Genomic DNA, 113537 nt, shown 5'->3' on the forward strand with positions numbered 1-113537 from the left:
GGCTGGCAGCGGCGTACCTGCTCTACATCGGCATCAAGGCATTGCGCTCGAAGCCGGCAGATCCGACCCGTTCGCCGCTGCATGAGGGGCATGTCGCGCGCTCCGCACGGGCCGCGTTCACCACCGGCTTCGTCACCAATGGCTTGAACCCCAAGGCCACGTTGTTCTTTCTTTCCCTGTTCACCGTGGTCATCAGCCCGAGCACGCCGCTGTCGGTGCAGGCTGCTTACGGCGTTTACCTGGCATTGGCGACCGCGCTGTGGTTCTGCCTGGTGGCACGGCTATTCAGCCAGGATCGGGTACGCGCCGGCTTTGCCCGTATGGGCCACTGGTTCGACAGGCTGATGGGGGGCGTGCTGGTGGCGCTGGGGGTGAAGCTGGCGTTCAGCGAACTGCGCTGAGTCGGCTGATCGGGGGCGCGGATGTCGCGTCTCCTAGCTGCACAGTTGACTCGCTGCAGCGTTAACAAGGGTGGGCTGCGCAGCCCACCCTTGGCATCGGGTTACAGCAGCTCGACAGCTACGGCAGTGGCTTCGCCGCCGCCAATGCACAGCGAGGCGATGCCACGCTTGCCGCCGGTGTTCTTCAGCGCATGAATCAGGGTCAGGATGATCCGCGAACCGGTCGAGCCTATGGGATGGCCTTGAGCGCAGGCGCCACCGTAGATGTTGACCTTGGCATGGTCCAGGCCGTGTTCGCGCATGGCCAGCATGGTCACCATGGCAAAGGCCTCGTTGATTTCGAACAGATCGACCTCGTCCTTGCTCCAGCCGGTCTTTTTCAGCAGGTTGCTCATCGCACCTATGGGCGCAATGGTGAATTCGCTGGGGTCCTGGCTTTGGGTTGCGTGGCCGACGATCCTGGCTAAAGGTTGGAGCCCGCGCCTGGCGGCTTCGTCAGCGGTCATCAGCACCAGTGCGCTGGCACCGTCCGAAATGGAGCTGGCGTTGGCGGCGGTGATGCTGCCGTCCTTGCGAAATGCAGGCTTCAGGCCCGGGATCTTGTCCGGCTTGGCGGTCAGCGGCTGTTCATCATCTTTAACAACCACCTCGCCTTTACGGCTGGTGACTGTCACGGGAACGATCTCGGCGTCCAGGGCGCCGCTGGATATCGCGGCCTGGGCGCGTTTCAGCGACTCGATCGCATAAGCGTCCATCTGCTCCCGGGTAATGCCGTACTGGTCGGCTGTTTCCTGGGCGAACGAGCCCATCAGGCGACCGGTGCGCGCATCTTCCAGGCCATCAAGGAACATGTGGTCCTTGATCTCGCCATGCCCCATGCGTAGGCCGGCGCGCGCTTTGGCAACGATATAAGGCGCGTTGGACATGCTCTCCATGCCGCCTGCGACCATCACTGCATTGGTGCCCGCCTTGAGCAGGTCATGGGCCAGCATGACTGCTTTCATCCCGGAGCCGCATAGCTTGTTGATGGTGGTACAGCCGGTCGCGCTGGGCAGTCCGGCATTCAGCGAGGCCTGTCGCGCTGGGCCTTGTTTCAACCCGGCAGGCAGCACGCAGCCCATGATCACTTCTTCGATGTCGCTCGGCTGCAGGCCGGCGCGGCTGACGGCGGCGCGAATCGCTGCAGCGCCCAGATCCACCGCGGGAACGCTGGATAGCTCGCCCTGAAATCCGCCCATCGGCGTTCTGGCGCCGCTGACAACTACGATATCGGTCATTGTGAAAACCTCGATAAATGTTCGTTTCAACCCGGACGACTGTCACCGCCCTTAATTGAAGGATGTGAAAGCGTGACTAATGCGCTCGATCAGTCACGCGGCAAATCATCCTTTTGACTGATTTGTGGCCTGCTCGCGCGCTCTAGAGTCCCACCACCAAAAAACAATTCCAATGCACAAAGGTACTTCTCATGCTGCAGACCCGCATCATCCCGCCCGCGGCCAATGCCCATCAATACCCATTGTTGATCAAGCGCCTGCTGCTCTCCGGGGTGCGCTACGAGAAAACCCGCGAGATCGTTTACCGCGACAGCGTGCGTTACAGCTATGAAACCTTCAACCAGCGCGTTGCCCGTCTGGCCAATGTGCTCAGCAATGCCGGCGTGAAGGCGGGCGATACCGTGGCGGTCATGGATTGGGACAGTCACCGTTACCTTGAGTGCATGTTCGCCATTCCGATGCTGGGCGCGGTGTTACACACCATCAACATTCGCCTTTCGCCCGAGCAGATTCTGTACACGATGAACCATGCGGACGACAAGTTCGTGCTGGTGAACAGTGAGTTCGTGCCGCTGTACAACGGCATCGCCAACCAGCTGACCACCGTCGAGAAGACCCTGCTGTTGACCGATGGTGACGACAAAACCGCCGATCTGCCGGGCCTAGTTGGCGAGTACGAGCAATTGCTGGCCGCGGCCAGCCCGCACTATGAGTTTGCCGATTTCGACGAAAATTCGGTGGCGACCACTTTCTATACCACCGGCACCACCGGCAATCCCAAGGGCGTCTACTTCACCCACCGTCAGTTGGTGCTGCACACCATCGCGGCGGCCAGCGTGCTAGGCAGTCTGGACAGCGTCCGCCTGCTCGGCACGAGCGACGTCTACATGCCGATCACCCCGATGTTCCATGTGCATGCGTGGGGCATTCCCTATGTCGCCACCATGATGGGGATAAAGCAGGTCTATCCGGGACGTTACGAGCCGGACCTGCTGGTCAACCTGATCAAGAAGGAAAAGGTCACGTTCTCCCATTGCGTGCCGACCATCCTGCAGATGCTGATGAACGCCCCTGCTGCACAGGGCCACGATTTCAGCGACATGAAGATGATCATCGGAGGCAGCGCGCTCAATCGTGCGCTGTACGAGGCCGCCAAAACACGCGGCATTCAATTGACCGCAGCGTACGGGATGTCCGAAACCTGCCCGCTGATTTCCTGCGCGCACATCAACGACGAGATGATCGACGGCAGCGAAGACGAGCGGATTACCTACCGCATCAAGGCTGGTGTGCCGGTGCCGCTGGCCGAAGCGGCGATCATGGACGCCGACGGCAAGATGTTGCCGGCTGACGGCGAATCCCAGGGCGAGTTGGTGTTGCGCGCGCCTTGGCTGACTCAGGGCTACTTCCGCGAGCCGGAGAAAAGCGCTGAGCTATGGGAAAACGGCTGGTTGCACACAGGCGATGTCGCGACCATTGATGGCATGGGCTTTATCGATATTCGCGACCGAATCAAGGACGTGATCAAAACGGGCGGCGAGTGGATTTCCTCGCTGGAACTGGAAGACCTGATCAGTCGCCACCCGGCGGTGCGTGAAGTCGCCGTAGTCGGCGTTGCTGACCCTCAGTGGGGTGAGCGCCCCTTCGCGTTGCTGGTGCCGCGGGAAGGGCAGACACTCGACGCCAAAACGTTGAAGGAACACCTGAAACCCTTTGTCGAGCAAGGACATATAAACAAGTGGGCGATACCCACTCAGATCGCTCTTGTTACCGAAATTCCCAAGACGAGCGTCGGTAAGCTGGACAAGAAGCGCATTCGCCTGGATATCGCCCAGTGGCAGGCAGCCGGTAGTGCGTTTCTGTCTACCCTGTAAGGCCCGTCACTCCTGATCGCCTGAAGTGACTACTCAGTCAAACAAGCGTTTGGCTTGCTAATTGCTGTTTTATGGCCATTCTTGGCTTGCGGCGGAACGGATGTACCGTTGAAAGCGGCAAGCCAGAGTAGTTGGAGCTGCAAATCACACTTTCGAGGGATCAAGCTGTCACCCTCGGTGGCTATAGTCCGCACCATCCATAACAAAAAAGCACATGGAGTAGCGTCGATGACAAAAACCAAGCAAACCTGGCGCCTGGCAAAACTGCCGCTGGCCGTCAGCCTCGCATCCACCCTCGCCGCACCCGCGTTCGGCGTTACTTTCAATATCGGTGAAATCGAAGGCCAACTCGACTCTTCTCTGTCTATAGGTGCTAGCTGGTCGGTGCGTGGCGCTGATCCAGACTTGGTCGGCCGCCGTAACGGTGGCGACGCGTCGTCCCAAACGGGTGACGACGGTCGTCTTAATTTCAAGAAGGGCGAAACATTTTCTAAAATCTTCAAAGGTATCCATGACCTCGAACTGAAATATGGAGATACCGGTGTTTTCGTTCGCGGTAAATATTGGTACGACTTCGAATTGAAAGATGAAAATCGTCTTCTTTATGACATCGACGATAGCCATCGTAAGACCGGCGCTCAATCAGCCGGTGTGCAATTGCTCGATGCGTTTGTTTATCACAACTACAGCATCGGTGATCTGCCAGGCAGCGTCCGTGTAGGTAAGCAAGTTGTGAGTTGGGGTGAAAGTACTTTCATTCAAAACTCTATCAACTCTATAAACCCTGTTGATGTATCAGCTTTTCGTCGTCCCGGCGCCGAGATCAAAGAAGGTCTGATTCCGGTCAACATGCTTTATGTCTCGCAAAGTCTGACGGATACAGTTTCCGCTGAGGCATTTTATCAGCTGGAATGGGATCAGACAGTTCTGGACAACTGCGGTACTTTCTTTGCATCCGATGTAGGTGCCGACGGTTGTAATGACCGGCTAGCTTTCGCTGGTTCCGATTTCACTCCTACTGGCGCTGCAGGTTATCGCTACGTTGGGCGTATCGGTGATCGTGACGCAAGAGACAGTGGGCAGTTTGGTGTAGCTTTGCGCTGGTTCTCTGAGGAACTGAATAATACAGAGTTCGGCCTGTATGCCATGAACTATCACAGCCGCACACCATCCCCCGGCTTTATTGTTGCTAGTGGTATCCAGGGCAGCAGCGCCAATCCTGTTACTGGACGTGATACATCTTCATACTATCTTGAATATCCAGAGGATATTCGTCTTTACGGACTGAGCTTCGCCACCAACGTGGGGGCTACATCGGTAAACGGTGAAATCAGTTATCGGCCGAATATGCCGATCAGTTTGAACTCCACCGATTTGACCCTTGCCGCTGTCGTACCGGTGCCGGCTTTTGGTAGCCCCATTTTTTCTTCTGGCCATGCGACAGCCAATCCGGGCGACGAAATTAAAGGTTACGTTCGTAAACCTGTTACTCAAATGCAGATCACCGCTACGCAGTTTGTAGAGCAGGTGATGGGCGCTTCTCGTCTTACTCTGGTTGGAGAGGTCGGTTACAACCATGTAAGTGATTTGGGTGTTAATGAGCTTAGGTTCGGCCGTGCCGCTGAGTTTGGAAATGGAGTATTACCTGTCAATGCTACTTGTGAGGGTTTAGCTAACCCTGTAAACCCCGAAGAGTGTAATGACAGAGGGTTCTTCACAACCACTTCTTGGGGTTATCGTGCACGAGCGATACTCGAATATCCTAGTGCTATTGCTGGGGTCAATTTAAAGCCAGGCGTCTCTTGGTCACATGATGTCGACGGTTATGGTCCTAACTTCATTGAAGGCAGCAAAGCTATAAGCCTCGGGTTAGATGCCGATTATCAAAACACCTATACCGCAAGTTTGGCTTACACCGACTTCTTTGGCGGTGATTACAACACTTCCATTGACCGCGACTTTGTCGCACTCAGCTTCGGCGTGAACTTCTAAGCAGACGGGAATTTGAGGAAGAATATGCAGATGAAAATAACAAAAAACCTGCTGCAAACCGGTGCGCTGGCTCTGTCGATGCTCGCTTGCAGTGTAATGGCCGCAGTATCCCCGGATGAAGCCGCCAAGTTGGGTACCACGCTGACCCCGGTCGGTGCGGAAATGGCGGGTAATGCCGACGGTTCCATCCCTGCATGGACTGGCGGTTTGCCGGCCAGTGCAGGAACAGCCGACAGCGCGGGTTTCCTGTCCGACCCATTCGCCAGTGAGCAGCCGTTGTTCACCATCACTGCGCAGAACGTTGATCAGTACAAGGACAAGCTGACCCCTGGTCAGTTGGCGATGTTCAAGCGTTACCCGGAAAGTTACCGGATGCCGGTGTTCACCACCCACCGCACTGCAACCATGCCGGATCACATCCTGGCGGCCGCAAAGAGCAACGCAGTCAATACTAAGCTGGTGGAAGGCGGTAACGGGCTGGAAAATTTCAACGAAGCTAACCCGTTCCCTATTCCGAAAGACGGTCTTGAAGCGATCTGGAACCACATCACGCGCTACCGTGGCGGCAGCGTGAAGCGTCTGGTAACCCAGGCGACTCCGCAGGCGAACGGCTCTTACAGCCTGGTGTACTTCCAGGATGAGTTCACCTTCCGTGGTGCGCTGCAGGACGCCGACAACAGCGAGCCGAGCAACGTGCTGTTCTACTTCAAGCAGCGTGTAACGGCTCCATCGCGCTTGGCAGGTAACGTACTGTTGGTTCACGAAACACTGAACCAGGTGAAAGAGCCGCGCTTGGCCTGGCTGTACAATGCTGGCCAGCGTCGTGTTCGCCGTGCTCCGCAGGTTTCCTATGACGGCCCAGGCACTGCAGCCGATGGCCTGCGTACTTCCGACAACTTCGACATGTACAACGGCGCACCTGACCGTTACGAGTGGAAGTTGAACGGCAAGAAGGAAATCTACATTCCTTACAACAGCTACCGTCTTGATTCGCCGAAGTTGAAGTACAGCGAAATTATCAAGGCCGGCCACATCAACCAGGATCTGACCCGTTACGAGCTGCACCGCGTATGGCATGTGACCGCAACCCTGAAGTCGGGCGAGCGTCACATCTATGCCAAGCGTGACTTCTACATCGACGAAGACACCTGGCAGGCCGCTGCAATCGATCACTACGACGGTCGCGGTACCCTGTGGCGTGTAGCTGAAGCCCATGCTCAGTACTACTACGACAAGAAAGTGCCTTGGTACAGCGTAGAGACCTTGTATGACCTGCTGTCCGGTCGTTACCTGGCGCTGGGCATGAAGAACGAAGAGAAGAGTGCTTACGAGTTTGGCTATCCGGCCAAGGAAAGCGACTACACCCCGGCTGCATTGCGCCAGTCAGGTGTTCGTTAATAGCGTGGCATAGCAGTTGAAAAGCCGGCCTCAGGGCCGGCTTTTTTATGGGTGCCACTTTTGTGTCTTGCGTGATGGCAGTGGCCAGAAACTTGGCCTCAAGGGTGAGGCCATGGGCTTTCTCAAGGCGCGAGCCACTCGCTGGCCCATTCCTGATGCTTCAAATCCGTGGATCAAAGGGCTAGTCTGCAAAGCAGTTCGCAACCTCGCGATTTGCTTCGACTAAAGAACAGGGTAATGACTGAGCTGCCCCTTCCGCCTACCTCCGCTTTTCCCTCTGCGCCTGCCGTAGATGGACACTTCTATCGTCCCCCATTGCCTGCCGGTTATGTATCGCGCCCCCGCCTATGCGAGAGCCTGGCTGCAGGTCTGGGCGGGCGACTGTTACTGATCAGCGCACCTGCGGGCTTTGGTAAAAGCTCGCTGGCAATCGAGTTCTGCGAATGTTTGCCAAAGGAGTGGCAAAGCCTCTGGTTGGGCTTGAGCGCCCGCGACGCTGATCCGGGACGCTTTCTCGAGCGCCTGCTCGGTGGTTTACGACACATATTGCCGGGGCTTGGCGACGATGCCCTGGGTATGCTGAAACTGCGTCAACGCCACCAGCCATTTGCCTTCGAGGAGTGGCTGGACGGTCTGATAGACGAATTGACGTCGGCGCTGGATCCCGCTGCTCCCATTCTGTTGGTGCTGGACGACTACCATCTGGCCCAAGGCGCGGTTCTGGATCGCTGCCTGCAATTTTTCCTCAACCACCTGCCCGCAGGCTTGCTGCTGCTGGTGACCAGCCGGCAACGGCCGGATTGGCATCTGGCTCGTCTACGCCTGTCTCGGCATCTCTTGGAAATGACCGAGCAGGACCTACGCTTGACGGCTAGTGAAACTGCGCAGGTCTTGAAGGTGCAGAACGCTCAGCTGCCAGCGGACGTCATGGCCAGCCTGTTGCAACGGGGCGAAGGCTGGGTAGCAGGTTTGCGTTTGTGGTTGTTGGCGTGTGCCGAGTCCGGCGACCACGAAGGCTTGGCCCAGTCGCCCCATGGCGCTGAGGGCCTTATTCGGGAGTATCTGCTGGAAGAGGTGATCGAGCGCCAACCGGCAGATGTGCAGGCGTTTCTTTATGAAACCGCTTCGCAGGATCGCTTCTGTGCCGAACTGTGCGACGCCGTACGCGATGCCCATGACAGCGCTGCCATCCTGCGCCACCTGCAGGCGCACCAGGTTTTCCTGGTCCCCCTCGACGATCTGGGCAAGTGGTTTCGCTACCACCATCTATTTTCCGATTTATTGCGGGCGCGCCCCTCGCCAAGTGTTTCTGCCTCCACCACCCATTTGCGTGCATGCCGCTGGTTCAGTGCGCAGGGCTTGCTCGATGAAGCGATAGAACAAGCCCTGCTGGCGGGTCAGCCCGATGTTGCCGCCAGCCTGGTGCAGAATCTGTCCGAAGAGCACCTGCTTGCCGAACAGAATGTGGCGATGCTGCTGCGCTGGAAGATGGGGTTGCCGGACAGCCTGTTGGCCAGCACACCGCGGTTGGTGCTTCTGTACAGCTGGGCGCTGACCCTGGCCTGCCAACTGGATGCCGCCGAGGACCTGGCCAATCGACTGAGCCGTTTCCTGCCTGCTCCCTCGGCCTCCGAGCAGCACATCCTGTTGGCTCAGTGGCTGGCCGTGAGCGGTGTGATTGCGCGCGGACGCGGTGAAAGCGAACTGGCCGCAAGTGCCTGTGCGCAGGCACTTGCGGGCTTGCCCCAAGACCGGTACGGCCAGCGGCTGATGTGCCTGTCGACCCTGAGCAACCTCGCCATCGTGCAGGGCGATCTGTGGCGTGCGCGTGGACTGAACCGCGAGGCGTTGGAGCTGGCGCAGCGGATCGGTAATCCGCTATTCGAAGCCCTGGCCCATTATGACCGGGCGCGCGCGCTGCAATGCCGTGGCGAAATCCTTCGGGCCTGCGATGAGGTGCAGCACGGCCTGGAGCGTCTGCGCGGACTGCCACAACAGCGTGTGTATGCAGCGCGGGCGCGGCTGACCCTGTATGACGGTCATCTGCTGTGCCTGCGGCTAAGGACCAAAGAAGCCCGCCAACGCCTGCGGGCTGGTATCGCCGAGGCGCGCGCCTGTCGCGATATCAGCGTGCTGATTGGCCATTGCGTCCTGGCCAGCATGGAAGGGCGGGACGGCAATACAGCAGAGGCGTTCGCTCAGCTGGGCGAGGCCGAGCGGTTGATGCACATCTGGGATGTGCCGCCGGTTTATTACCTGGCGATGATCACCGTCGTCAAATGCGAACTCTGGTTGGTGCAGGGGCAGATCGAGCTGGCTGGCCTCTGGCTGGATCGCCTGGTCGAAACCTACGGAGGAGAGCAGCCGGCCACCGCGCCGGAATTTCATCCGCAGCTGCCACTGCATATCGAGTTGCATCGAGCGGCCTTGGCGCGTCTGCAGGGGCAGCTCGGCGAGGCGGAGCGACGGCTGCGGGCGTTGATACAGCGAGCCCCCATCGTTGGCGGGCAACTTATCGGGTTTTTTGCCCAGGCCCAGCTGACGCTGTTGCTGCTCGCCACGGACCGCGAGCGAGAGGCGCAGCAACAGCTCGCCACGGCTTTGCAAACTTCAGCGGGTGGCGCGCTGTTACCGTTTTACGAAGTGCTGGCGCATCAACCCGAATGGCTGCGGGAGCAGTTGCAGGGCCGTTCCGACTGCGTAATCAGCCGCGCGCTGAAGAGTGAGTTGCCGCCAGCCCGGATCCAGGTCGGCGCGCCGGGGAATGGCGCTGCCGCTGAAACCCTGAGTTCTCGAGAGTTGGCGGTGTTGCAACTGATTGCCCAGGGCTGCTCGAACCAGCAAATCAGCGAGCGATTGTTCATTTCGCTGCACACCGTGAAGACCCACGCCCGGCATATCAACAGTAAGCTCGGTGTTGAACGGCGTACCCAGGCAGTGGCCTGCGCCAAGGCGCTGGGGTTGTTGCGCTGACCTTATGGTCAGCGCCTCCGCGCGAGCTGGCAGAACAGTCCGCTAGGACGCCGCTGCAGCGGGCTCATCGAATTCGGCGCGGTAGCGCTCGACCAGATAGAGATTGTCGTGGTGCCACGGGTGAAAGTCGGCGCGGTAGAAGTCACGATAAACGCCGACCAGTTTGCGGAGAATGCCGTTCCGGCCCCATAGCCAGACCAGTCCATCGCGCCAGACCCGCCACTTCCAGAGCAGGCCATCGCGCTTGAGCATATGCGCCAACCCCTTGAAGGTGTCGATGGTGAAGAAGAACGTGCTCTGCAGCATCGCCCGACGGCGGTACCAGGCTTGGCCGCTGACCTGATTGAACACGTCGAACGCCACCGCCTTGTGCTCGGTTTCCTCGAGGGCGTGCCAGCGCCACAACTTGGCCATGAGCAGGTCCGCACCGTTCAGCCATTGCGGGTCCTTCAGCACGGCGTCGGCCATGATCGCGGTCAGATGTTCCACCGCGCAGGTGGCAGCCAGCTGCAGTTCGGGACGAAAGTGCTTCTGCACCCAGCCGATGCGTCGTTTCAGACCGCGTTCAAGGTAATCGACGTCGTAGCCCAGCTCGCGCAAGTGCTCGCTGTAATGTTGATGCTCGCGGCTGTGGTGGCCTTCCTGGCCGATAAAGCCGCGAATCTGTTCTTTCAATAAGGGATCTTCAATCTGCTCGCGGAACAAGCGCACCGACTCGATGAAAAAGCGCTCGCCGTCGGGGAACTGCACCGACATCGCATTGAAGAAGTGGCTCTTGAATGCGTCGCCGCCATGCCAGTGGCGGGGCAGAGGGGCCGGCAGGGCGAAGTCCAGCTGGCGTGGGCGAATCGTCAGGTCTTTCGGCGTGGGGTTTTGCATCGGGTCCTCCGGGTTTGCGTGCGCGTGCTTCAGGCATGGAAGGACTATGGGCTTGCCGCGCTTTGTCGGACAAGGTTATCTTCTGCCATTAAACAGGTCATATATGGCCATCGCGATGCCTGCGTTCAACTCCGCTGCCGATCTCATCCCGGTGGCTCACGCCGTTGCCCTGATCGAACTTGCCGAAGAGCTGGGCTTGCCCCGTGCTCGGCTTTTCGCCGACGCCCATGTATACGCCGACGTGACCGAGGCTCCTCGGGGCAGGTTGTCGTTTCTCGACTTCTACTCGCTGGCCAATTGCGCATTGCTGCAATGTGGCCAGCCGGCACTGGGGCTGCTGTTCGGCCAGCGCTTGAACGTCTCTGCCCATGGCATCCTCGGTTACGCGGTGCTGTCCAGCAGCAATCTAGGCATGGCGATTCAGTTCGCCCTGAAGTACTACCCTGTGCTGGGGCTGACATTCGAACTGGAGATGGTCGAACAGGACGACCGCGTGGAGCTGCGCGCCACCGAGTCGATGCCGCTGGGGGCACTAAGCCGCTTCGCTGCGGAGAGTCTGCTGAGCAGCCTGTACACCATCGCGCGATTTTTGCTGGGCGAGCCCTTGCAGCACGTTCAAGTCGGTTTCACCCACGTCGCACCGGCGTATGCCGCACAGTACCAGCAGGTCTTTGGCGTGGCGGCGCGCTTCGAGCAGCCCTATCACTGCCTGAGCCTGCCGAAAGCCTACCTGGCCCGGCCAATGGCGCTGGCGAATCCAGCGACCATGCACATGTGTCAGCAGCAATGCGAAGCACTGCTAAGCGGTCTGGATCTGCAGGATGGCCTGCTCACGCGGCTGCGGCGTTTGCTGATGGCCAATCCTGGCGAATTCCCAAGCCTGCAGGACGCCGCCGACGCGCTGCACACCAGTGGCAGGAGCCTGCGTCGGCAACTGGCCAACATGGGTACCAGCTATCAGCAGGTCCTCGACGAAGTCCGCAGAAGCCTGGCCGTGCAATACCTCACCGCGACCCACCTGCCGCTGTATGAAATCGCCTATTTGCTGGGCTTTAACGACCCGTCCAACTTCCGACGGGCATTCAAGAAGTGGACAGGTAAACTACCCACGGATTTTCGCCCTGAGGAGCCTTCATGACCGTCGCTTCGCCCGCATTGATACGCGAAACATTCCCCGTCGGGCCTTTGCAGTGCAACTGCACCATCATTGGTGACCCGATTACCAAGAAGGCCATCGTGGTCGACCCAGGTGGCAATCCCGATCTGATCATGGCGCGGCTTGAGGTCCATGGACTCAAGGTGGTCAGCATCATTCACACCCATGCCCATCTCGATCACTTCCTCGCGTCCGGGCAGATGAAAGAGCAAACCGGGGCGACCCTGCACCTGCACAAGGAAGATCAGTTCCTCTGGGATAACCTGGAAATGCAGTGCCGCATGTTCGGCGTGCCTTATACCCCGGTGCCGGCGCCGGATCAGTGGCTGGCCGATGATGAGGAGCTGCCCTGCGGTTGCGGGGTGGCACTGCATACTCCGGGGCACACCCCTGGTTCGATGAGTTTCTGGTTCCCGCAGGACAAGCTGCTGATCGCCGGCGACACGCTCTTCAAGCGGGGAATTGGCCGTACCGACCTGTGGGGCGGCGATTATGCCACCATCGAGCGGTCGATCAGGCAGCGTCTCTATACCCTCGACGAAGACGCCACCGTGGTAACCGGGCACGGCAGCGATACGCGATTGGGCGATGAAATGCGCGACAACCCGTTCATACGCGCATAAGGTGTAGGGCCTGATGCCAATCTGACAGCAGCGGAACTTAGGGTGCTGCCTGTGCGTCGAAAAACCCAGGCGAAACAGCTCCCAACACGAAAAAAGCAAAGGAAGTACTGATGAAAATGTGGCGAAATCTGGCATTTGCAATGGTTGGCGTGTCCCTCCTGGCAGGCTGTACCACCAACCCCTACACCGGTGAGCGCGAAGCGGGTAAAGCGGGCATCTATGGTGGTGTCGGAGCAGTGACAGGCGCCGTTATTGGTGCGGCAACATCGAGCAAGAAAGACCGGGCCAAGGGTGCCTTAATCGGCGCAGCAGTGGGCGGCGCCGCCGGTGGCGGCTATGGCTACTACGTCGACACGCAGGAAGCCAAGCTGCGCCAGACGCTGCAAGGCACCGGGGTGCAGGTTCAGCGCAATGGCGATGACCTCAAGCTGATCATGCCGGGCAATATCACCTTCGCCAGCAACTCGGCGGATATCTCCAGCAGCTTTTATCCGACCCTCAACTCACTGGTCACGGTGTTCAAGGAGTTCGACAAGAACGGCATCGACATCGTCGGTCATACCGACAGCACCGGCTCTCTGGAGCTGAACCAGAACCTCTCCAACCGTCGCGCGCAGAGCGTCGCCTCCTACCTCAGCGCCAACGGTGTGCCGGCTCAGCGAATCTCCTCTTACGGCGCCGGCCCTAATCAGCCGATTGCCAGCAACGCCAACGAGGCGGGGCGCGCGCAGAACCGTCGGGTTGAAATCAATCTGCGCCCCCTGCAGTAACCGCCAGCGGTAACAAAAAGGCCTCCGATTGGAGGCCTTTTTTATTCGGTCGGTTTAACTTCGTGGTCCGTAGTGCTGATGCAGACTGGCCAGCTCGGCATCCTTGGCTTCCCACAGCTGATTGACCCACTGCTGAAACTGCAGGCGGTAGGTCTCGTCCTGGTCGTAATTCTTGCCGAGAAATTCCGCCGGAATCGGCAGCTCCTGGAAGTTGACCACCACATCCTCGACTTCACCGCTGAGCAGCGACCAGAACCCCGGGTGGCCCTGGGGGTAGTGAATGGTCACGTTGACGATGCTGTGCAGTTGCTCGCCCATTGCGTCGAGGACGAAGGCAATCCCGCCCGCTTTCGGTTTGAGCAGGTGCTTGAAGGGCGACTGCTGTTGCGCATGCTTGGCCGGGTTGAGGCGGGTGCCCTCGAGAAAGTTAAAGATGCCCACCGAGGTGTTGCGAAACTTGGCGCAGGTTTTTCGGGTGGTTTTCAGGTCCTCGCCCTTTTTCTCCGGGTGCTTGGCGAGGTACGCCTTGGAGTAGCGCTTCATGAACGGGAAGCCCAGTGCCCACCAACACAGGCCTATCACCGGGACCCAGATCAGCTCCTGCTTGAGGAAGAACTTCAGCGGCCGGATGCGCCGGTTGAGCAGATATTGCAGCACTAGAATATCGACCCAGCTCTGGTGGTTGCTGGTGACCAGGTAGGAGTGCTGATAGTCCAGCCCTTGCAGGCCGTCGACGTGCCAGCGGGTCTTGCAGACCATGTTCATCCACACCTTGTTGCAGCTTATCCAGGCTTCGTGGATGAAGTTCATCAGCCAGGTGCAGAGTCTCTGCGCGGCGGCAAACGGCAGGCAGACCTTGAAAAAGGTCACGATAAACAGCGGAACGCAGCAGACAAGCGTATTCAGCGCCAACAGGCTGGCACCGATCAAGCCACGAAGTGGCGCGGGCAGAAAATGCAGCATGGGGGCAGGTGCCTCCAGAAAAGGGGCGCGGCCCCGGATCGTTCAAGCCCGAGGTTTCTACCCCGGATCGGTCGGCGCACAGGTTAACGCCTGTTCACCGAACTGCAAGTCCCTGCAACTTTCGGTTTATCCCGACCAATCGGCGACGATAGCCGCTGCTTGCACCTGCTCTGCACCGCACTCGTGCACAGGCGCCGGTCGGTTGCACGCCGCTAATCGGTCAGGTTCGCTGCCTGGATCGCGGTCAGTGCGATGGTATAGACGATGTCGTCGACCAAGGCACCGCGCGACAGGTCGTTCACCGGTTTGCGCAAACCTTGCAGCATCGGCCCGACACTGACGCAGTCGGCGCTGCGCTGGACCGCCTTGTAAGTCGTATTGCCGGTATTCAGGTCGGGAAAGATGAACACTGTGGCGCGCCCGGCCACCGGGCTGTTTGGGGCCTTCTGCTTGCCGACGCTGTCGATGGCCGCGGCATCGTATTGCAGCGGACCGTCGAGCAGCAGCTGTGGGTCTGCCTGTTTGGCCAGACGCGTGGCCTCACGGACCTTTTCCACTTCCTCGCCGGTGCCTGAGTCGCCGGTCGAGTAGCTGAGCATCGCCACCCGCGGCGCAATGCCGAACGCCGTGGCGGACGCCGCGCTCTGCAGGGCGATTTCCGCCAGCTCGGTGGCGGTTGGGTCGGGGTTGACCGCGCAATCGCCGTACACCACCACCTGATCAGGCAGCAGCATGAAGAACACCGACGACACCAGCTTGTAACCGGGCGCGGTCTTGATCAGCTGCAGCGCCGGGCGAATAGTGTTGGCGGTGGTGTGGATGGCACCGGAAACCAGGCCGTCGACCTCGTCCAGAGCGAGCATCATGGTGCCGAGCACCACGGTGTCGTCCAGTTGCGCGGTGGCCATGGGCGCGTTCAGACCTTTGCCCTTGCGCAGCTCGACCATCGGCGCCACATAGCGCTCGCGAATCAGGTCCGGGTCGAGAATCTCCAGCCCGTCCGGCAGCTCGATCCCCTGGGCCCGCGCCACGGCGTGCACATCCTCGGGCTTGGCCAGCAACACGCAGCGCGCGATGCCGCGGGCCTGGCAGATTGCGGCGGCTTTCACCGTGCGCGGCTCGCTGCCTTCCGGCAGGACGATGCGCTTGTTTGCCGCCTGGGCGCGTTGCACCAGTTGGTAGCGAAACGCCGAGGGCGACATGCGCAGTTCGCGCGGGGTGCCGCAGCGGGTACGCAGCCAGTCATGGTCGATATGGCTGGCGATGAAGTCGGCGACTTTTTCTGCGCGCTCTTTGTCATCGACCGGAATTTCCTTGTTCAGCCGATTGAGGTTGGTGGCCGTGTCGTAGGAGCCGGTGGTGACGGTCATCACCGGCAAACCGGTCTGCAGTGCGCCGCGGCACAGCTCAAGGATGCGCGGGTCCGGGGCGAAGTCGCTGCACAGCAGCAGGCCCGCGAGTGGCATGCCGTTCATGGCGGCCAGGCTGGCGGCGAGGATGATGTCGTCGCGATCGCCGGGCGTGACCACCAGCGTGCCGGGCTTGAGCAGCTGCACGGTGTTGGCGACAGCGCGGGCGCACAGCACGATCTTCAGCATGCGGCGCTGTTCGTAGTCCCCGGCATTGAGCACCCGCGCGCCGAGCAGGTCGGCGATGTCGCGGGTGCGCGGTGCATTCAATTCCTCCTGCCAGGGAATGCAGCCGAGCAGGCGGAAATCGCCGCTCCTGAGCAGCGGCGAAAGTTCTTTCAGGCGCTCGCTGAAAGCGGCGATACCGTCTTCGCTGCGGATCTTGTTGAGAATCAGGCCGAGCACTTTTGGGTCCTTTGGCCCGCCAAACAGCTGGGCCTGGATTTCCACCCGGTCGGACAGCTCGCTGAGGCTTTCCTGCTCCGGCGCCGAGACCAGAATCACCTCGGCGTCCAGGCTCTTGGCCAGGTGCAGGTTGACCCGTGCGGCGTAGCTGGCCTGGCGAGTCGGCACCATGCCCTCGACGATTATCACATCCTTATCGGCGGCCGCCTCATGGTACAGGCTGATGATTTCTTCAAGCAGTTCATCCAGCTGACCATCGCCCAGCAAGTGCTCGACGTGGCTCAGGGCCAGCGGCTTGGGTGAGTGCAGGCCGTGGGTGCGGGCGATCAGCTCGCTGGAGCGCTCCGGGCCGTCGTCGCCCTGGTGCGGTTGAGCGATAGGCTTGAAAAAGCCGACCTTGAGGCCGGCGCGCTCCAGTGCGCCGACCAGGCCGAGGCTGATGGAGGTAAGGCCGACACCGAAGCCGGTGGGGGCGATAAAGAAGGTGTGCATGCAATCTCCTACGGGGCGAAGGGCCGGCGTATGCGGGTCAGTTAAGCAAGGCCAGTGTGTCCAGGGCAATTTGCCGTTCTTCGTTGGTCGGCACGACGAGAACGCGCGGGTGGCCGTAAGCGTGGATCGGCCCGCTGACGCCGCGGATGTTGCGCGCGTTGGCTTCCTTGTCCAGCGCCAGGTTCAGCAGTTTGAGGTGCGCGACGGTCTTGCTGCGGATCAGCGGCGAGTTCTCGCCGATGCCGCCGGTGAATATCAGCCCGTCCAGTTGCGGCAGGGCACAGCTCATGGCCGCCAGGGATTTTGCCAGGCGATAGCAGAACACTTCGATCGCCAGGGTGGCGCCGGCGTGACCCTGATCGCGGGCTTGCTCAAGGCTGCGCATGTCGTTGGACAGTCCAGACAGGCCAAGCAGGCCGCTTTGTTTGTTGAGCATTTCGTCGATCTGCTCCAGGCTCCAGCCCAGTTCGCGTGCCAGGTGGCCGTGCAGGTTGGGGTCGACATCGCCGCTGCGGGTACCCATGACCAGTCCTTCCAACGGCGTTAGACCCATGCTGGTGTCGCGGCTCTGGCCATTGACGATGGCGCAGGTGGAGCAACCGTTGCCGAGGTGAGCGACCAGCCAGCTGCTGTCGCCAATCGACAAGCCGGCCAGCTCGGCGGCGCGGTGGCTGACGAAGCGGTGGCTGGTGCCATGGAAACCATATCGGCGCACGCCGTGATCGTGGTACAGCGTGTGCGGCACGGCGTACCGGTACGCGTAATCAGGCAGGGTCTGATGGAACGCGGTGTCGAACACCGCGACCTGAATCAGGTTGGGGAACAGCTTCATCGCCGCTTCGATGCCGAGTAGGTTGGCCGGGTTGTGCAGCGGCGCCAGCGGGGCGGTGGCGCGAATGGCCTGCAGGCTGGCGTCATCCAGGCGGCAGGCCGCGGTGAAGTGTTCGCCGCCATGCACCACGCGATGGCCTATGCCATGCAGTTTGCCACCTGCGGCGCCATGCATCAGCGGCAGCAATTGCGACAGAGCGGCGCGGTGATCGCCATTGGGAATCATCAGGCTGTCCTTCTCGCCGCCGCGCTGCCAGTGCAGCACCGCATCGTGGCTGCCCAGACGTTCCGCCAGGCCGCTCAGGGTGAATTGCGAATGGGCTTCGTTGACCAGGGCAAACTTGATCGACGAGCTGCCGCAGTTGATGACCAGAATATTGCGTGCCGGCATTGGTTAGTGCTCCTTGTCTTCAGCGCTGGTGGCAGTGGCGGCTTCAGCGCCCGACGCCTCGCCCGCGCACCAGCCGCAGGGAAAGGCCTGGCCGATCTGCGCGTTGCGCACTTGCTGGTTCAGCACCCAGGCACGGTTCTGCCAGGGCGGCTGGTGGCGCAGGTGCTGGGTATGACCGCAGGACAACTCCGCGACCCAGTGGCCGTCCTCATCCTGATGGAAACCGCGGATCCGCACGATTGCCGCCGCACTCCGTTTGTCAGGGCTCGGGTCGCTTTCAGGCGCACCCTTGGTTAGACTTGTCCGCTCTTTATTTCTATGCAAAAGGTCTTGCCCCATGCTGATCGCCGCCAATAAGGCTGTCTCCATCGACTATACCCTGACCAACGATGCCGGTGAGGTGATCGATAGTTCCGCTGGCGGCGCGCCGCTGGTTTACCTCCACGGTGCCGGCAACATCATCGGCGGCCTCGAAAAAGCCCTGCTCGGCAAGCAGGTCGGCGACGAGCTGGACGTAGCCGTCGAGCCGGAAGATGCCTACGGCGAATACAGCGCCGAGCTGGTGGCGACCCTCAACCGCTCGATGTTCGAAGGCGTCGACGAACTGGAAGTTGGCATGCAATTCCACGCCTCCGGCCCGGATGGCGGCATGCAGATCGTCACCGTGCGCGAGCTGGACGGCGACGACGTGATCGTTGACGGCAACCACCCGTTGGCCGGCCAGCGCCTGAACTTCAAGGTCAAGATCGTCAACGTGCGTGATGCCAGCGACGAAGAAGTCGCCCATGGCCACGTACACGGCGAAGGTGGTCACCACCATTGATCCATCGCTTGTATGTCGCAGGCGCGAGTCGACTTATGGTCGTATCAACTGCGCCGCCGACTGCTAAGCTGAGCTAAAAGAAAGGCGCCTTTTCAAGGCGCCTTTTTTGTCCTCTACGGATTCCTTAGCGTCTTCAAGGAGCTAGTCATGAGTGCCTTTCACGACCTCAATCTGCGCGCACTGGATGGTCAGGATCTGCCGTTAGCGCCTTTCAAGGGGCACGTGGTGTTGGTGGTCAATGTTGCCTCCAAATGCGGTCTGACCCCGCAATACGCAGGGCTGGAGGCGCTGTATCAGCGCTACAAGGATCAGGGCTTCACGGTGCTCGGGTTGCCTTGCAACCAGTTCGCCGGGCAGGAACCGGACGGCGAGGAGGCGATTCGCGCATTTTGCAGCCTGAACTACGGCGTGACCTTTCCGCTGGGCAGCAAGCTTGAAGTCAATGGCCCCGAGCGCCACCCGCTGTACCGGTTGCTGGCCGGTGAAGGCGCGGAGTTTCCCGGTGAAATCACCTGGAACTTCGAGAAGTTTCTAGTGGGGCATGACGGTCGGGTGCTGGCGCGTTTTTCACCGCGTACCGCACCGGATGATCCGGCGTTGATCCAGGCCATCGAAAAGGCCCTCGGCTGACAGGCCATTTACGCCAATGCCTGGGCTGCGCAGAGGTGCAGCTTGTCCCCGGCGCCTGGTAGCGGCTTAATCGGCTGATTGCCGAGGACGCCTGAATGACCAGTTTTCGCCCTGATGACATGCCTGCCCAGGCATCCCCCGCCGCGTTGCGCGGCCTGATCGAAAGCCGCCGCGCGGTGCGCCGTTTCAGCGCCGAGGCCATACCAGACGCCGTGATCCGCGATTGCCTGGAGCTGGCGGTGCTTGCACCCAACTCCTGCAACCTGCAGCCCTGGAGCTTTCAGGTGATTCGCGACCCGGCGCTGCTGGCCCGTTTGCACCCGGTGTGCATGAGCCAGAATGCAGCCAAGGCGCCCTTGATCATCGCCGTACTGGCTCGCCCCGATACCTGGCGGCAAGCTTGCCAGGACATCATCACCTACTGGCCCGAACCCGAAGTGCCGGCGCGTATCCGCAGCTTCTACCGCAAGACGGCGCCGTTCCAGTACAACCAGGGGCCTTTTGGTGTGCTCGGGTTTTTCAAACGCCAGCTGCTGCGTGTCGCCGCCCTGCGCAAACCGCTGATGCGCAGCCCCAACAGCCACGCACAGATGGCGATCTGGGCGGTGAAATCCACCGCGCTGGCCGCGCAGAACCTGATGCTGGCGTTTCAGAGCCACGGCTACGCAACCTGCCCCATGGAAGGCTTCGACGAAGTCCGCCTGCGCAAGACGCTGGCGATTCCGCGGCAGGCGATTCCGATCATGCTGCTGGCCGTCGGCCGGCAGACCGAGAAGGGCGTCTATAACCCGCGCTTGCGCTTCCCACTGGAACAGCACGTGACTTGGTTATAGGCATGGTGCCCCAGCGTTGCTCTGCAACGGCACACTGATCCCACGCAGAGTTCTGATCCTTAATCACGCAGATCAATAGTGCTGGGCGGGGCGAGACGACCGGTCATATCCTGTCGGCATGAATACAAGCATCCGACTCGACAAGCGTGACCTGATCCTGGCCAAAGGCGCCGAGGTGATGACCCGCCGTGGCTACCACGGCGCTGGTGTGCAGGAGATCGTGCAGGCAGCGGGTGTGCCCAAAGGGTCGTTCTACCACTACTTCGCCAGCAAGGAAGACTTCGCCTTGCAAGCCCTGCAGCAGGTCTACCAGCCGCGCCTGCAGCGCTATGCCGATGCCCTCGCCAACCCGACGCTCAGTCCGCGCGACCGCATCCTTGGTTACTACGGCGAACTGGTTGCCCACTTTTCCAGCCAGGAGCGTCTCGAATACCACTGCTTTATTGGCAGCCTGAGTTTCGAGATGGCCGAGCTCTCGCCGCAACTGGGTGCGGAGGTCGATGCGATTCTGCAGCGCTCTGCGGACATCCTGCAGGCCTGCCTGGAACAGGCCCAGGCGGCCGGCGAGCTGCCCGCCAACGAGGATTGCCGCAACCTGGCGAGCTTTGTCGCCAACGCCTGGCAGGGCGCCTTGACGCGCTTGAAGGTGTCGAGCAACACCCGCGCGCTGGACGATTTTATTCACCGCCTGCAGCTGCTGTTGCAGGCCTGATTCGATAAATGTGCGGTCGGCTGACCGACAGGGGAAAAATGATGACCGATTCGGTAAAAGCGCTGTTTCAACCGTTCAATCTGGGTTCGCTCGAGTTACCGAGCCGCGTGGTGATGGCGCCCATGACCCGTTCGTTTTCGCCGGGTGGTGTGCCCAACAGCAAGGTGATCGAATATTACCGTCGCCGCGCCGCTGGCGGTGTCGGCCTGATCGTCACCGAAGGCACCACGGTCGGCCACAAGGCTGCCAACGGTTACCCGCATGTGCCGCGTTTCTATGGCGAAGACGCCCTGGCCGGCTGGCAGAAAGTGGTCGAGGCGGTGCATGCCGAAGGCGGCAAGATCGTTCCGCAGCTGTGGCATGTGGGTAACGTGCGTCGTCTCGGCACCGAGCCGGATGCCGGCGTGCCGGGTTACGGCCCGAGCGAGAAAGTGAAGGATGGCAATGTGGTCGTGCATGGCATGACCAAGGCCGACATCGACGAGGTGATCGGCGCCTTCGCCCAGGCCGCCAAGGATGCCCAGCGCATCGGCATGGACGGCGTGGAAATTCACGGCGCTCACGGCTACCTGATCGATCAGTTCTTCTGGGCCAGCAGCAACCAGCGCACCGACGAATACGGCGGTGATCTGGCGCAGCGTTCGCGTTTTGCCATCGAGCTGGTCGAGGCCGTACGTGCTGCGGTTGGTCCGGCGTTTCCGATCATCTTCCGTTTCTCGCAGTGGAAGCAGCAGGATTACAGCGCCCGTCTGGTGGAAACCCCGGAGGCTCTGGAAGCTTTCCTCAAGCCGCTCAGCGATGCCGGCGTGGATATCTTCCACTGCTCGACTCGCCGCTTCTGGGAGCCGGAGTTCGACGGTTCGGACCTCAACCTGGCTGGCTGGACGCGCAAGCTCACCGGCAAGCCCACCATCACCGTCGGCAGCGTCGGCCTGGACGGCGAATTCCTGCAGTTCATGGTCAAGACCGACAAGGTTGCCGAGCCGGCCAGCCTGGAAAACTTGCTGGAGCGCTTGAACAAGCAGGAATTCGACCTGGTTGCCGTTGGCCGCGCGCTGCTGGTCGACCCGGACTGGGCCGTCAAGGTCCGCGAAGGCCGCGAGCAGGACATTCTGCCGTTCAGCCGCGATGCCCTGAGCACCCTGGTCTGACGCTACGCTTTTGGGTGCGCCGCAAAACGGCGCACACTCCTCAAGCCCCGGCACATCGGGGCTTTTTTTCGTCCGCGTAAAGGCGGGTGCGGCTATTGAAGGCTGTCACGCTCGCGGACCCAGAACACCGTGGCGCCCGCGACCGCCGCCGGCATCATCAGGATATTGACGAAGGGAATCAGCAGCACCGCATAGGTAATCCCGCCAAAACCCAGGCTCTGCCAGCGCTTCTCGCGCAGCCAGGCAAGCATGTCCTGCCAGCTCATTTTGTTGTTGTCCGCCGGGTAGTCGATGTACTGAACGGCCATCATCCACACGCCGAACAGCAACCACAGCGGTGCGGCGACCAGGTTGACCACCGGGATGAAGCTGAGAATCAGCAGGCCGATGGCGCGTGGCAGGAAGTAGCCCAGCTTGCGCAGTTCGCGGCCCAGGGTGCGCGGCACCATGGCGAACAGCTCCGCCCAGCTGAAGGGTGGAAAGGTATCTTCGCCGCGCACCACCACTTCGACTTTCTCGGCGAGAAAGCCGTTGAAGGGCGCCGCGATGATATTGGCCAGCATGGTGAAGCTGAAGAACACCATCAGCAGCACCAGCACCACGAACAACGGCCAGAGGATGTATTCGAGAAAGCTCAGCCAGTCCGGCAGGCTCGGCATGAAGGTGTCGACCCAGCCGCCGAACTGCTGCATGGCGAACCCGACCAGGGCGACGAAAAGAATCAGGTTGATCGTCAGCGGTAACAGCACGAACAAGCGCAACCCAGGGCTCAGGACCAATTTCAGGCCTTCCTTGAGGTATTGCGGGCCAGACAGAACAGGGGCAGGCATGGGTATCTCCGCAGGACAAAGTCGCGCCGACCTTACCGGCTTTGTGGGGCGGGGAAAAGCCTGGCCGATCCAGCGACCAGCCGCACCTGTGCGAGTGCTTGTAGGACCTTCAGATTGCCGCGTGCCGGTTCTCGTTTGGCTCGCCGCACTATTTCGATAGCAAATATCTATACCGCGTATTGGCAAACGAAACTTCCTTGCCGGCGCGCCGCTGGGTAGCCTTCGCTTCATTCAACGATCCTGCCTTTGCGGGGCCGCCGATCTTCAAGCCTTTCCCCAGGCGTTTTGGCTGCCCCTTTTTATCTGGAGTCAATTATGTCGACCACCCGTCATGCCCGCGTGATCATCCTGGGCTCCGGCCCCGCCGGGTACAGCGCGGCCGTTTACGCTGCGCGCGCCAACCTCAAGCCTCTGCTGATCACAGGTATGCAGGCGGGCGGCCAGTTGACCACCACCACGGAAGTCGACAACTGGCCTGGCGATGTCCATGGCCTGACCGGGCCCGCACTGATGCAGCGCATGCAGGAACACGCCGAGCGTTTCGAGACCGAGATCGTCTATGACCATATCAATGCGGTCGACCTGGCCGGCAAGCCGTTCACGCTGCTCGGCGACAGTGCCACCTACAGTTGCGACGCGCTGATCATCGCCACCGGTGCGAGCGCGCGTTACCTCGGCCTGCCGAGCGAGGAGGCGTTGATGGGCAAGGGCGTATCGGCCTGCGCCACTTGCGATGGCTTCTTCTATCGCAACCGTGAAGTCGCGGTGGTCGGTGGCGGCAACACGGCGGTGGAAGAGGCGCTCTATCTTGCCAACATCGCCAGCAAGGTCACTCTGGTGCACCGGCGCAACGGCTTCCGTGCCGAGAAGATCCTGCAGAACAAGCTGCAGGCGCGGGTAGCGGAGGGCAAGATCGTGCTCAAGCTGAACGCCGAGATCGACGAGGTGCTGGGTGATGCCATGGGCGTGACCGGAGTGCGGCTGAGGAAGATCGAAGGGGGTCATGAGGAGTTGAAAGTCGATGGCCTGTTCGTCGCCATCGGCCACACCCCCAATACCTCGCTGTTCGAGGGCCAGTTGGCCTTGAAGGATGGTTATCTGGTGGTGAACGGCGGGCGCGACGGCAACGCTACGGCTACCAGTGTGCCCGGTGTGTTTGCTGCAGGCGACGTGGCCGATCACGTCTACCGTCAGGCGATCACCTCGGCGGGCGCGGGTTGCATGGCGGCATTGGACGTCGAGCGCTATCTCGACGACCTGTAACGCAAGCGCTTCATCGCCGCCACAGGAGAACGCCGTTTGCCGGTTACGGCAAGCGGCGTCTTGCTGTGTGGAAACTGTGCAGGCGTCGTGGTCAGACCCAGGTGTTCAGCTTCAGGTCGCGCGAACTCAGGCGCACGAAGTGATCGCTCGAATGCATCAGCAGGGCATGCTCGTCGACCGTCAGGTCGCTGCTTGCGGCACCCTCTGGCTCGCTGCGGTAGAGCGTTTCCCCACGCTGTTGGCGTACGCAGTGATAGCGCTGGCTGCGGGCTTCGACGGTGAGCGTGAGCACGTCGATGTAGGCCACCCGCAGTGCATGGCTCTGGCCGATTTCCAGGGCGCAACGCTGTAACAGTGGCGTGTGGGTGAACGGCGAGGCAGACAGCATGACGTGCTGACAGTCGAGCAGGTCGGGGCGCGGTTCGCCGTTGTTGTACCAGATGCCACGAATATCGCGCCGCAAGTCGATGCTGCGCTGGCCGTGATTATCGACCTTCATCCACAGCCGCCGAAAGCGCCAACGCGGATCGCAGTTCAGTACATAGGATGCGGCGATGCTGGTGCCCTGCAAACTCTGCATCAGGTGACTGGTGGCGTGTATGCCCGTGTCGTCCCGGTTCAGTTGCAGGTTTTCCATTCCGGGGTTTTGCCATGGTTTCCATACCAAGGTCTGCTGCATCTGCGCGACTCCAAGCCAGGTAAGGGCCGACGGGCAGCGGGAGAGTTACAGCGTGGCACCTTCCCTGGCGTCCATTCGGTTACTGGTGTGCAGCATAAACGCAGTTTTTTGTGATGTATGTCAGCCTTTGCCGACAGTTGCGCAAGTTCTTGCGCGGCGAAATGCCTCAGGCCTTGCGGGCGAGCGAGGGCTGCTCGAAGTGCACGGCGTCCAATCCACTCGCCATCAAGGCGCGGATATTGCCGTGGTCCGAGCCTTGCGGGGTGGCCAGTACGCTGCGGTAATGTTCGCCAAAGCAGCGCAGGCTTTCCTCCAGGCTCAAGCCTTCCAGCTTCGCGAGGCCGAGGGTCTTGCACGAACCTTCGTTCTGCCCGGCGGCATTGGCAACCGGGCCGTTGCGGAATGCGCTTGGCTGGTAAAGGTAGTGCTCGTCGATAAAAGCCAGGGTTTCAGCGAAGGTGAACTGCCCGTCGAGCAGGCGCGTGCGGAATTCCTCGAGTGCCTTCATGCCTTGCCGGCCTTGCTGTTTTGCTTGTTGAAGGCCGCCTGCTGCTCGGTGCTGGCCTCTTTCTGGTACTTGGCTTTCCATTCGCCATAGGGCATGCCATAGATCTCTTCGCGGGCCTGCTCGGGGCTGACATCTACGCCGATATCATCGGCCGCCGCCTTGAACCACTTGGACAGGCAGTTCCGGCAGAAACCGGCCAGGTTCATCATGTCGATGTTCTGCACATCAGGGCGACTGCGCAGGTGTTGCAGCAGGCTGCGGAAGGCAGCGGCTTCCAGTTCAAGGCGTTCTTGCTCGGTCATGGCGATGCTCTGCGATAGGGATAGTGACAACGGCGCAGGCGGTAGCGCCGCGGGGCCGATAATACCCCGCTCGATGTGACAGGCACAGGGCTGCAGGCCTATCAGGGGCCGCGGATAGGCTGAACTTAGGCGAAGCGCAGAGGGTCATTTCCAGAGAGCGGCCACTCGCCGCCTTGCCTGTTCACCAGCCTGGAAGCTCCCCTAATGCCCGCAGAATATTCAGCCCGCTTTTGCACAAGCGCACCTGTCGGGCGCGTGCCGCGATGAGCCTTACCCGCAACGAGGTGGTGGTGATCTGCGGCGCCTCGGCCGGTATCGGGCGTGCCACCGCCGTGGCATTCGCCCGGCGGGGTGCCAAGGTCGCATTGCTGGCGCGCGGCACTGTTGGTCTGGCGGCGGCGCAGGCGGAGGTCGAGGCTGCAGGGGGGCAAGCCTGGGTGCAAGCCCTGGATGTAGCCGATGCCGAGCAGGTCGAGGCCGCTGCAGCGCGGATCGAGGCGGAGCTGGGCGAAATCGATGTGTGGGTCAATAACGCGATGCTCACCGTACTTTCGCCGGTCGCGCAGATGACCGCCGACGAGTATCGCCGGGTCACCGAAGTCACTTACCTGGGCATGGTGCATGGCACCTGCGCGGCGCTCAGGTATATGCGTGCGCGCAACCGCGGCACCATCGTGCAGGTCGGCTCGGCGCTGGCGTATCGCGCCATTCCGCTGCAGTCCGCCTATTGCGCCGCGAAGTTCGCCTGCCGGGGTTTTACCGATTCGCTGCGGGTCGAGCTGATGCACGAAAAAAGCCGCGTGCACCTGACCACGGTGCATCTGTCTGCGTTCAACACCCCGCAATTCGAATGGGCACGCACCCGCATGCCACGTCAGCCGCAGCCGGTGCCGCCTATCTTCCAGCCCGAAGTCGCCGCGCGCGGCATCGTATGGGCGGCCTATCACCGGCGTCGCGAACTGTGCGTCGGTTTTCCCGCGGTCAAAGCCATCTATGGCAACAAGCTGGTGCCCGCCTTCGCCGACTGGGTACTCAGCCGTCAGGGTTACGACAGCCAGCAGAGCAATCAGCCGTTGCCTGCGAACCGGCCGGATAACCTGTTCCATGCGGTGGAAAGGGACATGGGCAGCCATGGCCGTTTCGACCAGCAGGCTCGCGATTCCAGCCTGCAGCTGTGGTGCACCATGCATCGCGGCGCGCTGCTCGGGCTGCTGGCGGCCATCGTGCTGTTAATCGTTATCGGCCTGGCCGCCTGACCCGTTCACCGAAGAGGTCGCTATGCCGCAATCAATCGACGATTACGCTCTGATTGGCGACCTGCGCTGCGCCGCGCTGGTCGGGCGCAATGGCAGTATCGACTGGTTCTGCCCGCCGCGTTTCGATGCACCTGCCTGTTTTGCCGCATTGCTGGGGCATGCGGAGCAGGGTCACTGGCAGCTGGCACCGGTCAACGAAGTGCTGGAGGTCCGCCGCTATTACCAGCCCGATACGCTGGTGCTCTGTACCGAAATGATCACTGCAGGCGGGCGCGTGAGGATCACCGACTGCATGCCGCTGGAGGGTGAAATCACCATCGTAAGACGCGTCGAGGTGGTGTCCGGCCAGGTCGCCATGCGCATGAGCCTGCTGCCGCGTTTCGGCTACGGAGCCCACGGAGCCTATTGCGAACACACCGAAGCCGGCTTGAGCGCCTGGAACGGCGAGGAGCGCTTGCTGCTGCGCAGCGACCAGCCCGCCGAGCTTGGTGATGGCCAGATCCGTGCGCTGTTCAGCTTGGGCGTTGGCGAGAGCCGCAGCTTTCAGCTGTGCTATCTCACCCAGGGGCAAATGCCCGTTGCGCTGATCGACAGTGCGCGGCAGGTGGATGACTGCGCCAAGGCATGGCGGGCCTGGGTCAGCCAATGCAGTTACCACGGCCGCTGGCGTGAAGCGGTGGTGCGTTCGTTGATCACCCTCAAGGCGCTGACCTATGCCCCCAGTGGCGGCATGGTCGCCGCGCCAACCACGTCACTGCCGGAAGCCATTGGCGGCGAGGCGAACTGGGATTACCGCTTCTGCTGGATTCGCGATGCAGTGCTGGCGCTGGATATCCTCATCGACTCCAATTATTTCGACGAGGCGCGCGCCTGGCGCGACTGGTTACTGCGCGTGCTGAAGGGCAAAAAAGGCGAGCTGGCGGTGCTCTACAGCGTCAGCGGCGAAACACCGATGGAGGAAGAGCAGCTGAGCTGGTTGCCGGGCTACCGGGATTCGCGTCCAGTGCGCATTGGCAATGCCGCAAGCAAACAGCATCAGCTCGACCTGCAGGGCCAACTGATTGACCTGTTACATGTAGCGCGCCGCAGCGGTGTGGAGATGGGTGCAGAAACCTGGCAGCGCCAGTGCGCGATGATCAATGACCTGGTCGAGCGCTGGCGTGATCCGGATGATGGCATCTGGGAGCTGCGCGGTGAGCGCAAGCACTTTACCCATTCCAAGATCTACGCCTGGGTCGCGTTCGACCGCTCGATACGCGACGCCGAGACATTTGCTTGGGACGCGCCGCTGACACGCTGGCGGCGGGCGCGTGACGAGCTGCATGCGGACATCTGCCGTAACGGCCTCGATGCCGAGCGTGGCGCCTTCAAGCAGAGTTACGAGGAAGCGGTGCCCGACGCCAGCCTGCTGATGATTCCGCTGCTGGGCTTTCTGCCTATCGAGGATAAGCGGGTACAGGCAACCATCGCCTGGGTGGAGCAGGAGCTCTATCGCGACGGTCTGGTCTACCGGTTTCTTCAGGAAGACGCCTTTGCCGGCGAGGAGGGCGCTTTTCTGCCCTGTTCGTTCTGGCTGGTAGACAACTGGGTGATGGGCGGCCGCGACCGTGACGCCGAGGCTCTGTTCGAACGCTTGCTGGCGCTGCGCAACGATGTCGGTCTGCTCGCCGAGGAGTACGACCCCAGGCATGGTTTGCTGGGTAATTTTCCCCAGGCATTTTCCCATCTGGCGCTGATCAAGAGCGCCTACCTGATCGAAGCCTGCGAGCGGGTGCATCGCGGCGGCGAGCCGGAGCGGCATTCCTACAAGCCGGTGGACTGATCAGTCGCGGTGGCCGGCCAGGGTGATCGACACCGATTCGGCAAAACGCAGGGCATGCAGCTTGTCCACCTCCACTTCGGCGTAGCGTACGTCCGGGTTGGCCATCACCAGGTCGAGAATCTCCTGGGTCATGCGCTCGAGCAGGGCGAAGCGGTTTTCCTCGACGTGACGGATCACCGCTTTAGTGATGGTGCGGTAATTGAGGGCGTGGTCTATATCGTTGTCGCGCACAGCCTCAACCGCCGGATAGAGAATGGTCAGGTTGATCAACACGTCCTGCTTGTTGTTGATCTCCTCTTCCTTGATCCCGATAAAGGTACGCAGGCGCAGGTCCTTGACGCGGATGCGCGCCATCCCAGGTTCCAGTCGCGGCATTACTTGCTCCGTCCGATCAGTTGCAGGAATTCATGGCGAGTGTTGCAGGATTCGCGGAAGGCTCCAAGCATCACCGAGGACGTCATCACCGAGTTCTGCTTCTCCACCCCGCGCATCATCATGCACATGTGCTTGGCTTCGATCACCACGGCCACGCCGGCGGCGCTGGTGACCTGCTGGATGGCATCGGCGATCTGCCGGGTGAGGTTTTCTTGGATCTGCAGGCGACGCGCGTACATATCGACAATGCGCGCGACCTTCGACAGGCCGAGCACCTTGCCGGTAGGGATGTACGCGACATGGGCCTTGCCGATAAAGGGCAGCATGTGGTGTTCGCACAGCGAGTACAGCTCGATATCGCGGACGATCACCATCTCGTCGTTATCCGACTCGAACAGCGCACCGTTGACCACTTCTTCCAGGCTCTTGTGGTAGCCATTGCACAGGTACTGCATTGCCTTGGCCGCGCGCTTTGGCGTGTCCAGCAGGCCTTCGCGCTGAGGGTTTTCCCCGACGCCCAGGAGAATCTCCCGGTAGTGGTTGGGCAGCTGTTCGTTCATCGTTCGATCCTCGAGGCGGGCCTTATTTAAGGTGGCGGCCGCCGTTCACGGTAAGGGTGGTCCCGGTTACGTAAGGGTTATCCAGCAGGTAGCGCAGGCTTTGGTAAATCACCTCGGGGCCGGGTTCTATGCCCAGCGCGGATTTTTCGAGGGTTTTCTTCCGGTAGGCGGCATCGTCTTCGGCATTGAACATGACCAATGCGGGCGCGATGCCGTTGACCTTTATATCCGGGGCAAAACGGGCGGCGAATGACAGGGTCAGGTTGTCCAGCCCGGCCTTGCTGGCGCAATAGGCCAGACGCTTGGCGCTGCCGGTGCGGGCGACGTCATCGCTGATGTGAACGATATCGGCCGGTGTCGAGCCGCGTAACAGCGCCTCGCAGCGCAGGTTGATCAGGTAGGGCGCGAGCATGTGTACGTTGACCATCTGCCGAAACACGGCCGCCTCATCGCCCGTCGTTTCGCCCAGCCAGGCCGAAGCGTTGTGCACGATGGCGCGCAGGCTATTGGTGTGGTTTTTCAGGGTTTCAATGAACGCCAGGATGCTTGCCTCGTCCGAAAAGTCGGCATGCAACGTCAACGCACCGCGCTCGCGCAAGCGTTCCAGCGCAGGCCGTTCATGCCTATAAGTCACGATCAGCGAGTGACCCTCATCGAGCAGTCGCTCGGCGCAGTACAGGCCAACGCGTTGACCCGCGCCGGTAATCAGGATGGGGGCTGCACTCATGTTCATGGCGCGCTCGAAGTCGAAAGAAGTGAGGTTCAGTTGGTGCTGCGTTGGATACCTGACCAGTAAGACGCAGCACCGCCCGAACCTGATGCAAACTTATACCAGTAGCTTTATTTGTACAACCATTTGCTGGGCGGATATTTTTAATTTGGCGAGGAAATTGGCTATTTAGTTGAGTTTTATGGTGTTTCTGGTCGAGAGGACGGTTGTCCAAGCGTGATTAATCATGTACAGATTTTAATTGATTGTACAGCTGTGAGGTAATTTATGACTCCGTTCCAGTTACGCCTGGCGCTTCTGTTCCGTCGACCAGCGCGGGTTGAAGTCCTCTCGTTACGCAGTAGCGGGTACCGCGCTCGGGTAATCCATATGGATGAAAGCAGCAGTGAGTTCGTCGCGGGCCATGCACGACTCTGGCTGTCGCTAGAGGGGCTGAAATCGCGATTGCGTCGGTGTGGCGTCAGGCAGGTGTTATTGCTTCAGCCTCAGGCCTATGACGAGATCATTTCCCGGCCAATGATAGAGGAGCCGGATCCCGGCCTCTGGCTGCCCCTCTAGCTCACTCTGGCGAGCATCAAGCCGGGAAATGCTTGTCTGGACGTTTCAGTGGGTGTTGTCCAAGTCGCTGTACAGCTTTCGTACAATGTAAGCGGCTGGCGGCTGGGTTACAATGCCGGCAACTTCCGCCCCGTGAACTCCTCGCCCATGTCCAATCTCGTTGGTGCTTCGTCTCTCGTTTCGAGTGCCCTCAAGCAGGAAGAGCTGTTTCCCATTCGCGAGGTGTCGCGGCTGACTGGGGTCAATCCCGTGACCCTGCGGGCCTGGGAGCGGCGCTACGGGTTGATCCAGCCGACTCGCACCGACAGCGGCCATCGCCTTTATTCGCAGGCGGATATCGAATCGGTGCGCAGCATCCTGGCGTGGATTGAGCGTGGCGTCGCGGTGAGCAAGGTTGGCAAGATTCTTGCCAAAAGCGATTCGATCAAGGCTGCCAGTGCGCCCGTCTACGAAGAGGTCACTTCAAGCGAATGGGCCGAGTGGCAGGCGCAGCTGCGCCGCGCGGTGGGCTCGTTCGACGAGGTTCGGCTGGATCGGCTGTATGGCCAGATTTTCTCGAGCTATCCGTTAGCGGTGGTGTTTCAGGACATTCTGATGCCGCTCTGGCAAGAGCTGCTGTTGCGCCAGGAACAGTTCGGCCAGACCAGTGAATGGCTGTTCCTCGACACCTTCTTGCGTGCTCGCGCCCTGCAACGCCTGCAGGTGCTGCGTGCGCAGGTGGAAGAGCGGGTCCTGCTCGCCGCGTTGCCCGGACATTGCCGAGAGCTGGAGTTGCTGGTCGCGGCGTTGCTGCTGAGCAACTCCAGTCACGCGGTCACGATTCTGGGCCTGGGCCAGCCGCTGGAAGAGCTGTCCCTGGTCTGCGAAAGAATGCGTCCCCAGGCCCTGGTGGTTTTCACCAATCAACCGCCCAGTGATGACCTGCCCAAGGTTCTGGCTCGCCTCGCCCTGGCGCTGGATTGTCCTCTGCTGCTGGCCGGCGATGGTGCCGAGCTTGCGGAAGAGGGCTTCGATGGGTCGCCGATTGCCTGCCTGGGCAATGAAGGGCGTCTCATGCAGCGGCGCTTGCAACAGTTTCTCTCCGGCCATCTCGATACCTGAGTTCGGCCTCTCTTCACATTCTTGCTTTAGCTGATTGGCACGTCGCGCTGCTGCGTGCCGAGACTTGCTGTCGATTTTATTTGTACAAACTGTACAGATAAATCTTGTTTTCGAGTGATTTTGATTGTACAAAAGCTGTACATAGTTAATTCATGTACAGCTTGAGTCGCTTGAGGATTAGCAGCATGACTGATTACCGTGCCCCGCTGCGCGATATGCATTTCGTGTTCGACGAGGTGCTCGATGCTTATGCCACCCTGCAGTCGCTGCCTGGGCAGCGCGAGTTCGGCAACGATCTCGGTGGCGCCATTTTGGAAGAAGCGGCCAAGCTCGCCGAGAACGTGCTGGCGCCGCTGAACAGCTCCGGCGACAAGCAGGGCTGTCACTACGACCCGCTGAGCAAATCGGTGAAAACCCCCGATGGTTTTCGCGATGCCTATCAGCGTTTCGCTGAAGGGGGCTGGACCGCCCTGGCATGCTCGCCCGAGTTTGGCGGTCAGGGCTTGCCCCATGTGCTGAACATGATGGTCGAGGAGATGGTCTGCTCGGCCAACCTTTCGCTCGGCATGTACCCAGGGCTGACTCACGGTGCCATCAACGCGTTGACCGCGCATGGTGCCCCCGAGCTGCAAACCCGTTACCTGCCCAAGCTGATCAGCGGTGAATGGACCGGCACCATGTGTCTGACCGAACCGCAGTGCGGCACCGATCTGGGCCTCATCCGCACGCGCGCAGTGCCACAGGCTGATGGCAGCTACGCGCTGACCGGCACCAAGATCTGGATCACGGGGGGCGAACACGATCTGGCCGACAATATCATGCACCTGGTATTGGCCAAGCTGCCCGACGCGCCAGACAGCGTGAAAGGCATCTCGCTGTTCCTGGTGCCCAAGGTTCTGCAGGACGGCAGTCGCAACCCAGTTTTCTGTGGCGGTCTTGAGCACAAGATGGGCATCAAGGGCTCAGCCACCTGTGTGATGAACTTCGAAGGTGCCCAGGGCTGGCTGATCGGCGAAGCCAATCAGGGCCTGCGCTGCATGTTCACCATGATGAACTCGGCGCGCCTGATGGTTGGCATGCAGGGCCTCGGTATTGCCGAACGTGCTTACCAGATCAGCTTGGGCTTCGCCCGCGAGCGCCTGCAAGGCCGGTCGCTGGCCGGACCCAAGGCGCCAGGCCAACCAGCCGACCCGATTACCGTGCACCCTGACGTGCGCCGTAACCTGTTGCGGCAGAAGGTCATGATCGAGGGCTGCCGTGCCCTGGCCTATTTCACCGGGTTGCATGAAGACGTCGCCCATGGTCATGAAGACCCAGCAGTGCGCGAGCGGGCCGATGATCTGGTGCAGCTGCTTACGCCGGTGGTCAAGGCGTTCCTCACCGACGAAGGTTTCAGCTGCGCCAATGACGGCCTACAGGTGCTGGGCGGCTCCGGCTTCACCGAAGACTGGGGAATCGAGCAACTGGTTCGCGATGCGCGGATTACCCGCATCTACGAAGGCACCAACGGCATTCAGGCTCTTGATCTGGTGGGTCGCAAGCTCAGTCTGGGCGGCGGTCGCGCGGTGCGCAGCTACTTCACCCTGATCGAGGGCTGGCTGGGCGCCAACCCGCAGGCTGCGCATGGTGCTGCAGTGGGGCGTGTACTCAAGCAACTGCAGCAGGCCACCTTGTGGATTGCCAGTGAAGGCATGAAAGATCCCGAGCAGGCCGGCGCTGCGGCCACGCCTTACCTGCGCCTGTTCGCGCTGACCAGCCTTGCCTGGCTGTGGGCGCGCATGGCGGCTGTCGCGACAGCACAGCTCGCAGCAGGCAGCAGTGAAAGTGCGTTTTACGGAGCGAAATTGAAATCGGCCGATTTCTTCATGGCGCGGGTCCTGACCGAGACCGACAGCCTGCTGGCTGAGCTCAAGGCCGGAAAATCCACGCTGATGGCATTCACCGATGAGGAGTTTGCCGCTTAACGACTGCGCAATCCGATAGCCCGGATTACAACTTTTTGGCTATCGGATTTTTTTATACCGCGTGCCAGGGATAGCCCCTGGTTTGTCAACCCGCCATCTGGCGGGTTTTTTTATGGATCAGCGAAGCTGAGCGGGGGCAGGGTTTCTAGTGGCTACTGCCTGGCTTGATGCGCTCAGTGTGGCCTGATCAACGTGACCCGATCAGGCGTGGTGCGCCTGCGGATAATGGGCGCGGTGCTGCTGATAGATGAACTGACGCAGGCGTGCCTGGCTGGGGTCGTCGAGCGAATCCAGGCGATAGGCAAGCAAACCGTGCTCAGTCTTGCGCACGAAACTGCCGTGGACCGAGATAGGCGCCTGGCCGGTCAGCGGCAGGCTCAGGCTTAAGCGCTCAGGGGCAGGCTGATCGGTGCGCTGTTCAACCAGCAAGCCGGTCATCGACAACTCGTGCAACCAGAAGTCGCTTGGCTCGAGTTCGGTGCTTGGCTGCTTGAGCGATAGGGGTTGCTGCAATGGCGAACGCCAGGCACGCAGGGTGTCGCCCTCATCAAAAATCATCGGTGTGCCGAGGCGCAGATGGTGCTCGTGTTCTTCGTTTTCGACGAGTTCAGGCGTGAAGGTCAGTCGCTGATTGGCGAAGTGCGCCTCAATGGTGAGCTTTTCCTTGGACGCACAATCAGTGAGCAAGGCTTCCAGCTGCGGGCCGGCCTGCATCTGCAAACGGGTGGCAGGCGTCGGCGCGGGCATCTGCTGCTGATTCAGCTTGCGGATGAATTCCAGTTCGGAGGAGGTGAGAAGCGGCTGATCGTGGATCATCGTCGGGTCTACAGGGTTTTAGAACTTATGTGACAACGGCAAATGCGTTTAGTTACACCGCTTTGTCTGCCTTCAGGCTGGCTAACTCGGTGCGTAGCGCCGCGACCTCGATTTCCAGTTCCTTGACCCGCTCCTGAGCCATCACCTGCTCGGTCACGTTTTTCTGAATGCCGATGTAATACGTCAGCTGGTCCCCTTCGTTGAACACCGGGGTGATCGACAGCTCGTTCCAGAACGGACTGCCATCCTTGCGGTAATTGCGGATGATCTGCCGGCACGGCTGGTTGGCCTTTACCGCCTCGCGGATGGCCTGCAGCCCAGGCTGGTCGCGGTCGCCGGCCTGAAGAAAGCGGCAATCCTGATACAGGATGTCGTCCGAGGCGTAGCCGGTGAGCCGTTCAAAGGCAGGGTTGGCATAGATGAGAATGTTGTCATCGCCTTCTTGTTCGGCCACCACGATGCCGTCATTCGAAGCGTTGATCACCAGTTGCAGCAATTTGGCGTTGATCATGAGGCGTTTTCCCAGGCAATGTCGGCTGCATTCTAAAACATCCGGCCGGTCTGTCCACTTACGGCATAATGCGCCGCGATCCCGACTTGGTTCTGTTTGTTTCGGAGTTTTTATGAAAGTCGCCATCCTTTCCGGCTCGGTTTACGGCACCGCGGAAGAAGTAGCTCGCCACGCCGAAAGCCTGCTCAACGACGCCGGCTTTCAGGCCTGGCATAACCCGCGGGCCGTTCTTGCCGATGTGCAGGGTTTCGCACCGCAGGCTTTTCTGGTGGTGACCTCGACCACCGGCATGGGCGAGTTGCCGGATAACCTGCAGCCGCTGTATTACGCCATTCGCGACCATATGCCCGCCTGGAGCGGCTTGCCGGGCGGGGTGATCGCGCTGGGCGACTCCAGTTATGGCGATACGTTCTGCGCCGGCGGCGAACTGGTCCGTGAGCTTTATGCCGAACTGGGCATTCGTGAAGCGGTGGCAATGCTGCGTCTGGACAGCAGCGAAAGCGTGACCCCAGAGACCGATGCCGAGCCCTGGCTGGCTGAATTCATGGCGGCCTTGCACGCTTGAAACGACGCCGCGCGCGGTGACCTGGCCGTGCGCTTGGCGGATGCCGATGCGCATCCATCGTCCACCTTGACTCGCTCGGTCACTAAGCTGGCTGCCACGGCAACTTACCTTCGCGGCATCCCTCGCTAGACTCATCGGCACATAACAACAAATGCCGAGGTGTTGCCATGACCGTTGCTCAAGCGTTGCCCACGTTGAAACTCAAGGATCAGGTGTCCGCCGTCGAGTGGCAGACACGCGTCGATCTGGCTGCCTGTTACCGGCTGATCGCGCTGTACGGCTGGGACGATCTGATCTTTACCCACATTTCGGCGAAGATTCCCGGCACCGAGCACTTCCTGATCAACCCTTACGGCCTGATGTTTCACGAGATCAGCGCCTCCAGCCTGGTGAAGATCGATCTCGCCGGCAACAAGCTGATGGACAGTCCTTTCGACATCAACCCGGCCGGCTACACCATCCACAGCGCCGTTCACGAAGTACGCCACGACGTCGCCTGTGTGCTGCACATTCACACCGCGGCCGGCATCGCGGTCTCTGCGCAGAAGCAGGGCTTGCTGCCGCTCTCGCAACAGTCGCTGTTCGTGCTCGCCAGCCTGGCCTACCACGGATACGAAGGCGTTGCGCTCAATCACGACGAGAAGAGTCGGCTGCAGCAGGACCTGGGCGACAAGAACTTCATGATTCTGCCGAATCACGGTCTGCTTACCGCTGCGGGCAGCATCGCCGATGCCTTCCTGATGATGTTCATCTTGCAGCGCGCCTGCGAAATCCAGGTGATGGCGCAAGGTGGCGGTGCCGAACTCATCCACATTCCTCAGCAGGTGCTTGACGGTGCCAAGGCCATGGTCGCCGGGGTGATGAAAAGTCCGCAGGGCATGGGCGGCGCACTGCCTTGGCCGGCGCTGATGCGCAAGCTCGATCATCAGATGCCGGGTTACGCCGAGTGAGCCGTTTGCCCGGTATCGCTTTAGACCAGTGGCGCGGCCAAGGGAAGTCGTTCGAGTTTCACGGGCATGCGATGCGTTATTGGCAGGCCGGTGTCGGCGAACCGTTGTTGCTGATCCACGGCTTTCCGACTGCCAGCTGGGACTGGCACTACCTGTGGCAGCCGCTCAGCGAACGCTACCGGGTGATCGCCTGCGACATGCTCGGATTTGGCGATTCGGCCAAGCCGCGCGGCCACGCCTACAGCCTGCTGGAGCAGGCCGATCTGCAGCAGGCATTGCTGACGCATCTTGGTATCACGGCTGAGGTGCATGTGCTGGCCCATGATTATGGCGACAGCGTCGCTCAGGAGCTGTTGGCGCGCCACCATGAAGGACGCATGCAGATGGCCAGCTGCGTATTTCTCAATGGTGGGCTGTTCCCGGAAACCCATCACCCGGTGCTGCTGCAGAAACTGTTGCTCAGCCCGGTTGGTCCCCTGATTGGTCGGTTGTTCAGTCGGCAAAAGCTGGCGACTAGTTTCGCCAAGGTGTTTGGTCCGAACACTCAACCCAGCCCTGCGGAGCTCGACGATTTCTGGTCGTTGATTGCCCGCAACGACGGCCCTGCAGTGATGCATCGGCTGATCCGCTACATGCCGGAGCGGCGTATTCAGCGCGATCGGTGGGTGGCGGCGATGCAGCGGGGTGGGGTGCCACTGCGGGTGATCGATGGCGCGGTCGATCCGATTTCAGGGGCACATATGGTGGCGCGCTATCGGGAACTGATCGCCGACGCTGACACCGTGCTGCTCGAGGGTATCGGCCACTATCCGCAAACCGAGGCACCGGAGCAGGTGCTGGCGCATTACCTGGTGTTCCGCGAGGGCCTCGCTCGAGCCAACCACTAGATGGGTGACAGGCGATTGCCCCGCGACCGCCGATCCAGTTTGTCGAACTGGGAAAACCCTTGCCCGGTCATCTGCACTGAATGCACTCATTCCTTGAGGTGACACCATGAAAGTCTTCAGCGCCTGTTCTGCCGTCGTATTCATTGGCCTGCTCGCGGTGGGCTCGCTGCCCGCGCTCGCCGGCAGCGGCACGCCCACCGGTCCCACCGGGCCGACTGACCCTAGCGGCCCGAGCGTGCCGAATCCGACACCGCCCAGCATCCCGCCGGTCGATACAACGGGCAGCGGCACCGGTTATGGCAGTGGTACAGATGATGGCGCGGGCACCGGCACCGACACTTCACCAGGCGGCGGTACCGGTAGCGGTTCCAGCAGTGGCGCTGGTGGTTCGGGAGGCGGCATGGGTAGCGGCGCCGGTGGCGCGGGCGGTGCAGGCGCTGGCGGTGGTTCCGGCGGCGGTCAGTAGCACTGGCGGCGATTATCCTGGCGCCTTATCGGGCACTATCAGCGCTGTCTGTCTTGATTGTGACCGGCGTCGGGGTGCGTGACACTCGCGGCTTGTTGAATCTGCCGAGGAGCGCATTGCATGAGTGAGACCATCCGTTTTCAAGACCAGGTCGTGATCGTCACCGGTGCTGGTGGCGGCTTGGGTCGCGCCCATGCGCTGCTGTTTGCCAAGCATGGCGCCAAGGTGGTGGTGAACGATCTCGGTGGTAGCACCCATGGTGAAGGCGCCAACGCATCGGCAGCCGATAAGGTGGTCGAGGAAATTCGCGCAGCCGGCGGTACTGCGGTGGCCAACCATGATTCTGTCACCGATGGCGAGAAGATCGTCCAGCACGCGCTGGACGCCTTCGGCCGGATCGACGTGGTGGTTAACAATGCCGGCATCCTGCGCGACAAGACCTTCCACAAGATGGAAGACGCCGACTGGGACCTGGTCTACAAGGTTCACGTCGAGGGCGCCTACAAGGTGACGCGTGCCGCCTGGCCGCACATGCGCGAGCAGGGCTACGGTCGGGTGATCTTCACCGCGTCCACTTCCGGCATCTATGGCAACTTCGGCCAGTCCAACTACGGCATGGCCAAGCTTGGCCTGTATGGCCTGACCCGCACCCTGGCCATCGAAGGGCGCAAGAGCAATATTCTGGTCAACGCCATCGCCCCAACCGGCGGCACCCGCATGACCGAAGGGCTGATTCCGCCGCAGGTGTTCGAACAGCTCAAGCCTGAGCTGGTCAGCCCGCTGGTGGTTTACCTGGCCAGCGATGCCTGCGAAGACACTTCCGGCCTGTTCGAAGTGGGTGGCGGCTGGATTGGCAAGGTGCGTTGGGAGCGCAGCCTGGGCGCCGGTTTCGACCCGCGCGCCGGCTTCAGCCCCGAGGACGTGGCGGCAAGCTGGCAGCAGATCTGCGATTTCGAAGGCGCCAGCCACCCGGCTGACAACCTCGAAGCCTTGAAAGAGATGATGGCCAACCTGCAGAAATTCGCCCGCTGATTCTTAGCGGTTGAGATGAAGGCCGGCTGAATGCCGGCCTTTTGCATATGTAGGCTGCGCTGCGCGCACCAGATTGTGCGATTTGTTGCGCATGGCGCACCCTACGGGGAGCTGGTCGTTGCACCCATCTGACGACTCATGACAGGCCCGTTTTAGTTCTTGCTGGGAATGCCGTATTTGCGCAGGCGCATGGCGATGGCACTGTGCGAGGTGTGCAGGCGGGCGGCCAGCTGGCGACTGGAGGGGTGGCTGGCGTAAAGTTTTTCCAGCAACGCCTTTTCAAACCCTGATACCGCGGCCTCCAAGCTGCCGACTTCTCCCGTGCTCTGGTGCGCCACTGCGGTGCTGGCAATGTCCAGGTCGTCGATCTGCACCAGGTTGCTTTCGCAGATGGCGGCGGCACGAAAGATCACGTTCTGCAGTTGCCTGACGTTGCCCGGCCAGCGATTGCCGAGCAGCGCGGGGTAGGTCTCGGGCGTCAGCCGGCACGGCAGACGCTGGATCTGCGCGCAGGCCTGCTTCATGAAATGGCGGGCCAGCAGCAGGATGTCCTGGCCGCGTTCGCGCAGTGGCGGCACTTCGAGCTTCAGGACGTTGAGGCGATAGAACAGGTCTTCGCGAAAACCGCCCTCGTTGACCATGCGCTCCAGGTCGCGGTGGGTGGCGCTGAGGATGCGCACATTGACCTTGACCTCGCGCTCGCCGCCGACCCGGCGGAAGGTGCCGTCGCTCAGAAAGCGCAGCAGCTTGGCCTGCAGGTAAGGCGACATTTCGCCGATCTCGTCGAGAAACACCGTGCCCTGGTTGGCCAATTCCAGTAGCCCGGGTTTGCCGCCACGCTGGGCGCCGGTAAATGCGCCGGGGGCGTAACCGAACAGCTCGCTTTCCGCCAGGTTCTCCGGCAGCGCGGCGCAGTTCAGCGCGAGAAAGGGCGCGGCACGGCGTGCGCTGATGGCATGGCAGCCGCGTGCGACCAGTTCCTTGCCGGTGCCGGTCTCGCCATGAATCAGCAGAGGCGCATCCAGTGCCGCCACGCGCAACGCGCGGGCTTTCAACGTGCGGATCGGCGCCGAGTCGCCCAGCAGCGAATCGAAACCTTCGGCGTGGTCATGATGCAGCGCCGCCAGGCGTTCGCCGATGCGGCTCGGTGCATACAGGGTCAGCAAGCCGCCGGCGAGCTGGCGGCTGCCGGTATCACCCCTTTCGCTGATCGGCATGGCATCGAGCAGCAAGGCCTGGCCATTGAGCGTGACCTCACGCAGGGGCAGGCGAAACTGCTGCTCGAGCAGCGCGTCGAGCAACCCCGAGCCGCTGAACAGTTCATCGAGGGAGAGGCCTTCCGGCTCGCATTCGCACAGCGCGATCAGGGCCGGGTTGGCCAGCAGCACGCGGCCTTCGCCGTCCACCGCCAGCACCGGATCGGTCATCGCCGCCAGCAGGGCGTCGAGCTGCAGCCGTCGGCGTTGGCCAGGAAGGATGTCGACGATGGTCACGGCCTGCACGCCGCGTACCTTGAACAGCGCCTCGCGCAACTCATCGAGCACCTCGGCGCTCAGCGTTGGCGCGTCGATGTAGACGTTCGGCGGCACCATCTCCACGGCATCCAGGTTGAGATTGCGCCCGCCAAGCAGGGCGAGCACCTCCTGGGTGATGCCAACGCGGTCGATGAAGGTGACGTGAATGCGCATGAAGAAGGCTACTGCACTGGCGTGATGTCGGGTGCGCCAGTATGCCCGGTCCGCACAGCTTCGTTAACCGGGCTCAGCCGCAGCTGATGAGCTGGATGACTTCCGCTTCGTCGATATGGATATTCACCCGCTGCGGATTGAAATCCATGGTCGCCGCGTCGCCGGGGGCCAGTACGCGCGCCTGTTTGGCGCCGGTCTGGCTGCGGGTCTGCTCGATCAGCTCGGCGCTGGCGAACTGGCCGAGCATGCCCTGCACGGCGTCTGCATTGCAGTTCGTTTCACTTTCGGATGCCGCGTCGCCGGCCGGCTCACGGCTGCTGCAGCCGCTCAGCGCAACCAGCAACACCAGGCTGCAGGGAATCAGTCTTGGCCACATGCTGAGGTCCTCTTCTCGTTGAATACATATCCGTCGCCGGGAATTTTCCACGCATATGGCGCTGGCAGCGAGCACTTTGTTGGCAACGCCTGCTCACCACCGTTCACATCGCCTGAACTCCTGGGCTTGGCGCTTGCCTATTTTTCATGGGCGCCTCGCCGGGGCGCGGTTTTGCAGAGACAGCCATGAACGAGCCACGTGAACGCAGCGACAACCTCAACGATCCGAGCGCCTCACCCGCCGACGAAGCCGACCACCGCGCGCGGACCGAGGAAATTCGCAAGGATGCCGAGCTGACGGGCGGACGCAACGACAACGAGGGTCATACGCCGCGAATCCCGTCGAGCCCGACCACGCAAAAATCCTGATAACAGCATCGCCTGTTGCCCTGGGTTTTCCCTACAATCAGGCCTTTCCCCCTGACGAGGAGGTCCCGTGCAACCGGTGATCTCGATTCAACAGCTGAGCAAGACCTACGCCTCCGGCCACTCCGCGCTTAAAACCATCAATCTGGATATCCGCAAGGGTGAAATCTTCGCCCTGCTGGGGCCCAATGGCGCGGGCAAAACCACCCTGATCAGCATTGTCTGCGGCATCGTCAATCCAGGCACGGGCACCGTGCTGGTTGATGGTCACGACATCATTGGCGACTACCGGGCAGCGCGCTCGAAAATCGGCCTGGTGCCCCAGGAGCTGTTCAACGATGCGTTCGAAAGCGTCTGGTCGACGGTGAAATTCAGCCGCGGGCTGTTCGGCAAGAAACCCGATGCCGCGTACCTCGAGCAGCTGCTACGCGATCTCTCGCTGTGGGACAAGAAGGACGCGCGGCTGTTCGAGCTGTCCGGCGGCATGAAGCGCCGGGTGATGATCGCCAAGGCATTGTCCCACGAGCCGCAGATCCTGTTTCTCGACGAGCCCACCGCCGGTGTCGACGTCGAGCTGCGCCGCGACATGTGGAACATGGTGCGCGGCCTGCGCGAGCGCGGTGTGACCATCATCCTCACCACCCATTACATCGAGGAAGCCGAAGAGATGGCCGACCGAATCGGGGTGATCAGCAAGGGCGAGATCATCCTGGTGGAAGACAAGCAGGTGCTGATGCACCAGCTCGGCAAGAAGCAACTGACCCTGCAACTGCAGCAGCCGCTGGAGAGCATCCCCGCCGAACTGGCGCGCTATCCGCTGGAGCTGGTCGATGCCGGCCACGCGCTGGTGTTCACCTTCGACACTCAGGGTGAGCACACCGGTATCGCTGAACTGCTCAAGGATCTGGCGCAAAAGGGCATCGACTTCAAGGATCTGCAGTCCAGCCAGAGTTCCCTAGAAGATATTTTCGTCACGCTCGTGCAGGAGTCACGGGCATGAATGTCTACGCGATCCGCGCCATCTACCTGTTCGAACTGGCGCGTACCTGGCGCACGCTACTGCAGAGCATCGCCACGCCGGTGATCAGCACGTCGCTGTATTTCGTGGTGTTCGGTTCGGCCATCGGGTCGAGCATGACCCAGGTGCAGGGGGTCAGTTACGGCGCCTTTATCGTGCCGGGGCTGATCATGCTGGCGCTGCTCACCGAGAGCATTTCCAATGCCTCGTTCGGCATCTACATGCCCAAGTACTCGGGGACGATTTACGAAGTGCTGTCGGCGCCGGTGTCCTACCTGGAAATCCTGATTGGATACGTCGGTGCGGCGGCGACCAAGTCGATCATCCTCGGCTTGATCATCCTGATCACCGCCCGGCTGTTCGTCGATTTCGAGATACTCCATCCCGTCTGGATGCTGGCGTTGCTGGTGCTGACCGCGCTGACCTTCAGCCTGTTCGGCTTCATCATTGGCGTCTGGGCGGATGGCTGGGAAAAGCTGCAGATCGTGCCGGCACTGATCGTCACCCCGCTGACGTTCCTCGGTGGCAGCTTCTATTCCATCAGCATGCTGCCGCCGGTGTGGCAGACCGTCACCCTGTTCAACCCGGTGGTGTACCTGATCAGTGCGTTTCGCTGGAGTTTCTACGGCGTATCGGACGTCAACGTGGTGCTCAGCCTGGGGATGATCTGCGGCTTTCTGCTGTTGTGCATCGCCATTGTTGGCTGGATATTCAAGACCGGCTACCGACTGAAGAATTGATCGCCGCGCTCGCCGCCGTTTGCCCGGTGGCGAGCGATAAGTGCTTCTTCAGCTGGCCTTGTTGCGCGTCGCGACCAGTACCACCGCAGCGATGCGCTCGACCGAAGCGTAGGCGGGTTCGAGCAGCTCCTCGCCGAACACATCGGGGTCCATTTCCCGGTAGCTCCACTGCAGGTCTCGCCCGTTGAGGGCCGCGCCGAGACGCGCGAGAAACGGGTCGGCGCCGTCACGCATCGCCACGCCGGTGTAGAGCACCAGGCTACCGCCGGGCGCCAGACGTGACAGCGCTGCATCGACGATTGCCAGGGACAGGCCTGCGCCTAATTCGCCGCCACCGTGCCGATAGGCGCGCTCGTCGGGATCGAGCAGATAAGGCGGGTTGGAAACGATCAGATCGAATTCGCCCTCCACGTCGCTCAGCAGGTTGCTCGCGCAGGCCTCCAGGTTGGAGGCACCTGCAAGTAACGCATTGACTCGGGTGAAGCCAAGCGCGTGCGGATTGATATCCACAGCCACCACCTGCGCCTGCGGGCAGGCCGTCGCGATACGCAGCGCACCCGGACCGGCGCCGCAGCCGATATCGACCGCGCGGCGAATGCCGGCCGCGTGGGTTTGGGCCAGGTGCGCGTCGATGGCCTGGGCGAAGCGGTAGGTGTCGGGGCCAAAAAAGACCGCGTCGGCGGCCTCGGTCGGGTAACGCGAGTGCACCAGCAACTGATCACCGAAGCTCGACCAGCGCACCCGACTGAGCCAGGAATCGCCCTGCGCTTCAAGTACGCCGGCCTGCTCCATCAGGGCAAACATTCGCGCATCGACCAGCGTGCGGTCGAAGGGACGACTCCAGCCAAAAATATCGGTCAGGCTCCGCGCCTTGGCGTTTTCCGGGCGGGTGTTGACCCGCTTATGGGTCAGCGGCGTGACTGTGATGAAACGGTAGTTTTCCTCGCGCAATAACTGGCCAAGTTGCAGCAAGGCCTGATTCTGCGGGCTTAGCTCATGGGTGCTCAGGTTTTGTGGATTTAAGAGTCGCGCGTGGTGCGGATCTGCATGGCGCAATTCGCTCATCGCATCAACCCCACAAACATGCGCGTCGCCATCAGCCCGGCTGGCGTCGAATGATGTGCAGGTGACATCAAGTCGATCAGCCGCGCCATCTGCGCCGGTTCGTTGAGCACACGCAGTTGCTTGTCCAGAGTCGCCAGTTCGTTGTCGAAATCACTGCTGGGTACATAGCCTTCGCGCGCGGGCGCTTGCCCAGTCGCCGGGCGTCGCATTGCCCGGAAGCGGATAGGGCGTGTTGGGGATGCCTGCTGCTCCAGCCAGTCGCCGGCAATCCAGTCGTGCAGCAGCTGCAGTTCATAGGCGCTGAATACGCCGAACATTGCCGCTTGCTCACCCTGAACCAGATGCCAGAAGCGGCTTTGCTGCGGGTCTTCGTGGCGACGAATCCAGCCACGGGTCTGCAGCGCGTCAAGGAAATCACCGATCTGCCCCGGTTGGCTCAACCACTGATTGACGGTGCGCCCTTCGATGCGACAGAAGTCCGAATGCACCATGCCGGCCACCGCGCGTTTGCGGTCGAACATCGCCAGCAACTCCTGCTCCAGGTCGAATGCGGCAATCGCGCCGGTTGAATTGAGGCCAATGTCGTTCAGTCGATAGCCCAGTGCCACACGGCGATAGAAATCCTTGGCGTCGCCGACCACCGGCAGGTTGTCCAGCACCGCCTGAGCGGCCTTGTGCGCATGGCCGGTGCTGGCGTTGTCGATGGTGATGTGCAACTGGAAATAGTAGGGGTCGATATCCAGCTCGTTCAGCTCGAAGGTGCTGATCAGCAGGTGCAGTGGCAGCTGCTCGTAACCCAGGTTGTAGCCGATCAGCTCGGGCAGGAACTCGTCCGCCAGATAACCCAGTGCCAGTTGCTGTGCGCCCTGCAGGTAATGTTCATCGGACAGCGTGCTGAGGTCATCGCAACCGTAGGTCGCCAGCAGCTTCTTGTAGATCAGCACGTGGTTCTGCGCCGGCACGCCATCGCCGAGTTCTTCCAGATAGGTGCGGATCAAGCCGTGGAAGCGCACGTCGTTCCAGCGCGGCAGCAGGCCATACAACCAGGCGCCGTCCACCAGCTTGGTCGGCGCCACTTCGCGCAGGAAATACAGCGCGTGGGCACGGGTGCTGAAATAACGCCGCGGTTTGCCCTGTTTGCGCCCTTCCAGGTAGCGACTGTAGGTGTCAGTGGTTTTGCGTGCGCCTTCGGTGACCCACTCGCTCAGTTGCGCGGGGTCGCTCGGCAGGTCACAGGTGATCTTGCTAGCCTGTTGCAACTGGGCGTGAAGAAAGTCGCGAGCGAGTTCCAGGCTCTGATCGGTCACGTCCATAAGCGCGGCATACACCTCCTTCGCTTGCCCGCCAGTGGCGTGCATCGAGGAAGCGGTGGGCCGTTCAATAGAGATCCGGGTCAATGTCGTCATGGTTCAGGCACGTCGTTGGGGTGATGTGCGTGTGATGACCCAGCGCCGCAAATAATTCCACCTAAAAGACGTATGGCATTGTGCCGATTGCACAGCGCGCGCGCCTTTCGAAGCCTCCGGCGATGCTCCTCTGGCCGCTGGTATGGGCCGGTTCGATGAACATTGTGTCAACTCTGCACCCAGCAACGTGTTCAGTGCCTGTGCCAGATTGGTCCGCGGATGGGACTAAGCCGGCCCATGGCGGAAACCATTTTCGTCCGGTGAGTTTTTGCAGGTTAAGGGGCCGCAAGTGGTATCGGGATTCAGACTGGCGCTGGTCTCAAGCAAGCTGAATGAGCGCAAACGGCGGCCGGTACACGTTCTCAATAAGTGCCGTAGAGCAACACCCACCGCTTATCGGTCAGCCTGAACTGAAAGCCGTACACCTCTTCCTAAAGCCAACACCTTATTAGGAGAAATCATCATGGCAACCCCAACGGAAAACCTGCTCGACTGGCTGCGCGACGCCCATGCGATGGAGCAGCAGGCAGAAAAGATGCTGAAAGCCCAGGCCGAGCGAATCGAGCACTATCCGGCGCTGAAAACACGTATCGAGCAGCACATCGAAGAAACCTATGGTCAGCAGAAGCTGCTCGATGAATGCATCGCGCGCCTGGGCAGCAGCCCGTCGACGATCAAGGACATGTCCGCCAAGCTGATGGCCTTCGGTCAGGCAGTGGGCGGCAGCATGATGAGCGACGAAGTGGTGAAGGGTGCCATGAGTGGCTATGTGTTCGAGAACGTCGAAATCGCCGCGTATACCGTGTTGATTGCCGCAGCGAAAAGCGCCGGCGACAGCAAGACTCAGGCTGTCTGCGAGCAGATCCTGGCACAGGAAATCGCCATGGCCGACTGGCTGCGTGACCACCTGCCCGAACTGACCGAAGCCTTTCTCGCCCGCTCCGCGGCACCGGATGTCGAAGCGAAGCGCTGATGGCTGTGCCCCATCACCCGTGATAGGTGGGTAAACAAGACCTCGCGCTAGCGGGGTCTTTTTCTATGTGCAATTGATAGGGGATGAGCACATATCCACCGTGACTATCCTTCATCAAGTTCTTGTTCTCCGCCTGTCCAGATTCCTGGATGAGCCTTGCAGGAAGTTCTGGTTTTAAATTACTGTACATCCATACAGTTAAGCCGAAGTCACTGCTATGCCTCCCTTTCCCTGCGTGTGCTCGTTTCAGCCTGCTCGACCATTCCCATGGAGTGGGTGGGTTAGTGGCTGTGGGTGTTTTCCGGTAGGTCTGCCATGCCGATGCTGAGTCGGGGGGTTGCGGCATGATCGGCGCTGTGGTGGCGCTTGATAGGCTGTTGCAAGAGCGCCGGGTGTGGAAAGGGCAGGCGCTGAAGCTGCCCGCGGGCGCGCATCCGACTGGGCTTGCCGGTCTGGATGCCGTATTGCCCGCGCAAGGCTGGCCAGAGGCTGCCTTGAGCGAAATCCTCACCGACGCCGAGGGCCTCGGGGAGCTGCAGGTGGTGTGGCCGACCTTGAGGCGCTTGAGCCAGGCGGGGGAGCGGATCGTGCTGGTGGCGCCGCCCCATGTGCCCTATGCGCCCGCCTGGCGCGCGGCCGGGGTGGATTTGCAGTGGCTGAGCATCGTCGAAACCTCCGCACGCAATGCCTTGTGGGCTGCCGAACAGTGCCTGCGCTCGGGCAGTTGCGGGGCCGTGCTGTGCTGGCCGCAACAGGCCGATGATCGAGGCCTGCGCCGGTTGCAGGTCGCGGCGGAAACGGGGCAGACCCTGGCTTTCGCCTACCGGCCATTGCGCGAGGCGATCAACCCATCGCCTGCGGCATTGCGGCTCGCGCTGGATGCACGGCCTGCCCAGTTGCGGGTCCTCAAATGCCGGGGCGGCGTGGCCTCGGCCGTGCCCATTTCCATCGCCGAGTGGCAGTGAGGCGACCATGCGCTGGGCTTGTATATTGCTGCCGCAATTGGCACTGGATGGGGTGTTGCGCGGCTGCGCCGACCCTTCCAAGCCTCTGGTCATGCTGACAGGTACGCGGCAACGGCGCGTGCTGAAAGCGCTGAACCCGGCCGCGCGTGCGCTGGGGTTGCGCCCCGGCCAGGCGTTGAGTGCGGCACAGGCGATAAGCAACGACTTCGCGATGGTGGAGCACGAGCCGGTACAGATAGAACGCTGGCATCACTTTCTCGCGGCCTGGGCTTATCGCTTCAGCTCTCACGTCAGCCTGGATTATCCACGGGTGTTGATGATGGAGGTCGAGTCCAGCCTTGGTCTGTTCGGCCCCTGGGCGCAGTTCGAGGCGCGCTTGCGCGGCGAGCTGACGGCGCTGGGGTTTCGTCACCGCATCGTCTGCGCGCCCAACCCTCTGGCGGCGCGTGTGCTGGCCAACGTTACGGATGGTTTGCTGGTGACCCCGGCCGGTTTGCGCGAGGCCGTGGCCCGCCTGCCGATTGCGCGCAGCGGTTTGCCGCCGGACATCGTCACGGCGTTTACCCGAATGGGCCTGCGTACCCTCGCGCACGTCATGGCCTTGCCGCGCGATGGCGTGGCGCGGCGCTTTTCCGCGCAGGTGTGGCAGCACCTGGAAAGGTTGCTGGGGGAGCGGGGAGTGGCGCTGAATTGCTATTCGCCACCGGATCAATTCGATCAGCGCATCGAGCTCAATTTTGATGTCGAGTCGCACCAAGCGCTGCTGTTTCCGCTGCGCCGACTTACGGCCGACCTGGGCGCATTTCTCGCCGGTCGCGATTGTGGCGTGCAGCGTTTTACCCTGCATTTGCAGCACGCCGAGGGCGAGCCCACACGGGTGCCGGTGGGCCTGCTGAGTGCCGAACGCGAGCCGGCGATGTTGTTCGAAGTGGCGCGCGGACGCCTTGAGCAATTGCAGCTCGGCGCGCCGGTGCAGGCGGTTCGTTTGCTGGCGCGTGACTTACCGACGTTCACGCCCGCTCATCGCGAGCTCTTCGATGAGCGCCCGCAGCAATCGCTGCCCTGGGAGCAGTTGCGCGAGCGACTGCGCGCACGCCTGGGCGACGATGCCGTGCATGGCCTGTGCAGTACGCCGGATCATCGTCCCGAGTACGCCTGGAAGGCCGAAGCCCAGGGCCACGACCAGCTTGCACCGACCACGCTGCTGCGCCCTGGCTGGCTGTTGAGCCAGCCACTTCCTCTGCGCGAGGAGGACATAAGCATTCTGGCCGGGCCCGAGCGCATCGAGTCCGGCTGGTGGGATGGCGAGGATGTACGGCGCGATTATTACCGCATCGAAACCCGCGCCGGTCAGCGGGGCTGGGCGTATCGCCCGGCGGGTGGGCAAGGTCCGCTGCTGCTGCACGGCTGGTTCGCATGAGTGCCGAGGGCGCGGCGGAGGTTGGCTATGCGGAGCTGCATTGCCTGTCCAATTTCAGTTTCCAGCGCGGCGCATCCAGTGCCGCCGAGCTGTTCGCGCGCGCCAAGAAGCACGGTTACCGGGCCCTGGCGATTACCGACGAGTGCAGCCTGGCGGGCATCGTGCGTGCCTGGCAAGCCGCCAAGGAAACCGGCTTGGCGCTGATCGTCGGTAGCGAAATACGCATCGAGAATGGCCCCACGGTTATTCTGCTGGCGGAAAACCTCAGCGGTTATCAACGCCTGTGCACACTCATCACCTGCGCCCGCCGACGCGCGGCCAAAGGTACCTACCGCTCACTGCGTGAAGACTATGTCGAGCCCCTGGACGGTTTGCTGGCCCTGTGGGTGGCGAACGAGCCGGGCCAGCGCGAGGAGGGGCTGTGGTTGCGCAGCCTGTTCCCCGGGCGGCTGTGGCTGGCGGTCGAACTGCACCGCGGGCCGGACGATGCGCTGCGCCTCAGGCAGTTGCTGGCCATGGCCGACACCTTGCAGATCCCGCCGGTCGCAACGGGCGATGTGCACATGCATGCTCGCGGGCGACGGGCACTGCAGGATGCGATAACCGCGATTCGTCATCACTGCAGCGTGGCCGAGGCTGGGCAGCGGCTGTTTGCCAATGGCGAGCGCCACCTGCGTTCGCGTACCGCGCTGGCTGCCATCTATCCGGCGCACCTGTTGAGTGAAACCCTGCGAATTGCCGAGCGCTGCCATTTCGATCTCGGCCAATTGCGCTACCAATACCCCCGCGAGCTGGTGCCGGACGGGCATACGCCCAGTTCGTGGTTGCGTGCGCTGGTCGAGCAGAAGTTGCCGTGGCGCTGGCCGCAAGGAGTGCCTGAGAAAGCCAGGGAATTGGTCGAGGAAGAACTGACGACCATTGCCGAGCTGCGCTACGAGAGCTATTTCCTCACCGTTCACGACATCGTCCATTTTGCCCGCAGCCAGCACATTCTCTGCCAGGGGCGTGGCTCGGCGGCCAACTCGGTGGTGTGTTTCGTGCTTGGGATCACCGAGCTGGACCCCTGCAAAATCAACATGGTGTTCGCGCGCTTTCTTTCCCGGGAGCGCAATGAGCCGCCGGATATCGATGTGGACTTCGAGCATGATCGCCGCGAGGAAGTCATTCAGTACGTGTTCCGGCGATACGGCCGCAACCGAGCGGCGTTAACTGCCGTGGCCAGCACCTATCACGCCGCGGGCGCGATACGCGATGTGGCCAAGGTACTGGGTTTGCCGGCGGACCAGATCAACAGCCTGGCTGCTGCCTGTGGACGCTGGACCAGCCAGCTGCCACCGGCCGAACGCCTGCGTGAAGCCGGCTTCGACCCGGATACCCCGATCATGCGCCGGGTGCTCGCCCTGACCGGTGAGCTGGTCGGCTTTCCCCGTCATCTGTCCCAGCATCCGGGCGGCTTCGTGATTTCCGAACAGCCGCTGGAGACGCTGGTGCCGGTGGAGAACGCGGCCATGGCCGAGCGCACCATCATCCAGTGGGACAAGGACGACCTGGATATCGTCGGCTTGATGAAAGTGGACGTGCTTGCCCTGGGCATGCTCAGCGCGCTGCGGCGTACGTTCGATCTGCTGCGCGGCTACCGGGGCCGCGACCTGAGCATCGCCACCATCCCTGCGGAAGACGCCGCCACCTACGCGATGATCAGCCGCGCCGATACGATCGGGGTGTTTCAGATTGAGTCGCGCGCGCAGATGGCCATGCTGCCGCGCCTGCGGCCGCAAACCTTCTATGACCTGGTGATCGAGGTCGCCATCGTCCGGCCGGGGCCGATCCAGGGCGACATGGTTCACCCTTACCTGCGGCGGCGTAATAAAGAAGAGCCGGTGTCCTATCCACCGCGCCTGGAAAAGGTTTTCAAGCGAACCCTCGGCGTTCCGCTGTTTCAGGAGCAGGTGATGGAGCTGGCGATCATCGCCGCCGACTACACGCCTGGCGAAGCCGATCAGTTACGCCGCTCGATGGCCGCCTGGAAGCGCCATGGCGGCCTGGAACCACACCAAGAGCGACTGATGACGCGCATGGTCGCCAATGGCTATGAAGTGGAGTTCGCGGCGCGCATCTTCGAGCAGATCAAGGGGTTCGGCAGCTATGGCTTCCCGGAGTCCCATGCCGCCAGCTTCGCCTTGCTGACCTATGCCAGTTGCTGGCTGAAATGCCATGAGCCGGCGGCCTTCACCTGCGCGCTGATCAACAGCTGGCCCATGGGGTTCTACAGCCCTGACCAGTTGCTGCAGGATGCGCGGCGCCACCAGATAAGCACGCGGCCGGTCGATGTTCGCTACAGCGTCTGGGATTGCACCCTGGAGCCCGACGACGGCGAGCAGCCGGCCATTCGCCTGGGCTTGCGCATGGTGCGCGGTTTCAGTGAAGAGAACGCCCGACGCATCGAGCTGGCGCGACAGACGCAGCCATTCGCCGATGTCGCCGACCTCTGCATGCGAGCAGGGCTGGATGGCCGCGCGCGGGCATTGCTGGCAGACGGTGGAGCGCTGCAAGGATTGGCAGGGCATCGTTATCACGCCCGCTGGGAAGTGGCGGGCGTGGAAACCCAGCTACCGCTGTTTGCCGGTGTGTCGCAGCCCGCGGAACCCCGCGTCGCGCTACCACAACCCTCGGTCGGCGAAGACCTGCAGAACGACTACGCGACCCTCGGGACCACTCTGGGTCCCCATCCCATGGCGTTGCTGCGCGATAAGCTCAAGGACGCGCGTTGCCGCAGCTCGTTTGAGTTGGCCAGCCTCGAGCATGGTCGGCACGTGGTGATCGCTGGCCTGGTAACCGGCCGTCAGCGGCCACAAACGGCCAGCGGGGTGGTGTTCGTCACCCTCGAAGACGAGTTCGGCATGATCAACGTGGTGGTCTGGCGCGATCTGGCCGATAGCCAGCGGCAGGTGCTGCATGGCGCGCAGTTGCTGCAAGTCAACGGCCGTCTCGAGCATGAAAGCGGCGTGCGCCACGTGATCGCGGGCCGCCTGCGCGACCTTACGCCCTTGCTGTCCGGCTTGTATGTGCGCAGCCGTGACTTCAAATAACGAGCGGGGAAATGCCAGGCGCTGGATAAAAGCCGATCCGATTAGGGCGATGGGGAAAGCGGCAAGACTCAGGAAAAAACGCGGATACAGCAAGGGCGCCCGTAGGCGCCCTTTGATTTGCGAACTGAAGTTCCGTTAAACGACGCGGTTGACGCCAGTGCGATCGGAACCGTCTTCAGCTACGCGGTTGATGCCCGTGCGATCAAAGCCATCTTCAGCCACGCGGTTGCTACCGGTGCGCTCAGCGCCGCCCTCGACCAGGCGATTGGCGCCAGCGCGGTCGGAACCGTCTTCAGCTAAGCGGTTGATGCCCGTGCGATCAAAGCCGTCTTCAGCCACGCGGTTGCCACCGGTGCGCTCAGCGCCACCTTCGGCGAGGCGGTTGGCGCCAGTGCGGTCGGAGCCGTCTTCAGCTATGCGGTTGATGCCCGTGCGATCAAAGCCGTCTTCAGCCACGCGGTTGCTACCGGTGCGCTCAGCGCCACCTTCGGCCAGGCGATTGGCGCCAGTGCGGTCGGAACCGTCTTCAGCTACGCGGTTGATGCTGGTGCGATCAAAACCGTCTGCGGCGATGCGGTTGCTGCTGGTGCGATCAAAACCATCTGCGGCAACGCGATTGAGGCCGGTACGGGCAGAACCGTCGGCGGCGAAAGCAGTGCTGCTGAGGGTGGCTACAAGCAGGGAAGCGATAGCTAATTTGTTCATGATGGTGTCCTCGAAGAGAAGTGGGTAAGTGGCTACGGGGCAAATGTTGCGCCGCGGCCGTGCTCTTGAGAAACGCAACCGGCTAATAGCAACCATCACTGATATCGATACCATCGCCGGGGGGCACGCTCACATCCGCTTATCTGCGGCGCTGGCCGACCAGCAGGCGGGCTGTGCCAATCGGGCCTGAGCGGCCCATGACGCGCGATATGTGGGGTTATGGCGCGATGATAGGGGTGCCTGGGTAATCTGCGTACACCAGGCGTTGCGGTCAGGGCAGGCGTGGCCTATCGCAGGTTCTATTAACGCTGTCGATGGAGTGTTCGTAGGGCTGAGCGCGCCGGGCATGCAGTTTCGGGATCACGTCCACCTGCTTTGGCCGGAGGATTTACTCAGCTTTGCGGGGCCGCGAACCCGAGCTAAGGGTGACCAGCCGATACAGGTAGATAAGCGCCAGGCTTACCACCACCAGGGTCGAGACCGGGTCGAGGTATTCCGCCACCCGATCGTACTGGGCATGCAGCACATAGCCGGCAAGCGTGAGTGCCGTGGTCCAGAGCAACGAGCCAGCCAGGGTGAACAGCGCAAAAGCGGTGAACGGCATCTTGACGATTCCGGCGGGCAGCGAGATCAGCGTGCGTATGGCCGGCACCAGGCGGCCGAAGAACACCGCCTTACCGCCATGCTTTCTGAACCAGTGCGAGGCCTGGGTCACGTCGTCTGCCGACAGGGTCAGCCAGCGTCCGAAGCGCTCCGCCAGCCTACGTGAGCGTGCCTCGCCAAGCCATGCGCCGGCGAAGTACCAGGGCAGCGCGCCGACGAAGGAGCCGAGGGTGCCGGCCGCGATCACCAGCACGACATTCAGCTCGCCCCGCGCGGCGAGAAATCCGGCCAGGGGCATGATCACTTCAGAGGGCAGCGGTGGGAACAGGTTTTCCAGAAACATCAGCGCCAGGATGCCGAGATAGCCTCCCTGCTCGATCAAGCCAGTTATCGAATCAAACACATTGGGTCCCTGGGGCGCGCGTGAGGGAAAGCCTTCTGGCGGGTTGCGGCCCGTATGGCTGGGTTCGACAACGCAACTTGTACGATTGCGTCGACGATCTGACGCGCTGATTGCGTTGCCTTACATCGGGCGGCAGTGCTGCCGCCGATAGTCAGAGCTGGTTACGCTCTGGCGGCGGTCACCTTGATCACGGCTGCCATCAGGCCCGCCTGGGAAAACGGCTTGGCCAGACGCGGCAACTCCACCTGGTTGGGCGGCAAATCGGCGTAGCCGGACACAAGCAGAATCGGCAGGTCTGGCTGTTGCAGGCGCACTTGAGTCGCCAGCTGGGTGCCGGTCATCTGCGGCATCGCATGGTCCGTGATAAGCAAGTCGAGCCGGTTGGCCCCGATGAGCTCCAGCGCCTCCTTGCCGGAACGCGCGGTCAGCACCTGATGCCCGTGTTCTCTCAGCATGTCGGCGGTGTTCAGCAGCACCAGGTCGTCGTCATCCACGGCGAGGATGGTCAAGGTCGGCCCCGTACTGGAAAGCAGATGGGGCGCAGCGTCGAGTACCGGCACGGTTTCAGCGGCCTGCGCGGCGGGCAGCCAAATAGTCGCGTTGGTGCCGATCCCCAGCGCACTGCGCAATACCAGGGCGCCGCCGGATTGCTCGGCGAGGCCGTGCACCATCGACAGGCCCAGGCCGGTTCCCTTGCCGATGCCCTTGGTGGTGAAGAAGGGTTCGCTGGCGCGCTTGAGCGTCGCTTCGTCCATGCCTTCACCGGTATCGCTTACCGACAGGCAGATGTAGCGACCTGCGGGCAAGCCGTGCTCGCCTGCGGCAAGTTTTTCTTCACGGGCAGTAATGGTGATGGTGCCTTCGCCGTGCATGGCGTCGCGGGCGTTGACTGCCAAATTGAGCAGTGCGGACTCAAGCTGGTTGGGGTCGGTTTCGACCGCACTCAGCTGCGCGGAAAAATAGGTATAGATGCGAATGGTCGGGCCGAGGGAGCTTTCCAGCAACTCGGTCATGCCGATCACCAGTTGCTGCAGGTTGATGCGTTGGAAGCGCAGCTCCTGCTTGCGGGCAAAGGCCAGCAGCCTTGCGGTGAGCGAGGCGCCGCGTTCGGCGCCGGCCTTGGCGTTGTCCAGCAGGCGCAGCAGGGCGGGTTCGGCGGGCATGCGCTTACGCAGCAATTCCAGGCTGCCGAGCACCGCCATCAACAGGTTATTGAAGTCGTGGGCGATGCCGCCGGTCAGGTTGCCGAGGGCTTCCATTTTCTGCACCTGCTGCAACGCTTGCTCGGCCTTGACGCGCGCGGTCTTTTCGACGGCTTCAGGCACTATCGCGACGACGGCGCCGCTCTCGTTCAACACCGGGCGCAGCGAGAAATCGAAGGAACGCACGCCCGACGGCAGGTCCAGATTCAGGCTGATGTTTTCAATGGCCCCGGCGGCCACCCGTTCGATCGCCTGCTTGATGGCTTCCGGCACGCCCGGCGTGGCGCCATACCAAGGCGCTTCCCAGAGCGGCAGGCCAGCCACGTCTTCCAGTTTCGCGCCGATATCCTTGAGCGAGGTGGCGTTGGCGTAAAGAATCCGGCCGTCGGTGGTCAGCAGCCCCTGATACAGGTGGGACGTTTCGAAAATGGTGCGGATGCTGGCTTCGCTCTGCTCCAGCGCGGCGGTGCGTTCGGCCACCTTGGCTTCGAGGTCCTGGCGGAAGCGCTGCTCGGCAAGGCGCGCTTCAGCCTCCGAGCGCACCCGTTCGATATGCGCCCAGGAGCGCTCAGTCACCTCGGTGAGCAGTGCCAGTTCCTGCGGTTTCCAGACCCGCGGCACCTTGTCGTGGATCGCCATCAGCGCGGTCAGGCGGCCCTCCTTGACCAGCGGCAAGCAGATGGTTGCGGCCAGGCCAATGCCAAGGAAGGTGGCGGCTTCCTCGGGGGGCAGTTGCGTGCGGTTGTCATCAAGCACGAGCGGCAGGCCGGCCTGCAGATTCTTCACGGCTAGTTTGCCGAATGCCGCCAGGCTGTAATGCCCGACGATGCTGGAAGAGCCCGGTGCGGCCCAGTCGCCGCGGATGGTGAAGCCATCCTGGTCAGGGTCCATGTCGGCATAGGCGCAGACCGCAACGCCCAGGTGCTGGCCGAGCATGCGCGTGGTGGTGAGCAGAATGGCGTCGGCGTCCATGCTCTTCGCCGTGTCCTTGCCCAGTGCGTCGAGAAAGCGCAGGCGCCCCTCGTTTTCCCGCAGCGCTTCTTCCGCTCGTTTGCGCATGGCGATATCGCTGGCCGCACCGAACCATTCGACGATCTCGCCGTTAGTGCCCAGCAACGGCACCACGCGCAGCAACATCCAGCCAAACGCGCCATCGGCATGGCGCAGCCGGTATTCCATGTCAAAAGCGCTTCTGCTCGCGAGCGCCTTGTGGATCACCTCGGCGACCCGTGCCCGATCTTCGGGGTGTACCCGCTCGTTCAACCAGTGCGACACGGCGATCTGGGTGTCGGAGATAAAGCCTTCGCCATCCAGGTGGCGCATCAGCGTCCAATCGGGGTCCATGCTGTAGACGACGTCGGTGGCGGCGTTGACCAGCGCGCGAAAGCGCTCTTCGCTGCTGCGCACGCGGTCTTCAGCCTCGGCCCGTTCGGTGACGTCGTAACCTTCGATAAAGATCCCGCTGACGGCGCCTTCGCTGTCCGTCACCGGCTGGCAAACGAAGTCGAGGATGCGCTCTTCCTCCGCATCGCCCAGGCTGCGCTGCAGGCGAACCTTGATCGCGTTGCCGACGAATGCCTTGCCGGCACTGTAGACGCGGTCGAGCAGTTCGACGAAGCCCTGGCGGGTGACTTCCGGCAATGCCTCAAGCACCGGGCGACCTATCAGGCTGCGATCACCGACCAGTTGCATAAAGGCCGGGTTGGCGAGTTCGAATACATGCTCGGGGCCGTTGAGCATCGCCATCAATCCCGGCGCCTGGGCGAACAGGCGTGCCAGTTGGGTCTGCTCGAGGCGCAACTGCTGCTCGGCGATTACCCGCTCGGTGGTTTCCACCACAATGGCAATCACACCGGCCGGTTGCCCGCTTTCGTCCGGGACCGGCGAGTAGTCCAAGTTCATCCAGACCCGCTCGGGCTGGCCGTTGCGGTACAGAGTCAGCTCTTGGTCCTTGTAGGCCAGCGTGCCGCCGCCGAGGCAGACCTTCATGACATGGTCGTTGAAGTCGGCGACTTCGGGCCAGCCCAGGCGCACCTCCGAGCCGAGCAGCTGCGGGTGGCGGGCGCCGGCAAACTCGGAGTAGGCGTCGTTGTAGATCATGATGCCCCTTTCGCCCCAGAGCAGAACCATGGGCACGGGGGAGAGCAGGAGCATGCTGGTGATGGACCTGAGGCTCTGTGGCCAGTCCTCCAGGGCGCCCAGTTCGGTATTTGACCAGTCGAATGCGCGTATACGCTCGCCCAGTTCGCCACCGCCCAGGAGGAAGGAGCGCTGGAACTGGAGTTTCGCGGACTGTGCGTCTGGGTTCATCAGGGATGTTCCGGGCCGAAGAGGTGTACCAAAACAACGGGCGCTTGCCGAGCAACCGCAGCCTCGAGCGGATAATAGCAGCACTTGCAACCGCTCAACCGAGCGGGAAGGCATCGCTAGACAGCCAGCGGTCGCTCACCCGCATCAGCAGTGAGTCGTCCTGCGTTGCTCCTGCTGCGGCCAACGGCGTTCACTGACAACCATTCACCGGCAGTCTGCGCAGTGGTGGATCAGTGGCAGTTTACGGGCGTGATCGAGCGACGCCGAGCGCGGAGGTATTGCCTTCGGTTATTCGGAAATCTGATTGATATCCAGTACTTCCAGCACTTCATGGCCCTCATCGCGTGCGGCCTTTTCGGCTTCTAGCTGGGCGGTCAGGGTACTGATGGAGCCGGAACGGTATTCGAAGCGATGTGGCTTGCCGCCGTTCGTCCGTACGCTTAGTTCAACCAGGGTGTAGGTAAGAGGAACACTGGGTTTGGGATGTTTCGGCGGTTCTGGATCGAGGCCCAGCGCGCTGCGCATCTCTGATTCGGAGAGGGTGATTTCGGTCAAGGGTCTGCCCTGCTTGCATCGATGGTTTGAGAGGGACTTATAGATACATGCCAGTGGAAATAGTTTGAGAAAAAACGTGGTACTGCCGCACAACCTGACCATTGACCTAGAGCGGTTTACTCAGCGGGGTAGGTGAGCGAATTGCCAGCAGGCGTCGCCGCTTTGGTCATGCTGGCGGCTTGCGCCTTCGCCGGCCCCATCAGGTGGAAAACCGCCCTGCCGCGATGGAGCAGGTAATCGGCGACGATGCGCCGATGACAGCGCCACCAGACCGCTTCCGAGCACATCAGTGCGCAGCGTTGACGCTGGCTGAGCGCCATCAGCCGGGCCAGGCCGGCCTCGAACTCGTCGGTGAGGGCATGATCGGCGTAATTGTGGAAACTCTGGTTGGTCCAGAACGCATTGGTCTGCGGCGCAATCGACTTGGACTTCTTGCGCAGCCCACCCAGTTCGAGAATCTGCGCATGGCCGATGCCGTGCGCCGCCAGCGCCTCGGGCAGGGCGTCCAGGTTGTACTGGGGGTTGGTGCGCGAGCGCGGCACGCTGCGGATATCGACCACCAGCTGCACGTCACCGGCCTGCAGCAGTTCAACGAACTCGGCAATGGTTCTGGTGGAATGGCCGATCGTATAAACGGGCGGCAGTTCGGCAGTGGTGAGCGTGTGTGCTGCAGGTGGAGCAGGTTCGGCGCCGGTAATCCGCATTGCTGATGCCTGACAAGGACTGTGCGGATCTAGACCCCTCTGGACGATCACGGTTGCAGTAAAAGCGCCGTCGGGCTTGGCAGCGCCGGGCGAAACGAGCCGCTACAGCTCCGGAAACTCGTTCAGGTAGCACGTCGGCGAACTGTGTTCGGCGGTTCGGTCGAGCTCGTCTTCAAGCCATTCGGCCAGTACAACGGCGTTGTTGTGCAGCGGATCGCGCGCGGAATAGATCAGGGTCAAAGGCCCTTTTTGCGCAAGCTCCAGCAACCTCCACCAATGCCCCGGCTGAGCGGCCAGCTCGTTGCGGTATCGCAGGCGAAACGCGGCGAAGTCCAGCTCGTGGCGCTTGAACCGTCGACGCAGCTCGCTGGAAGGCGCCGCCGCGGGTAGCCAGTCAGCCAATAACAGACTTTTCTTGGGGCAATTGCGTGGCCACAAGCGGTCGACCAATACCCGCTCGCCATCGTCTGGAGATGGCTGGCTGTAGGCGCGTTTGCATCGAATCATAGGGGCTTCGCCACTGCGCAAGTTGGTACGTAATCAATGACATAACGCCTGGTAACTCAGACCTTGCATATATAACTTTTCACTGTTCCGAGTGCTCGTCCCGCTTCGGCAAGATCAAACGAGGTGAAAGGCGTTTGTGTCACCACCCGGCCATCAGTGATGGCGTACACCTCGCTGTCTCTCGTGTCTGCATGAACGATGTAACCGCGCTCCCGTACCGCCGCTTTATTTATATTGAACTCGATACTCGCTGACAAAATAACGTGAAAATTCAAATTATTTTGAATATTGCATAAGGGGGCGATCTCATGTTCGGCGCAGATTTCCACGCCGATTTGCATGCCAAAAATCGGTGGGCAGGGTCTATAGCCGCCAGGCATAAATACTGCTTTTTGCCAGTCAACATTTGGCGTGGGTTCGGCAATTTGTTGTTGAAAATTTGCGTATCGTTTGTGCTGGGTGAAGAGGCCGCCGTTCCATCCAATAAATGCACTGTTTCGAACGATTATTTTTTCAGGGTCGAGTTCTTCCTTTGACCAACTATCGACAATGTCCAAAAGGCTTTGCCCCGTGCCTTTATAAAGACGGTTGTAAAACCTATCTCTGATGTTATTGACACCCTGTTCAATATCCTCGCGATATCCAGCCTTGTTAATAACCCGAGGTTCTTGCTTTAACTGATTGGTACCGCGTTTAAGTTGCCTGCTCTCGGGGCGGACCATAGATTTACCCCAGAGTGCTGTGCCTGGTATCAATATCAAGTCGTTCTTGTCTTGCGTTATGCCGACAATTGTCGCCCTTAAACGCTCTTTTTCATCTTCTGTTAAGAATGGCCTGACACCTGCCTTTATAAAAGCGTATTCAGGCGCGACTACCATTTGATGGTGTATTTCTTCAAGATTGAGAATACGCCCCCTATAGCTCTCCCATTGCGCTTTAGCCCTGTCACTGGCTTCGACGATGCATCGCAACCTGTCTTGAATGTTTACGTCGGTATTCTGTGCATTCAATGGCATTTGAACCGTATCAAACTTGCACACAGTAACGATCACGTTTGGCATCCCTGTCCCCTGGTATTTTTCACACCGATTGTTGGAGCAAGGGTAGTCCACCTGCGTTTTACGCGCCTATGCAGGCGATGTCTGTCCGGAACGAGGGGAATGAGGCGTCGGAACGCACAGCACCTAAGTTGGAATGCCGCGTTTGGAGCGTTATGAGATGTCTTTATAAGTTGAACTTTGGCGGGGAGCAGCAGTGGAAAACTGATTTAGCGTCAGTCCGGCAGGCCCCTGCGTTTAGCGGTGACAGTATCAAACAGCTAGGTATTCACGCTGAGCGCTGGGTTGCCATAAAGACCCGTGGAGACCTGGAGCGGGCGAAGGGAATCGAACCCTCGTCATGAGCTTGGGAAGCTCAGGTAATGCCATTATACGACGCCCGCTTTGAGGGGTGCCTTTGTACCAGAAGTCGCCACTGAAATGAAGCCTGCGCCGAGCGCTATGGCAGCCGCTCGGTGTGTTTCGGTGGCGTTGGGGCATTCACAGGGCTGGGGCATGTTGAAATTCGGCTGCACGGTGATAGCGGCGTGAGGAAACCGCAGGGCCTTGCAGGAAGCTTAGCGCGGCGGTCTGCCCTTGCAGCCAGGCGTTCTTGTGTTCCATGTCGAGAAAGTGCCCGGCATTACGGATGATGCTGAACTGGCAGTCATTGAGATGGTGGGCGAACAGGCGCACGTCGGTAGGCGAGGTGTATTCGTCATGTTCGCCGTTGACGAACAGCAGGGGCGTCTCGATTGCACTCAGGCATTTCATCTGACAGTGGGCGTCCATGTGCAGCACCTGGTGCACATGCGCGTGCATCTGTCGGTATTCGTGGCGTGCCAGGCTGCTGATATGACGGTGGTTATAGCGCTTGAACAGCGACGGCAGGTGTTTGCCGATGGTGCTGTTGACCAGGTGGCCAAGCTCGTCCCCGGCACCCGCGTGCAGGTAGATCAGCCCGCGCTCCAAGTAGTCGATCATCGGTTCGTTGAGCAGTGGCGAAAACGAGGTGATCACGGCCTTCTCGATCCGCGTCGGGCACTGCGCCAGGGCCAGCATGGCGGCAACTCCGCCCCAGGAGAACGACATCAGGTAATGCACGCGAAAGTGCTCGATCAGCGCCAGCAGGATCGTGGCTTCGTTTTCCTTGCTGATCGGCTGCAGGTGATCGTTATGGGGTTTGGACTGGCCGGCGTAGGGCTGATCGTAGAGGACGACATTGAACTGGTTGCGCAGGTATTTGAGGGTATGGGCGAAAGCGGCGGTGGTCGCCAGTGAGCCGTTGACCAGGATGATGGTCTTGCGCGCGCTGGGGTTGCGGTAGAACTCGGTGTGCACCTTGTAGGTTCCGTGGATGTCGACGACAGCAATGGCTGGCTTCATGACGTTGCTCCTGGCGCGAAAAGACTCCGACCAGCGAACGAGGTCGCTAGCCAAGCGAATAGGACAGTCAGGGAAGCGCCTGGACATGACACGCTAATGTCAGGCTGAAGGGTTTTATCGGTATTTATTTTCCGTCTGTCAGGGCCGTAGAGCGTGTCCCCCCGCGCAGCGCTAGGCATGCAGGAGGCATCGTCTACCAGGCAGGAACCCTTTTTGCGCAGCGCGCAAGCGACCAACGGCGTGTTTTAGTAATGGACGTGACTTGATAGTCACCTGGCTTGATTTAAGCAGCGTGGCACCTTGCCTGGCAAGCGCTGGCTCGGCTTTCGCGGCGCCGTTGATCGCCTAGCCGAGGACGCTGGCGATTTCGTCGGCGGTCAATGCGCGGTACTGCCCAGGCAGCAGGTCGGCATCCAGCCTAATCGCTCCCATGCTGACCCGGTGCAAGCCGATCACCTTATTCTGGAAGTGACCGAACATCCGCTTGACCTGGTGGTAGCGGCCTTCATACAGGGTCAAGCGCGCCCGGTGGCTGGCGAGGATTTCCAGCTGCGCCGGCAGGGTGGTGAGGTCCTCGAAGGCGAAGTACAGCCCCTGGGCAAACACCTCGATATAGGCTGCCTCGATTGGCTGTTCGGTATCGACCAGATAGACCTTGGGCTGTTTGCGCGCGGGCGCCGTGACCTGCCGCGACCATTGGCCATCGTTGGTTATCAGCAGCAGGCCGCTGGTATTGAGGTCGAGACGACCGGCCAGGTGCAGCTCCTGCTTGTCCGGCTCGCTGAGCAGGTCCAGCACCGTGCGGTGCGCGGGGTGTTCGGTCGCGCTGACCACGCCGGGTGGCTTGTGCAGCATGAAGTAGCGCGCCGGTTTACCAGCCTGTAGAACCTGATCGTCCACCTCGACCCGGCTGAAGATACGCACCTCGCCGCGCCCGTCGCGGTGCACGCAGCCATCCAGGCGAACCCGTCCGCCAGCCAGCAGGTGGCGGACGTCCTGACGGTTGAACTGCGGCAGGTTGCTGAGAAAGCGGTCCAGGCGCATGTCAGCGGCTGCGGGCCGGTGCTGTAGGTGGCAGACCTTGCGCGCAGCCTGGGCACAGGCACGCCTGGTTGCGTTGCTCGGTAGGCAGGCGGTCGAGTGCCTCAGGCGCTATCGTCGCCGCGAAGCACCAGCAGTCGCTGACAGGTTCGGTTGAGCGCGCTTGCGCGCACTGATTCGCGTGGCCGCACAATGGGCAGGTATTGCTGTCGTTCATCTACGCGCCTGCGGTATGAGGTAGCGGGGCGCCATGCTAGCGCGCCGCCGTTACGCCGTCACCGCGAACGGCTGGCCTCGGCCAGCTCGTCGGCTGATCCATCTGAACCCGGATAGTCGGTTAACCCTTGCTTTGCAGGTACGCGCGCCAGCCGCCGAAGTGGCTGATATCGACCGCGCCGGCCAGGCCGTAGGGCTCGCAGATAAAACCGGTTTCCCAGCTACCGTCGGCCAGCTGCACCTTGCCCAGGCCCAGTGGCGCGGGGATGCCGGTGAGGAACGAACCCAGTTCGGCGCTCGGCAATTCCCAGACCTCCACGGCGATGGCCACGCCGCCCTCGGCAACCCGCAGCATGCCCGGACGGAACGGCGGGCCGCCAGCCAGGGCGTACAGCTGATAGTCCGGTGAACTCTGGGTAGTCTGCAGCAGGCGACCGCCGCGTTGCCTGAGTTGCCAGTTCAGCGGCAGGCCGTCGAGGTGCGCGCCACACACGACCACGCGGGTGCGGTCGTTGCGCGCGGCATTGGTCGGCGCGCCCTGGCCCAGGCTGCGCTCACCGGCCAGTGGCAGGCCATGCTGGCGCTGCAAGCTGTCGGCGAGGCCGAGCAGGTACTGGTCGGTGAAAGCGCGACCGAACAGGGTCACGCCCCACGGCAAGCCGTTGGCCATGAACCCGGCCGGCACCGCGACGGCCGCGTAGTCGAGCATGTTCATGAAGTTGGTGTAGTAGCCCAGGTCCGAGTTGCGCTTGACCGGCTCGGTGTGCAGCTCGTCCAGGGTTACCGGGCGCGGGTAGGCGGGGGTCAATACGCAATCGACGTCGGCGAGGATGCGGTCGCAGATCGCTTTGAGCCCCTGTAGGCGGTATTGCGCGCGGAAGGTGTCGACGCCGCTGACGCCCGGCGCCTTTTCCAGCACGGCTTTGATCACGGGCAGCACGGCGTCCGGCTGCTGCTCAATCAACGCGCCGGCGACGCTATAGCGCTCGGCGACCCAGGGGCCTTCATAGAGCAGGCGTGCGGCTTCGAGGAAGGGCGCAAAGTCGATTTCCACCGCTTCGCCGCCGAGCGCTTTCAGCTGCTCGATGGTTTGCGCGAACAGCGCCGGGCTTTCTGTACAGCCGAGAAATTCCAGCTGCATGGGCACGCCAAAGCGAAAGCCCGCGCGGGGCTTGCCGAAGGCACTGGCGTCGTTCCACAGCGGGTTGCCACGGCTGTATTCGTCACGCGGGTCGAGCTTGGCAGTCAGCGCCAGCAGTTGGCTGGCCTCGGCTGCGCTGGCGGTGAAGTAGGTGACGCAATCCAGCGTGCGGCAGGCGGGCACCACGCCGGCGGTGGAGAGCAGGCCCTTAGTCGGCTTGAGGCCAATCAGGTTGTTCAGTGCTGCGGGTACGCGGCCGCTGCCTGCGGTGTCGGTGCCCAGGGCGAAGCTGGCCACGCCCAGCGCCACGGCCAGGGACGAGCCGGCGCTGGAACCGCCGGACGGGTAGTCCGGGTGCACACTGTTGCAGCACTCACCATAGGGCGAGCGCGTGCCGTTGAGGCCGGTGGCGAACTGGTCGAGGTTGGTCTTGCCGATGGGCACGGCGCCGAGCGCGATCAGTTGCTCGACCAGGGTGGCGCTGGTCTGCGGCACATAGGCGAAGGCCGGGCAGGCGGCAGTCGTGGGGATACCAGCGAGGTCGATATTGTCCTTGATGGCGAAGGGCACGCCGAACAGCGGCAGCTCGGCCGGCGACTTGCCGTCGAGGGCGGCCAGGTAGGGTTCCAGTTCTGCCAGGCTGAGCAGGTGGATGAACAGGTTGAACTCGGGGTTCAGCGCGGCGGCCCGCTCGTGCAGGGCGGCGATCAGCTGGCGCGGGGTCAGGCTGCCGTCGGCGTAGGCGGTTTTCAGGGCGCCGAGGCGCAGGTCGAATTCGTGGGTCATGTCAGGCTTCCTCGTTTGCTGCGAGTCCGCTTGGTGGGTCGATGGAGCGTGACCCACCCTACGGTGAGAGTGCATAGGGCGGATGGCGTCTTATCCATCCACCGCTCAGATCGGCTTCAGATTTCCTCGAGTACCACCACCCGCTGCCCGGCGCGCACGGGCGAACCGGGTTGCACGCGGACTTCGCGGACCACGCCGTCGCGGGAGGCGAGCAGAGGGATTTCCATCTTCATCGACTCGAGAATCACCAGCACATCGCCGGCTTTCACCGTGTTGCCAGCCTCGACCTGCACCTGCCAGAGGTTGCCGGCGATATGGCTGTCGATGCTGTGTTGGCCTGCTGCGAGCGGCGCGTCGTCACCCAGTTCGGCGACTACTTCCTCGCTCTCGTAGTGGGCTTGGCCGGAGGCGATCCAGCGCTGGCGCTCGGCGTCGAAGGCGGCGCGTTGCTGGATGCGGAAGGCGTCGATGCCTTCAGCTTCCTCGGTGAGGAAGTCCTGGTAGTCGGCCAGGGCCAGTTCGCTGTCCTCGATGCGCAGTTCATAGCGGCTGAGCGGGAAGTCGCGACGGATCTGTAGCAACTCCTCGGCCCCCACCGGGTAGAAGCGGATCTGGTCGAAGAAGCGCAGCAGCCAGGGCTTGCCCTGGAAGGCAGCGACTTCGCGGTAGCGGTTCCACATCTGCAGGGTACGGCCGACGAACTGGTAGCCGCCGGGGCCTTCCATGCCGTACACGCACATGTAGGCGCCACCGATGCCCACCGAGTTCTCGGCGGTCCAGGTGCGCGCCGGGTTGTACTTGGTGGTGACCAGGCGGTGGCGCGGATCCAGCGGGGTGGCCACCGGCGCGCCGAGGTAGACATCGCCCAGGCCCATCACCAGGTAGCTGGCGTCGAATACGGTCTTGTAGACCTCGTCGAGGTTGGGCAGGTCGTTGATGCGGCGGATAAATTCCAGGTTGCTCGGGCACCAGGGCGCGTCCTTGCGCACCGTGGTCATGTACTTGTCGATGGCCAGCTGGCAGGCCGGGTCGTCCCAGGACAGCGGCAGATGGACGATGCGCGACGGCACCTTGAGGTCCTGGGCGTTGCACACCGCGTCCCACTCGCCGATCACCACGGCCAGCAGATTGGCCAGCGACAGGGTTTCAGGTTGGTAGTGCACCTGCAGGGAGCGGATGCCGGGCGTGAGGTCGATCACGCCGTCGAGGTTCTTCGCCTCCAGCGCCTGCATCAGCGCATGGCCACGGAAACGCAGCACCAGATCCAGCTCGGCCTGGCCGATTTCCAGCAGCAGGTGGGTGTCGCCGGAGAGGCGGGCGACCAGGCGCTTGTCCTGGCTGCCGATGTCGAGGATCACCGGCGGCTCCAGCGGGATCGGCTGCCAGTTGACGGCAACGGCTTCCAGCCCGGCGACTTCGGCCTTGCGCGCCTTGGCCAGCTGGCGCGCGGTGTCGATGTTGACCGGCACGAAGCGCAGCTTGTCGCCAGCCTTGAGCTGGCCGAGCTGCCACAGGTCCGCCTCGATGATGGTTACCGGGCAGACGAAGCCACCCAGGCTCGGGCCGTCCGGGCCGAGGATCACCGGCATATCGCCGGTAAAGTCCACCGCGCCGATGGCGTAGGGGTTGTCGTGGATATTCGACGGGTGCAGGCCGGCTTCGCCGCCGCTGTCGCGCACCCATTCCGGTTTCGGGCCGATCAGGCGTACGCCGGTGCGGCTGGAGTTGAAGTGCACTTCCCAGTCGGTGGCGAGGAAGGTGTCGATATAGGCCGGGGTGAAGTACTCCGGCGCGCCGTGGGGGCCGTAGATCACGCGGATTTCGCGGACGGCCGGCAGAGCGGTGCACAGCGCGGCAGGCAGTTGCGCGCCGCTGTTCTTTTGCGCAAGAGCTGGAATGTGCAGCACATCGCCGGCGCGCAGGGCACGGCCGCCGTGGCCGCCGAACTGGCCGAGGGTGAAGGTGCTTTTGCTGCCCAGGTATTCCGGCACCTGCAGGCCGCCGCGCAGGCACAGATACGAGCGTGCGCCGCTGCCGGCGATGGTGCCGAGGCTCAGCGTGCTGCCGGCCTTGATCAGCAATGCGGTATTCATCGGCTGTTCGCTGCCATCGACGCTCAGCGGAATTGCCGCGCCGGTCACCGCCACCACCGCGTCGGTGTTGAAGCGCAGTAGCGGGCCGCTCATGGTGATTTCCAGGCCGGCGGCGCCTTCTTCATTACCCAGCAGGCGGTTGCCCAGGCGCAGCGCGCGGTCGTCCATCGGCCCGGACGGCGGCACGCCGACGGCCCAGTAGCCGAGGCGGCCGGGGAAGTCCTGCACGGTGGTCTGGGTGCCGGCAGACAGCACCTCGAAGGTATTAGCGGTGTAAGTCAGGCCTTCCAGGCAACGGGTCCAGGGGTTGCCGCTGGCGAAGGGCGCGTCGACCAGGATCTGCCGCAGGTAGTCGCGGTTGGATTCCACGCCGTACAGCACCGAGTCGGCCAGGGCTTGGCTGAGGGCGGCGCTAGCCGCATCGCGGGTCGCTGCCCAGGTGATGACCTTGGCGATCATCGGGTCGAAGTAGGGCGGAATCTCGCAGCCGGCTTCGACCCAGGTGTCGATACGCAGGCTCTTGCCATCGGCCTTGGGGAAATCCACGGCGGTGAGCAGGCCGGGGCTCGGCTGGAAGTCGCGGCCCGGGTCTTCGGCATACAGGCGCGCTTGAATGGCGTGGCCGCTGGGTTTCAGCGTCTTTGCCAGTTCGCTTAGCGGAGCCAGATCGCCGGACGCCAGTTCGATCATCCAGCGCACCAGGTCGACGCCCCACACCTGTTCGGTAACGCCATGCTCGACCTGCAAACGGGTGTTCACTTCGAGGAAATAGAAGCGCGCCGCCTCGCTGTCGTAGACAAATTCCACGGTGCCGGCGCTGCGATAATTCACCGCCTTGGCCAGCTTGATCGCCGCTGCGCACAGCGCATCACTCATACCGGCCGGCAGGTTGGGCGCCGGGGTTTCTTCCAGCACCTTTTGGTTGCGCCGCTGCACCGAGCAGTCGCGCACGCCAAGGGCGATGACCTCGCCGCGACCGTCGCCGAATACCTGTACTTCCAGATGGCGGGCGCGCTGGATGTACTTCTCGATAAATACGCCGCTGTCGCTGAAGTTGTTCTGCCCCAGGCGCTTGACCGTGTCGAACGCCTCGCTCAGCTCACTGGCGCTGTTGCACACGCGCATGCCGATACCGCCGCCACCGGCAGTACTTTTCAGCATCACCGGGTAGCCGACCTGTCCGCCGGCAATCAGCGCGGCGTCGAGGTTTTCCAGCAACTCGGTACCTTCGAGCATCGGTACGCCGTGCTGTTTGGCCAACGCGCGGGCGGTGTGCTTGAGGCCGAATACGCGCAGCTGCTCGGGCGTCGGGCCGACAAAGGCAATGCCGGCGGCCTCACAGGCTTCGGCAAAGGCGGCGTTTTCCGAGAGAAAACCGTAACCGGGGTGGATGGCGGTGGCGCCGCTCTGTTTGGCCACAGCGAGAATCTTCTCGACCACCAGGTAGGTGTTGGCGGCCGGGCCTTCGCCCAGGCTGTGCGCTTCGTCCGCCTGCTGAATATGCAGGCTGGCGGCGTCGGCCTCGGAATACACGGCCACGCCTTTGACGTCGAGCTGACGCAGGGTGCGCAGGATACGGCAGGCGATGGCGCCGCGGTTGGCGATCAGGAGTTTGTCGAACATTGCAGAACCCTCGAAAGGGATGACGGGCCGTCCCGTCTTAGTCGTCTGCACCACGGTCGTCCGTGGCTGAAATTCATGTTGGTAGTTGTCTGTAGGGTGGATGGCCACCCTGTGGAAAACCGCGAAGCGTTTTCCACCAAAGGCCGGTGGATGTAAAAAGCGACAGCTACGCGCCCCGATCCACCCTACGGCTGTTGCTCATGCTTTTGCTCAAGGCACTGACCCGATCGGCTCTGGCACAGTTGAAACAGCCAGCGGCGTAGCCCAGATGCAATCCGGGGATTGGCGGCGCTGGGCTCCCGGATTGCATCCGGGCCATGGGATCGAAGCTGCTTCAGTCCCATACCAGCACCTCGGCCGGGGTCGGGTTCCAGCCGTTGCAGGGGTTGTTCAGCTGCGGGCAGTTGGAGATCAGCACGATCACGTCCATGTGCGCGACCAGCTCGACGTACTTGCCCGGCGCGGAGATGCCGTCCGCGAAGGTCAGGCCGCCATCCGGGGTGACTGGCACGTTCATAAAGAAGTTGATGTTGGCGCCGATGTCTCGCTTCTCCAGGCGGCCGTCGTGCAGGCTGGCGCGCAGGAAGTTGTCGCGGCAGCTGTGCATATAGCGCTTATCCAAGGCATATCTGACGGTGTTGCTTTCCTGGGCGCAGGCGCCGCCGAGGGTGTCGTGGCGGCCACAGGTGTCGGCGCTGATGGTCAGCAGCGGATTGCCCAGGTTGGAGTAGAGGACGGTGCCGGTGGTCAGGTACACGCTGTTCTGTTTGCGCAGGGTGCGTTGCGGGTCGTAGCGCTCGCGCGGGTTCTTCGCGCTGAAGAACAGTGTGTCGACCGCCTGGTTGCCTTCGAGGTCGAGCAGGCGCACGGTCTGTCCGGCTTTGACTTCGCAGAGAAACGGCTCACCGGCCGGGATCACCTGGCGGAAAACTGCGGCTTCGGCTTGCAGGGTGCTGGCAGTCAGAGTCATGTGGGCAGCCCTCAGATATACAGACGTTCGGTGTTGTGGAAGCCGCGGCCGTTTTCCGGGCGCGAGGTGCGGCAGAGCACGCTGATGCCGTCGCTCTCGACCTTGCGCCAGCTCAGCTGCACCGGCTTGGGTGCGTACTGCGGGTTGGGGTCCAGCGGGTGCTGCAGGGCGGTGAGCACCACCAGGCAGTCCATCGGTGCGTACAGCTCGATGTAGTCGCCTGCCTTGGAGTTGCCGGGCTCGAAGTGGAAGCGGCCGTCGCCATCGACGCTGACCTTGCTGAATAGATTGAGGGCCATCAGCAGGTCCTGAATGTTCAGGTTCCACTTGCCCATTTCCACCAGCAGGTTGTCCACGCCGTTGCGGAAGAAGCCGTTGCGCAGTTCCTGATAGCGGCCGGCGCCGTACTTTTCAGCGACTTCGGCGGCATTCAATACGCCGCCGAAGCTGTCATGCCAGCCGCAGGTGTCGGCGGTGATGGCGGCGAGCACGCGACCCATGTCCGAATACAGGCAGTGGCCGGCGGTGAGCTTGGCGGTGTGCTGGCACTTGAGGGTGTCCGGCAGGTTGAGTCGCTCGCTTTTCTCGGTTGCGTTGAGCAGCAGCAGGCTGACGTTGGCGCCGCCTTCGAGGTCGGTGAGGCGTAGCAACTGGCCGCGCTTGAGGACGAAAGAGGTGTGGCCGCCGCCGGGTACGAACTCTTCGTACAGGGCCGGAAGCAGGGTCAGGGATGCGCTCATGCTTGCTCCTAATAGGGCTCGGTGATATGCGCCGGCAGCGCTTCGACGGCGGCACGGGTGGCGCGGCGGTCGCTGTTCAGGGGGATGTCGTAGGTGATGCGCGCGCCGAAAGCGTTCGGTGCGTGCGGGTCAATGCGGGTCTTGTCGAACACCAGCAGGCGGGTGCCGAGGCTGAAGCCCTCGCTCAGGTCATGGGTGACCATAAATACGGTCAGCTTGGTCTCGTTCCACAGCTCCAGCAGCAGGGCATGCATGTCCTTGCGGATGCCGGGGTCGAGTGCGCCAAACGGTTCATCCAGCAGCAGCACGCGTGGCCTCATGATCAGCGCCTGGGCGATGGCCAGGCGCTGTTGCATGCCGCCGGAGAGCTGGCTGGGGTATTTGCCCAGGGCGTGGCCGAGGCCAACTTTCCTGAGAATGACCTCGGCCTGGGCACGGGCTTCGCGCTTGGCGGCGCCAAACAGGCGACCGAGCAGGGGCGAGCGCGGCAGTTCCAGGCCGATGGCGACGTTGTCCAGCACGCTCAGGTGCGGGAATACCGAGTAGCGCTGGAACACCACGCCACGGCTGCTATCGGGCTCGCCGACCAGCGGTTGGCCAGCGAGCAGGATCTCGCCACGGCTGGCGCGCTCCTGGCCCAGCAGCAGACGCAGGAAGGTCGACTTGCCGCAGCCGGAGGCGCCGACCAGGGTGCAGAACTCGCCTTCGTTGATGCTCAGGTTGAGCCTTTCCAATACGACCTGATCGCCGTACTCCTGCCAGACGTTCTTCACTTCGATAAAGGCGCTCATGCTTTCGCGCCTTCATACCAGGGGAAGCACAGGCGGGTGGTCTGGCGCAGGCCCAGGTCCATCAGCCAGGCGAGCAGGGTGATCCACACCACGTACGGCAGGATCACGTCCATCGCCATATAGCGCCGCACGAGGAAGATGCGGTAGCCGAGGCCGTCGGTGGCAGCGATAGCCTCGGCGGCGATCAGGAACAGCCAGGCCGAACCGAGAACCAGGCGCAGGGCGATCAGCAGGCGCGGCAGCAGTTGCGGCAGCACTACACGCAGAATCAGGGTCCAGGTGCTGGCGCCGAGGGTCTGCGCCTTGATCAGAATTTCCTGGGGGATTTCGCGGGCACGCTGTTCCAGATCACGAGCCAGCACCGGAGTAATGCCGATGACGATCAGCATTACCTTGGAGAGCTCGCCGAGGCCGAAAACGATAAACAGGATCGGCAGGATCGCCAGCGGCGGCACCATCGACAGCACCGTCAGCAGCGGCGACAGCGGCGCACGAAACAGCGGCAGAATGCCGGCCGCGGTACCTAGGCACAGGCCGACCAGGGCGGCGATGCCGATACCCATGCCGAGGCGCGACAGGCTGGCGGCGCTGTCCTGCCAGAACAGGTACTTGCCGCTGCGCTTGTCCTCGGTAAAGGCCAGGCGCTCGACCGCCGCGCTCATCTGCGTGGCGCTCGGCAGCAGCTTGTCGTTAGGGTTGTCCGCCAGCCGCGCGGCTGAGCCCATGAAGTAGGCAAACAGCAGCAGGGCGAATGGCAGCAACACCAGCACCAGGCGGCCGCTGCGGTCTGGATGTCGGTTGATCAGGCGCATAAGTATCTCGTCGTAGGGTGGATGACGCTTTTTTCATCCACCATGGAGGCGCGAGGTGGTGGATGGGTGAAGCGTCATCCACCCTACGAGGTGCCGTTTACGCGAAAGTGTTTGGTTACAGCGTGCCGTCGGCCGCCATCTGCATAAACGACGGATCGAAGCGCAGCTTGAGGTTGTCGGCATCGCCGGTGACCACCCCGTTGGCGAAACTCATGCCGATGGCGTCGCTGCTTTGCGCGCCTTCGCCGAGCAGGCCGTGGCTGAAGGAGAACGCGGCGACCTTGCTCATGGTTTCCGGCAACTTCGGGCTGTTGGCAAACGCCACGGCGTCCTTGGCGGAATAGAACATCTTGGTGGCGGCAAGCTGCGCGTCGTAGCCAGCCAGATCCGTACCCGATGCCTTGGCCATATGCTCACGGGCCGCCTTGCCGGCAGGGGTGTCGGCGCTCATGGTCGCCATGATTTCGTACCAGGCGCCTGTAAGTGCTTTGCCGAAGGCCGGGTTGTCTTGCAGGGTTTCGCTGTTGACCACCATCAGGTCGATGATCTCGCCGGGAATCTGGCTGGAGTCGAACACCTTGGTCACATTGGGCGTGGTTTCGATCTCGGCCAGCAGCGGGTTCCAGGTGGTCACGGCTTGTACATCGCTGGTGGCGAAAGCGGCCACCAGGTCGGCGTCGGAGGTATTGACGACCTTCAGGTCCTTCTCGCTGAGGCCGACCGTTTCCAGGCCGCGGGCGAGCAGATAGTGGGACACCGAGAGCTCGACCAGATTGACTGGCTCGCCCTTGAGGTCGGCCAGGGTCTTGCCGTCGCCCTTGATCACCACGCCGTCGTTGCCGTTGGAGAAGTCGCCGATGATCAGCGCGGTGGAGTCGATGCCACCAGCCGCGGGAATGGTCAGGGCGTCCATGTTGGTCATGGTGCAGCCGTCGAAGCCGCCGGCACTGTACTGGTTGATCGACTCGACGTAGTCATTGATCTGCACGACGTCGATGGAGATGTCGTATTTCTTCGCCCATTTGTCGACGATGCCCTCTGCGGCGCCGTATTCCCATGGCATCCAGCCGGCGTAGATAGTCCAGCACACGCTAAAGTCGGTTTTTTCGGCGGCGTGGCTGTTGCAGCTGATGGCGGCGAGCAGGCCGGCGGTGAGCGCGCAGAACAGACGGGGTGTACGCATTGGAACCTCCAGTTCGAGAAAGGGCGGGCAGGAGTGCGCGGCGATATCCCACAGGTGGGTCGCGTTCTCCCGGGCTTTTATCCCGCCGTGTAACCTCGATGGAGGTCGCCAACTCTCGGACCAGTCACGCCTCGATGGGTGATCGACACGCCGGAACCCTAGTCGGCCATTGCAAATTGTGGTGCCGCGTTCCCGCCATGGCGGGAGTTCCTGCACGTGCTGAGCTTTGCGAACATCGTGCCAGGTAACCGCAGCGCGCCGGCCTGGGCGTTTTGCGCATGGCCGTTGCGGCGGCGTGCTTCAGGGTGGTGCGCGGCGGGCGGGCCGTGCCGCTTTACGGGGCGTTGGCGCATCTTGTTGCGGCGCGGCGTTGTTATAGCTCGCGATCGGCGGCCATCTGCATGTAGCTGCCGTTGAAACGCAGCAAGACGTTATCGGGATTACCCAAGGTGCGCTCGCCGCTGAATTCGATGCCCAGGGTGCTCAGGCCGCTGCCGGAGGCGCCGAGCAGACCCTGGCGGTCGGCGAACTGGGCGACCCGCTGCATCAGCTCGGGCATCTTGTTGGCGCGGGCAAACGCCAGGGCGTAACGCGGTGAGTAGAACGAGCGCAGGGTGTCGAGTTGCTGGCTGAAATCCTCTGGGGTGGTGCCCGCCGCACTGGCCATCTGTGCCCGCGCGGCGCGCCCGGCAGCAGTGGGCAGGCCCATCAGGCGCTGGGTTTCGAACCAGGCAGCGGTCAGCGCTTTGCCCAGCTCGGGGTGCGCCGCCAGGGTTTTGCTGTTGACCACGGTCAAGTCAACGATCTCGCCGGGAATCAGGTTGGAGCTGAACACCTGGCTGACCTCGGCCTGGCGTTTGATGCTGGACAGAATCGGGTTCCAGGTGATTACCGCATCGCCTTGGCCTTCGAGAAAGGCCTGGGCGATTTCCAGGTCGGAGACGTGCTGGATCTTCACGTCGTCCGGCTTGAGCAGCGCCCATTCCAGCGCCCGGCTGAGCAGGTAGTGGGACACCGAATTTTCCACCAGCAGCACGGTCTTGCCTTTGAGGTCCTTGAGCGTGAGGTTGTTGCCGCGCAGCAGGATGGCATCGGCTCCGTTGGAGAAATCGCCGATGATCAGCGCGGTGGAGTCCACGCCCGCGGCGGCTGGAATGGTCAGCGCATCCATGTTGGTCATGCTGCAGGCGTCATAGTCGCCGGCGCTGTATTGCTCGATGGAGCGCACGTAGTCAGGGACTTCGGCCACCTCGATGCGAATGCCGTATTTGTCCGCCCACTTCTGCACAATGCCTTCGCTGGCGGCGTAGCCCCAGGGCATCCAGCCGGCGAAAATCGACCAGCACAGCTTGAATGTTTTCGGCTCGGCGTGTGCGCTGACGGGGGCTATCAGCACGAGGGCGAGCAGGCACGTACAAATACGGCGGACGGACAGAACGGAAAGGTGCATATGAAACCTCGGGGTCAGGAAACAGGGCAGGAAGGCGTGCAGGCGCGCTGCGCGTTCTCCCGGGCTTTTATCCCGCCGTGTAACCCCTGATCCGCATGGCTGCGTGAGGTCGCCCGCTCTCGGACCAGTCGCTCGCGATCGGTGATCGCGCGCCGGAACCCTAGCTGGCCATTGCAAGTTGTTGCGCCGCGACCCGTGGGCCGGCTGCGACACGCATTCCTTTCGTCGGCGATGCATAAGCGAGGACCATGCCATCCGCGACGGATTATCTTTTGGCGACGATTCCGCTGGCTGGAACTGTCGATTGCGCTCATATTCAAATCACTCAGCTTGGGCGCATCACAGGCCTGAGCGGCAGTAGCAGTAACGGCGGGCAATCTCGTTCGCCGTGGCAACACAGAAGGTGTTCACGATGAAAGCGTTAATCGGTTTGCTGATGGCAGGTTTTCTGTTGGTTTCGCTGCCCGCGTGCAGCCTGCGGTTGCCAGGTATCGGTGTAGATATCGGCAATGGCGGCGACGGCGGCGGTCCGCCCCATTGTCCACCGGGCCAAGCCAAGAAGGGCCGCTGCTGATTGATGAGTGGCAGGCCAGGCGCGGCATTACGGGTGGATGAAACAATTTGTCATCGAATATGACATTGCTGTGATCTGCACTGTCCAGGCGGCAGTGGTCTGATCTGGTGGGAGCGATCCCTGGTATCGACAGCAGTCGATACCGCACCCGCGGTCGAAGGAGGCCGCCATGTCATACAAATCCATGCTTGTCGCGTTGTTGGGTCTGTCTCTAACCGGTTGTGCGGTCTATGGCGGCGAAGGCGGCTATGGCCATCGTGGCTACGACCGCAACCACTCCACCACCTACTATCACGTGCAGCGCTATCCGGTGTATGTCGTGCCCGGCCACAAGCGCCACCACGATTATCGCCATGACCGCCGTCGCTACGATGACTACCATCGCCATGCCCAGCGGCATTACGCGCCGGCCCCGCACCATTATTACCGGGTGCAACCCCGTGCGGGTTGGGATGACCGTCGCCACGGCTGGCGTGAGCATGGTCACCGGCAGCATTCCCGGGACTCAAGGCGCGATGGCCATCGCGGCTGGGAGCGGCGCAACTGATTGCTCGATTGCCGAGCGCCTGCAGGCGCTGAATCCATATGCTGAGCGCCAGGTGCTGTGCCGACCTGGCGCCACCCGTTTTACCTCCCTATCTCCAGGTATCGCGCTTCGTCTGGACACCAGACGCGGCGCGCATTAGCCATTGTGTTTTAGCCAGGTGGCCAGCACCATGACAGCAGACGTTTGGCTGGAAGTCTTAGTGTGCGGATATGCCCCGATTCTGTTCTGCGTGTGCGCCTCGGCAAGCTCTGGCTGATCGCCATATTGCCGCTGGCTCTGCTCGCCGGGGCGCTCCAGGCGAACTGGGATTTCAACCTGATCAGCAGCCGCGCCGAACAGTTATATGGACCGCTTGGCGAAGGCCGTGGTCGCATTGATGACTGGCAACGGCTGTTGCAGGAGCAGGCCCAGGCCAGCGAACGGGATCAGCTGGAAGCGGTGAATCGTTACTTCAACCTGCGCATGCGTTTTCGTGACGACAGCCAGCTCTGGCAGGTCGAGGATTATTGGGCTTCCCCGGTCGAGGCGCTGATGCGCGGGGCCGGTGATTGCGAGGACTTCGCCCTCGCCAAGTATTTCAGCCTGCGCCAGCTGGGCGTTGCCAGCGAGAAGTTGCGGATTACCTACGTCAAGGCGCTGCGCCTCAACCAGGCGCACATGGTGCTGACCTATTACGCCGACCCGCAGGCGATGCCGCTGGTGCTCGACAACCTGATCGATGCCATCAAGCCAGCCAGCCAGCGCAGTGATCTGTTGCCGGTGTACTCCTTCAATGCCGAAGGGCTCTGGTTGCCCGGCAAGGCCGGTGGCAAGCAGGTCAGCGACAGCAAGCGGCTGTCACGGTGGCAGGATGTATTGAAGAAAATGCGGGCAGAAGGCTTCCCTTGAAGTCGACTTATAGGAGCGGTTGATGTCGTTATTCAAGCAACTGTTTATCGCGATCTGCGTGCTGATGCTGGTCAACTTCGCCGGCAGTTTTTTCGTCAGCGTGGAGAGTTCGCGCGAGCAGCAGGCCAATCAATTGCGCGCCCATGCCCAGGATGCGGCCACCGCCCTGGGGTTGTCGTTGAGCCCGCACGTGGACGATGTGGCGATGGTCGAACTGATGGTCAGCTCGATCTTCGACAGCGGTTATTTCGAGAGCATCCGGGTGCTGGAGCCAGGCACCGGCGCGGTGATCGTTGAGCGCACCGGCATACCGGTAACGGCCGAAGCGCCACAGTGGTTTGCCGACCTGGTCGACCTGAAGCCGGCCCGTGGCGATGCGATTGTCAGCGACGGCTGGCGCCAGGCCGCGCAAGTGGAAGTGATCAGCCATCCGCTGTTCGCGGTAGGTCGCTTGTGGAGCAGCGCGCTGGCCAGCCTGCTGTGGCTGACGCTCAGCGGGGTGCTGTGCATCTGCCTGGGGCTGCTGCTGCTCAAGCGGCAACTGCGGCCCCTGGACTACATGGTGGAACAGTCCAACGCGATTTCCCGACGCGAATTTCTCAGCATTGCTCAGTTGCCGACCACACCTGAATTTCGCCGGGTGGTCAATGCGATGAATCAGATGGTCGGCAAACTCAAGGCGCTGTTCGCCGAGGAGGCGGCGCGCAGCGAAAAACTGCGGGCCCAGGCTTACCAGGATCCGCTCACCGGGTTGGCCAACCGCCGTTATTTCGATCTGCAACTGCATGCGCGCCTGAACGAAGAAGAGCAGACGAACAGTGGCTTTCTCATGCTGCTGCGGCTCAACGACCTGTCCGGGCTGAACCAGCGCCTTGGCGGCCAGCGCACCGATCAACTGCTGGTTGCCGTGGCCGAACAGCTGCGTCAGCTGGGCGAAAATCGCCTGGTGCTGGCGCGCAACCGCGGCGGTGAATTTGCCATTCTGGCGCCGGGGTTCGAGCACGGCGAAGCACAGCATCTCGCCGAACGCCTCGACCAGGGCCTGCAAAGCCTTGGCCAGACCGGCGCCAGCGACTGTACGCCGGTCGCCCACATTGGCTTGACCGCGTTCAAGCCCGGCGCCGTATCGGAAGAGTTGTACCGCGCGCTGGACAACGCCTTGACCCAGGCGGCCAGTCAGGCGCAGCCCACCTGGGCGTTCAGCGAGCGGGCTGAGCAGAACCTTGTCAGCGATGAGCGGCAGAGCTGGTACAGCCGGCTTGATCGCGCGCTCGAAGGCGGCCGTATCCAGCTGTTCTTCCAGCCGGTGGTCAATGCCGTCAGACCTGCCGACGTGCTGCACCACAAGGTGCTGGCGCGGGTGCTCGACGAGCACGGCGACCTGGTTCCGGCAGGGCGCTTCCTGCCGTGGCTGGAGCGGTTTGGCTGGTCTAGCCGGCTGGACATGGCGATGCTTGAGCAACTGTTATCGCAGATGGCAACCCATGAGGAAGCGGTTGCCCTGAGCTTGTCCGCCAGCTCGGTGCGCGAGCCCCAGACGCTGGCGCAGCTGTATGCCTTGCTGCAGCGAAACCCGCAGCTGGGCTCGCGTCTCACCCTGGAACTGGACGAGCATCAACTGCCGGATCAGGCGGCCCTGGAAGACCTGACGCAGCGCTTGCGCGCCCTTGGCTTCGGCTTGGGCCTGCAGCACTTCGGCGGGCGCTTCAGCATGATCGGCAATCTGGCGAAGCTGGGCCTCAGCTACCTGAAGATCGATGGCAGTTATATCCGCGCGATCGATCAGGAGAACGACAAGCGTCTGTTTATCGAGGCGATCCAGCGGGCGGCCAACAGCATCGACATCCCGGTGATTGCCGAGCGCGTCGAAACCGAAGGCGAGTGGCAGGTGTTGCAGGCGATGGGCATCAGCGGGGTGCAAGGCCGGCTGTTCAGCGAGCCTGCGCAGTGGAAGGCCAAGAGCTAGCGGGCTGGGGAATTCAGATCAGCCCGGACTCGTCCTCGTTGATCAACTGGTTGAGGCCGCCCAGCGCATCCCGCGCCTTGCTGCGGCCCACCAGCTTCAGCTGCGCGGGTTCCGGCAGGTCGGTGATGCGCACCACCCCCTTGCTGATCAGCAGGGTGATCAGGTCATCGAGTACCCGGATCATATCCAGGTCGCTCTGCTTGAGTTGCAGCAGGCTGGTTTCGGCGCTCTGGTTGGCAAACCATGCCTGCGCCTCCTGGCTGTCGGCGGCAAGCTGGCCGTCCATTTCGGCGAACGGACCGGGTTCGACCTGCAGCAGGTTGCCGCCGCTGTCGCGCTTCACATACCACATCGCTTTCACCCCTCGACTTTCGCTCGATCTGCCTGATAACTCGCCACCTGATGGTAGCGGGCTTATGGCGTTCAGGCGTGGTCGACTTTGACCAGCGGATCGGCACCTGCGATCAGGGCGTTGACGATCGCCGATGAGGTGGAGCCAAGGCTGGACAGGTTGGCAGCCACTCCATCGCTGCCTTCCAGCTTGATGGAAACATCGACATTGCTTCCCGTGGCGTTCAATGTACCTGTTGTACTGACCTGAAGAGTCGAGGTGGCGGTATCCACGCGCAGGTAGTTGAGGATATTGCCCGCATTTTCGCCTTGCAGGAGATCGCTCAGGTCGATGCGGTCGCCCTGAGCGAAGTTGAGGTCCTTGACCAAATCGGTGCCGGTATCGCCCGTGCGCCAGACGAAGCGGTCTGCGCCGGTGCCGCCAGTGAGTGTGTCGTTGCCTTGGCCGCCGAACAATAAGTCATTGCCTGCAGCGCCAATTAAGCTGTCAGCGGCGGCGCCGCCGAATAGCAGGTCATTGTTATTGCCGCCGTTTAGGGTGTCTGCTCCAACGCCGCCATAGAGGTTGTCATTACCATCCCCGCCGTTCAACGTATCGTCCCCGGCGCCGCCATAGAGGATGTCGTGACCGGCGGCGCCGTTAAGCGTGTCATTGCCTGCGTAACCGTGAATCAGGTCATTGTTCGCGGTGCCGGTGATGGAATCCCCTGCATCGGTTCCGCTTGCAATGGTATTGCTTGCTTTATCGATCGTTACTGCGATGGTCTGAGTGCTGCTTGCCGTGCTCGCATTGCTTTCGGTCGCCGTTGCGGTGACGACAAGATTGAGCGTGCCGGTGAATATACTAGGCGGCAGCAATTGCAGTCCGTCGAGCTGTGCAGCTGTGAACGTCCAAACACCATCGTTCTGTCGGGTACCGGCAGTAAAGGCCGCATCGGCAGGCACACCCGCTATGGATAGGCTCAAGCTTTCTGAACCGTCCCGGTCTTGCAACGCCACCAGGTTACCCATCTCGATTGGCGCGCCATAGGTCGTTGAGCCGAAGCTGAAGGTCGTACTGGAAAGCGTCAGACGTGAGTCCTTTCCGGAGTCCTCGCCATTCAAAATCAACCAGTCGAAGTGATAGGCACCGCTGGCCGTGGCGGTAAAACTGCGCACACCGCTACTGTTGGTCGATGCTCCGGCCTGCTCGGAAGAGGTGATCATGATGCTCTGGCGGGCACCAGTTGGGTCGGTGACAACCAGAATGACCTGATCGTTGAAGCCATTTCGTATTTCACTTGAGACGTTTTCCCCGTTGGCGAATTGCCAGCCGAAGTTCACGGTTGTTCCGGCTTTCAGGTTGTAATCGGTGCTGGTCAGCTTGCCATCGATAACGTTGACATTGGCGTTGTTGGTCAATGCCCCACTCGGTGGGTTGAAGCCATCCAGTGCCCCGGTGGCAAGCCCTGTTTCGACTTCCAGATTGCTCTGGGATAGACCCACGCCATCAAACGTTGCGTTTACCCCCGTAGTGATTTGAGTACCACCAGCGGACAGCGAGAAGATGTTGCCGCTGTTGAGCAGAACAGGCGCATCCGCCACCGCTGTGACGCTCACGCTGACCGTGCTCGCGGCTGTACCACCCTTGCCGTCGCTGATGCTGTAAGTAATGCTGTCACTGCCGCTGTAGTTGGCGTTTGGCGTATAGGTCAGCGTGCCATTGGCATTAATGACCACCGTACCCTGCGTTGCGGTGGCGCTCGTTACCGTCAGGCTGTCGCCATCCACATCGCTGTCATTGCCTAAAACATTGATGATCACTGCTGAATCTTCATTTGCCGTAACGCTGTTGGTCAGTGCGACAGGTGCATCATTGACGGCGGCGAAGTTGATTGTGGCAGTAGCGGTGGCGGTGCCGCCTCTACCGTCGCTGACGGTGTAGGTGAATGTCGCCGGGCCGTTATGATTATTGGTGGGGGTAAACACGACGTCGCCGTTTACCATCGCTGCGGTGCCATTGGTCAGGCTTTGCACTGCTGTGATGGTCAAGCTATCGCCGTCGCGGTCGCTGTCATTGCCAAGTAACGACGTCGCGTTGATAGTCAGCGGCTGGTCCTCGGTACCTACCAGCGCGCCTATTTCTCGGCTCAAACTGTTACCGGACAGCACCGAGTAAGCTCCGCCGTCGGGCCTCAGCTCAACCTTCAATTCGGCCTGGCCCGCTTGATCCCAGTAAATGATCTCGATCTGGTGCTGGCCTGCCGTCGCGATATTGAAAACCGCACCCTCGCGTGCGGTGGGACTCTGGTTGCCGTTGTATTCCGCAACGACTACGCCATCGATACGGATGCTGTAGCCATCATCCGCCGTCACGCGAAGTTGATAATTCCCTTGGGCCAGATTGACCAAGCCGGCCAGCCTGATGATCGCATCGCTGCTATTGGCCGGGTCGGTGGACAAGCTGGTTGCATCGCTGCCGAGGAACGTCTGTAGGCTGTTGTTCGCGCCGAGTCCGTTGTTGTTGACTCCATAGTTCAGCGTGGTTGCGGTAAACGTAGCGGAAGGGCTATGGCTATTAACGAAATTCACGGCTTGGCTAAGGCTTGTTAAGTTGCTGCCGTCCGTACCTTCGTTATAGGCGAAATATTGACCGGCCAAACCACTGAGCTGGAAGTTGTCATTGGTCGCGATTGGCGTGCTGTTCAGCTCCAGGTTACCTGCAGTGCCGGGGTTGCCCGCCAAATCGGTATAGCTGCCGGCAGCAATGCTCACTGCGGGTGATGCAGTTCCTGTCTGGGTAAAGCTGGCAGTCCAGACTGCTGGATTGCTGGCTGACTGAACCAGATTGCTAAGGGTTCCGCCTGCCGTACTGATATCGCTTGCAGTAAACCCGCTGACGGCTTCGCTGAAGGTGAAGGTAAGCGTACTGATTTCGCCTACTGAAAGATTGCTATCGGAGGCGCTGATCACGACGGTGGGCGCGCTGATATCTACGGCCTGGGTGGTGCTGGCGGCGGTGCTGGCATTGCCGGCCAGGTCTTGGGCAGCCCATGTCGGTACGCTGATCGCGATCTCGCCGCCGGTTGGGGTGACGACCAGGGTGTAGGTCGAGGCATCGACACTGGTGAAGGTGCCCGGAGTGCCGTTGCTGACCCCGATGTCGGCGGCACTGAAGCCGCTGACCGCCTCACTGAAGGTGAAGGTAAGGGTGACATTACCAGCGGCGACCCCGGCGACGTTGTCGGTGATGGCCAGGGTCGGAGCCTGGGTGTCGATGCTGTAGTTGTCACTGCTGGCCGCGGCGCCGGCATTGCTGGCCACATCGGTGTAGGTGTTAGCTACCGTAATCAGGTTACTGGTGTCGGTGATGTTGGCGGTCGGGGTAAAGGTGCCGACCCAGGTAATGCCGCCATCGCTGCTGGCCAGGGTGCCGAGTGTGCCGTTCTGTGCATTCACATCGGCATTGCTGAAGGCACTGACGGCTTCGCTGAAGGTAATGGTGACGCTGGTGGTCTCACCGAGGCTCAGGCCCGTGTCGGCGAGGGCAATGCTGGTGACGGTAGGCGCCGTGTTGTCGAGCACCGCGGTGTCCGTTGCGCTGGCCGGGTTACCTGCTGCATCGGTGACGCTGGCGGTGACGCTCAGGTTGCCATCCGCCAAACCGCTGAGGTCAGCGGTGGTGCTGTAGTTGCCAGCAGCATCGGTAACGGCATCGACGCTAACCGAGTTGGTGCCATCGCTGATGACCAAAGTCACGGTACGGCCTGTGCCAACATCGGAGGTACCAGTAATAGTGGCGGCTGCTGCGGTGGCGGTATTCACATCGGCCAGGCTAACGGTGATGGTGGCGCTGGTATCGATGGCACCGGTGTTGTTGGCGGTTGCGGTATTGCCAGCGGCGTCGGTGACGCTGGCGGAAATTGTATAAGGCCCATCTGCTAGGGCTGATGGGACATCCGCCTGGAAGGTGCCGTCCGGTTGTACAACCGTAGTAAACGTTTGACCGACTCCATTGGAGTCGGTAATCACCAATGTAATAGTGGCTCCGATCTCGTTGCTTATACCGCTAATGGTCGGCGTACTGTCTGTAGTTAACAGCCGGGAATCGAGGGTGATGCTGGGTGTGGTGATATCAGGCAATTGCTGCTGCGCTGTAACCTCTTGCACTCCGGTGTCTTGCTCGCTGTCTGGAGTCGCCGCACCACTGCCTCCGGTAGTTGCAAACCCAACCGTTGCGTCAAGTTGCTGGCCCGTTTCGTCGAGCAGCACAAAGCTATGTCCGCCGCCTGCAGTACCGCCAGTACCACCTATGCCTCCTGGGCCTGCGGCAGGGGCGTCAAGGTCTTGGGTAGGGTCGAAGCCGGCGGTCAGCGCTTGTTCCAAATCAGTTGTGGGCGCTTGATCGCCTGAGTCAGCGCCGGGGGTTGCACGGCCCGCTTGCCAGCGACTATTTTGTGCAATGCCCACCAACTCGCCATTGGCCAGTTGCAGCGTTACTTCGCCCAGTCCAGTCAGAACTTGTTCACCCCGAAGGAGTCGATCGCCCTCGAAAATTTGTCGTTTCAACCCGTCAACGGATACCGCGAATACCTGGCCCGCAAGGCTTTTAACAACAGCGAAAAAAATGCTCATGGGACTGCTCCGGTAAGGTAAACGCTAATTTCGCGGCTCGATTAAATCAGTAATTTAGAGATAACAAACATTGAGCTGATGACTGGATAATGTCGTCAATTTGCTGGCTTGTCATTTTGCGCGCCTACGAAGATGCCAAACTATTGACCGACTGCTCGCGATAATAAAGAATGCCTGTCGTAATGTCACTTTGATATTGCCTTGCTATGTGGCAACCACCGTTAAACCTAAATTGTTTCCTGACCGCTTTGGTCTAGCTGCCTGAGCCCGCCCCCTTGTCCGAAAGGAATTTCACCCAATGCGCTTTCTCGTGGCCCTTCCGCTTGCTCTGGCTGTTTCCTTGGCCGCCCATGGACAAACGCTCAACGAAGCGATGCAAAGTGCCCTGGAAGTTCATCCGGAAGTGCGCGCGGCAATCAATGCACGTCTGTCCGTCGAGGAGCAGATGAACGCTGCCAGGGGCGGGTATCTGCCGCAGGTTGACCTGATCGCCGGTTATGGCCGCGAAGGCACGGACAGCCCGGCGACGCGCGGGATCGACGAGCATGACGACACCACCCTGAACCGCGGCGAAGCGACATTGCGCATGCAGCAGATGCTGTTCGATGGCTTCGCCACGCGCAGCGAGGTGGGCCGTCAGCGCGCAACCGTCAATGCGCGTGCCTACGAATTGTTGGACACCTCCGAGCGCACCGCGCTGACCGTCGCCCAGGTCTACCTCGACGTGCTGACCCGCCAGGAGCTGGTGCGGCTGGCCGAAGACAACCTGCGCAGCCACGAGCGAATCTATGACCAGATCAGCCTGCGCAGCGAGCGGGGCGTGGGGCGCATGGCCGATCTTGATCAGGCCGAGGCGCGGCTGGCCCAGGCGCGCAACAACCTGATCACCGAACAGACCAACCTGGCCGATGCGCGGATCAACTACCTGAGTATCGTCGGGCACGAGGTCACCGAGCTGAGCAAGCCCCAGGGGTTGCTGGGGCAGCTGCCGGCGAACCTGCAGGCGGCGCGCGAAGAAATGCTCGCGAACAATCCGCTGCTTGGCTCGGCGCAGGCCGATGTGCAGGCCTCGGAGCAGCAGTACGAGGCGGCCAAGGCCGCGTTCTACCCGCGCTTCGATGCGGAACTGGCCCGCGGTGCGGATAACAACATCGATGGTGTCGCCGGCCATAGCAATGAATGGCAGGCCATGCTGCGCATGCGCTACAACCTGTTTGCCGGCGGCAGCAACAAGGCCGACCTGCGCTCCAAGTCCCATCAGGTCAACCAGGCCATGGACATTCGCAACAACGCCCTGCGGGTGTTGAACGAGGATCTGGGGCTGGCCTGGAATGCCCTGGAAAATGCCCGCCAGCAATTGCCGATCGCTCAGCAGTACGTCGATTACAGCAGCCGGGTGCGCGAGTCCTACCAGCAGCAGTTCAGCCTTGGCGACCGTACCTTGCTGGACCTGCTCGACAGCGAGAATGAGCTGTTCACGGCATCCCGTCGTCTCGAAGAAGTGCGTTTCACCGAGCTGTTTACTCAGTACCGGATCAAGGCCACCATGGGCTCCCTGCTCAAGAGCCAGGGCGTGGTCGCGCCACTGGCCGCCGCACCGCTGGATGTGGTCACGCCACAGGTGAGCCTGCCCAGCCTGAATTGAACCACGTGCGATGAGTGAGCCTTTGTGGCAGTAGAGCCAACCCAATCCCCGACCCGCAGCGATCCGCGCGATCGCTACGACGACCCGTTGCTGGATAGCCTGCTGTCGCTGTGCAGCCTGCATCAGAAGGCCGCCAGCCGCGCCATGTTGACCGCTGGTTTGCCGCTCCCCGAGCAACGCCTGAGTGTCGAGTTGCTGCCGCGCGCAGCGGCTCGCGCCGGTTTGCAGGGGCGCTGGTTGCGCCGCAGTCTGGACAAGATTCCCGCGCTGGCAATGCCAGCATTGTTGTTGCTGAGGGAGAGCCGCAGCGCGCTGCTGCTCGGCTGGGACGAGCAGGGTCGCGCTCGGGTCATGCCCAGCGAGAGCGAGGGCGGCGAGGTGAGGGTAAGCGCCGAGCTGCTGGCCGAGGATTACAGCGGTCAGGTGTTTTTCGCCCAGCCCCTGCACAAGTTCGACTTCAACCGCGGCGAGCTGATCCCGCGCGCCAAATCCTGGTTTCGCGACACCCTCAAGCGCTCCCGCTGGCTTTACATCGACGCGATTGCCGCGAGCCTGCTGATCAATCTGATCGGTCTGGCGACGCCGCTGTTCGTGATGAACGTGTACGACCGGGTGGTGCCCAACCAGGCCGAAGCCACGCTCTGGGTGCTGGCGATCGGCATCGTTGGGGTGTTCTTCTTCGACCTGTTGCTGAAAACCCTGCGCGGCCTGTGCCTCGACCTGGCAGGGAAAAAGACCGATCTGATCATCTCCGCCACGCTGTTCGAACGCATCGTCGGCATGGCCATGAAGTTTCGGCCGGCGCGGGTCGGCAGCTTCGCCCAGAACATTCACGAGTTTCAGAGCCTGCGCGACTTCCTCGCGTCGCTGACCCTGGCGAGCGTGATCGACCTGCCGTTCACCCTGCTGATTCTCGCGGTGATTGCCTTCATCGGCGGGCACCTGGTGTGGATCCCGATTCTTGCGTTTCCGCTGGTGGCGCTGATTGGCTGGGCCGTGCAGCGGCCGCTGGGCGACACCATGCAGCGCACCATGGCACTGGCGGCCGAGCGCCAGTCGAGCCTGATCGAAAGCCTGGCCGGGCTCGATGCGGTCAAGGTCAACAACGCCGAAAGCGAACGCCAGTACCTGTGGGAGCAGACCATCGGCACCCTCAGTCGTCTGGAACTGCGCGCGCGCACGCTGTCCAGCCTAGCAATGAACGGCACGCTGCTGGTGCAGCAACTGGCGGGCGTGGCGGTGATCGTGATGGGCGTGTACCAGATCATCGACGGCAACCTGAGCATGGGCGGGCTGATCGCCTGCTACATGCTCAGTGGCCGCGCGCTCGGGCCCCTGACTCAGGTGGCCGGGCTGTTGACCCGCTATCAGCAGGCCAAGGTGACGCTCGAGTCCGTCAACCAGATGATGGAGCTGCCGCAGGAGCGCCACGAAGACGAGCGCCCGCTCAAGCGCCAGGCGCTGCAGGGCGCGGTCGAGTTCCGTCAGCTGGAATTCCATTACCCCGACCAGCAGCAGGCCGCATTGCACGGCATCAACCTGGCGGTTCGCCCCGGCGAGAAGATCGGCATCATCGGCCGTAGCGGTTCGGGCAAGAGTTCGCTGGCGAAGCTGATCGTCGGCCTGTACCAGGCCGACGCCGGCAGCCTGCTGGTCGACGGCATCGATGTGCGCCAGCTGGATGTCAGCGACCTGCGTTACAACATCGGCTACGTGCCCCAGGACATTCAGCTGTTCTCCGGCAGCTTGCGCGACAACCTGGTGGCCGGCGCCCGCTATGTCGAAGACGAACTGGTTCTGCAGGCGGCAGAGCTGGCCGGGGTGCATGAGTTCGCCCGGCTGCACCCCAAGGGCTATGAGCTGCAGGTGGGTGAGCGCGGCCAGAACCTGTCCGGCGGACAGCGGCAGAACGTTGCCCTGGCGCGTGCGCTGCTGCTCGATCCGCCGATCCTGCTGCTCGACGAGCCAACCAGTGCCATGGACAACACCGGCGAAGAGCGGCTCAAGCAGCGCCTGCAGTCGGTAATCGGCAACAAGACCCTGTTGCTGGTCACCCACCGCGCCTCGATGCTCAGCTTGGTCGACCGGCTGGTGATCATCGATCGCGGCCAAATCATCGCCGACGGGCCGAAAAACAGTGTGATGGAAGCGCTGAAGAAGGGGCAGATCAGTGTCAGCTAAGCCACCGCGCAAACGGCTGCGTGACGCCGTCGCCGCCTATTTCGGCAGCCAGGGCGGAATGGGCGACGAGCCGCTCCCCGAGGTCAACAAGGCGCTGATAGAAGATGCGCCGCGGATCGTGCGCCTGACCATCTGGGGCATGCTCGGGTTCGTCGCGTTCTGCCTGCTGTGGGCGAATTTCGCGGTGGTCGACGAAGTGACCCGCGGCGAGGGCAAGGCCATTCCGTCCTCGCGCCTGCAGAAAATCCAGAACCTGGAAGGCGGTATTGTTGCCGAGCTGTTCGTTCGTGAAGGGCAGATCGTCGAGGCCGGCGATCCGCTGCTTAGGCTGGATGACACGCGCTTCGCCTCCAACGTCGGCGAAACCGAAGCGGATCGCGTGGCCTTGTCGCTGCGGGTCGAGCGCCTGAGCGCCGAGGTCCAGGAGCGCGAACTGCTGATCGCGGACGAAGTGCGCGAGAAGGCTCCGCGGCAGGCGGAAAACGAGCTTCAGCTGTTCAACAGCCGCCGGCAGCAGTTGAACAACGAGATCGCCGGCCTGCAGGAGCAACTGACCCAGCGCCGCCAGGAGTTGCGCGAATTCGCTTCGAAGCAGGCGCAATACCGCAGCAGCCTCAACTTGCTGCGCCAGGAAATCCAGATGTCCGAACCGCTGGTGGCCGAGGGCGCGATCTCGCCGGTGGAAGTGCTGCGGCTGAAACGCGCCGAGGTGGAAGCGCGCGGTCAGCTGGATGCGACCACCCTGGCATTGCCTAGGGCCGAAGCGGCGATCAAGGAGGTCGAGCGCAAGATCGATGAAACCCGCGGGCGTTTTCGCAGCGAAGCCCTCACCGAGCTGAACGAGGCACGCACCGAGCTGAGTAAGACCCAGTCGACCGGCAAGGCACTGGAGGACCGGGTCAATCGCACCCTGGTGACATCGCCCGTGCGCGGCATCGTCAAGCAATTGCTGGTCAACACCATCGGTGGGGTGATCCAGCCAGGCAGCGATCTGGTGGAGATCGTGCCGCTGGACGAGAACCTGCTGGTCGAGGCGCGCATCCGCCCGCAGGACATCGCCTTCCTGCATCCGGGGCAGGAGGCCATGGTCAAGTTCACCGCCTATGACTACACCATCTACGGTGGGCTCAAGGCGGAGCTCGAGCAGATCGGCGCGGACACCGTCACCGACGACGAAGGCAACAGCTTCTACGTGATCAAGCTGCGCACCAACAAGAGCCACCTGGGCAGCGAGGCGAATCCGCTGCTGATCATCCCAGGCATGGTCGCCTCGGTGGACATCATCACCGGCAAGAAAAGCATCCTCAGCTACCTGCTCAAACCGATCATCCGCGCCCGCTCAGAAGCCCTGCGCGAGCGGTAGGGTGCGCCGTGCGCACCGATGCTGGTGAATTTCTCGCATGGCGTACCCTACGTCGGACTATTCGACGAATAATTGTTGCACCACCGAGAAGTCCTGCTTGCCTTTGCCCTGCTTGAGCAGCAGCCGGTACAGCTGCAGGGCGAGGGCGCCCATGGGCGTGCTGCTGCCGCTGTGCTGGGCGGCTTCCTGGGCCAGGCCCAGGTCCTTGGTCATCAGCTCGGCCATGAACCCGCCGCTGTAGCCTTTGGATGCGGGGGCGTTTTCCATTACCCCAGGCCAGGGGTTGTACTTCTCCAGCGTCCAGTTGCCCCCCGAGCTCTGCCGCATGATCTCGGCCAGCACCGCTGGCTCCAGCCCATTGGCCACGCCCATGGCCATGGCCTCGGCAGTGGCGATCATCTGCACCGCCAGCACCTGGTTGTTGCACACCTTGGCCACCTGGCCGGCGCCGTCAGGGCCGGCGTGGAAAATGTTCTTGCCCATGGCCTCGAAGATCGAACGGGCTTTTTCCAGGGTGGTCGCCGCGCCGCCGATCATGAAGGTCAGGGTGCCCGCCGCCGCGCCAGCGGTGCCGCCGGATACCGGCGCGTCGAGCAATTCGATACCACGCGCGGCAGCAGCTTGATGCACCTTGCGCGCGGATTCCGGGGCGATGGTCGAGCATTCCAGCACCAGGCTGCCGGGTCTGAGCGCGGCAAGCAGGCCGTTTTCGCCGAGGTACAGGCCTTCGACGTGACGACTGGCGGGCAGCATGCTTACCAGCACATCGGCGCCTTGCACCGCATCCAGCGCGCTGCTGGCGGCGTGCGCGCCATCCTTGGCCAGGTCTTCAACGGCTGCCTGCAGCAGGTCGAAGACCCGCAAGCTGAAGCCCGCCTTGAGCAGGTTGCGGGCCATGGGCAGGCCCATGTGTCCAAGGCCGATAAAGGCAATCGTGGTCATTGTTGTTCTCCTTGCCGGGTGGATGGGCGCTCGCGCGTGGGGAAGTTCAGGTCTTGAACAGGGCGTTGAGACGAGCGAAGGGCTCGGCCTGTTCGGCGAAATCGAAGGTGCCGTGCTCGCGGACTTCCTCGGCGGCGCGCAGGAAGCCAGCGAAGGCCGCGCGTGCCAGCGACGAACCGAGGCTGACGCGCTTCACCCCCAGCGCGCTCAGGTCGGCGACGGAGAAGCGTGCCGCTGCCAACCCCATCACCACATTGACCGGCTTGGGCGCGACGGCGCGCACCACCGCTTCGATCTGCTCGGCGCTGGTCAGGCCTGGCGCGAACAGCACATCGGCGCCGGCTTCGGCGTAGGCCTGCAGGCGGCGGATGGTGTCATCCAGATCGGGGCAGCCGTGAAGAAAGTTTTCCGCCCGCGCGCAGAGCATAAACGGGAAGGGCAGGCTGCGCGCCGCGGCCACGGCGGCCTGGATGCGCTCGAGCGCCAGCTCGAAGGGGTAGATGGGCGCTTCTGGCCGGCCGCTGGCATCTTCGATCGAGCCCCCGACCATACCGGCGGCAGCCGCCTGAAGGATGGTTTCGGCACAATCGGCGGGGCTGTCGCCGAAGCCGTTTTCCAGGTCGGCCGCCACTGGCAGGCCGCTGGCTTCGATGATCGCCCGCGCGTTGGCCAGGGTTTCTGCGCGGCTGACGCGGTTGGCGCCATCGGCACGGCCGAGGCTGAACGCCAGCCCGGCGCTGGTGGTGGCCAGCGCCTCGAAACCCAAATTGGCCAGGGCCTTGGCTGACCCTGCATCCCAGGGGTTGGGCAGGACGAAACAGCCCTCGCGCTGGTGCAGGGCCTGGAAGGTCAGGGCGTGCTGCAGCTGAACGGACACCTCAGAGATCCGCCAACGGGTGCGCACCGTCCCATGCCGGGGCGAAGTGCGCCTCGATGACTTCATCGCTGATGCTTGCCACGTCCGGCCAGTGCCACTGCGGCTTGTGGTCCTTGTCGATCAGCCGGGCGCGCACGCCCTCCGGGAATTCGGGATGACGGCAGCAGTTAAGGCTCATGGCGTATTCCATGCGGAACACCTCGGCCAACGACAGCGGCTTGGCGCGCTGGATCTGCTGCCAGACCAGGTGCGCGGTCAGTGGGCAACCGCCGGCCAGGGTCTTCGCCGCGCGGGCCATCAGCGGATCGCTGTCGTCCAGCAGCGCCGTGAGGGCGCGCCAGGCGTTGGGCAGGTCGGCGTGGTCGAGCAGTTCATCGATGCGTGCACGCCGCGGCGCCCACTGCGCCTCGGGCAATTGGTCGCGGGCTTCGCGTTCCAGCGCCTTGAGCAGGCTGTGCAGCTGCAGCGCCGGTTGTTCCAGCCAGTTGAGCTGAACCAGGCCTTCAATCAGGGCGTCCTGCTGGGTGTCGAGCAGGAAGCGGTCGGCCAGGTCCAGGTCCAGCGCATCGCGGGCATTGATGCCGCTGGCGGTAAGGCCGAGAAACAGGCCGAGCTTGCCAGGCAGGCGGGCGAGGAATCGGCTGCCGCCGACATCGGGGTACAGACCGATATTGATTTCCGGCATGCCCAGGCGGCTCGACGGGGTGACGATGCGCACGCCGGCGCCCTGCATCAGCCCCATGCCACCGCCCAGCACGTGGCCATGGGCCCAACAGATAAATGGCTTGGGATAGGTGTGGATGCGGTGGTCGAGGCGGTATTCGTCGGCGAAAAAGCGCCGCGCCAGGGGCGGTATTTCACCGGGGTGTTCGAGGCACTGCTGGGCCAGCTGGACCACGTCGCCGCCTGCGCAAAACGCCTTGGCGCCGTTGCCGCGCAGGATCACGCAGGCGACGCTCGGGTCCTGCGCCCAGGCTTCGAGCTGGGCATCCAAGGCCTCGATCATCGGCAGGGACAGGGCGTTCAGGCTCTTTTCCGCATCCAGGCTGGCGATGCCGATGTGCATGCCATGCAGGCTGTGGTGTGTTTCAAAAAGTACGTTCATCGGCAAAGTTCCTGGTGCGCACGGCGCACCCTGCGGGAATGGGGTTATTTGTTGCGCCACTGCGGGTCGCGCTTTTCCAGGAAGGCATTAACGCCTTCGCGGGTGTCGTCGGCATCGAACAGGTCGACGAAACGCTCGCGTTCCTCGCTCAGCCAGGTGTTCGGGGCGCGCTCGCGGGCACCCTGCAACAGCGGCTTGATGGTGCGCACTGCCACCGGGCTCTGCCGCGCGACCTTGGCGGCCAGCAGCAGGGCATGGCCGCGGGCTTCGCCGGTATCCACCACCTGCTCGACCAGGCCGATGCGCAGCGCGGTTTCTGCATCGACGCGCTCGCCACACAGAATCATGCGCTTGGCCCAGCCTTCGCCAATCAACCAGGGCAGTGTCTGGGTGCCGCCGGCACATGGCAGCACGCCGACCGTGGCTTCCGGCAGAGCCATCTGCGCCTGGCGCTCGGCAATGCGGATGTCGCAGGCCAGTGCACACTCCAGGCCGCCGCCCATGGCGTAGCCGTTGATCGCGGCAATCGACACGCCGCGAAAATCGCGCAGCGCTTCGAAGGCCTCGCCAAAGCGCCGGGCCATTTCCCGGGCGCGGGCCTTGTCACCGTCGGCGAACAGCTTCAGGTCGGCGCCAGCGCTGAAAAACTTGGTGCCTTGGCCGGTGATGACCAGGGCATAGATATCGTCGTCATGATTGAGGTGCTCAACCACCTGCTTGAGGCCGATCAACGAATCGCGGTCCCAGGTATTGGCCGGCGGCTGGTTGATGCTGATCAGCGCGGTGTGACCATGTTTTTCCACGGTCAGTTTGTGAGTCAGGTCGAATACACCGGGGTGGTAGGCTTCGATGGCGTGGCTCATAGGTGTCCTCGTGTCGTTGGCTGGGTCGCGTAGGGTATGCGGGGCCGCCTAGGCCGTGTGCACCGCGGCGAATGGTGCGCATGGCGAACCCTACAGCTAGGGCATTTATAGCAATCGATCGAGCATGCCACCCTGATCCAGCAGGCGGCGCGCGATGATCACCCGCATGATTTCGTTGGTGCCTTCGAGAATCTGGTGCACGCGGCTGTCGCGTACCCAGCGTTCCAGCGGGTAATCATTCAGATAGCCGTAACCGCCGTGGAGTTGCAGCGCTTCGTTGCACAGCGTGAAGCAGTGATCGGTGGCGAAGCGCTTGGCCATGGCGCAATACAGGCTGGCCTCGCCGTGACCCTGGTCCAGCTTGTGCGCAGCCAGGCGCACCATCTGTCGGCTCGCCGTCAAATCGGTGAGCATGTCGGCGAGCTTGAATTGCAGCGCCTGGAAATCGCTGAGCGGCTTGCCGAACTGCTTGCGCTCCTCGACGTAGCGCAGCGATTGCTCCAGCGCCGCCTGGGCCGCACCGAGCGAGCAGCTGGCGATATTGATGCGCCCGCCATCCAGGCCCTTCATGGCGTAGACGAAACCCTGGCCTTCCGGGCCGATGCGGTTGCCCGCCGGGATGCGTACGCCCTCGAAGGTGATGGTGCGGGTCGGCTGGGCTCGCCAGCCCATCTTCAATTCGTTGCGCCCGTACTTCACGCCCTCGGCATCGGCCGGCACCAGGAAGCAGGAGACGCCCTTGGCGCCACTTTCCTCGCCGGTGCGCGCCATCACGATCAATACATCGGTGCTGCCGGCGCCGGAGATAAAGCATTTGCTGCCATCGAGTACATAGTCGTCGCCATCGCGCTTGGCGCGGGTGCGCAGGTGGGCGGCGTCGGAGCCGGCGTCCGGCTCGGTCAGGCAATAGGAGGCCAGCAGCTCGCCGCTGACCAGGCGCGGCAGCCAGGTGTCCTTCAGTGCCTGATCGGCGAAGGAGGCGAGCATCCACGAAGCCATATTGTGGATGGTCAGAAACGCCGTGGTGGCAATACAGCCGGCCGACAGTTGTTCGAAGATCAGCGAGGCGGACAAGCGCGACAGGCCGAGGCCGCCATCCTCTTCCTGGATGTACAGGGCCAGATAGCCCTGTTCGGCGGCGCGCTTGATCACGTCGACCGGGAAGTGATGGTCGCGGTCCCAGTCGGCGGCGTGGGGCGCCAGTTCGCGGCTGGCGAACTGGCGGGCGCTGTCTACCAGCAGGCGTTGTTCATCGCTGAGTTCGAAATCCATAAGTCCTCATTGCAGGGTCAGGGGTTGCCCGGCGGCCTTTCGTTCGCTTTGCCACTCGGCAAGGCTGGGGGCCGCTTGGTTGGCGTCGAGGCGATCGACGATCTCAAAGTAGTCTTGCTTGAGCGGGTCCTTCAGCACCTCGGTGCGGCTTTTGACCTTGACGACATACACCGTCTGCGCATTCTGGTGATCGAACGCGCGCCACTCCTGCTGATCTTTCAGAAGCTGATAACGATGGCCCTCGAGGGCCTTGATCAGCGCTTCGCTGTCCAGGCTGTTGGCCCGCTGCACCGCATCCGCCCACTGATAGACGATGCTGTATGCCGATGCCGCGGAGCTGGACGGATACATCTGGTAGCGCTCGGCGAACGTCTTGACGAAGGCTTCGCCCCGCGCCGATTTCTCCAGCGCCGGTACGCGCCAGGTCCAGGGTTCGGTGCCGAGCACGCCTTCCATCAGGCCGGGGCCGGCCTGTTCGACCATGCTCTGGGTCAGGTTGGGCGCGACGATCTGCATACGCTCGGTGAGGCCGAGGTCCTTGGCGATGCGCATGGCGCGTACCAGGTCTTCGCCGAACAGCACCAGGGCCAGCACTTCCGCATTGCTTGCCGCCGCCTGGGTCAGGGCATCCTGGTATTCGGCCAGGCGTGCGCCCGGAAACGAGACCTTGACCCCAGGGTGCTTGGCAGCATCCTGACTGTCGGTCGTCTGCCGCAGCGAGCTCTCGGTGGTGTGGCCCCAGGTGTAGTCGGAGGTCACGTAGAAGTAGCGCTTGTCCGGCAGGTTCTTGCTCAGGTACTGGCCCAGCACCCGCGCGCTCATCCAGGCGTTGTTGCACTCGCGGAACATGTAGCGGTGGCCGTCCTTGCCGGTGGTGTCGTTGGAGTAGGTCAGGGTGCCGAAATACAGCAAGCCGTGTTCGGCCGCGCGCTTGCCCGAGGCGATCGCCACGGCGCTGGAAGAGCCGCCGAACAGCATCGCGGCGCCTTCGCTGGCCAGCTTGTCGACATTGCGCACGGCCTTTTTCGGCCGCGATGCGGTGTCCTTGCTCGACAGACGCAGCGAGCGGCCCAGTACGCCGCCCCTGGCGTTCAGCTCGTCGATGGCCAGCAAGGCTCCACGCATCTGTGCGAGTCCTTCTTCTTTATAGGGGCCGGTGCGCGGGTAGTTGAGTCCGAGGGTGATCGGCTCAGCGGCCTGGGCACAGGCTGTAATCAAGGCCCATAGGGCCAGAATGGCGCTCAAACGTTGCATGGCAGCTTCCTTGTTGTTTTTGTGGAAAACCAAGAAGCTTTTTACGCCATTAGACCAATGGGTGAGATCGTCAATTGGTCTAACGCTTGTTACCGGGTTCTCATTTCAGCTGAATGGTCATATTCGCGCCGGCCACTGAGTCCTCATCGAACCAACGGCTGGTGACCGTTTTGGTCTCGGTGAAGAAGCGCACACCCTGTTTGCCATAGGCGTGCAGGTCACCGTAGAACGAGCCTTTCCAGCCGGTGAAGGAGAAGAACGGCAGCGGTACCGGCACCGGCACGTTGATGCCGACCTGGCCAACCTCCACCGCGTGCTGGTAATGGCGCGCCGCGCCGCCGGAGCGGGTGAAGATCGAGGTGCCGTTGCCGTAGGGGCTGGCGTTGACCAGTCCGATGGCTTCTTCCAGCGTATCGACCTCCATGCACACCAGCACCGGGCCGAAGATCTCTTCGCGGTACAGGCTCATCTTGGTCGTCACGCCGCGAAACAGCGTGGCGCCCAGCCAGTTACCGTTGGGGTAGCCCTCGACCGCGCACTGCGAGCCGTCCAGCAGGCATTCGGCGCCTTCCGCCTTGCCCTCGGCGATCAGGCGCAGCACGCGCTGTTTGGCCTGCTGGCTGATCAGCGGGCCGAAGGCGGCGTGGCCATCGGTCCAGTAACCGGGTTGCAGGTCGGCCATCTGCGCCTGCAGCTCGTCGATCCACTGCTTCGATTCGCCGACAAACACCGCCACGCTGATCGCCATGCAGCGCTGCCCGGCCGCGCCGCAACTGGCGCCGATCAGGTTGCTCAGCACCTGCTGCTTGTTAGCGTCGGGCATGATCACCATGTGGTTCTTCGCCCCGGCGAAGGCCTGTACACGTTTCAAGTGGGCGGTGCCGGTGCGGTAGATGTGCTGGCCGACCGGCACCGAGCCGACGAAGGAGATCGCGCGGATATCCGGGTGGGTCAGCAGGCTGTCGACCACCTCGCGCGCGCCGTGCAGCACCTGCAACACGCCCTTGGGCGCGCCGGCCTCGATAAACAGCTCGGCCAGGCGGTTCGGCGTCAGCGGGTCCTGTTCCGACGGTTTGAGAATAAAGGTGTTGCCGGCGGCGATGGCCAGGGGAAACATCCACAGCGGAATCATCGCCGGGAAGTTGAACGGGGTGACGCCGACGCATACGCCCAGTGGCTGAATCCAGCTGGCGGTATCGATATCGCGAGCCACGTTCTCCATGGTCTCGCCCATCATCAGGCTGGCGATGTTGCAGGCCTGCTCGACCACCTCGATACCGCGCCAGACGTCGCCCTTGGCGTCGGCCAGGGTCTTGCCGGTTTCGCCGGCGAGAATTTCCGCCAGCTCGTCATGGTGCTCTTTCAACAGGTGCTGGTAGCGCAGCATGACCCGCGCTCGTTCGGAAACCGGCACGTCGCGCCAGGTGAGAAATGCCGCCTTGGCACTGGCAATCGCCGCTTCGATTTCCTCGGCCGTGGCCTTGGGCGCAAGGGCCAGCACTTCCTGGGTTGCCGGGTCGGTGACTTCGATAAATTCGCGCGTACGGCTCTCGCGCCATTCACCGTCGATCAACTGCGGAATTGCCTTGGCCATTGCGTTCTCCACGGGGACCCTGGGTCCGTTGTTGTTTTGCAGTGTTATAGCTGGCCGCGCGCCTGTTGTGGATTGACGATCTTGGTTGCGAGATGGACTATCTTGGGATTGAGCTGAGGCTGCGCATCAGGTGCAGACGGCTATCTAACGCGTTCTGCTACGGGTTACGCATGTCCTTACAGGTCGAAACATCCAACTGGCCGTTGCCGGCCAACGGCGTACGTTTCATCACTCCGCCCAGGCTGCGCCGCTTGCTGGCAAGGCATCCGCTGGGTCAGAGCTGCTATCCGCTAGCGCTGGGCTTTTATCCGCAGGCGTTGGGTCACCAGATGAATCGCCCGCAGCCGGACGATCACCTGTTGATCTATTGCCGCGCGGGGCAGGGCTGGCTGGAGACAGCGGATGGACGATTAGCTGTCAGCGGTGGTGATCTGTTGTTGCTGCCAAAAGGTACAGCCCACGCCTATGGCGCGGACCCTGACAAGCCCTGGACACTCTATTGGGTGCATTTCGATGGCGAGCTGGTGGCGGATTTCCTCAGGCCGCTGGGCAAGGGTCCGCTCTGGCGGGTAGGCGTGCAGCCGCGGCTGTTGGCCGAGTTCGATGCACTGCTCAACCTGCGCAAACAGGGCTTGAATCTGCCGCACTTCATTCACGCTGCCCACCAGCTGCAGGCGCTGCTCACCTCGCTGGCAGTGCTGCCGGCGCGCGCCACCTTGAAGTCCGGCCGGGTGCTGGATGTGGACGCGGTGCAGGCGGTGATGCGCGCCCACCTGCACGACACGCTGAACCTCGACGAGCTGGCCGCGCAGTTCAAATTGTCGCGCTTTCACTTCGCCAAAACCTACCGCGCCCTGACCGGGCATGCGCCGATTCAGGATTTCATTCAGCTGAAGATGGCCCACGCCTGCCGCCTGCTCGACGAGGGCGAACAGGGCATCCGCCAAGTCGCCGAACAGTTGGGCTATGAGGACGTGTATTACTTCTCGCGGCTTTTCCGCAAAGTGGTGGGCATGGCGCCCAGTCACTATCGTGCGTTGCATCAGGGCTAGTCAGAGTTTGTAGGGGCAGGCGGCTGCTTTCGGCCAATAGCGGTCATCAGGTGTCTACAGAAACAGGGGCTATTCAGAGATCAGTAGGGTTATGTTCTCGATAAGGTCTATAAACATTCAATCTTCCACTGTGTAGAACGATGTCAGCCGAAGGTTAGCAAGCGCAACGGTATTAATTTGACCGCGCGCGCAGACTGGTAATAGTAGGTAAAAGTAGCTCACATAAAGCTTTTCCAGGCCATCTCTTGAAGCATTTCGCTTACTCCCTGCAACAGCACGTAGCAATCTGTATCGACCTGGTTCAGCTTTTCTACAAGCCAGGTTCCGCAATAGGTGAAGAACGCGAAAGCCATTCCGCTACGTAGCAGGGTCAGTTTGGCACTAAGAATGTGTGCCTTGTGACTTCTGGGTCGACGTCTTTGCTCGCGCTAATGCTTGGATACGGCCTAATTTTTTACAATACGCGGCCGATTACCGAAAGAAGAACAGCAGCGCCTTCCGGCACTAGCCAGTGGCTTCGCTGGAAAATAATATCATTATGCCACTACCAAGAAGGCTTATGAAAAATGCGTAAAAACCTCCCCCTAACAGGCCGCGAGCGAAGCTTTGATCAGTCGCAACGACTGATTTCAGCAACAGACTCGTCGGGAAAAATCCTCTACTGCAATGATGAGTTTGAGGCGATAAGTGGCTTTACTCGGGCAGAACTGATTGGCAGCCCGCACAACATCGTCAGGCACCCCGACATGCCACCCTCTGTCTATGAGCACATGTGGCAATGCCTCAAGGCCGGAAAGTGCTGGATGGGTATAGTGAAGAACCGCTGTAAAAATGGTGATCACTACTGGGTTGAAGCCTACGTTACGCCGATCACTGAAAGCGGTAAGTTGATCGGGTACGAATCCGTTCGAACGAAACCGAGCCCTGAGCGCGTCAACAGAGCAAGCGCGCTGTACGACAGCATCAACGAAGGCAAGCTCAGCTCAGCATCCGCAGACCATTTTAGGTCATTGCTTGGGCAACTTTTTGCCCCTATTGCCATAGGCCTTGCCGGTGCGGCTCTAATAAGCTCTATGGGAGCAAGCTTTTGGATGGCCATCGTTCCGCTTTTTAGTGCTCCAGCTGCGGGCCTTATGGCAGTAAGGCGTTTGCAGAATCGTGTCAACGCTGCTCTGGGTGAAGTGCCGGATGCTTTCGACAGTGAACTGGCCGCCAAGGTATTCACTACAGATAAGGGCGTTACAGCCAAGCTGCGTATGGTTTTAATCAGTGAAGCAGCACGAATTCGAACCGTTCTTACACGCTTGGGTGATTATGCCGAGCAGACTAGTCAGGGTGCAGCGGATGCTCAAACGCTTGCCAGCAAGACCAGGCATGCGTTGGCAGAACAACGTGCTGAAGCCGATATGGCAGCAACAGCCATGACAGAAATGACCGCCTCGATTAACGAGGTAGCCGCCAATATCCAGCTCACAGCTGAGGAAGCACAGAGCGCCTCTAGTCTGGTGGCACAAGGGAGTGAAGTCGCGGACACAACGTTAAAAGTTATAGAAGCCTTATCCGTAACAGTGGATCAGGTCACTTGCGCAGTCGAAAGTCTTGCAACCGAAACGGACTACATCAATACCGCAGCGAGTTTGATCCAATCAATCGCTGATCAAACAAATCTACTCGCACTAAACGCTGCGATTGAGGCAGCGCGGGCCGGCGAGCAAGGCCGTGGTTTTGCTGTTGTTGCTGACGAAGTACGCTCATTGGCGCAAAAAACAAGAGAGTCCACTGAGTCGATTCAGAAGATCATTAGCACCTTGCGCAATAGCGCAGTAAACGCAGTAGAGATCGCCCGCAAAGGTAATGAGGACGCTGAGCAAGGCGTAGTGTTGCATCGATTGATGCGCTTTGAAGGGCTTCGCTCGCAGAAAAGGTACCGTCGCCTATCTGGACGCTACGGTTGTAAGTCTCAAGTGGCTTCACCGAATCATCTGACGCACCTATCCAATGTCATCGAACCCAACAAAGTCTGGGACAAGGACATAACCTACATCCACACCTATGAGGGTTGGTTATTTTTGGCGATTGTGCTCGATCTGTTTTCTCTGCAGGTCATTGGCTGGTCTGTGAAGCCGCAGATGGCCAGCGATCTGGCTATTGATGCATTGCTGATGGCTGTTTGGCTGCTCAAGCCCAAGCAGGAAGTGATGTCTCACTCAGACCAGGGTAGTCAGTTCAGCAGCGGTGACTGGCAGAGTTTCCTGAAAGCTAACAACTTGCTTGGTGGCATGAGTCGACAACGTAAACGTCAAAGGTTGTAGATACCATTCTGAAAGCGAAACACCAACTTTTATAGATGCCGGATGACGGCTCTTGGCCGTTAGCCGCCAGCCAAAGCTCTTACTCTATGCCGCTGATACATGTCCGTTTACTAAAACAATAGGGGGCAGACCACGGCTTTCGGGAGAATTAATGGTGGTCTGTCCCCCTGTGTTCTCTCTAGGACGTTTACTATTTTTCGCGGCTGTTTCGCAAAGTTGTGGGCATGGCGCCCAGTCATTACCGGGCGCTGCACCAGGGGTGAGCGGTGTAAGGCCGCGACGCCGACAACATCGCCGCTCGTGTTACACGCGGGCAATGGTCGCAAGGCCAGTGGCGATAATCTTTTCCTCAGCGTCGCCGTTACGTAGCGCGAATACATCGGCGCGGGCAACCACCTGGCGTTGCCCGGCCTTGATCACCGAACTGCGGCAGATCAGCCGGTCGCCGACGGCCGGCGCCAGCAGGTTGATCTTGTACTCGCTGGTTACCACATCGCCGACCATGCTGGCGGCAGCCCAGGCGCAGGCGCTATCGATCATGAAGCCCACCACCGCGCCATGCACGAAGCCATGGTGCTGGGTCAGTTCCTTGCGCGGAACTACCTGCATCTCGATTCGACCCGGGGCGAAATCGCTCAGGGTAAAGCCAATCATCTGGGCAAACGGCGAATGCTCCAGGGCTTGTTCCAGGCGTTCGCGAGTCAGTACGGTAGGCGTGTCCATGGCGGCTCTCCGGCGGGGTGAGCACTCAGTCTTGGCCGACCGGGCTCGCCCGGCAATCTGCATCCAGAGGCGTGATAGCGCCGTATCACTCGATGCCTTGACTTGCCTGGGCGGCTTCTCTAGCGTGCCCCGTTCAATTCGCTGACCCAGGAATCAGCCATGACCGCCGCGGAAAACATCAAGCTCGAAGCCGGCTGGAAAGCAGCCCTGCGCGAAGAGTTCGAAAAGCCCTACATGCGCGAGCTGGGCGATTTCCTGCGGCGCGAGAAAGCCGCCGGTAAGGAGATCTACCCGCCGGGTTCGCTGATCTTCAATGCGCTGAATTCCACGCCGCTCGACCAGGCCAAAGTGGTAATCATCGGCCAGGACCCTTACCACGGTCCGGGTCAGGCCCACGGCCTGTGTTTCTCGGTGCAGCCTGGGGTCGCCACGCCGCCGTCGCTGGTGAATATCTACAAGGAGCTCAAGCGCGACCTGAATATCGACATCGCCACGCACGGGTATCTGCAGCACTGGGCCGAGCAGGGCGTGTTGCTGCTCAACACCTCACTGACAGTGGAGCGGGGCAAAGCCGGCTCCCATGCGGGGAAGGGCTGGCAGGTGTTTACTGACCGGGTGATCGAGGTGGTCAGCGCCCATCAGCCGCACCTGGTGTTTCTCCTGTGGGGCGCCCATGCGCAGGGCAAGGAGCGGTTGATCGACACCAGCAAGCACCTGGCGCTGCGTTCGCCTCATCCCTCGCCGTTGTCAGCGCACCGCGGCTTTATCGGCAACGGCCACTTCAGCCGTACCAACAAGTTTCTCGAACAGCACGGCATGGCGCCGATCGACTGGCGCCTGCCGGAGTTGCCAGGTTGAGTGGGCTCAGCCCATCTTGAAGAAGGCGAGTTTATTGCCGTCAGGATCGCGCACGTAGGCGCCGTAGAACGTCGGCATGCGCAAGCCCGGCGCGCCTTCATCGCTAGCACCCAGTTCCAGGGCCTTGGCATACAGCTTGTCGACGTCCTCGTTGCTTGCCGCCGCCAGCGCGACCATGTTGCCGTTGCCCGATTGTGCCACCTGGCCATCGTAGGGCAGGCACACACCGAACATGGGTTTGTCGCGACCCACGCCGAACAAGGCCAGGCGACCCATGTCGATCACCAGTTTGCCGCCCAGCAGGGCCAATAACTCGCCGTAAAACGCCTTGGCTTTGGTCATATCCTGGGTGCCGATCGTCACATAACCAATCATTGCAATTGCTCCATGTCGGGAAGAAAGCCTGCCGGTCAGCTTGGTGCCGGCGAGGCGCTCCGAGCTTGCGCTACGACGGCGATGTTGTCGATTGGCGCGCTACTCGCCGGGGTCTTATCCGTTCGCACCAGACGCGGATGAATTGGCCGAACAGACCTGCTCACCGAGGTCGCGGCGCAGGTCGCGCAGGCGATGCGCCAGGCGCTCACGCTGGGTCGCATCGGCACTGCGTAGCAGTTTGGCGAAGAGTTCGGCCAGCGCCTGCTGCGCCCGCGGATAGGCACGCTGGTACTCGGCGTCGTGGAAGCTGTCGCGCGCCTGTAGCAGCCGGGTTACCTGGGCCGGAAACTCGGCGCTGGAACGCTGGGCGAGTGCGTCGCGCAGTTCGGCCTGCCAGCGCCAGCGGTTTTCCAGCCAGAGCCTGTTCTGCTCACCCAGGTAGGTGGCCCAGTCGGCAACGTGCGCTTTTTGCTGTGCATCCAAACGGCCCAGCCAAGGACGCAGGCGTTCTTCCATACGCTCGCTGCGTTCGGCGATCTGGTCGGCCAGGGGTGGGTCGAGAAAATCCTGACGGTCCTCCTGGTTGTCCTCCTCCATCGCCGCGACCAGCTCGCCGATCTGCCGCTCGTCCAGGCCGCGCAGCAGTTCGATTGCAGTCGGGGTGACTTCGCGGCCAACCCGTTTCACTGCGGCGTCGAACTCGGCCAGTTGGCCGAGCAGTGCGGCGCTGTCGGGTTGCGCCTGCAGCAGCAAGCCCTGGGTGTCTTGCAGCCAGTCGAGATACAGCGGCAGTTCGACGCTGCAATGCCACTGCAGATGGGCCTGCAGGCGCGGCTTGAGCCAGGCTTGCTGCTCTTTGGTTAGATGCAGGTAATCGTTGAGACGCCAGGGCACCAGCCAGTCGAGGTTACGGTACGCCAGGCCCGCACGATTGCAGGCGCTGAGCAGCAGGCTGAAGGCGATGAGCAATAACAGGCTTTTGCAATGGGAGCTGCGCAACAACGTCATGGGGAAAACCTCGCCGTGGTTGAGTCTCGAGGGTATGACAATTGGCGCGGCGGCGGTGTTACAGACATATCTGCTAAAGAATGCGGCAAAAAAGAGCCCGCGCGAGGCGGGCTAAGGTGCCGTCAGGCGCGTTGCCACATTCTGAACAGCGGCTCGGCGAGAAACATCACCAGAAACAGGCGCAGCACCTGCAGGGCGGTGACCAGCGCCACCGAGAGTTGCAGGGCTTCGGCTGTCAGGCACAGTTCGGTGATGCCGCCGGGCATCATGCCGAGCATCAGCGCATTCTGGTTTTCCCCGGCCAGCCAGCCCAGGCCCTGACCCAGCGCGGCGGCGGCGAGCATGGCGAGCAGGCAGAACAGCAGGATGCGCGCGAGAAACCCAGGGGCGCTGCGAAAGAAGTGTCGGTCGAAGTGACAACCCAGGGCGCAACCGATTAGCCACTGGCCGACTTGGCCCAGCCCATCAGGCAAACCCAGGTGCAGATTGAAGCTGACACTGGCCACGGCGCAGACGGTCAGCGGGCCAAGCATCCAGGGGTTGGGTTGGCCCAGACGCCCCCACAACCAGGCCAGTAGTGCGCCGGCGGGTAGCAGCACCGCCAGCCAGGGCCAACTCACCGGCGCGGGTGCGGGCGGTGCGATGGGTGGCAGGCTCCAGGTGAAGATCGCCGGAATCAGCAGCACCACCAGCAGCAGGCGCAGGCTATGGGCGGCCGCCACCTTGGCGGTTTCGGCGTTGTGCCGCTGGGCCAGGTTGACCATCTCGCTGGCGCCACCAGGCATGCTGGCGAAGAACGCGGTGGCGCGGTCCAGGCCGGCGCGGCGCAGCACGATGATGCCGATCAGGCTCAGCAGCAGGGTGAGCAGGGCGCCGAGCAGAATTACGCCGAAGTGGCTAAGGAGTTGGCTCAACACCTCACCGGTAAAGTGCAGGCCGATGGCGCTGGACACCAGCCACTGGCCGGTCTTGCGTCCGCCGGGCAGCTCGGTAATCAACCAGCCGCTGCAGCGGGCAGCAATCACCGCCAGCAGCGAGCCGATGATCCACGGCAAAGGCCAGCCGATAAGGCTGGCCAGTGCGCCGCCGGCCAGCCCCACCACCGGGGTGGCCCACCAGCCTTGCCAGCCGGTCTTAGGCATTGGCCAGTTGCGCCGCACGGCGCGAACGCCACCAGCGCAGGCCCGGCAGGCCGAGCATCAGCGCGGTGAGTGCCCACAGGCACAGGCTGATCGGGCTGCTCCAGAGGATGCTCAGGTCGCCGGCAGAGATCGACAGCGCGCGGCGCAGGTTGTCTTCCATCAGTTCGCCGAGGACGAAGCCGAGGATCAGTGCCGACAGCGGGAAGTCCAGCTTGCGCAGGATATAGCCGAATACGCCGAGGCCGATCATCAGCACCAGGTCGAAGGTGGTGCTGTGCACCGCGTAGACGCCGACCATGCTGATCACGGTGATCGCCGGCACCAGTACCCAGTTGGGTACGCTGAGCATGCGGGCGAACAGGCCAACCAGGGGAATGTTCATCACCAGCAGAATCACGTTGCCGATAAACAGCGAGGCGATCAGGCCCCAGACCACGTCCGGTTGCTGTTCGAACAGCAGCGGGCCCGGGGTGATGTTGTACAGCGTCAGTGCGCCGATCATCACCGCCGTGGTGCCGGAACCCGGTACGCCGAGGGTCAGCATGGGGATCAGCGAGCCGCAGGCTGAGGCGTTGTTGGCAGCTTCCGGTGCCGCCAGGCCGCGCAAGTCACCGTCGCCGAACTTGCCGTTCGGGCCGGCCATACGCTTTTCAGTCATATAGGTCATGGCGCTGGCGATGGTCGCGCCGGCACCCGGCAATACGCCGATGACGAAGCCGGCCAGGGAGCTGCGCACCATGGTCCAGAAGGTGAAGCAGAACTCCTTGAAGTTGAACAGCAGGCGGCCGCTGGCCTTCACGGCTTTCTGGCCGTTGTGGGTTTTTTCCAGCATCAACAGCACTTCACTGACGCTGAAGAAGCCGATCACCACGATAACGAACTGGATACCGTCCGACAGGCTGACGCTGCCGAAGGTGAAGCGATACACCCCAGTGGTCGAGTCCACGCCAACGGTGGCCAGGGCCAGGCCAATCAGCGCGGCCATCAGGGTCTTCACCGGTTTGTCACCGACCATGCCGCCGAGGCAGGCAATGGCGAAGATCATCAGCACGAAATATTCCGCCGGGCCAAAGGCCACCGCCCATTTCGCCAGCAGCGGGGCGAACAGCACCACGCCGCAGGTGGCGATCATGCTGCCGATAAACGAGCTGACCGCGGACAGCGACAGGGCGATGCCGGCCTTGCCCTGGCGCGCCAGCGGGTAGCCGTCGAGGGTGGTCATCACCGCGGCGGCATCGCCCGGCACGTTGAGCAGGATCGCCGAGATGCGCCCGCCGTATTCGCAGCCCAGGTACACGGCGGCGAGCAGAATCAGGGCGGTTTCCGGCGGCAGGCCAAGGGCGAAGGCCAGTGGTAGCAGCAGGGCCACGCCGTTGATCGGCCCCAGCCCCGGCAGCAGGCCGACGATGGTGCCGACGAAGGCGCCGAACAGCGCCACCAGCAGGTTGGTCGGCCGGGTGGCGACGTCAAAGCCTTGCATCAAGAAATTCAGGGTTTCCATTTCAGCTCTCCACAAAGGCTTCGAACAGGCCGAGGGGCAGCGGCACATCCAGCAGGTAATCGAACAGGCCATACAGCAGCACGCCCATCAGCACGGCGCTGATGGCGCAGGGAACAGGCCGGCCGATAAACAGCAGGCCGAGGGCGAAGGTGGCGAGGGCGGTGCTGATGATGAAGCCCAGCACCTCGAACAGCAGCGCATAGGCCAGCAGCGCCGCGATACAGAGGGCAGCGCGCACCGCGGCCCGGGTGTTGAGACGCTGCTCGAGCAGGCCGGGCCTGTACAGCAGCCAGGCACTGCCGACGGCCATCAGGGCGAGCAGCAGCAACGGGTAGGCCCGTGGCCCAACCGGGTCATAGGCGAAGGGAGCCTGGAAACCCCAGGCGAGCACCGCAAGACAGGCGCAGAAAAGCAACCAGCTCGCAGCGAACAGGCGAACGTACATGGCGGATTACCTATTTCAGGGGTCGCAGGGACCGGGGTACCAAAAGGAGCGGGTCGCGCTTCAAAAGGCGACCGACCCGCTCATCTGTGGGCGTTACTGCATCAGGCCGAATTCGCCGGCCAGCGCCTTGTAGTCTTCAACTTGCTTGAAGACGAAGGTTTTCAGCTCGTCGCCAGTCATTGCCAGCGGCAGCAGGTCGCGCTGTTCGCGCAGGGTGGCGAAATCCTCGCTGGCGAGCAGCGTGTCGAATTGCTGCTTCCACCAGTTGAACTGCTCGTCGCTGACTTCCGGGCCCATGTAGAAGCCGCGAATTACCGGCCAGACGATGTCATAGCCCTGTTCCTTGGCAGTGGGGATATCGGCGAGCTTGCCTGGCAGACGTTCATCGGAGAGCACGGCGAGGATGCGCACCTTCTTCGCCTCCAGCTGCGGGGTGACTTCACCCAGGCCACTGCTGGTGACCTGTACGTGGCCGCCGAGCATCGCGGTTAGGGTTTCACCACCGCCTTCAAAAGCGACATAGCGCAGGTTTTTCGGCTGAATGCCCGCCAGGCGGGCGATCAGGGCGGTCTGCATCCAGTCTTGCCCGCCGATGGTGGCACCGGCGCCAAAGACGATGCTCGAAGGGTCTTTCTTCAGTGCCTGCACCAGCTCTTCGAGACTCTGATAAGGCGAGTCGGCACGTACGGTGATCGCGCCGTAATCAGTACCAATCCCGGCGAGCCAGCGTACGGCGTTTTCGTCGTAGCGGCCGAATTTGCCTTGGGCGAGGTTGAGCAGCGAGCCAGACGAGAACGCGACTATGGTGCCCGGGTCATCGGCCCGCTGGGCGACCACCGCGTTGTAGGCAACGGCGCCGACACCGCCGGGCATGTAGGTCACGCGCATCGGCGCTTCAAGCAGGCCTTCATCCTTCAGGCCGCTCTGGGCCAGTTTGCAGGTCAGGTCGAAGCCGCCGCCGGGTTTGGCCGGGGCAATGCATTCAGGGCGCTTCGGTTCTGCGGCCAGCAGCTGGCCGGCGAAGGCCAAGCAGGCGGTGGCCAAAGCGATGCGGGTAAGGACAGTTTTCATGGTGTGTTCCTCTTTGCGCTAGAGGGTGTTTACAAACGTAGCGAGCGAAGGTCAGGCAAGGCGAAATCAGCCGAAAAAGCGGAGTGTACGGGTAGTACATGAGCATTTTGAGGCTGATTTCAACGCAGCATGGCCGAGCGCAGCAGTTTGTTAACACCCGTTTATTGTGGGTTACCAGATCGGCAAGGTGTAGCCGACGATGACGCGATTCTCGTCCGCGTCGCGGGCGAAGTCGGAGCGGAAACTGGCATTGCGCAGGCGCAGGTAAACGTCTTTCAGTGGGCCGCTCTGCACCACGTACTTGACCTCGATATCGCGTTCCCACTCACCGCCAGTGGCATCGCTGCCGCTGATCTGCGCGTCGCTGCCTTTGATGTAGCGGGTCATAAAACTCAGGCCGGGCACCCCGAGCCTGCCGAAGTCATAGTCGTAACGGGCTTGCCAGGAGCGTTCGTCGGCATTGGCGAAGTCGTTGATCTGTACGAAATTGACCAGGAACGGGTCGCTGCCATCGATGTAGGCATAACCGGTGTCGCCGCTCATGTCCTGAAAACCCACGCCCAGCTTGTGGCCGTTGAGGGCGTAGCTGAGCATGGCGTTGAAGGCGCGGTTGTCGATCTCGCCGGCATTCGCCGCGCCGCTTTCCTTGCTCAGCATCACCCGTAGATCGGCGCTGAGGGTGCCGCGGCCCAGGGGATGGCTGCCAAGCAGGCCGAAGAAATGCTGGCGATAGACGTCGTCCAGGTCGGCGAAGTAGTAGCGTCCGGTCAGACCCTCGGCGAGCTGGTAGTCGAGCCCGGCCAGGTCCAGGTGATCGGCCTGGATGCCTCCTGCAAAACGGCCATTCTTGCTGTTGAGCACCAGGTCTTCGGAATTGGTCGAAGCGCGGTCAATCACTTTGTCCAGGCGCCCGCCGGTAAAGGTCAGGCCTTGCAGTTCCGATGAGGTCAGCAGGCCACCCTCGAATACCTGGGGCAGCAGGCGGCTGTCACTGGCCTTGACCACCGGTAACTCAGGGATATGCAAGCCGTAGCGCAGCTCGGTGTTGGAGACCTTGACCTTGGCGGTCAGGCCCAGGCGGCCGAACTGATCCGGGGTGCCGCCATCGTCCTGCACCGGCAGCAGGTCGGTGCCGGTACGGCCGCCACCGGAATCGAGCTTGAGGCCGAGCATGCCGAGGGCGTCCAGGCCGAAACCCGCTGTGCCTTCGGTATAACCGGACTGGATATCCAGGAGGAAACCCTGGCCCCATTCCTCGCGCTTGTTCTGGCCATCGCCTTCGCGGAAATCGCGGTTCAGGTAGATATTGGTGGTGGTCAGGCTGGCGCTGCTGTCTTCGATAAAGTCTGCGTGGGCAGCGGATGAGAGCAGGGTGGCGCCAATGGCCAGGCTAAGCAATGCAACGGGCGGTAGTGCCGGGTGAGATGCGGTCGGCATCGTGTGGTCTCCATTGTTGTTTTTGTCACGGCCGCGCACCACTGCGCGAACCGTTCTGGCAGGTGGATCGAGCCACCTGAAACCGATGCTAGGAGGTCAACCTTTCGCCAAGCTTTCAGGGCTGAAAGTTTTTGCGAGGGGCGCGAGTTAGGCTATCTACTCGCTGTACGGCACGCCCGGCGCCTGTAAACTCCGCCTCCACGCGCGTGTTCGAGCGCGATTTCTGGCAGCGGTTGGTGGAGGTGGCGATGCGCATTCTGCTGGTCGAAGATCACCCGCAACTGGCGGCGAGCGTGGCGCAGGCGCTGCGAAGCGGCGGCTGGACAGTGGACGTGCTGCACGATGGGGTGGCCGCCGACCTGGCCCTGGCGAGCGAGGAATACGCCCTGGCGATTCTCGATATCGGCTTGCCGCGGCTGGATGGCTTTCAGGTCCTGGCGCGCCTGCGCGAGCGCGGCAAAACCCTGCCGGTGCTGATGCTGACCGCACGCGGCGAGGTCAAGGACCGGGTCCACGGCCTCAACCTCGGTGCCGACGATTACCTGGCCAAACCGTTCGAACTGAGTGAGCTGGAAGCGCGGGTCAAGGCCTTGCTGCGCCGCAGCCTGCTCGGCGGCGAGCAGCTACAGCGTTGCGGCGAGCTGCTCTACGACCTGGGCACGCGGCGTTTCAGCGTGCGCGGCGAAAGCCTCAGCCTGACCTCGCGCGAGCAGGCGGTGCTGGAAGCGATGATTTCACGACCGGGGCGGGTAATGAGCAAGGAGCAACTGGCCGCCCAGGTATTCGGGCTGGACGAGGACGCCAGCGCCGACTCGATCGAGATCTATATTCACCGCCTGCGCAAAAAGCTCGAAGGCAGTGGCGTGCGCATCGTCACGTTCCGTGGCCTGGGTTATCTGCTGGAGGCTGTGGGTGACTGAGCGGCGAACGCCTCGCCAGGCTGAAGTCGGCAGCCTGCGCGGGCGGCTGCTCAGGCGTCTGGCATCGTTGCTGGCGCTGATTCTGCTGCTCAGCAGCCTGAGCGCCTACTGGAGCGCACGGCGCGCCGCCGACACCGCCTACGACCGCACGCTGCTGGCGTCGGCGCGGGCGATCGCCGAAGGGCTGTACACCGACGAGGGTACGCTCAAGGCAAACGTACCCTACGTCGCCCTGGATACGTTCGCCTACGACAGCGCCGGACGCATCTACTACCAGGTTCTGGATCTGCGCGGTGCGCTGGTGTCCGGTTACGAAGACCTGCCATCGACTCCGAAAGGAACTCGACGAACCGATGACTACCCCGCGCTGGCGCATTTTTACGATGCCGATTACCGCGGCCAGGGTGTGCGGGTGGTCAGCCTGTTACAGCCGGTCAGCGAGCCGCAGCTGAACGGTATCGCCGAGATCCGCGTGGCGGAAACCTTGGGCGCACGCGAGCGCTTGGCCCGCGAGCTGCTGTTCGGCACCTTGTGGCGCATGGGTTTGCTGTCGATCAGCGCGTTGCTGCTGGTGTGGCTGGCGGTGACGGTTGCGCTGCGACCTCTGGAAGCACTACGTCGCAGCGTTGCGGCGCGTGCCAGCGATGACTTGCGACCCTTGCCCGATGTGCAGTTGCCGCGCGAACTGCGCCCGCTGGTGAATGCCCTCAACCAGTTCAATGACCGCCTGCGTGGGTTGTTCGAGCGCCAGTCGCAATTTATCGCCGATGCTTCCCATGAGTTGCGTACGCCCTTGGCGGCGCTCAAGGCCCGTGTCGAGCTGGGGTTGCGCTCGCAGCAGGCGGACGTCTGGCGCACCACTCTGGAAGAAGCCGCGCAGAACGCCGACAGCCTGACTCACCTGGCCAACCAGCTGCTTTCGCTGGCGCGTATCGAAAGTGGCGCGCGGGCGATTGCCGAAGGCGGCGCGCAGCGCCTCGACCTCAGCCGATTGGCCCGCGAACTGGGCCTGGCCCTGGCGCCGCTGGCCCATAAACGCGGCGTCGCCCTGGCTCTGGAGGCGGAGCAGCCGGTATGGATCCGCGGCGAGCCGACGCTGCTCAACGAGCTGCTGTGCAACCTGTTAGACAACGCTCTGGCGCACACGCCGCCGGGTGGCAACGTGATCCTGCGGGTGCAGCCGAGCGGTTTGCTCGAGGTGCAGGACGACGGCCCGGGCATTCCCGCCGAAGAGCGCAACAAGGTGTTCCAGCGGTTCTACCGCCGTAGCGCCGAGGGGCTGGGGGCCGGGCTCGGTCTGGCCATCGTCAGCGAAATCTGCCGCGCCCACCAGGCCACTGTCGAACTGGACGAAGCAACCCCTCAGGGGCTTCGAGTGTGCGTACAGTTTGCCCTGGACCCTGGCTGATCAACGCCGTTGGCTTAGGGGTTGCTGGATTTCCAGCAAGTATTGGCTAACTCTGCCGCTGGCGCGCAGTTGAGCTAGGCCACGGTTGAAACGCTTCATCAGGTCCGCGTTACCGGGGGTTTGTCGTGATAGCAGTAGGTGCAGGTTATCGGTACGTAACGGTTTAGGGTGAAAGCTCAACAGTGCCCGTTCTGCAGGACTGAAATGCTGGTGCAGCAAATCGAAGCCAACGACTTTATCCATCGGAAACAAATCAATGCGACCTGCCAGTAGCTGCCGGAAATTCAGCTCGTCGCTGGTGAAACGCTTTACCCGCAAGTGGCCGGAGGCTTCGGCATGTTGAAAGGCGTCGCCATAATCGTAACTGCGGGTACCGCCGATGCGCTGCTGACGTAAGTCGTCGATGCTTTGCCAATCAAAATTGTGGTTTTTACGGTGAAACAGGTAGTAACCGCTTTCAATTACCGGATCGCTGATAAAGAACTGCTGCTCACGCTCGGCGCTATACAGCCAGACAGCGCTGCCGTCCCGCTTACCGCTTTCGGCTAACTGGAGAGAGCGTGCCCAAGGATGAAACTCCCAGGCAACCTCGATGCCTTCGAGGGCAAATGCTTCGCCGACGATTCGTGATGCAACCCCATAGTGCGCAAGCTTCTCACCTAAATAAGGCGGCCATTCGCCATTGGTCAGCTTTATCGACTCTGCGGCAATGATATTGCTGGCTAATAACCATAGAAGCAGAGCGAAACTGCGCATATGCACTCTCCACACCGCTCATGGGCGGGCCGGTAGCAATACAGCGCACCCTTTATTGCAGCATGCTCATCGCTGCTTCCATGGCGGCCGAGAGGTCTTCGTCGTCGTGAATGTCCTGGCTCGGGTCAAGGCCCAGCTTGGCGAAGGCGGGGATCTGGCTCCAGTCGAGTTGGGTATAAGGGTGTTCGCTGCCCAGATAGCTTTGCAAGGTGGCAACCTGGACGATGTCGACGTAGTCGACCTTGGCGGAGTCGCGGGTGAAGTCCAAATACTGGTTAGGAACCATGGCGATCAGTTCGGGAAAGTCCCAGGTGCGCAGAATCTTGTCGCCGATGATCGGGTGAATCTTCTCGATCACGTGGTTGAGGCTGATCGAGTCGCGCAGCAATTCGCTGTGCTCTTCCGCGTAGGTCAGGATTGGCAGGACGCCGATCTGATGCACCAGACCTGCCAGCGTAGCCTGGTCCGGCAGCAGCCGGGTGTAATGCTTGCACAGGACGTGGCAGATGCCGGCGATCTCGGTGCTTTTGTTCCACACTTCGCGCATCTTGCGGTCGACCACATCCGAGGTCGCCTGGAACATCTGCTCCATCGCCAGCCCTGTCGCGAGGTTGCAGGTGTAGTTGATGCCGAGGCGGCCGACAGCCATTTGCAAGTCGGTTATTTCGCGGCTGGTGCGCAGCAGCGGGCTGTTTACCACCTTGATGATTCGAGCGGTCAGGGCCGCGTCGTTGCCTATCACTTTGCTCAGTGCCGGAATGCTGATGTCCGGATTTTCCGCCGCTTCACGGACCTTCAATGCAACTTCCGGCAGGGTCGGTAACACCAGTTCATCGTTGTCGATGGCCTTGATCAGTTCCTGCTGGACTTTCTCGGCAAGTTGGCTCATGCGCGGTTCTCTTTAGCGGTCAGGCAATGAAGTAGGAGTGTAGTTAACGCTGAATCTCTAAGTCACGATTCAGCGTGTACGGAAGGTCGAGCAGGTCAAGCGGCGGGCCTTGAAGGGTGCCGAGGTGAATCTGGCCATTGCTGGCAGCATCTTCTTGCAGCACTGCCAGCAGTTCGATGCCCGCTTCGCTGCTTGCGGCCACCACCACCTCACCGACCGCGCTGCTGCTTAGCGGAGAGAATAGCTCGGTGGATGGGGCGGGTAGCTCCTCGCAGTGGGCAGACAGGCGATACAGTCGGCGCTTGAGTTTGCCTAGGTACTGCATACGGGCGACGATTTCCTGGCCGGTGTAACAGCCTTTCTTGAAGCTGACGGCGCCCAACGCCTGCAGGTTTAGCATCTGTGGAATAAACAGCTCGCGGGTTTGCTCGAAGACTTGGCCAAGTCCCGCGCGAATTTGGCCTAGCAGCCAAGCATTGAGCGGGGCTTGCGGTAATTGCGCACTGAGGCGCGTCTGCAGCGTCTCAGCTTTGCCTGCAGGCGCCCAGAGTTCAGCGCGCCCATTGCTCAGTCGGATAGCCATTAAGTCGTTGGCGCGAGCAACACTGTCGAGTGTCTGCGGCAGATCAAGGCCAAGGCTGACCAGCGCACCATCGCCGTTGCTCAAGCCGAAGCGCACCCATTCGCCGCTGGCATCGCTGAGCGTTGTTTTGCTGAACACCGCGTATTTGTGCAAGTCAGCGAGTTGCGAGATGACCAGCTCTCTGGTCATCGCCAGCAGGTAACCATCGGCAACACTGACAATGCGAAAGCTCGAAAGCATGCGGCCTTTCGGCGTGCAGCGTGCGCCCAGGCTGGCGGTATTTTCGTTCAAGTAATTGAGGTTGCAGGTCAGTTGGCCTTGAAGAAACTTGCTGGCGTCTGACCCATGAGCGGCCAGAACGCCTTCGTGGCTGAGCGGACAGAAAAAAGCGGTATCGGCCATTGGGGTCAAGTATCGCTGCGCTGAGAGTAGGACCGCCATCATAGAGCGCGTCCTGAGGCTTGTCAGCGGTTGTGCTCACACAGGCAGCCGATTGTTGG

Annotated in this window: 99 protein-coding genes, 1 tRNA gene, 2 pseudogenes and 2 riboswitches (1 of these 104 only partly in view); of the genes and pseudogenes, 44 read left to right on the forward strand and 58 right to left on the reverse strand. The window is 62.0% G+C overall.

Features of this window, described 5'->3' with window-relative positions; translation table 11 throughout:
• Positions 1–401, forward strand: the 3' portion of a protein-coding gene (locus ACX0MV_RS05710) for a LysE family translocator (RefSeq protein ID WP_458981499.1). The gene continues 229 nt to the left of window position 1, outside the view; only the last 401 of its 630 coding nucleotides appear in the window; its start codon lies off the left edge, out of view; its stop codon occupies positions 399–401.
• A gap of 101 nt (positions 402–502) precedes the next feature.
• On the opposite strand, the gene ACX0MV_RS05715 is transcribed toward ACX0MV_RS05710, so the two are convergent.
• Complete coding sequence (locus ACX0MV_RS05715) at positions 503–1678, reverse strand: acetyl-CoA C-acyltransferase (RefSeq protein ID WP_458981500.1); 1176 nt, start codon at positions 1676–1678, stop codon at positions 503–505.
• Between the two features lie 191 nt (positions 1679–1869).
• On the opposite strand from ACX0MV_RS05715, the gene ACX0MV_RS05720 reads away from it, so the two are divergent.
• The 4 genes from ACX0MV_RS05720 to ACX0MV_RS05735 all read left to right on the forward strand — a co-directional run bounded on the left by ACX0MV_RS05720 (position 1870) and on the right by ACX0MV_RS05735 (position 9915).
• On the forward strand, positions 1870–3552 hold the full coding sequence (locus ACX0MV_RS05720; protein WP_458981501.1) for a fatty acid--CoA ligase: 1683 nt from the start codon (positions 1870–1872) through the stop codon (positions 3550–3552).
• Between the two features lie 228 nt (positions 3553–3780).
• Positions 3781–5544 (forward strand): DUF1302 domain-containing protein, encoded by a 1764-nt coding sequence (locus ACX0MV_RS05725; RefSeq protein ID WP_458981502.1) that lies wholly within the window; start codon positions 3781–3783, stop codon positions 5542–5544.
• A 30-nt stretch (positions 5545–5574) separates the two neighbouring features.
• Positions 5575–6942, forward strand: a complete 1368-nt coding sequence (locus ACX0MV_RS05730; RefSeq protein WP_458981503.1) for a DUF1329 domain-containing protein — start codon at positions 5575–5577, stop codon at positions 6940–6942.
• 237 nt (positions 6943–7179) lie between these two features.
• Positions 7180–9915, forward strand: a complete 2736-nt coding sequence (locus ACX0MV_RS05735) for a winged helix-turn-helix domain-containing protein (RefSeq protein ID WP_458981504.1) — start codon at positions 7180–7182, stop codon at positions 9913–9915.
• Positions 9916–9957: 42 nt separating this feature from the next.
• On the opposite strand, the gene ACX0MV_RS05740 is transcribed toward ACX0MV_RS05735, so the two are convergent.
• Complete coding sequence (locus tag ACX0MV_RS05740) at positions 9958–10794, reverse strand: metal-dependent hydrolase (RefSeq protein WP_458981505.1); 837 nt, start codon at positions 10792–10794, stop codon at positions 9958–9960.
• Between the two features lie 103 nt (positions 10795–10897).
• Between ACX0MV_RS05740 and ACX0MV_RS05745 the strand changes: the two genes are divergently transcribed.
• The 3 genes from ACX0MV_RS05745 to ACX0MV_RS05755 all read left to right on the forward strand — a co-directional run bounded on the left by ACX0MV_RS05745 (position 10898) and on the right by ACX0MV_RS05755 (position 13343).
• Positions 10898–11932, forward strand: coding sequence for an AraC family transcriptional regulator (locus ACX0MV_RS05745; protein ID WP_458981506.1), 1035 nt, complete (start codon positions 10898–10900; stop codon positions 11930–11932).
• Positions 11929–12573: an MBL fold metallo-hydrolase gene (locus ACX0MV_RS05750; protein WP_458981507.1), complete on the forward strand. Its 645-nt coding sequence runs from the start codon at positions 11929–11931 to the stop codon at positions 12571–12573. Before ACX0MV_RS05745 ends, ACX0MV_RS05750 begins: the two co-directional genes overlap by 4 nt.
• A 110-nt stretch (positions 12574–12683) precedes the next feature.
• A complete protein-coding gene (locus ACX0MV_RS05755; RefSeq protein WP_458981508.1) occupies positions 12684–13343 on the forward strand; it encodes a YiaD family glycine zipper/OmpA-like lipoprotein in 660 nt (219 codons plus the stop codon).
• Between the two features lie 54 nt (positions 13344–13397).
• On the opposite strand, the gene ACX0MV_RS05760 is transcribed toward ACX0MV_RS05755, so the two are convergent.
• From ACX0MV_RS05760 to ACX0MV_RS05775, 4 genes are all read right to left on the reverse strand, one after another.
• Positions 13398–14306 (reverse strand): 1-acylglycerol-3-phosphate O-acyltransferase, YihG family, encoded by a 909-nt coding sequence (locus ACX0MV_RS05760; RefSeq protein WP_458981509.1) that lies wholly within the window; start codon positions 14304–14306, stop codon positions 13398–13400.
• Positions 14307–14518: 212 nt separating this feature from the next.
• A complete protein-coding gene (gene pta / locus ACX0MV_RS05765; protein ID WP_458981510.1) occupies positions 14519–16612 on the reverse strand; it encodes a phosphate acetyltransferase in 2094 nt (697 codons plus the stop codon).
• Positions 16613–16649: 37 nt separating this feature from the next.
• Positions 16650–17834 carry an acetate kinase gene (locus ACX0MV_RS05770; protein WP_458981511.1) on the reverse strand — a complete coding sequence of 395 codons (1185 nt, stop codon included), beginning with the start codon at positions 17832–17834 and terminating at the stop codon, positions 16650–16652.
• Positions 17835–17837: 3 nt separating this feature from the next.
• Entirely contained in the window at positions 17838–18203 is a 366-nt protein-coding gene (locus tag ACX0MV_RS05775) for a DUF3565 domain-containing protein (RefSeq protein ID WP_458981512.1), read from the reverse strand.
• Between ACX0MV_RS05775 and ACX0MV_RS05780 the strand changes: the two genes are divergently transcribed.
• From ACX0MV_RS05780 to ACX0MV_RS05800, 5 genes are all read left to right on the forward strand, one after another.
• Positions 18172–18657 (forward strand): FKBP-type peptidyl-prolyl cis-trans isomerase, encoded by a 486-nt coding sequence (locus tag ACX0MV_RS05780; RefSeq protein WP_458981513.1) that lies wholly within the window; start codon positions 18172–18174, stop codon positions 18655–18657. The two genes, ACX0MV_RS05775 and ACX0MV_RS05780, sit on opposite strands and share 32 nt — an antisense overlap.
• A gap of 147 nt (positions 18658–18804) precedes the next feature.
• A complete protein-coding gene (locus ACX0MV_RS05785; RefSeq protein WP_458981514.1) occupies positions 18805–19287 on the forward strand; it encodes a glutathione peroxidase in 483 nt (160 codons plus the stop codon).
• A 95-nt stretch (positions 19288–19382) separates the two neighbouring features.
• Positions 19383–20120 carry a nitroreductase family protein gene (locus tag ACX0MV_RS05790; RefSeq protein WP_458981515.1) on the forward strand — a complete coding sequence of 246 codons (738 nt, stop codon included), beginning with the start codon at positions 19383–19385 and terminating at the stop codon, positions 20118–20120.
• A 118-nt stretch (positions 20121–20238) separates the two neighbouring features.
• A complete protein-coding gene (locus ACX0MV_RS05795) occupies positions 20239–20832 on the forward strand; it encodes a TetR/AcrR family transcriptional regulator (protein ID WP_458981516.1) in 594 nt (197 codons plus the stop codon).
• A gap of 41 nt (positions 20833–20873) precedes the next feature.
• Positions 20874–21983: an NADH:flavin oxidoreductase gene (locus ACX0MV_RS05800; protein WP_458981517.1), complete on the forward strand. Its 1110-nt coding sequence runs from the start codon at positions 20874–20876 to the stop codon at positions 21981–21983.
• A 92-nt stretch (positions 21984–22075) separates the two neighbouring features.
• Here the strand turns inward: ACX0MV_RS05800 and cysZ are convergent, their stop codons facing one another.
• A complete protein-coding gene (cysZ, locus tag ACX0MV_RS05805; RefSeq protein WP_458981518.1) occupies positions 22076–22813 on the reverse strand; it encodes a sulfate transporter CysZ in 738 nt (245 codons plus the stop codon).
• Between the two features lie 312 nt (positions 22814–23125).
• On the opposite strand from cysZ, the gene trxB reads away from it, so the two are divergent.
• Positions 23126–24076 (forward strand): thioredoxin-disulfide reductase, encoded by a 951-nt coding sequence (gene trxB, locus ACX0MV_RS05810; protein ID WP_458981774.1) that lies wholly within the window; start codon positions 23126–23128, stop codon positions 24074–24076.
• 91 nt (positions 24077–24167) lie between these two features.
• Here the strand turns inward: trxB and ACX0MV_RS05815 are convergent, their stop codons facing one another.
• The 3 genes from ACX0MV_RS05815 to ACX0MV_RS05825 all read right to left on the reverse strand — a co-directional run bounded on the left by ACX0MV_RS05815 (position 24168) and on the right by ACX0MV_RS05825 (position 25565).
• Positions 24168–24755, reverse strand: a complete 588-nt coding sequence (locus tag ACX0MV_RS05815) for a putative glycolipid-binding domain-containing protein (RefSeq protein WP_458981519.1) — start codon at positions 24753–24755, stop codon at positions 24168–24170.
• 166 nt (positions 24756–24921) lie between these two features.
• Positions 24922–25263: a HopJ type III effector protein gene (locus tag ACX0MV_RS05820; RefSeq protein ID WP_458981520.1), complete on the reverse strand. Its 342-nt coding sequence runs from the start codon at positions 25261–25263 to the stop codon at positions 24922–24924.
• Complete coding sequence (locus ACX0MV_RS05825; protein WP_458981521.1) at positions 25260–25565, reverse strand: DUF1244 domain-containing protein; 306 nt, start codon at positions 25563–25565, stop codon at positions 25260–25262. The genes ACX0MV_RS05820 and ACX0MV_RS05825 overlap by 4 nt, the downstream gene beginning before the upstream one ends.
• Before the next feature lie 263 nt (positions 25566–25828).
• On the opposite strand from ACX0MV_RS05825, the gene ACX0MV_RS05830 reads away from it, so the two are divergent.
• Positions 25829–26821, forward strand: a complete 993-nt coding sequence (locus ACX0MV_RS05830) for an SDR family oxidoreductase (protein ID WP_458981522.1) — start codon at positions 25829–25831, stop codon at positions 26819–26821.
• Positions 26822–26843: 22 nt separating this feature from the next.
• The gene (locus ACX0MV_RS05835) at positions 26844–28643 is read left to right on the forward strand and encodes a glycoside hydrolase family 15 protein (RefSeq protein WP_458981523.1); all 1800 of its coding nucleotides are present in this window, start codon (positions 26844–26846) and stop codon (positions 28641–28643) included.
• Here the strand turns inward: ACX0MV_RS05835 and folX are convergent, their stop codons facing one another.
• The 3 genes from folX to folM are packed head-to-tail and all read right to left on the reverse strand — an operon-like array spanning position 28644 to position 30305.
• Complete coding sequence (gene folX / locus ACX0MV_RS05840; protein WP_458981524.1) at positions 28644–29018, reverse strand: dihydroneopterin triphosphate 2'-epimerase; 375 nt, start codon at positions 29016–29018, stop codon at positions 28644–28646. It abuts the gene before it with no gap.
• Positions 29018–29578 carry a GTP cyclohydrolase I FolE gene (gene folE, locus ACX0MV_RS05845; RefSeq protein WP_458981525.1) on the reverse strand — a complete coding sequence of 187 codons (561 nt, stop codon included), beginning with the start codon at positions 29576–29578 and terminating at the stop codon, positions 29018–29020. The genes folX and folE overlap by 1 nt, the downstream gene beginning before the upstream one ends.
• A gap of 22 nt (positions 29579–29600) precedes the next feature.
• Positions 29601–30305: a dihydromonapterin reductase gene (gene folM / locus ACX0MV_RS05850; protein ID WP_458981526.1), complete on the reverse strand. Its 705-nt coding sequence runs from the start codon at positions 30303–30305 to the stop codon at positions 29601–29603.
• 270 nt (positions 30306–30575) lie between these two features.
• Between folM and ACX0MV_RS05855 the strand changes: the two genes are divergently transcribed.
• From ACX0MV_RS05855 to ACX0MV_RS05865, 3 genes are all read left to right on the forward strand, one after another.
• Positions 30576–30866 (forward strand): DUF6482 family protein, encoded by a 291-nt coding sequence (locus ACX0MV_RS05855; protein WP_458981527.1) that lies wholly within the window; start codon positions 30576–30578, stop codon positions 30864–30866.
• A gap of 147 nt (positions 30867–31013) precedes the next feature.
• Positions 31014–31967, forward strand: a complete 954-nt coding sequence (locus tag ACX0MV_RS05860; protein WP_458981528.1) for a MerR family transcriptional regulator — start codon at positions 31014–31016, stop codon at positions 31965–31967.
• A gap of 185 nt (positions 31968–32152) precedes the next feature.
• Positions 32153–33931 carry an acyl-CoA dehydrogenase C-terminal domain-containing protein gene (locus ACX0MV_RS05865; protein ID WP_458981529.1) on the forward strand — a complete coding sequence of 593 codons (1779 nt, stop codon included), beginning with the start codon at positions 32153–32155 and terminating at the stop codon, positions 33929–33931.
• Positions 33932–34132: 201 nt separating this feature from the next.
• On the opposite strand, the gene ACX0MV_RS05870 is transcribed toward ACX0MV_RS05865, so the two are convergent.
• On the reverse strand, positions 34133–34747 hold the full coding sequence (locus tag ACX0MV_RS05870; RefSeq protein WP_458981530.1) for a hypothetical protein: 615 nt from the start codon (positions 34745–34747) through the stop codon (positions 34133–34135).
• A 52-nt stretch (positions 34748–34799) separates the two neighbouring features.
• Positions 34800–35258, reverse strand: a complete 459-nt coding sequence (locus ACX0MV_RS05875; protein WP_458981531.1) for a PAS domain-containing protein — start codon at positions 35256–35258, stop codon at positions 34800–34802.
• Positions 35259–35370: 112 nt separating this feature from the next.
• Between ACX0MV_RS05875 and ACX0MV_RS05880 the strand changes: the two genes are divergently transcribed.
• From ACX0MV_RS05880 to ACX0MV_RS05900, 5 genes are all read left to right on the forward strand, one after another.
• A complete protein-coding gene (locus ACX0MV_RS05880) occupies positions 35371–35823 on the forward strand; it encodes a flavodoxin (RefSeq protein ID WP_458981532.1) in 453 nt (150 codons plus the stop codon).
• A gap of 167 nt (positions 35824–35990) precedes the next feature.
• A complete protein-coding gene (locus ACX0MV_RS05885) occupies positions 35991–36773 on the forward strand; it encodes a class II aldolase/adducin family protein (RefSeq protein ID WP_458981533.1) in 783 nt (260 codons plus the stop codon).
• Positions 36770–37660, forward strand: coding sequence for an alpha/beta fold hydrolase (locus ACX0MV_RS05890; protein ID WP_458981534.1), 891 nt, complete (start codon positions 36770–36772; stop codon positions 37658–37660). Before ACX0MV_RS05885 ends, ACX0MV_RS05890 begins: the two co-directional genes overlap by 4 nt.
• A 106-nt stretch (positions 37661–37766) precedes the next feature.
• Entirely contained in the window at positions 37767–38126 is a 360-nt protein-coding gene (locus ACX0MV_RS05895; RefSeq protein ID WP_458981535.1) for a hypothetical protein, read from the forward strand.
• Positions 38127–38246: 120 nt separating this feature from the next.
• Complete coding sequence (locus tag ACX0MV_RS05900; RefSeq protein WP_458981536.1) at positions 38247–39158, forward strand: SDR family oxidoreductase; 912 nt, start codon at positions 38247–38249, stop codon at positions 39156–39158.
• A 152-nt stretch (positions 39159–39310) separates the two neighbouring features.
• Here the strand turns inward: ACX0MV_RS05900 and ACX0MV_RS05905 are convergent, their stop codons facing one another.
• Both ACX0MV_RS05905 and ACX0MV_RS05910 read right to left on the reverse strand, forming a co-directional pair.
• The gene (locus ACX0MV_RS05905) at positions 39311–40846 is read right to left on the reverse strand and encodes a sigma-54-dependent transcriptional regulator (protein WP_458981537.1); all 1536 of its coding nucleotides are present in this window, start codon (positions 40844–40846) and stop codon (positions 39311–39313) included.
• A gap of 73 nt (positions 40847–40919) precedes the next feature.
• The gene (locus tag ACX0MV_RS05910; RefSeq protein ID WP_458981538.1) at positions 40920–41222 is read right to left on the reverse strand and encodes an I78 family peptidase inhibitor; all 303 of its coding nucleotides are present in this window, start codon (positions 41220–41222) and stop codon (positions 40920–40922) included.
• Between the two features lie 185 nt (positions 41223–41407).
• On the opposite strand from ACX0MV_RS05910, the gene ACX0MV_RS05915 reads away from it, so the two are divergent.
• From ACX0MV_RS05915 to ACX0MV_RS05925, 3 genes are all read left to right on the forward strand, one after another.
• Complete coding sequence (locus ACX0MV_RS05915; protein WP_458981539.1) at positions 41408–41590, forward strand: hypothetical protein; 183 nt, start codon at positions 41408–41410, stop codon at positions 41588–41590.
• Positions 41591–41657: 67 nt separating this feature from the next.
• Positions 41658–42587 (forward strand): ABC transporter ATP-binding protein, encoded by a 930-nt coding sequence (locus ACX0MV_RS05920; protein ID WP_458981540.1) that lies wholly within the window; start codon positions 41658–41660, stop codon positions 42585–42587.
• A complete protein-coding gene (locus ACX0MV_RS05925) occupies positions 42584–43345 on the forward strand; it encodes an ABC transporter permease (RefSeq protein ID WP_458981541.1) in 762 nt (253 codons plus the stop codon). The genes ACX0MV_RS05920 and ACX0MV_RS05925 overlap by 4 nt, the downstream gene beginning before the upstream one ends.
• A gap of 48 nt (positions 43346–43393) precedes the next feature.
• On the opposite strand, the gene ACX0MV_RS05930 is transcribed toward ACX0MV_RS05925, so the two are convergent.
• Both ACX0MV_RS05930 and ACX0MV_RS05935 read right to left on the reverse strand, forming a co-directional pair.
• Positions 43394–44410, reverse strand: a complete 1017-nt coding sequence (locus tag ACX0MV_RS05930) for a methyltransferase (RefSeq protein WP_458981542.1) — start codon at positions 44408–44410, stop codon at positions 43394–43396.
• Entirely contained in the window at positions 44407–45816 is a 1410-nt protein-coding gene (locus ACX0MV_RS05935) for an iron-containing redox enzyme family protein (protein ID WP_458981543.1), read from the reverse strand. Before ACX0MV_RS05935 ends, ACX0MV_RS05930 begins: the two co-directional genes overlap by 4 nt.
• Positions 45817–46279: 463 nt before the next feature.
• Between ACX0MV_RS05935 and ACX0MV_RS05940 the strand changes: the two genes are divergently transcribed.
• The 4 genes from ACX0MV_RS05940 (at position 46280) to ACX0MV_RS05955 (ending at position 52263) form a co-directional block, all read left to right on the forward strand.
• Positions 46280–46789: a ferritin-like domain-containing protein gene (locus tag ACX0MV_RS05940; protein WP_458981544.1), complete on the forward strand. Its 510-nt coding sequence runs from the start codon at positions 46280–46282 to the stop codon at positions 46787–46789.
• 347 nt (positions 46790–47136) lie between these two features.
• Complete coding sequence (imuA, locus tag ACX0MV_RS05945; RefSeq protein WP_458981775.1) at positions 47137–47754, forward strand: translesion DNA synthesis-associated protein ImuA; 618 nt, start codon at positions 47137–47139, stop codon at positions 47752–47754.
• A 7-nt stretch (positions 47755–47761) separates the two neighbouring features.
• Entirely contained in the window at positions 47762–49174 is a 1413-nt protein-coding gene (locus ACX0MV_RS05950) for a Y-family DNA polymerase (RefSeq protein ID WP_458981545.1), read from the forward strand.
• A complete protein-coding gene (locus ACX0MV_RS05955) occupies positions 49171–52263 on the forward strand; it encodes an error-prone DNA polymerase (RefSeq protein ID WP_458981546.1) in 3093 nt (1030 codons plus the stop codon). Before ACX0MV_RS05950 ends, ACX0MV_RS05955 begins: the two co-directional genes overlap by 4 nt.
• 135 nt (positions 52264–52398) lie before the next feature.
• Here the strand turns inward: ACX0MV_RS05955 and ACX0MV_RS05960 are convergent, their stop codons facing one another.
• The 19 genes from ACX0MV_RS05960 to ACX0MV_RS06050 form a co-directional block, all read right to left on the reverse strand.
• Positions 52399–52968: a phage infection protein gene (locus tag ACX0MV_RS05960; protein ID WP_458981547.1), complete on the reverse strand. Its 570-nt coding sequence runs from the start codon at positions 52966–52968 to the stop codon at positions 52399–52401.
• A 388-nt stretch (positions 52969–53356) separates the two neighbouring features.
• Positions 53357–53974, reverse strand: coding sequence for a DedA family protein (locus ACX0MV_RS05965; protein ID WP_458981548.1), 618 nt, complete (start codon positions 53972–53974; stop codon positions 53357–53359).
• A 161-nt stretch (positions 53975–54135) separates the two neighbouring features.
• Positions 54136–57486: a PAS domain-containing protein gene (locus ACX0MV_RS05970; protein ID WP_458981549.1), complete on the reverse strand. Its 3351-nt coding sequence runs from the start codon at positions 57484–57486 to the stop codon at positions 54136–54138.
• 288 nt (positions 57487–57774) lie between these two features.
• Positions 57775–58041: a hypothetical protein gene (locus ACX0MV_RS05975; protein ID WP_458981550.1), complete on the reverse strand. Its 267-nt coding sequence runs from the start codon at positions 58039–58041 to the stop codon at positions 57775–57777.
• 116 nt (positions 58042–58157) lie between these two features.
• On the reverse strand, positions 58158–58745 hold the full coding sequence (locus tag ACX0MV_RS05980; RefSeq protein WP_458981551.1) for a DUF488 domain-containing protein: 588 nt from the start codon (positions 58743–58745) through the stop codon (positions 58158–58160).
• A 102-nt stretch (positions 58746–58847) separates the two neighbouring features.
• Positions 58848–59252, reverse strand: coding sequence for a DUF488 domain-containing protein (locus ACX0MV_RS05985; protein ID WP_458981552.1), 405 nt, complete (start codon positions 59250–59252; stop codon positions 58848–58850).
• 56 nt (positions 59253–59308) lie between these two features.
• Complete coding sequence (locus ACX0MV_RS05990) at positions 59309–60313, reverse strand: hypothetical protein (RefSeq protein WP_458981553.1); 1005 nt, start codon at positions 60311–60313, stop codon at positions 59309–59311.
• A 306-nt stretch (positions 60314–60619) separates the two neighbouring features.
• A tRNA-Gly gene (locus ACX0MV_RS05995) sits at positions 60620–60693 on the reverse strand.
• Between the two features lie 97 nt (positions 60694–60790).
• The gene (locus ACX0MV_RS06000) at positions 60791–61675 is read right to left on the reverse strand and encodes an alpha/beta fold hydrolase (protein ID WP_458981554.1); all 885 of its coding nucleotides are present in this window, start codon (positions 61673–61675) and stop codon (positions 60791–60793) included.
• Positions 61676–62020: 345 nt separating this feature from the next.
• Positions 62021–62719, reverse strand: coding sequence for a 16S rRNA pseudouridine(516) synthase (locus ACX0MV_RS06005; protein ID WP_458981555.1), 699 nt, complete (start codon positions 62717–62719; stop codon positions 62021–62023).
• A 1-nt stretch (position 62720) separates the two neighbouring features.
• The gene (locus tag ACX0MV_RS06010; protein WP_458981556.1) at positions 62721–62933 is read right to left on the reverse strand and encodes a cysteine-rich CWC family protein; all 213 of its coding nucleotides are present in this window, start codon (positions 62931–62933) and stop codon (positions 62721–62723) included.
• Between the two features lie 120 nt (positions 62934–63053).
• The gene (gene atzF, locus ACX0MV_RS06015) at positions 63054–64859 is read right to left on the reverse strand and encodes an allophanate hydrolase (RefSeq protein ID WP_458981557.1); all 1806 of its coding nucleotides are present in this window, start codon (positions 64857–64859) and stop codon (positions 63054–63056) included.
• Positions 64860–64975: 116 nt separating this feature from the next.
• Positions 64976–68575, reverse strand: coding sequence for an urea carboxylase (uca, locus tag ACX0MV_RS06020; RefSeq protein ID WP_458981558.1), 3600 nt, complete (start codon positions 68573–68575; stop codon positions 64976–64978).
• Between the two features lie 334 nt (positions 68576–68909).
• Positions 68910–69545 (reverse strand): urea amidolyase associated protein UAAP2, encoded by a 636-nt coding sequence (locus ACX0MV_RS06025; protein ID WP_458981559.1) that lies wholly within the window; start codon positions 69543–69545, stop codon positions 68910–68912.
• Positions 69546–69556: 11 nt separating this feature from the next.
• The gene (locus ACX0MV_RS06030; protein ID WP_458981560.1) at positions 69557–70285 is read right to left on the reverse strand and encodes an urea amidolyase associated protein UAAP1; all 729 of its coding nucleotides are present in this window, start codon (positions 70283–70285) and stop codon (positions 69557–69559) included.
• Positions 70286–70293: 8 nt separating this feature from the next.
• Complete coding sequence (locus ACX0MV_RS06035; protein WP_458981561.1) at positions 70294–71076, reverse strand: ABC transporter ATP-binding protein; 783 nt, start codon at positions 71074–71076, stop codon at positions 70294–70296.
• Positions 71073–71888 (reverse strand): ABC transporter permease, encoded by an 816-nt coding sequence (locus tag ACX0MV_RS06040; protein ID WP_458981562.1) that lies wholly within the window; start codon positions 71886–71888, stop codon positions 71073–71075. The genes ACX0MV_RS06035 and ACX0MV_RS06040 overlap by 4 nt, the downstream gene beginning before the upstream one ends.
• Positions 71889–72003: 115 nt before the next feature.
• Positions 72004–73071 carry a putative urea ABC transporter substrate-binding protein gene (locus tag ACX0MV_RS06045; protein WP_458981563.1) on the reverse strand — a complete coding sequence of 356 codons (1068 nt, stop codon included), beginning with the start codon at positions 73069–73071 and terminating at the stop codon, positions 72004–72006.
• A 64-nt stretch (positions 73072–73135) separates the two neighbouring features.
• Positions 73136–73244, reverse strand: a riboswitch (guanidine-I (ykkC/yxkD leader).
• A 200-nt stretch (positions 73245–73444) separates the two neighbouring features.
• A complete protein-coding gene (locus ACX0MV_RS06050; protein ID WP_458981564.1) occupies positions 73445–74521 on the reverse strand; it encodes a putative urea ABC transporter substrate-binding protein in 1077 nt (358 codons plus the stop codon).
• A gap of 54 nt (positions 74522–74575) precedes the next feature.
• A riboswitch (guanidine-I (ykkC/yxkD leader) is annotated at positions 74576–74696 on the reverse strand.
• A 237-nt stretch (positions 74697–74933) separates the two neighbouring features.
• Between ACX0MV_RS06050 and ACX0MV_RS06055 the strand changes: the two genes are divergently transcribed.
• The 4 genes from ACX0MV_RS06055 to lapD all read left to right on the forward strand — a co-directional run bounded on the left by ACX0MV_RS06055 (position 74934) and on the right by lapD (position 78496).
• A complete protein-coding gene (locus ACX0MV_RS06055) occupies positions 74934–75095 on the forward strand; it encodes a hypothetical protein (RefSeq protein ID WP_458981565.1) in 162 nt (53 codons plus the stop codon).
• A gap of 169 nt (positions 75096–75264) precedes the next feature.
• Complete coding sequence (locus tag ACX0MV_RS06060) at positions 75265–75642, forward strand: hypothetical protein (RefSeq protein WP_458981566.1); 378 nt, start codon at positions 75265–75267, stop codon at positions 75640–75642.
• Positions 75643–75867: 225 nt separating this feature from the next.
• Positions 75868–76530, forward strand: a complete 663-nt coding sequence (lapG, locus tag ACX0MV_RS06065) for a cysteine protease LapG (protein WP_458981776.1) — start codon at positions 75868–75870, stop codon at positions 76528–76530.
• A 22-nt stretch (positions 76531–76552) separates the two neighbouring features.
• The gene (lapD, locus tag ACX0MV_RS06070) at positions 76553–78496 is read left to right on the forward strand and encodes a cyclic di-GMP receptor LapD (RefSeq protein WP_458981567.1); all 1944 of its coding nucleotides are present in this window, start codon (positions 76553–76555) and stop codon (positions 78494–78496) included.
• 13 nt (positions 78497–78509) lie between these two features.
• Here the strand turns inward: lapD and ACX0MV_RS06075 are convergent, their stop codons facing one another.
• Entirely contained in the window at positions 78510–78848 is a 339-nt protein-coding gene (locus ACX0MV_RS06075) for a tryptophan synthase subunit beta (protein ID WP_458981568.1), read from the reverse strand.
• Positions 78849–78919: 71 nt separating this feature from the next.
• Positions 78920–83461, reverse strand: coding sequence for a beta strand repeat-containing protein (locus ACX0MV_RS06080; RefSeq protein WP_458981569.1), 4542 nt, complete (start codon positions 83459–83461; stop codon positions 78920–78922).
• A 298-nt stretch (positions 83462–83759) separates the two neighbouring features.
• Here ACX0MV_RS06080 and ACX0MV_RS06085 point away from each other — a divergent pair, with 298 nt between their 5' ends.
• From ACX0MV_RS06085 to ACX0MV_RS06095, 3 genes are read left to right on the forward strand one after another with little or no spacing between them, the layout of a single operon-like run.
• Positions 83760–85106: a TolC family outer membrane protein gene (locus ACX0MV_RS06085; protein WP_458981570.1), complete on the forward strand. Its 1347-nt coding sequence runs from the start codon at positions 83760–83762 to the stop codon at positions 85104–85106.
• Positions 85107–85130: 24 nt separating this feature from the next.
• Positions 85131–87287, forward strand: coding sequence for a type I secretion system permease/ATPase (locus tag ACX0MV_RS06090; protein ID WP_458981571.1), 2157 nt, complete (start codon positions 85131–85133; stop codon positions 87285–87287).
• Positions 87288–87345: 58 nt separating this feature from the next.
• Positions 87346–88650, forward strand: a complete 1305-nt coding sequence (locus ACX0MV_RS06095) for an HlyD family type I secretion periplasmic adaptor subunit (protein WP_458981777.1) — start codon at positions 87346–87348, stop codon at positions 88648–88650.
• Positions 88651–88707: 57 nt separating this feature from the next.
• Here ACX0MV_RS06095 and mmsB read toward each other — a convergent pair whose 3' ends face one another.
• The 7 genes from mmsB to ACX0MV_RS06130 all read right to left on the reverse strand — a co-directional run bounded on the left by mmsB (position 88708) and on the right by ACX0MV_RS06130 (position 96557).
• Entirely contained in the window at positions 88708–89592 is an 885-nt protein-coding gene (mmsB, locus tag ACX0MV_RS06100) for a 3-hydroxyisobutyrate dehydrogenase (protein ID WP_458981572.1), read from the reverse strand.
• A 46-nt stretch (positions 89593–89638) separates the two neighbouring features.
• Positions 89639–90469 carry an isocitrate lyase/PEP mutase family protein gene (locus tag ACX0MV_RS06105; protein ID WP_458981573.1) on the reverse strand — a complete coding sequence of 277 codons (831 nt, stop codon included), beginning with the start codon at positions 90467–90469 and terminating at the stop codon, positions 89639–89641.
• A gap of 1 nt (position 90470) precedes the next feature.
• A complete protein-coding gene (locus ACX0MV_RS06110; protein ID WP_458981574.1) occupies positions 90471–91574 on the reverse strand; it encodes an enoyl-CoA hydratase/isomerase family protein in 1104 nt (367 codons plus the stop codon).
• Between the two features lie 44 nt (positions 91575–91618).
• Complete coding sequence (locus tag ACX0MV_RS06115; RefSeq protein WP_458981575.1) at positions 91619–92437, reverse strand: enoyl-CoA hydratase; 819 nt, start codon at positions 92435–92437, stop codon at positions 91619–91621.
• A 105-nt stretch (positions 92438–92542) separates the two neighbouring features.
• On the reverse strand, positions 92543–93709 hold the full coding sequence (locus ACX0MV_RS06120) for an isobutyryl-CoA dehydrogenase (RefSeq protein WP_458981576.1): 1167 nt from the start codon (positions 93707–93709) through the stop codon (positions 92543–92545).
• A 6-nt stretch (positions 93710–93715) separates the two neighbouring features.
• Positions 93716–94963, reverse strand: a complete 1248-nt coding sequence (locus ACX0MV_RS06125; protein WP_458981577.1) for a substrate-binding protein — start codon at positions 94961–94963, stop codon at positions 93716–93718.
• 100 nt (positions 94964–95063) lie between these two features.
• Positions 95064–96557, reverse strand: a complete 1494-nt coding sequence (locus ACX0MV_RS06130; RefSeq protein WP_458981578.1) for a CoA-acylating methylmalonate-semialdehyde dehydrogenase — start codon at positions 96555–96557, stop codon at positions 95064–95066.
• A 170-nt stretch (positions 96558–96727) separates the two neighbouring features.
• Here ACX0MV_RS06130 and ACX0MV_RS06135 point away from each other — a divergent pair, with 170 nt between their 5' ends.
• The 3 genes and pseudogenes from ACX0MV_RS06135 to ACX0MV_RS06145 form a co-directional block, all read left to right on the forward strand.
• On the forward strand, positions 96728–97609 hold the full coding sequence (locus ACX0MV_RS06135; RefSeq protein ID WP_458981579.1) for an AraC family ligand binding domain-containing protein: 882 nt from the start codon (positions 96728–96730) through the stop codon (positions 97607–97609).
• A 566-nt stretch (positions 97610–98175) separates the two neighbouring features.
• Positions 98176–99486 (forward strand): annotated as a pseudogene (locus ACX0MV_RS06140) (methyl-accepting chemotaxis protein); the annotation flags it as partial.
• Positions 99487–99495: 9 nt separating this feature from the next.
• Positions 99496–99900: pseudogene (locus tag ACX0MV_RS06145) on the forward strand (DDE-type integrase/transposase/recombinase); the annotation flags it as partial.
• A 324-nt stretch (positions 99901–100224) separates the two neighbouring features.
• On the opposite strand, the gene ACX0MV_RS06150 reads toward ACX0MV_RS06145, so the two are convergent.
• Positions 100225–100644 carry a PaaI family thioesterase gene (locus ACX0MV_RS06150; RefSeq protein WP_458981580.1) on the reverse strand — a complete coding sequence of 140 codons (420 nt, stop codon included), beginning with the start codon at positions 100642–100644 and terminating at the stop codon, positions 100225–100227.
• A 159-nt stretch (positions 100645–100803) separates the two neighbouring features.
• Between ACX0MV_RS06150 and ung the strand changes: the two genes are divergently transcribed.
• Positions 100804–101502 (forward strand): uracil-DNA glycosylase, encoded by a 699-nt coding sequence (ung, locus tag ACX0MV_RS06155; protein WP_458981581.1) that lies wholly within the window; start codon positions 100804–100806, stop codon positions 101500–101502.
• 6 nt (positions 101503–101508) lie between these two features.
• Here ung and ACX0MV_RS06160 read toward each other — a convergent pair whose 3' ends face one another.
• The 7 genes from ACX0MV_RS06160 to ACX0MV_RS06190 all read right to left on the reverse strand — a co-directional run bounded on the left by ACX0MV_RS06160 (position 101509) and on the right by ACX0MV_RS06190 (position 108481).
• Positions 101509–101877 carry a VOC family protein gene (locus ACX0MV_RS06160; protein ID WP_458981582.1) on the reverse strand — a complete coding sequence of 123 codons (369 nt, stop codon included), beginning with the start codon at positions 101875–101877 and terminating at the stop codon, positions 101509–101511.
• Positions 101878–101991: 114 nt separating this feature from the next.
• Positions 101992–102885 carry a DUF6279 family lipoprotein gene (locus ACX0MV_RS06165; protein WP_458981583.1) on the reverse strand — a complete coding sequence of 298 codons (894 nt, stop codon included), beginning with the start codon at positions 102883–102885 and terminating at the stop codon, positions 101992–101994.
• A 122-nt stretch (positions 102886–103007) separates the two neighbouring features.
• A complete protein-coding gene (locus ACX0MV_RS06170) occupies positions 103008–104027 on the reverse strand; it encodes an AbrB family transcriptional regulator (protein WP_458981584.1) in 1020 nt (339 codons plus the stop codon).
• On the reverse strand, positions 104020–105528 hold the full coding sequence (locus ACX0MV_RS06175) for a tripartite tricarboxylate transporter permease (protein WP_458981585.1): 1509 nt from the start codon (positions 105526–105528) through the stop codon (positions 104020–104022). The genes ACX0MV_RS06170 and ACX0MV_RS06175 overlap by 8 nt, the downstream gene beginning before the upstream one ends.
• A 1-nt stretch (position 105529) precedes the next feature.
• Entirely contained in the window at positions 105530–105973 is a 444-nt protein-coding gene (locus tag ACX0MV_RS06180; RefSeq protein WP_458981586.1) for a tripartite tricarboxylate transporter TctB family protein, read from the reverse strand.
• A 93-nt stretch (positions 105974–106066) separates the two neighbouring features.
• On the reverse strand, positions 106067–107044 hold the full coding sequence (locus ACX0MV_RS06185) for a Bug family tripartite tricarboxylate transporter substrate binding protein (protein ID WP_458981587.1): 978 nt from the start codon (positions 107042–107044) through the stop codon (positions 106067–106069).
• Positions 107045–107215: 171 nt separating this feature from the next.
• Positions 107216–108481: an OprD family porin gene (locus tag ACX0MV_RS06190; RefSeq protein WP_458981588.1), complete on the reverse strand. Its 1266-nt coding sequence runs from the start codon at positions 108479–108481 to the stop codon at positions 107216–107218.
• Between the two features lie 248 nt (positions 108482–108729).
• On the opposite strand from ACX0MV_RS06190, the gene ACX0MV_RS06195 reads away from it, so the two are divergent.
• On the forward strand, positions 108730–109401 hold the full coding sequence (locus tag ACX0MV_RS06195; RefSeq protein ID WP_458981589.1) for a response regulator: 672 nt from the start codon (positions 108730–108732) through the stop codon (positions 109399–109401).
• The gene (locus ACX0MV_RS06200; protein WP_458981590.1) at positions 109394–110809 is read left to right on the forward strand and encodes a sensor histidine kinase; all 1416 of its coding nucleotides are present in this window, start codon (positions 109394–109396) and stop codon (positions 110807–110809) included. The genes ACX0MV_RS06195 and ACX0MV_RS06200 overlap by 8 nt, the downstream gene beginning before the upstream one ends.
• Here the strand turns inward: ACX0MV_RS06200 and ACX0MV_RS06205 are convergent, their stop codons facing one another.
• The 3 genes from ACX0MV_RS06205 to ygfZ are packed head-to-tail and all read right to left on the reverse strand — an operon-like array spanning position 110810 to position 113439.
• Positions 110810–111565, reverse strand: coding sequence for a substrate-binding periplasmic protein (locus ACX0MV_RS06205; RefSeq protein ID WP_458981591.1), 756 nt, complete (start codon positions 111563–111565; stop codon positions 110810–110812).
• Between the two features lie 52 nt (positions 111566–111617).
• Positions 111618–112454, reverse strand: a complete 837-nt coding sequence (locus tag ACX0MV_RS06210) for an HDOD domain-containing protein (RefSeq protein WP_458981592.1) — start codon at positions 112452–112454, stop codon at positions 111618–111620.
• Positions 112455–112497: 43 nt separating this feature from the next.
• On the reverse strand, positions 112498–113439 hold the full coding sequence (gene ygfZ, locus ACX0MV_RS06215; RefSeq protein ID WP_458981593.1) for a CAF17-like 4Fe-4S cluster assembly/insertion protein YgfZ: 942 nt from the start codon (positions 113437–113439) through the stop codon (positions 112498–112500).
• Between the last annotated feature and the right edge of the window lie 98 nt (positions 113440–113537).

Source organism: Pseudomonas cistanchae (assembly GCF_054483635.1).

Coding starts and splice junctions, on each gene's coding strand:
- folX (WP_458981524.1), bottom strand. CDS start 29,018: ATGCCGCGACTGGAACCTGGGATGGCGCGCATCCGCGTCAAGGACCTG.
- pta (WP_458981510.1), bottom strand. CDS start 16,612: ATGCACACCTTCTTTATCGCCCCCACCGGCTTCGGTGTCGGCCTTACC.
- ACX0MV_RS05790 (WP_458981515.1), top strand. CDS start 19,383: ATGACCAGTTTTCGCCCTGATGACATGCCTGCCCAGGCATCCCCCGCC.
- ACX0MV_RS06050 (WP_458981564.1), bottom strand. CDS start 74,521: ATGCACCTTTCCGTTCTGTCCGTCCGCCGTATTTGTACGTGCCTGCTC.
- ung (WP_458981581.1), top strand. CDS start 100,804: ATGACCGCCGCGGAAAACATCAAGCTCGAAGCCGGCTGGAAAGCAGCC.
- ACX0MV_RS06135 (WP_458981579.1), top strand. CDS start 96,728: ATGTCCTTACAGGTCGAAACATCCAACTGGCCGTTGCCGGCCAACGGC.
- ACX0MV_RS05825 (WP_458981521.1), bottom strand. CDS start 25,565: ATGACCGAGCAAGAACGCCTTGAACTGGAAGCCGCTGCCTTCCGCAGC.
- ACX0MV_RS05880 (WP_458981532.1), top strand. CDS start 35,371: ATGAAAGTCGCCATCCTTTCCGGCTCGGTTTACGGCACCGCGGAAGAA.
- ACX0MV_RS05940 (WP_458981544.1), top strand. CDS start 46,280: ATGGCAACCCCAACGGAAAACCTGCTCGACTGGCTGCGCGACGCCCAT.
- ACX0MV_RS05855 (WP_458981527.1), top strand. CDS start 30,576: ATGACTCCGTTCCAGTTACGCCTGGCGCTTCTGTTCCGTCGACCAGCG.
- ACX0MV_RS06040 (WP_458981562.1), bottom strand. CDS start 71,888: ATGCGCCTGATCAACCGACATCCAGACCGCAGCGGCCGCCTGGTGCTG.
- ACX0MV_RS05830 (WP_458981522.1), top strand. CDS start 25,829: ATGAGCCTTACCCGCAACGAGGTGGTGGTGATCTGCGGCGCCTCGGCC.
- ACX0MV_RS06035 (WP_458981561.1), bottom strand. CDS start 71,076: ATGAGCGCCTTTATCGAAGTGAAGAACGTCTGGCAGGAGTACGGCGAT.
- ACX0MV_RS06055 (WP_458981565.1), top strand. CDS start 74,934: ATGAAAGCGTTAATCGGTTTGCTGATGGCAGGTTTTCTGTTGGTTTCG.
- ygfZ (WP_458981593.1), bottom strand. CDS start 113,439: ATGGCCGATACCGCTTTTTTCTGTCCGCTCAGCCACGAAGGCGTTCTG.
- ACX0MV_RS06130 (WP_458981578.1), bottom strand. CDS start 96,557: ATGGCCAAGGCAATTCCGCAGTTGATCGACGGTGAATGGCGCGAGAGC.
- ACX0MV_RS05930 (WP_458981542.1), bottom strand. CDS start 44,410: ATGAGCGAATTGCGCCATGCAGATCCGCACCACGCGCGACTCTTAAAT.
- ACX0MV_RS05970 (WP_458981549.1), bottom strand. CDS start 57,486: ATGAACCCAGACGCACAGTCCGCGAAACTCCAGTTCCAGCGCTCCTTC.
- ACX0MV_RS05950 (WP_458981545.1), top strand. CDS start 47,762: ATGCGCTGGGCTTGTATATTGCTGCCGCAATTGGCACTGGATGGGGTG.
- ACX0MV_RS05865 (WP_458981529.1), top strand. CDS start 32,153: ATGACTGATTACCGTGCCCCGCTGCGCGATATGCATTTCGTGTTCGAC.
- ACX0MV_RS06205 (WP_458981591.1), bottom strand. CDS start 111,565: ATGCGCAGTTTCGCTCTGCTTCTATGGTTATTAGCCAGCAATATCATT.
- ACX0MV_RS05900 (WP_458981536.1), top strand. CDS start 38,247: ATGAGTGAGACCATCCGTTTTCAAGACCAGGTCGTGATCGTCACCGGT.
- ACX0MV_RS05875 (WP_458981531.1), bottom strand. CDS start 35,258: ATGATCAACGCCAAATTGCTGCAACTGGTGATCAACGCTTCGAATGAC.
- ACX0MV_RS06120 (WP_458981576.1), bottom strand. CDS start 93,709: ATGGATTTCGAACTCAGCGATGAACAACGCCTGCTGGTAGACAGCGCC.
- ACX0MV_RS05720 (WP_458981501.1), top strand. CDS start 1,870: ATGCTGCAGACCCGCATCATCCCGCCCGCGGCCAATGCCCATCAATAC.
- cysZ (WP_458981518.1), bottom strand. CDS start 22,813: ATGCCTGCCCCTGTTCTGTCTGGCCCGCAATACCTCAAGGAAGGCCTG.
- ACX0MV_RS05770 (WP_458981511.1), bottom strand. CDS start 17,834: ATGCCGGCACGCAATATTCTGGTCATCAACTGCGGCAGCTCGTCGATC.
- ACX0MV_RS06210 (WP_458981592.1), bottom strand. CDS start 112,454: ATGAGCCAACTTGCCGAGAAAGTCCAGCAGGAACTGATCAAGGCCATC.
- ACX0MV_RS05795 (WP_458981516.1), top strand. CDS start 20,239: ATGAATACAAGCATCCGACTCGACAAGCGTGACCTGATCCTGGCCAAA.
- ACX0MV_RS06030 (WP_458981560.1), bottom strand. CDS start 70,285: ATGAGCGCATCCCTGACCCTGCTTCCGGCCCTGTACGAAGAGTTCGTA.
- folM (WP_458981526.1), bottom strand. CDS start 30,305: ATGAGTGCAGCCCCCATCCTGATTACCGGCGCGGGTCAACGCGTTGGC.
- ACX0MV_RS05915 (WP_458981539.1), top strand. CDS start 41,408: ATGAACGAGCCACGTGAACGCAGCGACAACCTCAACGATCCGAGCGCC.
- ACX0MV_RS05725 (WP_458981502.1), top strand. CDS start 3,781: ATGACAAAAACCAAGCAAACCTGGCGCCTGGCAAAACTGCCGCTGGCC.
- ACX0MV_RS06005 (WP_458981555.1), bottom strand. CDS start 62,719: ATGCGCCTGGACCGCTTTCTCAGCAACCTGCCGCAGTTCAACCGTCAG.
- ACX0MV_RS05785 (WP_458981514.1), top strand. CDS start 18,805: ATGAGTGCCTTTCACGACCTCAATCTGCGCGCACTGGATGGTCAGGAT.
- ACX0MV_RS05955 (WP_458981546.1), top strand. CDS start 49,171: ATGAGTGCCGAGGGCGCGGCGGAGGTTGGCTATGCGGAGCTGCATTGC.
- ACX0MV_RS06010 (WP_458981556.1), bottom strand. CDS start 62,933: ATGAACGACAGCAATACCTGCCCATTGTGCGGCCACGCGAATCAGTGC.
- ACX0MV_RS06165 (WP_458981583.1), bottom strand. CDS start 102,885: ATGACGTTGTTGCGCAGCTCCCATTGCAAAAGCCTGTTATTGCTCATC.
- ACX0MV_RS05910 (WP_458981538.1), bottom strand. CDS start 41,222: ATGTGGCCAAGACTGATTCCCTGCAGCCTGGTGTTGCTGGTTGCGCTG.
- ACX0MV_RS06150 (WP_458981580.1), bottom strand. CDS start 100,644: ATGGACACGCCTACCGTACTGACTCGCGAACGCCTGGAACAAGCCCTG.
- ACX0MV_RS06000 (WP_458981554.1), bottom strand. CDS start 61,675: ATGAAGCCAGCCATTGCTGTCGTCGACATCCACGGAACCTACAAGGTG.
- ACX0MV_RS05780 (WP_458981513.1), top strand. CDS start 18,172: ATGCTGATCGCCGCCAATAAGGCTGTCTCCATCGACTATACCCTGACC.
- ACX0MV_RS05750 (WP_458981507.1), top strand. CDS start 11,929: ATGACCGTCGCTTCGCCCGCATTGATACGCGAAACATTCCCCGTCGGG.
- ACX0MV_RS05745 (WP_458981506.1), top strand. CDS start 10,898: ATGGCCATCGCGATGCCTGCGTTCAACTCCGCTGCCGATCTCATCCCG.
- ACX0MV_RS05905 (WP_458981537.1), bottom strand. CDS start 40,846: ATGCGCATTCACGTCACCTTCATCGACCGCGTTGGCATCACCCAGGAG.
- ACX0MV_RS06185 (WP_458981587.1), bottom strand. CDS start 107,044: ATGAAAACTGTCCTTACCCGCATCGCTTTGGCCACCGCCTGCTTGGCC.
- ACX0MV_RS06085 (WP_458981570.1), top strand. CDS start 83,760: ATGCGCTTTCTCGTGGCCCTTCCGCTTGCTCTGGCTGTTTCCTTGGCC.
- ACX0MV_RS06160 (WP_458981582.1), bottom strand. CDS start 101,877: ATGATTGGTTATGTGACGATCGGCACCCAGGATATGACCAAAGCCAAG.
- ACX0MV_RS05760 (WP_458981509.1), bottom strand. CDS start 14,306: ATGCTGCATTTTCTGCCCGCGCCACTTCGTGGCTTGATCGGTGCCAGC.
- ACX0MV_RS05815 (WP_458981519.1), bottom strand. CDS start 24,755: ATGCAGCAGACCTTGGTATGGAAACCATGGCAAAACCCCGGAATGGAA.
- ACX0MV_RS06195 (WP_458981589.1), top strand. CDS start 108,730: ATGCGCATTCTGCTGGTCGAAGATCACCCGCAACTGGCGGCGAGCGTG.
- ACX0MV_RS06075 (WP_458981568.1), bottom strand. CDS start 78,848: ATGTGGTATGTGAAGCGCGACAGCGGCGGCAACCTGCTGCAGGTCGAA.
- ACX0MV_RS06125 (WP_458981577.1), bottom strand. CDS start 94,963: ATGCAACGTTTGAGCGCCATTCTGGCCCTATGGGCCTTGATTACAGCC.
- ACX0MV_RS06110 (WP_458981574.1), bottom strand. CDS start 91,574: ATGAACGTACTTTTTGAAACACACCACAGCCTGCATGGCATGCACATC.
- ACX0MV_RS06045 (WP_458981563.1), bottom strand. CDS start 73,071: ATGCGTACACCCCGTCTGTTCTGCGCGCTCACCGCCGGCCTGCTCGCC.
- ACX0MV_RS05735 (WP_458981504.1), top strand. CDS start 7,180: ATGACTGAGCTGCCCCTTCCGCCTACCTCCGCTTTTCCCTCTGCGCCT.
- uca (WP_458981558.1), bottom strand. CDS start 68,575: ATGTTCGACAAACTCCTGATCGCCAACCGCGGCGCCATCGCCTGCCGT.
- ACX0MV_RS05895 (WP_458981535.1), top strand. CDS start 37,767: ATGAAAGTCTTCAGCGCCTGTTCTGCCGTCGTATTCATTGGCCTGCTC.
- ACX0MV_RS06170 (WP_458981584.1), bottom strand. CDS start 104,027: ATGCCTAAGACCGGCTGGCAAGGCTGGTGGGCCACCCCGGTGGTGGGG.
- ACX0MV_RS05985 (WP_458981552.1), bottom strand. CDS start 59,252: ATGATTCGATGCAAACGCGCCTACAGCCAGCCATCTCCAGACGATGGC.
- ACX0MV_RS05835 (WP_458981523.1), top strand. CDS start 26,844: ATGCCGCAATCAATCGACGATTACGCTCTGATTGGCGACCTGCGCTGC.
- ACX0MV_RS05860 (WP_458981528.1), top strand. CDS start 31,014: ATGTCCAATCTCGTTGGTGCTTCGTCTCTCGTTTCGAGTGCCCTCAAG.
- ACX0MV_RS05960 (WP_458981547.1), bottom strand. CDS start 52,968: ATGAACAAATTAGCTATCGCTTCCCTGCTTGTAGCCACCCTCAGCAGC.
- ACX0MV_RS05775 (WP_458981512.1), bottom strand. CDS start 18,203: ATGGAGACAGCCTTATTGGCGGCGATCAGCATGGGGCAAGACCTTTTG.
- ACX0MV_RS06060 (WP_458981566.1), top strand. CDS start 75,265: ATGTCATACAAATCCATGCTTGTCGCGTTGTTGGGTCTGTCTCTAACC.
- ACX0MV_RS05715 (WP_458981500.1), bottom strand. CDS start 1,678: ATGACCGATATCGTAGTTGTCAGCGGCGCCAGAACGCCGATGGGCGGA.
- folE (WP_458981525.1), bottom strand. CDS start 29,578: ATGAACGAACAGCTGCCCAACCACTACCGGGAGATTCTCCTGGGCGTC.
- ACX0MV_RS06175 (WP_458981585.1), bottom strand. CDS start 105,528: ATGGAAACCCTGAATTTCTTGATGCAAGGCTTTGACGTCGCCACCCGG.
- ACX0MV_RS05980 (WP_458981551.1), bottom strand. CDS start 58,745: ATGCGGATTACCGGCGCCGAACCTGCTCCACCTGCAGCACACACGCTC.
- ACX0MV_RS05800 (WP_458981517.1), top strand. CDS start 20,874: ATGACCGATTCGGTAAAAGCGCTGTTTCAACCGTTCAATCTGGGTTCG.
- ACX0MV_RS06095 (WP_458981777.1), top strand. CDS start 87,346: ATGGGCGACGAGCCGCTCCCCGAGGTCAACAAGGCGCTGATAGAAGAT.
- ACX0MV_RS06080 (WP_458981569.1), bottom strand. CDS start 83,461: ATGAGCATTTTTTTCGCTGTTGTTAAAAGCCTTGCGGGCCAGGTATTC.
- ACX0MV_RS05935 (WP_458981543.1), bottom strand. CDS start 45,816: ATGACGACATTGACCCGGATCTCTATTGAACGGCCCACCGCTTCCTCG.
- ACX0MV_RS06025 (WP_458981559.1), bottom strand. CDS start 69,545: ATGACTCTGACTGCCAGCACCCTGCAAGCCGAAGCCGCAGTTTTCCGC.
- ACX0MV_RS05885 (WP_458981533.1), top strand. CDS start 35,991: ATGACCGTTGCTCAAGCGTTGCCCACGTTGAAACTCAAGGATCAGGTG.
- lapD (WP_458981567.1), top strand. CDS start 76,553: ATGTCGTTATTCAAGCAACTGTTTATCGCGATCTGCGTGCTGATGCTG.
- ACX0MV_RS06190 (WP_458981588.1), bottom strand. CDS start 108,481: ATGCCGACCGCATCTCACCCGGCACTACCGCCCGTTGCATTGCTTAGC.
- mmsB (WP_458981572.1), bottom strand. CDS start 89,592: ATGACCACGATTGCCTTTATCGGCCTTGGACACATGGGCCTGCCCATG.
- ACX0MV_RS05990 (WP_458981553.1), bottom strand. CDS start 60,313: ATGCCAAACGTGATCGTTACTGTGTGCAAGTTTGATACGGTTCAAATG.
- ACX0MV_RS05755 (WP_458981508.1), top strand. CDS start 12,684: ATGAAAATGTGGCGAAATCTGGCATTTGCAATGGTTGGCGTGTCCCTC.
- ACX0MV_RS05870 (WP_458981530.1), bottom strand. CDS start 34,747: ATGATCCACGATCAGCCGCTTCTCACCTCCTCCGAACTGGAATTCATC.
- ACX0MV_RS05820 (WP_458981520.1), bottom strand. CDS start 25,263: ATGAAGGCACTCGAGGAATTCCGCACGCGCCTGCTCGACGGGCAGTTC.
- atzF (WP_458981557.1), bottom strand. CDS start 64,859: ATGACCCACGAATTCGACCTGCGCCTCGGCGCCCTGAAAACCGCCTAC.
- ACX0MV_RS05925 (WP_458981541.1), top strand. CDS start 42,584: ATGAATGTCTACGCGATCCGCGCCATCTACCTGTTCGAACTGGCGCGT.
- ACX0MV_RS05740 (WP_458981505.1), bottom strand. CDS start 10,794: ATGCAAAACCCCACGCCGAAAGACCTGACGATTCGCCCACGCCAGCTG.
- ACX0MV_RS06115 (WP_458981575.1), bottom strand. CDS start 92,437: ATGAGCCACGCCATCGAAGCCTACCACCCCGGTGTATTCGACCTGACT.
- ACX0MV_RS05730 (WP_458981503.1), top strand. CDS start 5,575: ATGAAAATAACAAAAAACCTGCTGCAAACCGGTGCGCTGGCTCTGTCG.
- ACX0MV_RS06180 (WP_458981586.1), bottom strand. CDS start 105,973: ATGTACGTTCGCCTGTTCGCTGCGAGCTGGTTGCTTTTCTGCGCCTGT.